Origin of the sequence: Primorskyibacter aestuariivivens, from assembly GCF_028023675.1 — a bacterium.
GTDB lineage: Bacteria > Pseudomonadota > Alphaproteobacteria > Rhodobacterales > Rhodobacteraceae > Marinovum > Marinovum aestuariivivens.
Genome location: NZ_JAQIOZ010000012.1, coordinates 1 through 110,476 on the forward strand (window position 1 = coordinate 1; position 110,476 = coordinate 110,476).

Consider the following 110,476-nt stretch of genomic DNA (forward strand, 5'->3'; position numbering starts at 1 on the left):
TCGCTGTATTGCAGCTCTGACGGCGTACGTGGTCGTGGCGCTCCCGTGACGAACTTGTCCCATAATGCTTCCTTCAATTCCTGAGAAAAAATCACACCATCAAACCGTGGGATCAAACAGTTAGGGTCAGTTTTCGGGCGGGGCTGCGAGCGTTTCGCGCCACCGGATCGTGGCGTCCAGATGGATGCTGGCCTGTGGTGGCGTGCCGTTACGCATATCCAGCAGCGCCTTTGCTGCAAGGCGGCCCATGTCTCGATGGGGCACATGCACGGTGGTCAGCGGCGGGGTGACGATCTCGGCAATGTCGAGATCATCAAACCCGGTGACTGACACGTCACGCGGCACCGACAGCCCCAACTTGCGGGCCTGTTGCAAGGCCCCGGCGGCCAGCACATCATTGCCGCACAGGACGGCGGTTGGACGTGGGGAATCCTCCATCAGATCGGCAAATGCAGCCGCGCCATCGGCAATGGAATAGGGTGTTTCGCGTAGGTGCAGCTCTGACGGCTCCAGCCCGGCCTCGCGCATCGCATCGCACAGGCCCATGAACCGTTCGCGGGCGCGGTCATTGTCGCCGCGATTGGCCGAGATATAGCCCAGCCGCCGATGCCCCAATCCAATGACTTCAGCAGCCATGGATTTCATGGCCTGCCGGTTGTCGAACCCGACCGAAATCCTGGGCGCGTCCGGTGTGTAGACCCAGGCGACGACGCAGGGAATCTGGCGTTGTTCAAGAAAGGCGTAGGACTGCGCCGTCCGCTCATGACCGATCAGCAAGAGCGCGTCCGCGCCCCGCGCCACGAGCGCGCGGATCTGATCCTCTTCCAATTGCGGGTCATAGGATGAACTGGCGACCAGAAGCGTCACGCCATTGCGGTGCAGCTCTTCCTGAAAGGCCTGAAGCCCGCGGGCAAAGATGGCGTTGTCCATCGTCGGGATGATCGCGCCAAAGGTATTGGTGCGCTTCGCCGCCAGTGCCTGAGCGCCGAAATTTGGCGCGTAGCCCAGTTTGCGCACGGCTTCCATCACCTTAGTGCGAGTCTTCTCGGAGACGCGTTCCGGTGAATTGAGACAGCGCGACACGGTGGCCGTGGAGACCGAGGCCGCTTTGGCCACATCTTCCAGCGTCGGGACCGTAGGTTCGGGCTGTGTGTCGGATGGGGCCACCGGCGGAGGGACTCCTTGATGAACGGGTCAAAGGGCGTGCATTCGGGTTCGTGCTTGCACTTATGCCCGAATGCCGTGCATAGTTTTTCTGTAAGCGCTTGCAAGAAAATATGCAAGCGCTTACATTTCTCCCGAATCAACCTTGTTTGTGACCTGCGCGTCCTTGGTTCGTTGCGCTTGGCCCGGTCCGGCGCTGGCGTGGATGCACCGGTAGCACGGCCTCATGATACTCAGACGGGATCCGGACCATGGCGAGAGACTATCTCAAGAAAGCAACGCTTCACGCCCGCAGCGATGCGAGCGAAACACGCGATATTGTGCGTGGCATTCTCGATGATATCGAGGCCGGTGGTGATGAGGCGGCGCTGAAATATGCGGCCAAGTTCGATCAATACGAGGGCGACATCCTTTTGACGCCCGAGGCCATCGAAGCGGCGGCGGCAAAGGTGCCGGAAAAGCTGCGCCGGGATATCGAATTTGCACATGCCAACGTCAAACGTTTTGCCGAGGCGCAGCGCGCCACCGTGCATGATTTCGAGGTCGAGGTGACGCCGGGTCTGATCGCCGGGCAAAAGGCGATCCCGGTGCATGCGGCGGGCTGCTACGTGCCGGGCGGGCGCTACAGCCATATCGCAAGCGCCATCATGACCGTGACGACCGCCAAGGTTGCCGGCTGCACCAACATCGTTGCCTGTTCGCCGCCGCGCCCCGGTGTCGGCATCGCGCCCGCGATCATCTACGCCGCGCATGTTTGTGGCGCGGACAAGATCCTTGCCATGGGCGGGGTACAGGGGGTTGCGGCTATGACCTTTGGCCTGTTTGGCCTGCCCAAGGCGAATATCCTTGTTGGCCCCGGCAACCAGTTCGTGGCCGAAGCCAAGCGGATGCTGTTTGGCCGTGTCGGCATCGACATGATCGCTGGACCGACCGACAGCCTGATCCTTGCTGATAGCACTGCTGATCCGATGGTGGTCGCAACCGATCTGGTGAGTCAGGCCGAGCATGGCTACAACTCGCCGGTCTGGCTGGTCACCGACGACAGGGCGCTGGCAGAAGAAGTCATGCGCCTTGTGCCGGGACTGATCGACGATCTGCCCGAGTTGAACCGCGACAATGCGCGCGCCGCGTGGCGCGACTATGCCGAGGTGATCCTCTGTGCCGACCGCGAGGAAATGGCAGCGACCTCGGATGAATACGCACCCGAGCACCTGACCGTGCAGGCGGCTGATCTGGATTGGTGGCTGGAGCGTCTGTCCTGCTATGGATCGCTGTTTCTGGGCGAGGAAACCACCGTGGCCTTTGGCGACAAGGCGTCGGGGACGAACCACGTGCTGCCCACTTCGGGCGCGGCCAGCTATACCGGCGGCCTGAGCGTGCACAAATACATGAAAATCGTGACGTGGCAGCGCGCCACCCGCGAAGGGGCAAAACCCGTGGCTGAAGCAACGGCGCGCATTTCACGGCTCGAAGGGATGGAGGGGCATGCCCGGTCTGCGGATATCCGGCTCCGGAAATACTTCCCGGACGAGGCATTTGATCTGACCGCCGATGGCTGAACCTGGCCTTTTCGACGTCGCGGGCCGCGTGGCTTGTGTTACCGGGGCAAGCTCGGGGCTTGGGCGCCGCGCCGCGCTGACCCTTGCGCGGTCAGGGGCAAAGGTCGTGGGGGTGGCCCGTCGACGCGATGCATTGGACAGCCTTTGTGCCGAGGCCGAAGGCGATTGTGTCGGTGTGGATGCGGATATCGCGAACCGCGAAGGGCTGTCTGACGTAGTGGCGCGTATCCGCGAACCGTTCGGCGCGCCCGATATCCTGATCAACGCAGCGGGGCTGAACACACGGCAGGTGGCAGATGATGTCACGCCCGAGGGCTGGGACGCGACCATCGCGATCAATCTCGGCGCGCCGTTTTTCCTCGCTCAGTCTATGGTGCCGGATATGCGAGCCAAGGGCTGGGGACGAATCGTGAATTTTGCGTCGCTGCAATCCTTTCGCGCCTTTCCCGGCGGCATCTCTTATGGCGCGGCCAAGGGCGGCGTGGCGCAGATGACCCGCGCCATGGCCGAGGCGTGGTCGCGTGACGGCATCACGGCCAATGCGTTGGGGCCGGGATTTTTCCCGACGGAACTGACCGCTTCGGTCTTTGATGATGCGGACCGCGCAGCGCGCAATGCGGCGCAGACCTGTATCGGGCGCAACGGGGCGCTTGAGGATATCGACGGGCCGTTGCTGTTCCTGTGTTCCGAGGCGTCGCGATATGTGACAGGACAGATCCTGATGGTTGATGGAGGGTTCACCGCGAAATGAAGGCGCTTGTCTATACCGGGCCAGAGGCCCTTGAATTCCGGGATGTGGCCGACCCGGTGGCGGAACCTGGCCAGGTGTTGATCCGCATCGACAGCTCCGGCATCTGCGGATCGGACATGCATGCCTTTCTGGGCCATGACGCGCGTCGTCCTGCGCCTTTGATCCTGGGGCATGAGGCGGCAGGCGTGATCACTGGTGGTTCCCGGGATGGCGACCGTGTGACCATCAATCCGCTGGTCAATTGCGGGACCTGTCCTGCCTGCCTAACCGGGCGCGAGAATCTCTGTCCGGAGCGGAAGATCATTTCCATGCCGCCGCGCGAAGGGGCCTTTGCGCAATATGTCACGATGCGCGAGGAAAACCTCGTGACCGTGCCGGATGACTTCCCACTTGAAAAGGCGGCGCTGGCGGAACCCATGGCGGTAAGCTGGCATAGCGCCAAGCTGGGTCTGGCGGCGCTACATCCGGGCGACGAACGCCGTGCGCTGGTGATTGGCGGCGGGGCGATCGGGCTGGCGGCGGCGCTGGCTCTTCGGGCCATGGGATGCGAGGACGTGACGATTGTCGAGCCGAACCCGACGCGCCGCACCTATCTGGAACAGCAGTGCGGGATTGCTGCGGTCAGCCAAGGCGCGGGCCTATGGCCGATGGTGGTGGATGCCGTGGGATATGCAGCAACGCGGGCGGTGGCGTCGGAACTCACAGCACCCGGCGCGGTGATCGTGCATATCGGGTTGGGCGAGGATTCCGGCGGTCTGGACGTGCGGCGCATGACGCTGCAGGAGATCACCTTTATCGGCACCTATACATACACGGCGCAGGATTTCCGCGATACGGCGCAGGCGATGTTCGACGGACGGTTGGGCGCGCTGGACTGGATAGAACAGCGCTCGCTGTCCGACGGGGCGGCAGCGTTCGAGGATATCCGCGCGGGCCGGGTGGCGGCACCGAAGATTGTGCTCAAGCCGAACTGATGGCTCTTCCGGAACGAGTTCACAAATAATCGATTTCATTGATTGAAATCGGTCCGGAAACTTCAAAAGTTTCCGGTGCTACGGTTGCACGTGGCTGCCCTCTGACATCTCAGCCTGCGGAATAATGCAGCCCATCCGTCAGGCAATGCGACAAGCGTAGCTCTACCGGCGTGCCGCCCAAATCATGTGCAATCCGTTCGATGCGCAAGAGCGGGGCGCCGGGGGCGCAGTTCAGCCGCTCTGCATCTGTGTCTGTTGCTGCCACCGCCTTGAGTTGTTCATCGGTGCGCCCGATCCGGATGCCCCAGCGTTTGGCGTAGAGATTGTAGAGATTGTTCGGCACGTCCCGAGTCGGGAAGCCGTCGAACAGCGCCCGGACAAGGATCACGGTCTCGGAAATGGCGGGGCGGTTATTCAGGCTGCGTACCCGTTCGATCCGGAAGGTTTCCGTGCCGCGCGCAATGTCCAGTGCCTGTGCCACGGCAGCGGTAGCCTTGTCCCGACTGACCGAAATCACTTGTGAGGATGGCAGCACGCGCTCCCCGCCATCCGGTTGCAGCCGAAAGAACTGGAACACGAATTCCGCATCATCCGAGCTCGCGACAAACGTGCCGCGCCCCTGTTTGCGGCGCAGGATATTGTCGCGCACCATCTCGTCCAGCGCCTTGCGCACCGTGCCCTGCGACACGCCAAGTTCGCGGGCCAGCTGAATCTCGCTGGGAATCACGTCCCCTGCAACCCAGTCGCCATCGATCAGACGCGTCACCAGACGCTCGCGCACCTGTTGATAGAGCGGCTTTGCGGTCAGACCTGTTGCAGATTCTGTCATTTTCGCCCCGGGTTCCGGACTGTTTACCCCGGCAAGTCTACCGGTTCTGATTGACTCTTCCAAGGTCTTAAGTCTTATATAAGACTTAAGACATACGAGAGGAGCGTTCCATGTCTGAAATCCCCCATCTTCTGGTGCATGAACATGACGACAATGTCGGCGTTGTGGTGGTCGAAGGGCTGACGGCCGGCACCGACATGCTGTGCTGTGTGACCCATGACAATTCCACCTTCCGCCTGACGGCGGGTGCCGATGTGCCAATCGGGCACAAGATCGCTCTGAAGGATTTCAAAGAGGGCGACACGGCCATCAAATATGGCGAGGACATCGGCAAGATCATCGCCGACATCCCCAAGGGCGCGCATGTGCACACCCACAACTGCAAAACCAAGCGCTGGTAAGGAGGTCAGGACATGGCATCGAAATATTCCAACATGACAGTCAAGGCCTACCGGCGTGAAAACGGCCGTGTGGGTGTGCGTAACCACGTGGTTATCCTGCCCGTGGACGACATTTCAAACGCCGCCTGTGAAGCGGTCGCCAACAATGTCAAAGGCACGATGGCGATCCCGCACGCCTATGGCCGTCTGCAGTTCGGCGAAGACCTTGAGTTGCATTTCCGCACCATGATCGGCACCGGGGCCAACCCGAACGTGGCCGCTGTTGTGGTGATCGGGATCGAACCGGGCTGGACCAAGCGTATCGCTGATGGCATCCGCGCAACCGGCAAACCGGTGGCAGAGTTCTCCATCGAGCAGAACGGTGACTTTGAAACCATCCGCGCCGCAAGCTGGGCCGCCAAGGAATATGTCCACTGGGCGACTGAACTGCAGCGCGAGGAATGCTCGATCTCCGAGCTTTGGGTGTCCACCAAATGCGGTGAGAGCGACACTACCACCGGTCTTGGCTCCTGCCCCACGGTCGGCAACATGTATGACAAGCTGCTGCCCGAAGGCATCTATGGCTTCTTTGGTGAGACCTCGGAAATCACCGGAGCCGAGCATATCTGCCAGAAACGCGCCATCAACGAAGAGGTGGGCGAGCGCTGGTACAAGATGTGGAAGGCCTATCAGGACGACGTGATCTTTGCGCACCAGACCGATGACCTGTCCGACAGCCAGCCCACCAAGGGCAATATCGAGGGCGGCCTGACCACCATCGAGGAAAAGGCGCTGGGCAATCTCGAAAAGATCGGCCGGACCTCGCAATATATCGACATTCTCGAACCGGCAGAGATGCCGCAATCGGGCAATGGTCTGTATTTCATGGACTCGTCCTCGGCGGCGGCGGAATGCGTGACGCTGATGGCGGCGGGCGGTGCGGTGATCCACACCTTCCCGACCGGTCAGGGCAATGTGGTGGGCAACCCCATCGTGCCGGTGATCAAGATCACCGCCAACCCACGCACCGTGCGCACAATGGGCGAGCATGTGGATGTGGATGTCTCGGGCATCCTGCGCCGCGAGCAGACCATTGATGAGGCCGGTGATGCGCTGATCGAGATGATCGTGCGCACCGCCAACGGGCGCAACACAGCCGCCGAAGCGCTGGGTCACCGGGAATTCTCGATGACCAAGCTCTATCGCAGCGCCTGAGGACATGTGCGGGCGGTGATTGCGCCGCCCGCCGGTTCCAATATGTCAGCAGACAAAGAAATCATTACGATGGCCGAGGCCACGGCGCTCTTGCATCGGGCCTTTGCGGCCAATGGCGTGAGCGATGCCGCCGCGCGTTCCGTGGCGCAAGCGCTTGTCGCGGCGGAGGCCGAAGGGCAGGTCGGCCACGGGTTTTCGCGCCTTGCAGATTACGTGGCACAGGCCAAAAGCGGCAAGGTCAATGGCCGCGCGCAGCCCAACTGCACCGAGACCGGACCCGCGGCGCTGCATGTGGATGCGGCCCACGGGTTTGCCTATCCCGCGCTGGATCTGGCGTTCGCGCGCGGTGTCGTGGCGGCCAAGGCCAATGGCTGCGCCGCCGTCACTGTCACTCGCTCCCATCATTGCGGTGCCTTGTCGGTGCAGGTGGACCGGATCGCGCGCGAGGGCCTGATCGGGTTGATGGTGGCCAATACGCCGTCGGCCATTGCCCCATGGGGCGCGAGCACACCGCTTTTCGGGACAAACCCGATCGCCTTTGCCGCGCCGCGCGCGGATGCGTCGCCACTGGTGATCGACCTGTCCCTGTCGCGCGTGGCGCGGGGCAAAGTGATGAACGCCAAAAAGACCGGCCAACCCATCCCGGAAGGCTGGGCGCTGGACGCCAAGGGCCAGCCGACGACCGACCCGGAGGCCGCATTGGCGGGGTCCATGGTGCCGATTGGCGAGGCCAAGGGAATGGCTCTTGCACTGATGGTTGAAATACTGGCTGCGGTGCTGAGCGGTGCCAATTTCAGCTCCGAAATGTCGTCCTATTTCAGCGCCGATGGTCCCCCGCCGGGGTCCGGGCAGTTCCTGTTGATGCTACGCCCCGGCGACAGTGTCGGGTTCGCGGCGCGGCTTGAGGCGTTGCTGGGCGAGATTACTGCCATGGACGGCGCGCGCCTGCCGGGGAGCCGCCGTTTGGCGGCGCTTGCTGCGGCTGAGCAAGACGGGGTTGCGGTCCCGACCGCCTATCTCGACGAGGCACGCAGGCTCGCCGGAATGTAACTGGCCGGGCCATGGGGTGTCCCGTGGCCCGGCTCAGGATCAGGCGGTTGACGCGTTCAGCGCGACATCCATCAATGCGCGGATCTTGTCTTCGCGGGTATCCGCAACAAGACGGCCAAGCTCATCATCCCCCTTGAGCACGACCAGCGTCGAGCGGCGCGGGATTTTCATCCGGCTCGCCATTTGCGAACTGCCGTACACGTCCCAATTCACATTGATAAAGGTGATATTGGCTTCATAAGCCGGGTTTTCCTCCTTGAGCGCCTTGATCACGCGTTCCTGCGCCTGGCATGTGCCGCACCAATCCGCCTTGAAATCAAGGAAAACGGTTTCTCCGGCATTCAACCGGTCCTTAAGCATGCCGGGCTTGTAATCCAGCGGCGCGGCATGGGCCTGCATCGGCAGGCCAGCGGCTGCGGCGACGGCGGACAGAACAAGGAAATCGCGACGTTTCATGAAAGTCTCCTGTGAGGTCAGAGGGATACGGAAAGATCGACAAGCCAGGCGGGCATAGCCTCCAGCGCCCAGGCTTCGATGACATGGTGCAGTTTGAAGAGAATAGCCGTCCCGACCAGAAGGAATACAAGGCCAAGGATCGGGCGGGCATAGTCCGCAATCCGGCGCAGCGCACCCTGCCTGCGTTGCAGGGCGGAGCGCGCGCCATAGGCCAGCGCCAGAATGATGGTCGAGACACCGGCGGCAAAGGCGATCATGATCAGCGTCGCCCAGCCAAGATTGTCGCCCTGCGAGGCAAGCGCAATGGCCCCGCCCAACGTCGGGCCGATGCAGGGACTCCAGACCGCGCCAAGAAGAACGCCACCAAGGAACTGTCCCGCAGCGCCGGAGCGATCCAGATCGTCGATCCGCGCATCCGCCCGCGCCGCCATGCCCGCCGTGGCGGTCGAAAAGGCGGCGGTGAAGCGCGGGACAAGCAGCACCGCGCCGAACAGGATCATCATCACCGCCCCGATCTGCGAGATCGTGTCGATGCGCAACCCGATCAGGTGGCCAAAGGCCGTCACCCCCACGCCCAAGGCAACGAAGGACAGGCTCATCCCCGCCATGAACCAGACCGGCCCGCCGCGCCCGGATTGCAGCGCAGACGCCAGTACGATGGGCAGCACCGGCAACACACAGGGGTTGATCAGGGTCAGAACACCTGCACCATATGCAAACAACAATTCCATGCGGGTTTTGTGCGGTGCATGCTTTGAAATGTCATCTGACAAGTGGGTGATGTGGGAATTTCAGTGGCCGACGCGACGGAACCAATGCGAGTGTCTGGTATGTTTGGCAAGCCGGACTAAATCCAACCTTAAGAGACGAGGAAACACATGCCCCCGGACGCTTTCACAGCGCTTCCCACACCGAACGGCCCGGACGGTGCGCCCAGGCGCATCGGGGTCGAAATCGAAATGAGCGGCATCTCCGAAGGCCGCGCGGCACGGATCGCCCGGGATGTTCTGGGCGGCGAGGTCGCTCAGGGCGAAGATACGCTCTGGACGGTGCGCAATTCAGAGATCGGCGATCTGGACATCTATCTTGATGCGTCGTTTCGAAAAGCCGAAAAAAGTGCGCTGCGCGACGCTGCGATTCGGATCGGCCGCGAGGTCATTCCGATCGAACTGGTCACCGGGCCGTTGCTGCCCAAGGACCTGCCGCGTCTGGAAGATCTGGTCCGCGCGCTCAGAGAAGCGGGCGCGCTGGGCAGTTCGGCGGGGCTGTTCTTTGGCTTTGGCATTCACTTCAACATCGAGTTGGCTTCGGAAAATGTTTCTGACATTCGCGACCCGCTGATGGCCTATGCGCTGATCGAAGACTGGATGCGTGCGACCTATCCCATTGACGAAACCCGGCGTGTTCTTCCGTTTACCGCGCCCTATCCGACAGAGTTCGTCAGAGAGCTGATCGGTGCAGGGCGGGACATCAGCCTGTCTGACCTCGCGCATCTCTATGTGGCCCATAATGCCACGCGGAACCGGGGTCTGGATATGTTGCCCATCCTGACGCATCGCTTGCCGGACCTGATGGAGCGGCTTTTGCCATCGGCGACATCGGCGCGCCCGACCTTTCATTTCCGCCTGCCGGATTGCCGCATTGATGAACCCGACTGGACCTTGGCGCAGGAGTGGGAGCGTTGGGTGATCGTCGAACAGGTGGCGCAGAATCATGAGCTTGTGGACAGGCTTTCGGCAGCATGGCTGGATGATCATGGCACGATCACGCTGATCCGGCAGGGCTGGGCCACGCGTGCCGCCGAGATCATGCAAAACTACGGCATTTCGGGGAGCGCAGCTTGAGCAAACCGGTGATCGGAGTCACGACGTCGCGCCGGTCGGGCTGGCGCATCTTTCCGCTGGTGGCGCTGAATGTCTGGCTGGTAGGTGGGCGTGCCGTGCGCTGGGTCGCCGGGCGCGAGGCCGATATCGACGCGGTGGACGGGATCATCATTGGCGGTGGCGACGATATTTCTCCCGACCTTTATGGCGGGCGGCTGGTGACATCGGCGCGGCTGGACCCCGCCCGCGACAAGCTGGAGCGCGGGTTGGTGCGCGCGGCGTTCGAGCGGGGCAAGCCAGTGCTTGGCATTTGCCGGGGCAGCCAGATGCTGAACGTGGCGTCCGGCGGGACGCTGCATCAGGACGCCTATGGGGTCTATGAGGCCTCGCACCGGGTCTGGACGATTCTGCCGCGCAAAACGGTGCGCATCTGCGAAGAGACCAGACTGGCCGGGTTGTCAGGGACCAAGCCCATGCGGATTAACGCGCTGCATTCGCAGGCGGTGGACCAATTGGGGGACGGATTGCGGGTTGCGGCTTTGGACAACGGCGGGATGATCCAGGCCATTGAGCGCACGAGCGATCCCTTTGCGCTGGGTGTGCAATGGCATCCGGAGCATCTGTTTTATGCGCATCGCCAGCGGGCGATCTTTCGCGCGCTGGTCACCGCGGCAGCGGCGTGCCGGGATCAGGCCAACCAGATCGAAACCGTGCGCAAGGACGTTGAGGAAACCCCGCATATTCTGTGACGGAATGGTGCCGGAATGGCGGTGGATTTCACGTGACAGGCGGGCGCGGGCTTTCTAACCTTGGACCATGTTCCTACGCGCCTTTTCCCTTGGTCTCATGCTTCTGGCGACGCCCGCAATGCCGGGCAGCACACCCGTGGACGGTGCGGATCAAACGCCGCAGGAAGAGGAACAGGAATGGTCGAATGCGGATTGGTACGCGGCGTTTCGTGACCGGATCGACGGGTTTGACGAACCGCTTTTTGCGGCCCCCACGCTTGAGGACCTGCCGCCTGCCGATTGCGGCCCGGGAAACACCCCTGAAACCCATGCGCTGCTGATCGGTGCCGGACGCAGTACGGAATTCATCGCGTTGGATGGCCCCGCCAATGACGTTGATCTTTTTGCCAATGCGCTGACCCTGCGGGGCGTTGCACCCGCCAACATCCAGAGGCTCACAGGCCGTGACGCGACCCATGGCAAGCTGCAACAGGTGGCGCGCGGTTTTCTCGACCGGTTGGATTGCAACGATTCCATGATCGTGCATTTCTCGGGCTTTGCGTTCAATGCCTCGGCCATTGGTTTGCCAAAAGAGGCGGGTGGCCCATTTGGACGTGTTTCCAAGGACATATACCTGAGCGAACTGGGCGGACAGTCGATGTCGCGCTCTCTCGCCGACAATGCCATCGAAAGCGCGCCCTTCCTGTTGCTCAATCTTGCACGCAAGGACAGTGGCGCGTTGCTCTCTGCTGCGGCACTGTCTGAATTCGTGACGCAGCTGCGCAATCGTGGCGCGCATGTGAACGTCATTCTGGACGCGCCTTCCGCCACGGATTTCGATCTTGAGGCGCGGCAGGCGCGGATTGACCGGAACCTCTATCCCCGCCTGTCTTTGGCGGCCCGCGATAGTTGCGGCGCGGAGTGTCTGGGCAATTGGACCCCAACGCTACTGGGACCGAATGCGGGGCAATTGTCGATCTTCTACGGCACCGGGCGCGGCAGTCCGGGTATCGAACGCCGCCTGCCGCCGGGGGCCGAGGATGCGCAGATCTATGGCATGCTGTCCTATCAGCTGGCCACCGCCATCACCCTGTCCGAGCGCACCACCATCGGTGCGTTGGCCCGGCATATCCGGGGGCAGGTGTCCGAGGATGTGCGCGATCAGGACTACACCTTTGTCGCCACGGAACCCGATCTGGACCTCATTGCCGAGGACCGGCCCGAGGATCTGTTCCGCTCGCCTCAGATCCTGATCGACAGCCCGCAGATCACCCGCGCCGCGATGAAGCTGAAAAAACCCGAGCTTGAAATCCGTGGTCGGATAGACGCGCGCGGCAAGCCGATACAGGTCAAGATCAATGGCAGCGTCGCCCAGCTTGAGGGCGAGGCGGGATTCCTCGCACGCTACAAGCTCAGGACCGGGGTGAACCGTATTGCCGTGCATGCAATCACCGATGAAAACGAAAGCCTGCGCTACGATTTCGAACTGTTCTACGAGGGCGATATTCGCGAAGTGATCGGGCAGGGCAAACGCTATGCGTTGATCATCGCCAGTCAGGATTATGACGACGGATCGGGCATTCCCGATCTCAAGACGCCGATTGGTGATGCCGAGGCGGTGCGCGATCTTTTGGTGGGCAAATACGGGTTCACCACCGAAGTGGAACTGCCCTCGGGGCGCACGGTTGATTTGTTTCTCCACGATGCCACGCAGCGCGACATTGCGCTGTCTCTGGGCGCTCTGGCGCGGTTGGCCGGGCCGCGGGATTCTGTGCTGATCTTCTATGCCGGACATGGCGAATATGATACGGCGACCAATGCCGCCTATTGGCTGCCCACCGACGCGGTGCTGGATTACCCGGCCACGTTCTTTGATGCCAAGACGCTGAATGACACGCTACAGACCATGGAAGCGGGCAATGTGCTGGTGATTTCGGACAGTTGCTATTCGGGCATGCTTCTGCGCAGCGCCGAAGAGGGTAAAGCCGAAAGCATCCCGGCGCAGGAGCGGCTGCAGCAACTTCAGCGCATGTCGGAAAGCCGGTCGCGCGTGGTCATGTCTTCGGGTGGCAATGCGCCGGTGCTGGATGGCGGCGGCAATGGGCATTCGGTCTTTGCCCGGGCGCTGCTGACCGCCTTGGAAAACCCCGAGGAAACCGCTTTTTCCGCCCGTGAACTCTATTCCCGCGTCAATCAGGCGGTCTCGGTCGGCGGGTTCCAGGAACCGGATTTCCGCCGCATCTACGGGGCCGGTCATGATGGCGGTGATTTCGTCTTTCTGGTTCAGGACTGATCGCGCACTAAGTGCCTCTGGCGAGCCAACCAGAGGACTGACATGACCCGAACGATCCCGCGCAGCGCATTGATCCTTGGCATAGCCGGGATCCTCCCGTTCATCTGGGGTGCCTTCACCACTTTGGCGCCCGATTGGGCCGATTGGGGTACCCGCACACTGGGGCCGCGATTTGTCGGACCTTATGTGCAGCTCTATTACGGGGCGATCATCCTGAGTTTCATGTCCGGCGTGCTCTGGGGCTTTGCCACAAAGACCACTGGCCAATTGGCGGCCATTTGCTACGCCCTGTCCGTGCTGCCCGCGCTCTGGGCGTTTTTCACCACTGGCGGGGGCCCGGTGGCGGCGGGCCAAAGCCTGATCGCGGGGTTCATCGCAATTCTCGGGCTGGATTGGTTTTTCTGGGTGAAAAAGCTGGCCCCGCCATGGTGGATGAAACTGAGGATCGGCATTACTGTGGTGGTCACCGCATGCCTGACCGCCGGAGTGTTTCTGTGACCGCTGATGACCAGACCATTCGCCTCTATGATGAAAAAGCCGAGGATTACGTCAACCTGACCGCTGACGGGATGACCCGCGATCCACGGCTCAAGGCGTTTATCGTCGCCATGCCGCCGGGTGGCCATGCGCTGGATCTTGGCTGTGGGCCGGGGACGTCATCGGGACTGATGGCCGATGCGGGGTTACGGGTGATGGCGCTGGATGCCTCGGCCGAGATGATCGCGCTGGCCGGAAAGCATGCTGGTGTCACGGCGCGTCAGGCAACCTTTGACGACATCACCGGTGACAACCTGTATGACGGGATCTGGGCCAGCTTCTCGCTCTTGCACGCGCCGCGCGCCAATCTGCCCCGGCATCTGGATGCGCTGCATCGGGCCTTGAAACCCGGCGGCCCCTTTGTCATTGCCGTCAAAACCGGCTCGGGGGAGCATCGCGACGACCTAGGCCGGTTCTATACCTATTACGAGGAAGACGAGATGACCGGTCTTTTGCGCGCCCATGGCTTTACGCCGGGCGAGATCACCCGCGGCATTGATCCCGGACTGAGCGGAAAGCGCGAGCCATGGTTCAGCGTGATGGCCCATGGCTGAGCTGTTTGCCTACACCGATGGGGCCTGTTCCGGCAATCCCGGCCCGGGCGGCTGGGGCGCGCTGTTGCAGGCCAAGGAAGGCGAGACCGTGATCAAGGAGCGCGAGCTCAAAGGCGGCGAGCCGGGGACCACCAACAACCGGATGGAATTGCTGGCGGCGATCCACGCGCTTGAGGCGCTGGAGCGGCCCTCGAAGATCACCGTCGTCACAGACAGCGCCTATGTGAAAAACGGCGTGACCGGCTGGATTCATGGTTGGAAGCGCAATGGCTGGAAAACCGCGGCCAAGAAGCCGGTCAAAAATGTCGAGCTATGGCAACGGCTGGACGCGGCACAGGAACGCCATGACGTGACATGGGAATGGGTCAAGGGCCACGCGGGTCACCCCGAGAATGAACGTGCCGACGAATTGGCCCGCGCGGGCATGGCCCCGTTCAAGGAAAAGGCATGATCCTCACCGCGCTCGATTACGCCTCGGTGCTGGTCTTTGCCCTGACCGGAGCGCTGGCGGCATCGCGGGCGCAGCTGGACATTGTGGGCTTTGCCTTTCTCGCCTCGCTCACGGCGGTGGGCGGCGGCACGGTGCGCGACCTGCTCTTGGACCGTCATCCGATCTTCTGGATCGCCGATCCCGGCTTCGTGCTTGTGGCGGCGGGCGCGGCGGGTCTGGTGTTCTTCACCGCGCATCTGGTGGAGAGCCGGTTGCAGTGGCTCTTGTGGCTGGACACATTCGCGCTGGCCGTGGCTGTTGCGGCAGGGACCGGGGTGGCCATGAGCCTTGATCAGTCGCCGGTGATCGTGGTGATCATGGGCATTTCCACGGGCTGCCTTGGCGGGTTGATGCGCGATGTGGTGGCCAATGAGGTGCCTGTCGTGCTGCGACAGGGCGAGCTTTACGCGACGGCGGCCTTGGCCGGAGCCATAGCCGCGTTGGGTTTGCAGGCGCTGGGCGTGGGCAATGGGCTGGCTTTGCTGGGCTGCGCGGCGCTGACATGGGCCTTGCGCGCCGGATCGCTGCGCTTTGGCTGGTCGCTGCCGGTCTACAAGAGCCGACCGCCCAAAGCTTAAAACGTCTCGGGGCGGAACCCGTCGGGAATGCGGTCAATGCCGTCAAGCACCAGATCGGCCATCACCGCACCCACCTTGGGGGCCATGCCAAAGCCGATCTTGAAACCACCATTGGCGATGAAAGCACCATTGCGCAGCGGATGCGGCCCCAGAACCGGCGCGCGGCTGCGGGCGCGGGGGCGCACTCCGGCCCAACGCTCAAGCACTTCGGCACCGGCGAGTACCGGAAAAGCGGCCCGCGCACGGGCAATCACGTCGTCCAACTGCGCATCCACGGCGCAAGGATCGTCATAGTCCCGCTCAGAGGTGGAACCGATTGCCACCGTTCCGTCCCCATGCGGCACGATATGCAGCGCATCGGCGAAAAGCTGTGGCCTGTCCCGCGCCTCGAACCTCAACAATGCGGCCTGTCCCTTGACCCCATTGCCAAGCGTGCGGCCTGCCGGGTGGCTCATGGCCTCCAGATCATGCACGCCGGTGGCCCATATGATCGCGCCTTGGTCTTTGGCCTCGCGCACAATCTCAACACCGCGTGCCGCGCAGGCCACCACCAGCGCCGCACAGGCTTTGCGCGGGTGCAGCCGTGCGGTTAGCGTGTCGTGGATGAGCAGGCCAGAGGGCGATTGTGGTGCCCAATCCCCGGAGTCCGAGGCTTGGATCACCTCCCAAACCGCCTTGCCCTGCCACAGCTCGCGCGCGGTTTCACTACGTTGCCGGGCCAGCGCGACCGCGTGGTCATCGGCCAAAGGCTGCAAGCGGCCCGAACGCAGGTAACCCGGATCGTGCCCGCCAGCCGCTGCCACATCTGCCCAGAAACTTTCGGCCATGATCAGGCTGTCGAATTGAAAGGCTTTCTTCTCGTTCCAGTTTTCCGGCACATGCGGGGCTAGCGCGCCGACCAGCCCGCCCGAGGCCCCGGCCCCCGGCCCGAAAGGATCGACAACGCGCACCCGCGCGCCGCGCCGGGCGCAGCACCACGCCACAGACAGGCCGAAAACGCCCGCGCCCCGCACCGTCACATCGACCATTGCCATTTCCCCGATCTGCCGTTTATCTCGCCCCGTTCACCGATCCATAAGGCAGCGGTCCATGACTGACCAGAGCGCGGAACTGGAGTGGCGGGACGGCGGCGTGCCTGTCTCCACCCGGTTCGATGATCCCTATTACTCGCTCGACAATGGTCTGGCGGAGACGCGGCATGTGTTTCTGGCGGGCAACGACCTGCCTGCGCGGTTCCGGGATGGATTTCACATTGCCGAACTGGGGTTTGGCACCGGGCTGAACCTGTTGACCGCCTTGCAAGCATTCCGTGACGCAGGCGCGCCCAGCAAGCTGCAATTCACCACGTTTGAGGCCTTTCCGATGGCCGCGCCCGACATGATCGCGGCACAGGCAGCGTTTCCGGAACTCGCGGATCTTGCGGCAGAGTTGCGCACCTGGTGGGAGGCGGGGCAGAGCGTGTTCGAGACGGGTGATCTGAGTTTCGCGATGATCACCGGGGATGCGCGCGAAACGCTGCCACTCTGGTCGGGCAAGGCCGACGCATGGTTTCTTGACGGGTTTTCCCCGGCCAAGAATCCCGAGCTGTGGGGCGCGGAACTGATGGCAGAAGTGGCCCGCCACACCGTCCGGGGCGGAACGGCGGCCACCTATACGGCGGCGGGCCATGTGCGGCGGGGGCTTGAGGCGGCAGGGTTCACCGTGACCCGCGTCCCCGGCTTTGGCCGCAAACGCCACATGACGACAGCGAGGCTCTGATGCGCAACGATCCCGTTCTGGGCATCTGGCTCATGGTGGCCACGACCTTTGTGTTCGCCTTGCAGGATGGGCTGTCGCAGCATCTGGCCTCCACTTACAACGTGCTCATGGTGGTGATGATCCGCTACTGGTTCTTTGCCGCCTTTGTCATTGCGATTTCGGCGCGCAAGGCCGGTGGGCTCCGGGCTGCGGCGCAGACCTCTCAGCCGCTCGTGCAGGGGTTCCGGGGGCTGCTGCTGGCAGCCGAAATTTGCGTCATGGTGCTGGCCTTCACCTATCTCGGGCTGGTGGAGAGCCATGCGGTCTTTGTCTGCTATCCTCTGCTGATCGCCGCCCTGTCCGGCCCGATCCTGGGCGAACAGGTCGGCTGGCGGCGATGGACCGCCATCGGCGTGGGCTTTATCGGTGTGCTGATCATCATCCGACCGGGCGCGGGCGTGTTCTCACCCTACGCGCTGATCCCGTTGCTCTCGGCGTCGATGTTCGCGCTTTACGGGCTTTTGACCCGCTTTGTGGCGCGTCGCGATTCCGCGGCGACCTCGTTTTTCTGGACCGGCACTGTTGGCGCGGTATTCATGACCGCCATTGGTATCTGGTTCTGGGAGCCGATGACGCCCATGGACTGGGTCTGGATGGGCTGTCTTTGCGTCACCGGGGCGGGCGGGCATTACCTGTTGATCAAATGCTACGAAGTGGCCGAAGCCAGCACGGTGCAGCCCTTTGCCTATCTTCAGATGCCTTTTGCCTCGGCCTTTGGGATGGTCTTTTTCGGCGAAACCCTGCGCACCAACGTGGCCATCGGCGCGGCTCTGATCATCGGCGCGGGCCTGTTCACCCTATGGCGAGAGCGGCAGAAGCGTCGCGCCGGATAGCTCCTTTGAGAATGGCACCGGGTGCGGGTCCTTGCCCAGCCGCGCGCGATAGACCGGCAGGCTTTCGGTGACCCGCATGATGTAGTTGCGCGTTTCAGTAAACGGGACCATCTCGATCCAGTCGATCACGTCCACCGCACCCCGACGAGGATCGCCCCGGTCGCGCATCCAGCGGATCGGGCGCGACGGTCCGGCATTGTAACCCGCAGCCATCATCACCGGATTGCCGTCAAACTGCCGCGCCAACCGGTCGAGATAGGCCGCGCCCAGCCTGGCGTTGTAGTCCCAGTCGCTGGTCAGGTTAGCCTTGCGATATGTCATTCCCAGCTCGCGCGCGACCTCCTGAGCCGTGCCTGGCATGACCTGCATCAACCCGCGCGCGCCTGCCGGGCTGATCACCCGGTGGTCAAACTCACTCTCGCGCCGGGCAATGGCCAGCACCAGTTCCTTGGGTACGGGATGCCCGCCCGCCGCCACCGGATGCAGGGCATAATAGGGCGCAGCAATCTCCAGCCCGGCCTGCGCCGCGCGCTTGCCAAGCATCACCGCGATATGGGGCTGCGCCAGCTCGTCCAGCATCTTGCCCATCAGGTGCAGGTTCGGCTCATCCTGCGATTCCGCCAGATGGGTCCAGAACCGCTCGGCCAGCCAGTTTTCCCCGGACGCCAACAGCAAGAGCGCCGCCTTGTGCACGCTGGAGCGGGTGAAATCCGCGGTTTTCCAATCCGCCTCGGGGCGGTAGCCCGCCAGCGCGGTATTGAAGGGGAGGCCCGCACGTTCCGCGGCGAGCAGCCCGTAAAAGCTGGTCTGGTAGGCGGCCCCAAGCGCATAGGCCGTTTTCGCAGCTTCGGCGTTGTCTGCCGCCTCATGCGCCCGCCCCAGCCAATAGCCCGCGCGCCCGACCGAGATGGGCGTGAAGACGTCTTCGCGGAAGCGGGAGAAATGGGTGATGGCGGTGTCAGGATCGTTCAGGAAGCGCAGGGACAAAAAGCCCGACAGCCATTCAAGATCGGCAAAACTGCGCCCCGTCGTGGTGAAATGGGTAGAGGCGATCCGATAGGCCAGTGTCGCTTTGCCTTCGCGCATCGCCCGCCGGGCCATGTCGCGTCGGCGCGGGCCCCAGAATTCGGGCTCACCAAGCGCTTGCGCACTGGTCGAGCGCTCAAGGAGCAACTCGGTCGCGCTGTCACGCAGCCCCTTGCGCATGCGCCATTCGAAGCGCTCATAGGCCAGCCCGGGATGGTCGGCGAGGGATGCCGGTACCGCCGCGATCAGCGGGTCCGGATTGCCCGCCCGGTCGCGCAACGCAATGCGCGCCCGCGCAAGCTTCTTCCAGCCATCGGAGACCAGCGGCTCCATTCTCAGCGCATTGACCTTCCAGCCCTCCCACAGCATCCGGTCAAGCCGCGCCTCGTGATGGGGTTTGAGAAGCGGGCCGTAGAGTTTGAGAAATTCGGTTTGTTCTTCGTCCGACAGGGACAGCGTGCGCCAGGCCAGAACGAGCCCTGCCTGCGCTGCGCCGCTTTCCCCGGACTGCAGCAGTGCATCCGCATGTGCCAGGGCACCTGCGCCCGTCTGCGGCGGAAATCTCGCGAAAAAAGCCAGCCTGTCGGCAACCGATGCATCCGCCATGGCAGCTTCGCTCTTTTCGGCAAGCCACTGCAGGCCCGGCCAATCACCGTTGCGTGCGAGGAAATCCGTCACTGCGGCGGCATCGCCATGGCCCGCGCGCAAGCGGTGCCATTCGATCACGTCGCGCGCGACCTGCCCATCACGTAATGCCGAATCAAGCGCATCCTGCCAGCGCCCGTTGCGCATGGCGTCCATGGCATCAGCCAGCGCCCGGATCTCGACCTGTTGACGCGCCTGCGGCCGCAGGCTGGTGTTGATCTGCGCGCCGATATCCTGAGCCATATCGTGAGCCATATCCTGAGCCAGGGCAGGGAGTGGCGGCGCAAATGCACAGAACGTGAGGAACACAAGGGGAAGTCGCATCATGACTTGCAATTTCTGATCTGAAAAGGAATAGACACCACTCAGACATTAGAGGCCCGGCCCGGCCGATCAACTCACGTTTGGGTCATGGGCGGATCATTGCGGCTCTCGCGCCGTGCAACACGTAAAAAGGAGCGTACCCATGTTCAAAGGATCCATGCCTGCACTGGTCACGCCGTTCAAGAACGGCGAGGTTGATCTGGACACGCTCCGAAAACTCGTGGACTGGCACGTGGACCAGGGCTCGCACGGGCTTGTCCCGGTCGGCACCACCGGTGAAAGCCCGACGCTCAGCCATGCCGAGCATGAGCTGGTCGTCTCCGAGGTGGTCAAGGCCGCTGCAGGCCGCATTCCGGTGATCGCCGGGGCCGGATCGAACAACACGACCGAGGCCATTCGCTTTATGCGCCACGCCAAGGAGGTGGGGGCCGATGCGGCGCTGGTGGTCACGCCGTATTATAACAAGCCGACACAGGCCGGGCTGATCGCGCATTTCACGGCGCTGCATGACGCGGTGGACCTGCCGATCATCATCTACAACATTCCCGGACGGTCGGTCGTGGACATGTCGCCCGCCACGATGGGTCAGCTTGCCAAGCTTAAGAATATCATCGGCGTCAAGGATGCGACCGGCGATCTGGCGCGTGTCTGCGCCCAGCGGATCACCTGTGGCCCCGAGTTTCTGCAGATTTCCGGCGAGGACGGCACCGCGCACGGGTTCAACGCACAGGGGGGTGTGGGCTGCATTTCGGTCACGGCGAACGTGGCGCCGAAACTGTGCAGCAGCCTGCAAGAGGCCTGCCTTGCCGGGAATTACGCCAAGGCGCTGGAGATCCAGGACCGGTTGATGCCGCTGCATCAGGCCATCTTTACCGAGCCGGGCCTCTGCGGCGCGAAATACGCCATGTCGCAGCTGGGCCTGTGCTCGGACGAGGTGCGCCTGCCGCTGACGCCGGTGACGGAACCGACGCGTGCCAAGCTGGACAGCGCTCTGCGTCACGCGGGGCTGATGAACTAGGCCGGCAAAAGTTTTCGAAACTTTTGCAAATGTCTTACAAGACATTTGGCCCGGTCGCGGATGCTGCGCCCGGGCCATTTTCGTTTTACTGGGTGGCTTCTGCCTGAAGCCCCTCGGGCTGACCGACAACCACGAAATGCAGGTCCTCGGGCCGGAACAGGCGCTTGGCGACGCGGTTCATGTCGTCGAGCGTCAGAGCGTTCACAAGGTCATTGCGGTTCACCACGTAATCGGTCGGCAGCCCGTCCATCTGCATCCCCACGAGGATATTGGCGATTGGGCCGTTGCCGTCAAAGCGCAGCGGATAGGCCCCGGTCAGATAGGTCTTGGCCTCATCCAGCTCGGTCTGTGTGATGCCGGTTTCGGCCATATGCGCCCATTGCTCGCGCAACACCTCGATGGCTTGCGCAACCCTGTCATTGGCTGAAGCGACACGGCCAAGATAGAGCTCTGCATGATCCTTGGGCACGAGGTAGGAATAGACGCCATAGGTCAGCCCGCGTTTTTCGCGCAACTCGCGCATCAAACGGCTTTCCAGCCCGCCACCGCCGAAGATTTCGTTCAGCACGTAAGCGGCCAGGAAATCCTCATCGTGCCGCTCAAAACCCGGATGGCCAAACAGCACCACGGATTGCGGCGTGTCAAAGGGCACGACGGTCACGCCGCCGCTCAACTGATACGTCGCGGTTCCGGGCATGGGGGCGCCGGTCGCAGGCAGATCGCCCAAAAGATTGTCCAGAAGCGTGGCGAGTTCATCGGCATTGATATCGCCCACGGCGCTTACATACACGCGGTCGCGCGCAAGAGCGGCCTGATGCGCCGCCACGATGTCATCGCGGGTCAGCGTGGCCACGGTCTCTTCTGTTCCGTCGCGCGACGATCCATAGGGGTGGTCGCCAAAGGCCATGGCATCAAAGGTCTGGCCGACAATGGTGTCGGGGTCGGTCTTGTCGGACGCGATCCCCGACAGAACCTGTTTGCGGACCCGGTCGATGGCCTCTTGGGTGAAACTTGGCTCCACGATGGCACCGCGCAGCAGCGCCATGGCCTGATCCGTGGTGTCGGTCAGGAACTTTGCCGAAATCGACACCGAGTCATCATAGGCCCCGTAATCGAAGGACGCGGCCAATTCATCCGTGGCGCGTGCAAAGGCGCGCGCGTCCATGTCGCCGGTGCCTTCCTCCAGAAGCCCCATCATCAGGTTGGTCGCCCCGCGTTTGCCGGGCGCGTCCAGCGAAGCCCCGCCCTTGAAGCGCAATTCCAGCGCCACAAAGGGGATGGCGGGTTCTTCGACCAGCCAGGCCTTGATGCCGCCGGGCGTGGTGATCTCCTGAATCTCGATCTCGGCCCGCGCGGGCAGGGCGGCGATGACAAAGGCAATCAGGGCAAGGTAGAGCGTTTTCATTGGGTCACCTCAGGCGCGCGTTTGAGCCAGCTTGTCACGCTGGCGTTGCGGTCAAAGACCATCCGGGCGGCTTCCATGATGTCCTCCTCAGACACAGCGGCGAGGATCTCGGGCCAGGCCTGAATATCTTCGATGGTCAGACCGCTGGTCAGCGCGCGACCGTAACGGTTGGCCAGACTATCGACATTGTCGCGTGCATAGATACGGCTGGCTTCGAGTTTGCGTTTGATGGTGTTGAGGTCGTCCGCGTTCACACCGGTTTCCATGAATTCTGCCACCGCGGCGTCCATTGCCTCTTCGGCCTCTTCCAGCGACACGCCGGGCGCGGGGACCACGATCAGCGAGAAGGTCGTGTCATCCAGCGACACGCCGCGATAGGAGGCCCCGGCGTAGATCGACACCTTCTGCTCGAATTGCAGCTTTTCGTTCAGCACCGAAGTCTGCCCGCCGCCCAGCACCTCTGCCAGAAGCGACAGCGCTGCGGCGGTTTCCTGTGCGCCGGGGTCGCGTTCGGGCGCGAGGTAGGAGCGGATCACGTAAGGTTGTGATACGCGCGGGTCCTCGAACACCATGCGGCGCGGTGAGGTATGCGGCGGCTCTTGCGGACGATTGCGCGGCTTCAGGTCCGGATTCGGCGGCAACGGGCCGTAATGCTCGCGCGCCAGTGCCATGACCTCGTCGGGGTCGACATCGCCCGCGACGACGAGCACGGCGTTATTGGGCGCGTAATAGGTCTGGTAGTAATCCAGCGCCGCCTCAAGCCCCAGACCTTCCATCTCGTGCCGCCAGCCGATGATCGGCACGCCGTAGCGATGGTTGAGATACTGTGCTGCGCGCATCTGTTCGCGCATCAGAGCGCCGGGGTCGTTCTCGGTGCGCTGGTTACGCTCTTCGATGATCACCTCGCGTTCGATGCGGATTTCTTCCTCGCCCAGTTGCAGATTGACCATCCGGTCGGCTTCCATCTGCATCATGAGCTCCAGCCTGTCGGCGGCGACGCGCTGGAAATAGGCGGTCTGATCATAGCTGGTGAACGCATTGTCGGTGCCGCCATTCGCCGCCACCACGCGGGACAATTCTCCCGGCTCCATGTTCGTGGTGCCCTGAAACAGCAGGTGTTCCAGAAAATGCGCCACGCCCGAGACGCCGGGTTTCTCATCGGCGCTGCCCGCCTTGTACCAGACCATGTGCACGGCAACCGGGGCGCGGTGGTCCTCGATCACGACGACCTGCATGCCGTTGTCGAGCATCCCGGTCGTCACCTCGTCACGCAGCACGTCAAGCGCATGGGCCACGGGGGCAAGAGTGGCCAGCAAAAAGCCTCCCGCACACAGGGCCGATTGAAGCTTTCTCATTGGATGGAAAGGCATGCATGTCTCCTGAAATCTATGGACATAACAATGTCCGTGCCCCCCGTAATATCAAGGGGCAGTTGCGTGACAGTTGCGTGAGTTGAATGAAAGTGACGTTTATTCGTCGTAGCCCGGCGGGGATGCCGCGGGTGTGCGCACCCCGGCCTTACGCCAGATGCGCAGCACGTAATACGGGTCAATCGCCATGCGGCGATAGGCGTCGTAATAGTTGTCCTTGCGCTGGATCGACCAGGTGAACAGCGATTTGCGCTTGCGGAATTCAAGATCTTCCGCGGCCAGCGACTGACGGATATTGCCCTGACGACCAAAGCGCGAGGCATGATTGACCAGTGCGCCATCGCTGCGCGACACACCTTCAGAGCGCGGTTCGACGCGATTGCCATCACCACCCAGAGCCGCCACGGCATCGGCCTCGGGCGTTTGGTCGGTGCGGTTCTTGCCGCCCGGGGTGGGCGCGGGCAGCTGAGCCAGATTCTCGGGCCTCTCAAGCGGTTTGGGCGGCACGATAGAGAATTCTTCGGGGCCGTCATCGTTGATGCGCAACTCGTGCAGCGTGATGTCACGATTCCCACAAGCAGCCAGACCCACCAACAGGGCCACGGCGATCCCGAATTTTGCAGTTTGCATCACCATCATGCGACGGACTCCACCTCAACTTGGCCCAGACTTAACGGATTGCGCGGGCAAGGTCACGAGCCGTTTTTGCCTTTTGGCGCAGTGTTGCTGCCCCCGGAAAACAGCACAAGCCCGAAGGCCCCTACAAAGATCGCAATATCGGCGACATTGAAGGCATAGGGGTTTTCGATCCCGCAACAGGACATGTTCAGGAAATCGGCGACCGCGCCATAAACGAAACGGTCCACCACATTGCCCAGGGCACCCCCAACAAGGATCCCGGCGGAGATCTTGCCGATGCGCCCGGGCGGTTCGCGCCAGACCCAGACCAGCACAAAGACGACGATGATCAGCGCAATGGCGATCAGCACCCAGCGCATGGCCTCGGCATGTCCGGAGAAAAGCCCGAAATTGATGCCCGTGTTCCACGCCATGCGCAGGTTAAGAAGCGGCGGCAGAACGTCGATCTCGCCCAGAACCCGCAGGTTCATGGCATGCACGACGATGTATTTGGTCACCTGGTCCAGCAGGAAAATCCACAAACCTGCCCAAAACACCGTTCGCATGCCGCTCTCCTTGTCCGGCGCGAGGTTGCTCGCGCCGGTTATTATCCCTCGGCGCTTAGTGCCGGAAATGCCGCATCCCTGTAAAGACCATGGCAAGCCCGGCCTCGTCGGCGGCTGCGATCACCTCGTCATCGCGCATCGAGCCGCCCGGCTGGATGACACAGGTCGCACCGGCGGCCGCGGCTTCCATCAGCCCGTCAGGGAAGGGGAAAAACGCATCTGACGCCACGGCGGACCCGATGGTCAGCGGTGCGGGCAGACCCAGCGCCTCGGCCATGCGTTCGGCCTTTTTCGCCGCGATCAGCGCCGAATCGACACGGCTCATCTGACCGGCGCCGACACCCACGGTGGCGCCATCCTTGACGTAGACGATGGCGTTGGATTTGACGTGTTTGGCCACTTTCCAGGCAAAGAGCAGATCGCGCAGTTGCGCATCCGTGGGCGCAACCTTGGTCACGACCTTGAGGTCATCAAGCCCGATATACCCCACATCCTTGTCCTGAACGAGGAAACCGCCCGCAACCTGGCGCAGCGTCTGGCCGCCCGCACGCACATCGGGCAGGCCGCCGGTGGTCAGCAGGCGCAGGTTCTTCTTGGCGGCAAAGACCTCTTTGGCCTCGTCCGTCGCCTCGGGGGCGATCACGACTTCGGTAAAGATGCCTGCCATCTCGCGCGCGGTGTCACCGTCCAGCGTTCCGTTCAGCGCCACAATGCCGCCAAAGGCCGATGTGCGGTCACAATCAAATGCCGCCTTGTAGGCCTCCAGCATCGTCGCGCCACGGGCCACGCCGCAGGGATTGGCGTGTTTGATGATCGCCACGGCGGGGCTGTCGGCGGGATCAAATTCGGCCACCAGCTCGAACGCCGCGTCGGTGTCGTTGATATTGTTGTAGCTTAGCTCCTTGCCCTGATGCTGCGTCGCGGTGGCCACGCCGGGGCGGTTGGAACCATCGACATAGAACGCTGCTTTCTGATGCGGGTTTTCGCCATAGCGCAGGGATTGACGGACCTGACCGGCGATGGCGCGGCGGCGCGGGGTTTGCTCGCCGATCGCACCGGCCATCCAGCCTGAGACAGCCGCGTCATAGGCCCCGGTGCGGGCATAGGCGATCTGCGCCAACCGCTGACGAAAGGCGAAGGAAGTGGCCCCGCCATTGGCGTTCAGTTCCATGAGCAGGGCATCGTAGTCCTCGACGTCAACAACGGTCGTCACAAACCCATGGTTCTTGGCCGCCGCGCGGATCATCGCCGGGCCGCCAATGTCGATATTCTCGATCATCTCTTCGTACCCGGCACCACGGGCCAATGCCGCTTCGAACGGGTAGAGATTGACGACGAGCAGGTCGATCCCGCCGATGCCGTGTTCGTCCATTGCGGCCACGTGTTCGTCATTGTCGCGCAGCGCCAGAAGCCCGCCATGCACCATCGGGTGCAGCGTCTTGACCCGGCCATCCATCATTTCGGGAAAGCCGGTCACATCGGCCACGTCACGCACGGGCAGGCCCGCATCGCGGATTGCCTTGGCCGAGCCACCGGTGGACAGCAATTCAACACCGCGCTCATCCAGCGCGCTGGCAAGGTCAATCAGACCGGTCTTGTCGGAAACGGAAAGGAGCGCGCGCCGCACAGGCACGAGGCGGGTATCATCTGTCATGTCAGTCGGGGTCCCGAGGTCAGCTGTCAAAGTCGTAGTCGTCGTCCCGGTAGAGGTCCCTGACCGCAATCGCAGTTTCCTGCGCCTTGGATAGTGACCACCGGATGCGCGTCGCATACTCCATTGCCCGGTGAGTTAAAACGATCTGTTTCGTCGCGCGTGGTCTCAGCCGCCCGGATTCCAGATAAACCGAAGGTTCGAGCGACATTTCCGCCTCACCTTCGTGCCGGAAGACCCAGATTTCCCCGGATCGCAGAGCCAGTGATACCGCTGTGCCGCCCAGATCAATCTCGCAATCCACATCAGGGTGCAGGTGGAAGCGGATGTGAAACGGGACACCAGCAAGGCGCACCGCATCCATGGCCTTGTCAAATCGGCGCTTCTCCGTCGCTTTGAGAGCCAGCAGCATGTCCTCTCCCACCAATGCGCGGCCATCGAATGTCAGTTCCAGAATGCGCGCATGGGTCAGGCCATGGGTGCTGAGATAGCCATCATGCCCGCCCTCGAACAGCAGGCCGTCATTTGCATGGCTGATCTGGACCGGCACGTCCTGCGGCGCGTCTTCGAGCATTTCGCGCCGCGCCCCACCGATCAGCCCTTCTTTGCCCAGCCGTGCGCTGGAATAGCCCTCAAGCGCCAGCGTGGAATGCGACGGCGTCGCGCGTCCGGCCCGCCGCCAGTCTTCGCCAAAGGCCGCGCCGGAGCCGCAATTCACGATCAGCGGGCGTCTGCCCGAGGTCAGCTCAAACGCCAGTGTCGAGGCATGCGCGTTGAACGACGCCATGCCGCGCGGCGGCGCGCTGGCATCCACGATGACTGATGTGCGCCCCGCCGAAAGGCGCGCAAACCCCATGGCCAGCCCATCGGCCTGATTGCGGACACCCGATGCGGCCAGCGCCTGATCCAGCCGCCCGTCAAGCCCCCGCCCGCCACCGTGAAACCGTGCCAGCCCGCCATCCGCGTGGCGCAGCGCGCGCAAGGTGGGGGCAATCCGCTCGATGGCCTGCTGGTGGAGATCGTCCACGCTGTTTTTCGTTTCCTCCAGCGCGGCGGCCGCCCAGGTCAAAAGTGTGAAAACCTCCAGCAACTCTTCGGGGTTTCGCGTCGGAATGCCGCCCTGCTCATCGATCTGGCGGGCGCATTCGCGGGCCAGCGCGCTTTTGGCGGGTCCGACGAACTGTTCCATCCCGCTGAGCGAGATCCCGGCATAGAGCAGGCCGGTCAGTGCCTCAAAACGGGGCAGTCCCGGCGCAGCCTTGGGCCAGCGGCGACCAAGAAACAGGGTTTGGTGCGCGAGGGACTTGTAGAACGCCTCGGATTCGGCGGCTTCCCGCCCCATCAACAGAAACAGCGCGTGATGTGTCCATCGGATCAATCGCCGCCCGGCCAGATCCGGGGTCCAACCTGGGCCGCTGCCATTGTCATAGCGCTCGATCCAGCCCCAAAGCCATTTCTGCGCCACCGCGCGCGCATTGGCATCGCCGACTGCCGCAAGATCGTCGAGCCAGCCAAAACCGTGGATCTGTTCGACAAAGGCCGCATCGGGCGCGGGCAAGTCCCAGATCATGGCATCGTTCGCCTCGATCAGGTGACCGGCAAACATGAGGTTGCCCGCAATAAGCTGTCGGCCCCGGTTGAAGGATCCGATAGTGCGCGGTTCGGGTTGCGAGACGAAGCCGGTAGCGGCGCGCGCGCGTGACGTCAGCCGCGCGTGAACACGGTGCATCAGGCGCGTATACCGCGCTGACCAGCTTTCGTTTCCGGACATCTGCTCTGCCTCATCCGCACTTTGGTGCGTTTCTTGAGGCGATCTTACCCTTTGCCAAGCCCAAAGTCACCTTTGAAACGCTTTGTGCAGGGGGATGGCGATGAGCGGCTCAGCCCTTTTGCAGGCAGCACATGTAAAACCCGTCCATACCGCCGCGATCGGCCCAGAAATCGGGGCGCAGGCGCAGCCCTCCCTCGTCGCTGTGCCAGACCGGCTCGACACCGGGCAATGCGAACGCGTCAGGCAGGGCGCGCAAATCGGAATGGCGGGCCAGCGCTTCTTCGATCTGGCATTCGCCTTCATCGGGGATCAGCGAACAGGTGCAGTAGATCAACCGCCCGCCGGGTTTCAGCAGGCTCAGCGCGTGATCGAGCATCGCCGATTGCAGGCCGATCAATTCGCCGATTTCAGCCCCGTCACGGGCAAGCGGCAGGTCGGGATGCCTGCGGATTGTGCCGGTGGCCGAACAAGGCGCGTCAAGCACGATGGCGTCAAACGGCCCGCCCGTATAGGTCAGCGCATCCTCGGCGACGATTTCGGCGTTCAACCCTGTGCGGGTGAGATTCTCGCGGAGCCTTTCAAGCCGGGATGCCGACAGGTCGAGCGCGGTAACATTCGCCCCGGCCGCAGCCAGTTGCAGCGTCTTGCCCCCCGGCGCGGCGCACATGTCCAGCACGTTCAGGCCCGCGACGTCACCCAGCCCGCGCACCGGCAGGGCCGCGGCTGCATCCTGTACCCACCATGCGCCGTCTTCATACCCGGCAAGCGCGCTGACCTGCCCGGCGTTACTCAGCCGCACGGAGCCGGTGGGCAACAGCGTGCCATCCAGTTTTTCGACCCATGGCGCCGCATCCGCCCTGACGGTCAGATCAACCGGCGCCCCGGCGAAATGCGCCGCTTCGATGGCCCCCAGAACATCCGCGCCATACGCGTCCCGCAGCGGTCCGCGCAGCCATTTCGGCAGGTGCGGCACGCGCAGTTCGCTCCATTTGGCGGGCCCTTCGCGCGACACCTTGCGCAGGACCGCGTTCACGAGGCCTGCGAAATGCCGCGTGCGTTTTCCGCGTTGCACGGTGTTGACGGCCTCGTTCACCACGCCATGCGCGTCGCCCCCCATGCATAGCTCCACCGTCGCCAGCCGCAGAAGGTTGTGCACCGCGGGCGGCGGCATCTTGCGCAGGAAGGGTTTGAGTACACGGTCGGCGCGTTCCAGCCCGCGCAGCGTGTCGGTTGCCAGGCGCTGGGCGCGGGCGCGGTCGGGCGGGGGCAGGCGCAGATGCCGCTTGTCGCCCAGCAATTCGGACAACAGCCGCTGTTCCTCGAGAACCTGTCCCAGCAGCCAAAGCGCCCCGTCGCGGGCGGTGGGAGTATCTGTCATGCCTGTCACCTGCGCCAACGGGCCCGCTTGCCGGGACCCGAATTGGGCGTATATCAAGGCCATGACAAAGAGGAAAGCATCATGACCGACGCGTCAGCCCCACAAGCCACGCCAACGCCCGAGACGGAAGAAGAACGCCGTGCCAGGCTGCCCGAGGTGGCGCGCCGCGCACTGGAAGAGGCGGACGCGCGCCGCGCTGCGGCGGCTGGTGATCCGGACCTGCCGCCGGAACTGGGAGGGCGCGACGGGCCGGAGCCGGTGCGTTACGGCGATTGGGAAAAGAAGGGGTTGGCGATCGATTTTTGATGGCCAAACGGGCGTGCGTCAGCGCCTGTAACTTGCGTTTCAGATCGTGTTTCAGTCGCCGGTCAACGCTCCGCCTGCAATTCGGGGCGTTCCCCGCCATCTTTCGCACATCCAAGGCACGAAAAGGCCGAATAGCTTTACCTTGGCGTGGCAGGGACCTTTCTCATTGCATATGTCACGGGCGCCGGCTGCGCCCCGTGACACTGTTGACGCCACGCTGTTCCTCGCATCTGATGCAAGCGGGATGATGACAGGACAGGCGCTGTTCCAGGACGGCGGTGTTGAAGTGACTGGGTAGAGGCATGAACACGGCTTGGATCGCAGTAGATTGGGGCACGTCGAAACTGCGCGCCTGGGTCATGGGGACAGATGGGCGTGAAATCGCGGCGCTGTCCTCGGATCAGGGTATGGGGCAACTGGCCCCCGAGGTGTTTGAACCGACACTCGTGGAGTTGCTTGCTCCGTATCTCAGCGCGGATAAACGCGCGCCCGTTATCGCCTGCGGCATGGTGGGTGCGCGTCAGGGCTGGGCCGAAGCGCCCTATGCGGCGGTGCCCTGTGCCCCGCCGGGTCTGTCCGAAGCCGTCCGTCCATCCACATCAGACTCAAGTCTTGCCGTGCATATCCTGCCGGGCGTCAAACAGGCCGATCCGCCGGATGTGATGCGCGGTGAGGAAACCCAGATCGCCGGTTTCCTGGCTCAGCAACCCGATTTCGACGGCATCCTGTGCCTGCCCGGGACGCACACGAAATGGGTGCAGATCAGCGCCGGTGAAATCGTCAGTTTTCGCACGGTGATGACCGGAGAGCTTTTTGCGCTCCTGTCTCAAAAGTCTGTCTTGCGCCATTCTGTCAGCGGCGAGGGCTGGGACGACAGCGCGTTTGAGGCGGCGATCAATGATGCCATGACATCGCCGCAGCATTTGACTGCGCGGCTCTTTGCGTTGCGGGCGGGCGCGCTCTTGGACGGGCTGTCACCGGATACCGCGCGGGCGCGCCTGTCCGGTTATTTGCTGGGTCTGGAACTGGCCGGAACGCGCCCTTACTGGCTTGGCCAACAGGTGGCGATCATTGGGGCTGGTGGGCTTGCCCAACGATATGAAGCTGCGTTGACCATCGTGGGGGCCATGGTGCAGGTCACGGATGGCGCGGGGCTGACCCTTGCGGGATTGACCCGCGCCTATGCTGAATTGCAAGGACAGGACAGATGAGCCGGGAAATCATTGCCATTTTGCGGGGTGTAACACCGGATGAGGTGACAGAAATCGGAGCAGCCCTGATCGAGGCAGGCATCGACCGGATCGAGGTGCCGCTGAACTCACCACGCCCGCTGGAGTCGATTGGCCACCTCGCAGAGGCCTTTGGCGGCAATGCCATGATTGGTGCGGGTACGGTACTCAGCCTTGATCAAGTACAAGCGGTGGCGAGTGTTGGAGGCCGCATGATCGTATCGCCGGACTGCAATCCGGCTGTGATCGACGCCACCAAAGAATTGGGCCTGCTGTCTTATCCCGGCGTCGCAACGCCCAGTGAATGTTTCACGGCCCTGCGTCACGGGGCGGATGGGCTGAAGCTGTTCCCTTCATTCCTGATCGGACCTGAAGGGGTGAGGGCCATTGCGGCGGTATTGCCGCCCGGGACCCGGACTTATGCTGTGGGCGGCGTCGGACCCGAAAATTTTGCCGAATGGGCGGCAGCGGGCGTGACCGGTTTCGGCATCGGAACCAGCCTTTTTAAACCGGGCCTGTCCGCAAAGGACGTGCAAGCCCGGGCGGGCGTGATCGTGGCTGCCTATGATACGGCGATGACAGGATAAGACACCTTTCGAGCTGCCGCGCTAATCGGCGAGCCCCAGCACGTCGATCATGTCATATTCGCCGGGGCCCTGATCCAGCCCCCAAAGCGCAGCCTTGAGCGCGCCGCGGGCAAAGACCGAGCGGTCGCTGGCCACATGGCGCAGGGTGATGCGCTCGCCCGTGGCGGCAAACATCACGTCATGTTCGCCCACGATGTCGCCGCCGCGAATGACGGAAAAGCCGATATCGCCGCGTTTGCGAGCGCCTGTGATGCCGTCGCGCGCGCGGTCCTCGACCGCCTGCAGCGACACGCCGCGCCCTTTGGCCGCCGCTTCGCCCAGCATCAGCGCCGTGCCAGACGGCGCGTCAACCTTGCGGTTGTGATGCGCCTCGATCACCTCGATGTCGTAATCGTCATCCAGCGCCTTTGCGACTTTCTCGACCAGCCGGGTCAACAGGTTCACGCCCAGCGACATGTTGCCGGCCCGGACCACGACCGCATGGCGCGCCGCGGCCTGGATCTTGGCAAGGTGCTGTTCTTCCATGCCGGTGGTGCCGATCACATGCACCATGCGCGCCTGTGCCGCCAGATGGGCGAAACCCACCGTAGCCTCCGGAGCAGTAAAGTCGATCACCACCTGCGCATTGGCAAAGACCTCCAACGGATCGTCGCTGACCGTCACGCCAAGCGCCGCACCGCCCATACATTCGCCCACATCACGACCGACCCAGTTATGACCTTCGCGCTCGATCGCGCCGACAAGCTGCACCTTGTCATGCTCAAGAACCGTGCGGATCAGCATTTGGCCCATGCGGCCCGAGGCGCCGGTGATCACGATACCGGGAAGAGGTGCGCTCATTTTCTTGTCTCCTTTGACCCTGGTCCTCCAATAACCCGGCGCGCGCCGCTTGGCAAAGCCCGTCATAGGGCTTAAGTCGCCACCATGGCCAAGAACAGATTCCATGACGGCGACGGCCCGTCCCAACGCCAGCTGCGCGTCGGAGAGTTGATCCGCCGCACCCTGAGCGACGTGTTGATGCGCGGTGATATCCACGATCCTGACCTCAACCGCATGTCCATCACCGTGGGAGAGGTGCGCACTTCCCCCGACCTCAAGGTGGCAACGGTCTATGTCTGTCCGCTGGGCGGGCAGGGGCAGGACGAGGTGATCGGGCTTCTGGCGCGCAACAAATCCGAACTCCGCCGCGCCGTCAGCAAGCAATTGACGCTGAAATTCGCGCCCGATCTGAGGTTCCGCATCGACGAGACTTTCGACCGGATGGACGAAACGCGGCGCATGTTCGCGCAGGAGACCGTGCGGCGCGACGTGGAAGAGTGATGCGCATCCTGCTTGCCGCGCTGTTGCTGACCCTTGCCGCGGCGCGGGCAGAGGCGGTGGAATGTCGCGACATCACCTATCAGGGCAACCGTTACGCCATTTGCGAAGTCGCTCCCGCCGAGGAGACCCTGCGCCTCTTCCGCGCAGCGCCGGATGGCACGCCCTATGGGCATTTCTCGATTCTGGACGAGGCATTGCGCGCCAGAGGTGAGGCATTGGCCTTTGCCACCAATGGCGGCATGTATCACGAAAACCGCAGCCCCGTGGGCCACTATATCGAAGACGGCGCCGAACAGATGCGGGTTATCGCCAGCGACGGGCCGGGCAATTTCGGGCTCTTGCCGAACGGGGTGTTCTGTATCGGCGAAGGATGGGCGCAGGTGTATGAGACGGGCGTTTACCTGTCCCAGAACCCGGCCTGCCGATATGCCACGCAATCCGGGCCCATGCTGGTCATTGCCGGAGAGTTGCATCCCGATTTCCTGCCCGACAGTACGTCGCGCTATATCCGCAATGGTGTCGGGGCCAGCGCCGATGGCAGCCGTGTTGTCTTTGCCATCTCCAACAACACCGTGACCTTTCACGAATTCGGCTCGCTTTTCCGCGACGCGCTGAACCTGCCGAATGCGCTGTTTCTGGATGGAAATGTCTCGCGGTTATATGCGCCCGGGATTGGCCGGGACGATCTGGGGTTTCCCATGGGACCGATTGTTGCGGTGACGGTGCCGCGCGCGAATTGACAGCGCCGCAGGCTTTGGGTAGGTCGCCGCTCTCTGGATACATCGAGGATTGGCATGGGACGCAGACGCAAGGGGCGTGACATTTCCGGGTGGCTTGTGATGGACAAGCCTGCGGGCCTGACCTCGACCGCCGTGGTGAACAAGGTGCGCTGGGCCTTTGACGCAAAGAAAGCGGGCCATGCTGGCACTCTGGACCCCGATGCGACCGGGCTTCTGGCCGTGGCGCTGGGCGAGGCGACCAAGACGGTGCCCTATGTGACCGACGCGCTCAAAGCCTATGAGTTTACCGTGCGCTGGGGGCAGGCGACAAATACCGACGATGCCGAGGGTGAGGTGATTGCCACGCGCGACACGCGCCCGTCCGAGGACGAGATCAAAGCCGCGCTGGGCCAGTTCGTCGGCGATATTCAACAGGTTCCGCCCAAGTTCTCGGCGGTCAAGATCGACGGTGAGCGCGCCTATAAATTGGCCCGCGATGGCGAAGATGTAGAGATTGAACCGCGCCCGCTCTGGGTCGAGGAATTGCTGCTGATTGATGTGCCGGATATCGATCATGCCGTTTTTGAGATGACCTGTGGCAAGGGCGGGTATGTCCGGTCCATCGCGCGTGATCTTGGAGAGGCGTTGGGCTGTCTTGGCCACGTGGTTACGTTGCGCCGCCTGTGGTCCGGGCCGTTTGATCTGGAAGGTGCGGTCACGCTGGACCAGGTCGAGGCGCTGGCCAAATCGCCCGAGATCGACGCGCTGCTGCGCCCCTTGGAAGAGGGGTTGCAGGATCTGCCGGAACTGCGCTGCTCGGAGATTGCGGCCACCCGTTTGCGCAATGGCAACGCGGCAGAGGTCATCGGCAGCGACGTGGAATTCGGCGACACGGCCTGGGTCAGCCACAATGGCGTGCCGGTGGCGGTGGGGGAGTATCGTGGCGGGACGCTTCAGCCCTCGCGCGTTTTCGTGCTGTCCTGAGCGATGCTTGACGTCCGTTCGCATGATGATGGGGATTGCCGGTCCGAAGCCGTGTTTTCCGAGTGCGGGACCTATCGCTACCGGCTGACCCGTACATGGGACGCCAACCGTGGACGTCTGCTCTATATCATGCTCAACCCGTCCAAGGCGTGCGAAAGGAAAAACGACCCGACCATCGCGCGCTGCCAGAAACGTGCTGAACTTTTGGGCTATGGCGGGTTGGATGTGGTGAACCTGTTTGCCTTTCGCGCGACAGATCCTGCGGACCTGCGTGCCGCCGTTGAGCCCGTCGGGCCGGAGAATGATGCGACGCTCATTCAAGCTTGCGGCGAGGCGGATTGCATACTTGCCGCATGGGGAGTGCATGGTCGCCATCAGGGGCGCGACCAAACGGTGATGTCTTTGCTGAATGGCGCAGGCCATTCATTGCATGTTCTGGGCCTGACCCGGCACGGCCTTCCCCGGCATCCGCTTTACGTGTCCTATGCCAATCGGCCGGAGCCGTGGTCACCAAGCGCGTTAACCAATTGATCAGAAAGGATTTGCGTCGACGCGGCGATGCGCGCACCTTCAGGGTGGGTAAAAGGGTGTGAGATATGTTGTTGCTTGCTGGCTTGGTTGGATTGGCTGCCGTTGGCTCGGTCATGTGGATCGGGGATTTTGGGGATGCCCAGGATGAGAGCGGAGAGGGGAATGACCGCTTGGACGAAGAGACGGCTGTCGAGGGCATGATCGAACCCGATGCCGATCCCGGTGATGCTTACCCCGATCCTGATACGCCCGCGGATATGGTGCAGCCCGGTTCGGTCTCCGTGTCCGGAGACGAAGTGACTGGCAGCGATGGGAACGACACGCTGGCTGGAACCGATGCGGACAGTACAATTCGGGGTGGTGCAGGAAGCGACGCGATTGATGGGGCCGGCGGGGCGGACGATCTGTCCGGCGAGGATGGTGAGGACTGGATCTGGGCCGGAGACGGTGATGATCAGGTCTCCGGCGGAAACGATGACGACACGCTGCATGGCGAGGACGGCAACGACACGCTGAGCGGCGATGATGGCGACGACGAACTTTGGGGCCATGTTGGCAATGACCTGGTGATGGGCGGCGCGGGTGATGATGTCCTGCAGGACGGCACGGGGGCGGATACGCTTTGCGGGCAGGACGGGAATGACGGTGTCCTGGGCGGTCACGATGACGACCTGTTGCAGGGCGGTATGGGCGCCGATTCGCTGTTTGGCGGTAGCGGTAATGACCTGTTGGATGGCACGGAACGAAATGCCCATGGGGTGGACGCGGACGAAGCGGATTACCTGAACGGCAATGACGGCGATGACACGATCCTTGCCGGGAACGGCGATATCGTGACCGGCGGACAGGGCGCGGATCAGATCGTCCTTTATGGCAATGGCGCGGAAACGGTGAGTTTGATCGATTTCACCGGCGGTGAAGATGAATTGCTGGTGGTGTTCGACAGCGTTCCGGCAAATGCGAATATCGCTTTGGTGCCTGATGAAAATGACCCTGACCTCACGCATATGGAAGTCGATGGTGAACGGGTTGCATCGATCCGGGGTGCCGATGATCTGAGCGAGGCGGATATTTCCCTCATCTCGGCGGCTGAGGCGGCAGTTTGGGAAGACGCCTTTCCACCAGCCGCGTGAACCGGCGCAGACAGGTCTTTTCTTTTTCAGGATTCTCTTCTATACGCGCGCATCCGTTGCGAGTGACATTGCAATGGGTTTTCTCCACGGGCCTTGCTGGACGACATCCCGGCTTGCGCCATAACCCTTAATCCGAAAGGAGACCCCGATGTCGATCACTGCAGAAGAAAAAGCCCGCGTGATGAAAGAATTTGCGACCAAGGACGGCGACACCGGTTCGCCGGAAGTCCAGGTTGCAATCCTGACCTCCCGCATTTCCACGCTGACCGAGCACTTCAAGACCCACAAAAAGGACAACCACTCCCGTCGTGGCCTCCTGAAGCTTGTCGCGCAGCGCCGGAAACTTCTGGACTATCTCAAGGCAAAAGAAGAGGCTCGTTACCAGGACCTCATCAAACGCCTCGGTATCCGCCGCTAAAGGTTTTGCGGTCCGTCTGGATCGGCAACGCCCGCTCCTCAGGGAGCGGGCGTTTTTTGTTTTCAGGCATTGAATCTGCAACCGCCATTTGTGACTGGAAATGGCTTGCCCGTGGCGATGGCGCTCTGGATTTGGAACGCGTTTGCAGTATCGGCCAGCGTGGGCAATGCGTCCCCGGGGGAATAGCTTTGACTTTCCGGGTTCAGGGCGCGACGAGTTGGGTACGCCTGTTTGAAACCGCCCCGGACGCGACCATGAAACCCAAATTGCTGACAACGTTGCCAGGATATAACCGGACACAATTCATCGCCGATGCATTGGCGGGGACAACGGTTGCCATGGTGGCGCTGCCGCTCAGCCTCGCGATCGCGATTGCGTCGGGGGCCGATCCGGCAACCGGTCTTGTCACGGCGATTGTCGCCGGGTTCCTGATTTCGGCGCTGGGTGGAAGCCGGGTTCAGATTGGCGGGCCGACAGGGGCATTCATCGTCGTCGTTGCCGGCGTTATTGCGGCGCACGGTTTCGATGGGTTGGTTCTGGCGACATTCATGGCAGGCTTGATGCTGATGCTGGCGGGGTTTTTGCGTGCCGGAAGCCTGATTGAATATGTACCCGAGCCAGTCATCAATGGGTTCACAATCGGCATCGCATTGATCATTGCCGCCAGCCAGGTCAAGGACCTGTTCGGACTGAGCATCGCTGCGTTACCTTCCGAATTCCTGCCCAAACTGGACGCCCTGTGGCAAGCGCGTGCATCGGTCAACGGGGCCGGTCTTGTTATCGGGTTGGGGACGATGGTGCTGATTGTCGTCCTGCGGCGGCTTTTCCCAAGGTTCCCCGGGCTGATCGTGGCGGTTGGCATGACCTCGCTGATCGCGGCGATTGCCGACCTTCAGGTTGACACGATCCACAGCCGTTTCGGCGCGTTGCCCGACCGGCTTCCGTTGCCGCGGTTGCCCGAATTCAGCGGCGCGCGGATCGTCGAGCTTCTGCCGTCGGCCTTGGTCATCGCCTTTCTGGCCGGGATCGAGTCCCTGTTGTCGGCACTGGTCGCCGACCGGATGTTCGGGGGACGGCACCGGCCGAATGCCGAAATGCTGGCCCAAGGCGCGGCCAATATCGGGTCATCGTTGTTCATGGGTTTGCCCGCAACGGGTGCAATTGCACGCACGGCAACCAATGTGCGGGCCGGTGGCAGGACGCCAGTGGCCGGGATCGTCCACGCGTTGGTGATCCTCGCGGTGATGTTGCTGGCGGCTCCACTGGCCGGATACCTCGCGATGCCCGCGCTGGCCGGTCTTCTGATCCTGACGGCATGGAACATGAGCGAGCCGGACAAATGGCGGCTCTATCTCGCGGGGCGACGGTCAGACGTGGTCCTGTTGTGCCTGACCATGGGGTTGACGGTGTTGGTCGATCTCACGGTTGCCATTTCGGTGGGCGTTGCGGTCGGGTTGGCGCTGCGCTTGCGCAGGAGAAACGTTCCGCCGCCGGATTGGCATGCGCCGGACAGGTGAAAGCGCGTAGAACTCCATCCTTTCCAAACCGTTCAAAAACCTGTATGGCCCCCGCATCTGAGACGTGACGCTCTGACCCCGGCGCATGGATACGATGGAGGGGTCGGCGGCAATGGGGCCGCCAATCAATCGGGGACCCGGGATACGCCTGGGAGCGCCCCATACAGGATACGCAAATGTTCAACATTTCGAAGAAAAGCATGCAGTGGGGCGAGGAGACGCTCACACTGGAAACGGGCAAGGTTGCCCGTCAGGCGGATGGCTCGGTCATCGCCACCCTTGGTGAAACCAGCGTTATGGCCAACGTGACTTTTGCCAAGCAACCCAAGCCGGGTCAGGACTTCTTTCCCCTGACCGTCCACTATCAGGAAAAATACTATGCCGCCGGTAAGGTTCCGGGTGGCTTCTTCAAGCGCGAGGCGCGCCCGACCGAGAAAGAAACGCTGACCGCGCGTCTGATCGACCGTCCGATCCGCCCGCTTTTCGTGCCGGGCTTCAAGCATGAAGTGCTGGTGATGTGCACCGTGCTCAGCCACGATCTGGTCAATGATCCCGACATCGTCGCGATGATCGCCGCCTCCGCCGCGCTGACCATTTCCGGCGCGCCCTTCATGGGTCCGATCGCGGGCTGCCGTGTGGGTTACGTCGATGGCGAATACATCCTCAACCCCGAGGTCGAGGATATGCAGGACCTGCGCCTCAACCCCGAGCAGCGTCTGGACCTCGTTGTCGCGGGCACCAAAGACGCCGTGATGATGGTGGAATCGGAAGCCTACGAGCTGACCGAAGAGGAAATGCTGGGTGCCGTGACCTTTGCTCATGAGCAGATCCAGCCGGTGATCGACCTGATCATTTCGCTGGCCGAAGAAGCGGCGAAAGAACCGTTCGACTTCCAGCCGCCGGAGTACTCGGAGCTCTATGAGGCTGTCAAAGCCGCGGGCGAAGAGCAGATGCGCGCCGCTTACGCGATCCTCGACAAGCAGGAACGCACCGCTGCCGTTGGCGCCGCCAAAGAGGCGATCATCGCTGCCCTGACCGAGGAACAGCAGGAAGATGCCAACCTTGGCTCCGCACTGAAAAAGCTCGAATCCACTGTCCTGCGCGGTTCGGTCGTGAAAGAAGGCAAGCGGATCGACGGCCGTGCATTGGATCAGGTGCGCCAGATCGTTTGCGAAACCGGCCTGCTGCCCCGGACCCATGGTTCGGCGCTCTTCACCCGGGGCGAAACCCAGGGTCTGGTCGTGACTACGCTGGGCACCGGTGACGATGAACAATTCATCGACGCGCTGCATGGGAATTTCAAATCCAACTTCCTGCTGCACTATAACTTCCCGCCCTACTCGGTCGGCGAAGCGGGTCGCGTGGGCCCTCCGGGCCGCCGCGAGATTGGTCACGGCAAACTGGCATGGCGCGCGCTGCAAGCCGTTCTGCCTGCCCCGACCGATTTCCCCTACACCGTGCGCATCGTGTCCGAGATCACCGAATCCAACGGCTCGTCCTCGATGGCGTCGGTCTGTGGTGGGTCGTTGTCAATGATGGACGCTGGCGTTCCGCTCAAGAACGCGGTGGCCGGTGTGGCCATGGGCCTGATCCTTGAAGACGATGGTGAATACGCGATCCTGACCGACATCCTCGGCGACGAAGATCACCTCGGTGACATGGACTTCAAGGTTGCGGGTACCGAGAACGGCATCACCTCGCTGCAGATGGACATCAAGGTTGCGGGCATCACGCCGGAAATCATGTCCAAGGCGCTGGCGCAGGCCAAAGACGGCCGGATGCATATCCTGGGTGAGATGAACAAGGCGCTGGACGGTGCTGCGGAATTCTCGATCCACGCCCCGCGCATCGAGACCATGCAGATCCCCACAGACAAGATCCGTGAAGTGATCGGTTCCGGCGGTAAGGTCATCCGCGAGATCGTCGAAGTGTCCGGCGCCAAGGTCGACATCAACGACGAAGGCATCATCAAGATCGCGTCGCCCGACGGCGAGTCGATCAAGAAAGCCTATGACATGATCCATTCGATCGTGGCCGAGCCGGAAGAAGGCCAGATTTACAAAGGCAAGGTCGTCAAGATCGTCGATTTCGGTGCCTTTGTGAACTTCTTCGGTAAGCGTGACGGTCTGGTGCATGTGTCCCAGATCGAAAACCGCCGCCTGAACCATCCCTCGGATGTGCTCAAGGAAGGTCAGGAAGTCTGGGTCAAACTGCTGGGCTTTGATGATCGCGGCAAGGTTCGCCTGTCGATGAAAGTCGTCGATCAGGAGACCGGCGAAGAAGCAAAGAAAGAGGAAGCCGAGGGCTAAGCCCGAAACTTGCGAGAAAACCGAAAGCCCCGGTGGAAACGCCGGGGCTTTTGCTTTGGTGGCCGCTGCGTTTCAGAAACTTGTCAGGACGAGGTGTTGCGCTATGATTTCTTGGGTCGGTTTTGCCGCCGTCATCCGAATATTAATTTTACAGATGTTGTCGCGAACGCGCCGACCAGTAGGTGACAAGTCGGTTCTTTTAATAATTCATCGAGTCAAAGAATGGACATTTCAATGATCAGAAAACTCGCAATTGCCGTTGTCCCACTCGCGCTTGCTGCGTCCGCGATGGCGCAGGACATGCGCACGGAAACCGTGCGGTTCCAGTCCGGAACAAGCGGCGCGACGATTTCAGACACGATCCAGGGTTATGAGAGCGTGGTCTACAAGATCGGGGCCAGCGCCGGACAGCGCATGAAGATCCGGCTTGAGCCGTCCAACCTTGCCACCTATTTCAACGTTTACGAGCCAGGCCGTGGCCCCGGGGATCAGGCTTTGGTGAACGCGCAGTTGACGGGTCCGATGGTTCCCGACGTCAACTACTTTGACGGTGTCTTGCCGACCGACGGTGAATACAGCGTGTCCGTCTACATGATGCGCTCGGCCGCGCGACGCGATGAAATATCCAACTACGCGCTCTATGTCAGCATCGAAGGTGGCAATGCAGCGATGCCACAACCCGACTATGCCGATGGCAATCAGGGCGGGCCTGATTTCTATCAGGTGGCAACCTCCGGGGGCGGCGGTCTGAACCTGCGATCTGCCCCGTCGGCCAGTGCCAGTGTCGTCACGCGACTGTCCAATGGGCAAAATCTCAGAAATCTCGGATGTCGCAGCGCCGAGGGGCGCAGTTGGTGCCGTGTCGCAACCCTTGCCGATCCGGGATATGAGGGATGGGCCGCTGCGGATTTCCTGATTGAAGGCAGCAATTCGCCCGCCTATGCCGCAGCGCCGGGCGGCTCCAGCGACGGAACAAGCACCGAGCGTGTCCGTTTTGCACCCGGCACCAGCGGGGCGGAACTGACAGGATCTCTGATGCCCGGCGAGTCACGCCGCTACATGATTGGCGCGAATACCCGACAGAACCTCTATGTGCGGGTCGCCAGCGACAGCAGCGACATGTATTACCAGATTTTCAATCCCGGCAATTCCTTTCTTCTGGATCAGATGACAGCGGCGCAGGAGTATCGGGGTGAGCTTTGGCAATCGGGCGATCACGTTGTCGAAGTCATCAATCGCGGCAACGCGCAAGAGACGTATAACGTGATTATCGGGATCGAGTGACGGCGGATGCCGCGCCTTGGCGGCGGCCAGTTATTGCGACCGCCGCCCCACATCGCCCGACCACCACGCGCGCTTGATGCCCTGATAGACGGTGATCTCGGACCCGACCGGGAACGCTTCGATATCGTCGAGCTTGTGCATCATGCTCTTGCCCTTGCGGCCGTTCTTTTCGCGCCATGTCAGGCGGTAGCGTGGTTTGTTGTTGACGCGCATCGCGGTGCGCTCGTGGCCGGTCACCGTGGCGGGTTCCTCAGCGCCGTATTTACGTGCACGCATGGCGGCGACCGCGCGACCGCCCGTGAACCAAAGCGCGCCCAAGGTGAGCAGACCAAAAACCAGCCCGATGATCTGTGCCACGCGTGATCCGGTGCGCGTCTCGCCCCGTTGCAATTCGGTCTGGTCGGGTTCGCTTTCAAGATACCAGATCGGCATTTCGTCGCCGTCCTGCGCGGCATTATAGCTGGCCCGCCCGACAGAGCGCGAGATTTCCACCGTTTCGCCGGCATCTGTGACGAATTTCAGGTTCAGGTAATAGGTGATTGTCCTGTCGCCATCACTGTCGGTGCTTTCGCGGTAGTATTTCCCCGTCACCGTCGCCACGGTTTCGCGCCCCTCGGTCTCGAACCGCTCGGCCAGTTTTAGCTGGGAGTGGCTGATCACGGTCAGAACGATCAAAGGCAGTAGGAAGACAAACACCAGCCATCCCCCCATCCGGAAGAACAACCGCCAGAGCGATACGGGAGAATCTGTTGCAATCTTTGTCATGACCTCATGATTGCGGCCCGGGGGCGCGTGATCAAGGCCGGAATGCCTTACCCGCTTCCCCTTCGCCCCCACATTCGCTAGACCGGCCCGGACGCAAAGACGGACAGCGGGATAACCCATGGCACTGGACAAGACATTCGACGCACAGGCACGTGAACAGGCGATTTACGAAGCGTGGGAAAAGGTAGGAGCCTTCCGCGCAGGCGCGAATGCCCGCGACGGCGCATCCTCCTACTGCATCATGATCCCGCCGCCCAATGTGACCGGCGTTCTGCATATGGGCCATGCCTTCAACAACACGCTGCAGGATATCCTTATCCGCTGGAAACGCATGCAGGGGTTTGACACGCTCTGGCAGCCGGGCACTGACCATGCGGGCATCGCTACGCAGATGGTGGTGGAACGCAAGCTGGCCGAAGAGCAACAGCCCTCGCGCCGCGAATTGGGGCGCGAGAAATTCCTTGAGAAGGTCTGGGACTGGAAGGCGCAATCGGGCGGCACCATCATCAACCAGTTGAAGCGCCTTGGTGCGTCCTGTGACTGGGACCGCACGGCATTTACCATGTCCGGGGCCGAAGGCGCGCCCGAGGGCGAAGAGGGCAATTTCCACGATGCGGTGATCAAGGTCTTCGTGGACATGTATGAAAAGGGCTACATCTATCGCGGCAAGCGGCTGGTGAACTGGGACCCGCATTTCGAGACGGCGATTTCCGATCTGGAGGTCGAGAATATCGAAGTGGCGGGCCATATGTGGCACTTCAAATACCCGCTCGCCGGGGGCGCGACCTATGAATACGTCGAGAAGGACGAAGACGGGAATGTCACCCTGCGCGAGACGCGGGATTACATCTCCATCGCCACGACCCGGCCCGAGACGATGCTGGGCGACGGCGCGGTTGCGGTGCATCCCTCGGACGAGCGTTACGCGCCTATCGTGGGCAAGCTCTGCGAAATTCCGGTGGGGCCAAAAGAGCATCGCCGGTTGATCCCGATTATCACTGATGAATACCCCGATCCCGAATTCGGCTCAGGCGCGGTGAAGATCACTGGCGCACATGATTTCAACGACTACCAGGTCGCCAAACGCGGCGGCATCCCGATGTATCGCCTGATGGACACCAAGGGCCATATGCGTGACGACGGCGCGCCTTATGCCGAGGCGGCGGGCATTGCCATGGAGGTGGCGCAGGGCGAGCGGGAACTGACCGAGGCCGAGGCGGATGCGGTCAATCTGGTGCCGGATGATTTGCGCGGTCTGGACCGGTTCGAGGCGCGGGAGCGGGTGGTCAAGCAGATCACCGATGAGGGTCTTGCCGTGATGACGACCGAGGTGCAAAAGGACGAAGACGGCAACGAGATCGAAGCTGCTGTGCCCATGGTCGAGAACAAACCGATCATGCAGCCCTTTGGCGACCGCTCCAAAGTGGTTATCGAGCCGATGCTGACCGATCAGTGGTTTGTGGACACCGATAAGATCGTGGGCCCGGCGCTGGACGCGGTGCGCGATGGTACGGTGAAAATACTGCCGGAGTCGGGCGAGAAAACCTATTACCACTGGCTGGAGAATATCGAGCCCTGGTGCATCTCTCGTCAGTTGTGGTGGGGGCATCAGATTCCGGTTTGGTATGGGTTCGACCTTGATGCGAGCGGTTTCCGCGATGACGAGGGCGACGGCGCGCTCGATCTGGTCGAGATGGGCAGGCTGCTGCATGCACAGAACCTATTGCGCGGTGACGAGCGTCATCATTGCGCGGCCGATTTCGCAACGGTGCAAGGGCAGTTTGCCGATGTGCTGGGAGGGTTGCCGACGCCGCTGAATCATTCACGGGTGATCGAGGTGGCGGATCGCGATGCAGCGGTCCATACGCTGGCTGTCAGCCTCGCGGAATACGAGGCCAGCCAGGACCCGACCAAGCTGGTTTACCCGGTCTGGCGCGACCCCGACGTGCTCGATACATGGTTCTCCTCCGGTCTCTGGCCCATCGGCACGCTGGGCTGGCCCGAGGACACGGACGCGCTGCAGAAATACTTCCCCACCTCTACGCTCATCACCGGGCAGGACATCCTGTTCTTCTGGGTCGCGCGGATGATGATGATGCAGCTGGCGGTCGTGGATCAGATCCCGTTTGACACGGTTTACCTGCATGGCCTTGTGCGTGATGCCAAGGGCAAGAAGATGTCGAAATCCACCGGCAACGTGATCGACCCGCTGGAGATCATCGACGAATACGGCGCGGACGCGCTGCGTTTCACCAATGCGGCGATGGCGTCGCTGGGTGGTGTGCTCAAACTCGATATGCAGCGCATCGCCGGCTACCGCAATTTCGGCACCAAGCTCTGGAATGCCGCCCGCTTTGCCGAGATGAACGGCGCTGTGGGCAGCGATGGCACAATCCCCGAGGCCACAGCCTCTGTGAACACATGGATCATTGGTGAGACCGCCCGCGTGCGCGAAGTGGTGGACGCGGCGCTGGCCGACTTCCGTTTCAACGACGCGGCGCAGGCGCTGTATGCCTTTGTCTGGGGCAAGGTCTGTGACTGGTATGTGGAGTTCTCCAAGCCACTCCTTCTGGACGGGGACGACGCGACCAAGGCCGAAACGCAGAAGGTCATGGGATGGGTCATTGACCAATGCCTGATCCTGCTGCACCCGATCATGCCGTTCATCACCGAGGAGCTTTGGGGCACCTTGGCCGAGCGGCAAAAAATGCTCGTGCATGCGGATTGGCCGACTTATGGCGGCGATCTGGTGGATGCAGAGGCGGATCGTGAGATGAACTGGGTCATTTCGGTGATCGAGAACACCCGCTCCGTGCGCGCGCAGATGCATGTGCCGGCGGGTCTGCATGTGCCGATGCTGGTGACACAGATCGATGATCTGGGTCAGGCCGCCTGGGACCGCAACGAGACGCTGATCAAGCGGCTGGCGCGGATCGACTCGCTGACCAAGGTGGATGATTTCCCCAAGGGCTGCGCCACGATCCCGGTGGGCGGGGCGACCTTTGGTCTGCCGCTGGCGGACATCATCGACGTGGACGAGGAAAAGGCGCGGCTTGAGAAAACTCTGGGCAAGCTGGCCAAGGAATTGGGTGGGCTGCGCGGGCGGCTCAAGAACCCGAAATTTGTCGAAAGCGCGCCCGAAGAGGTGGTCGAGGAAACCCGCGCCAACCTTGCCGAGCGTGAAGAAGAAGAGGCGAAGCTGAAAGAGGCGCTGCAGCGTCTGTCCGAGCTGTAATCGTCGGGCGGCGCGCTCAGTCGCTCCGGGCCGCCACGCAGGGGGAAACAAGATCGCAAATCTTGCGCTCCTCCTGCTGCGCAAGATCGGCCAGCCGACGCCGTGCGCGATTTGGGGGCCGGGGCATCTGGTTGTTTCGGGTCCGTCCAGGTGGCCCGCATCGTCTCGATGACCGGCTGAACGCCTGACCCGACCCTCGGCGATCCGGATGAAGCTTGAGCGAAACAAGGCCGCGCGACGCATTGGTGTCAGATAAGCACTACTGTCCCGGATGAATGCGGGAAGCTGAAGCGAAACAAAGCATTGGCAGAAGAGGTGGTGCCCCCACACGGACTCGAACCGCGGACCTACTGATTACAAATCAGTTGCTCTACCAGCTGAGCTATAGGGGCACGCGGCAATCCTCTAATTGCAACTGCGGTCCGTCGCAAGTCAATTTTCACGCCTCTTTGCACGGAGATTGATGCTTTAACCTCCGGGTCCCCGCTTTATAGTGCGCGCAACGTCAAACACTTGGACATGCCGGGATGAAAATCGTCATACATGCTGGGGCGCATGCGACCGATGAGGATCGGCTGTTGAAGTGCCTGTTGCGCAATGCGGATGACTTTCGCAAACAGGGAACCTCGATTCCCGGCCCGGGCAAATACCGGCAATTGATCAGCGGTGCGCTTAACGCCCTGAGCAAGGGACCACCGGCAGATCAGGCGCGGGATATCGTGCTGGATGCCATCTGCAATGATGATCCGGACAAGATCAATCGTCTGATCCTGAGCCATGAGAACCTGTTTTCCGTGCCCAAGATTGCGCTGGCCTCTGACCGTTTCTATCCGCGCTCGGAGGATCGGATTGCCAGCCTGCGCAGGCTGTTTCGTCAGGATGAACTGGAGCTCTTTCTTGCGATCCGAAACCCGGCCACATGGGTCCCGGCTGTGTTTGAAAAGACACCGCATGAGGATGTGTCGGCGTTTCTCAACGGCTCTGATCCGGCGTATCTGCGGTGGTCGGAATTGATCGAACGCATTCACGCGGTCAATCCCGGGTTGCCGATAACCGTCTGGTGCAATGAAGACAGCCCGCTGATCTGGGGGGAAATCGTGCGCGCCATGGCGGGGTTGCCGTCAGGTCGCAAGATTTCCGGTGCGTTTGATTTGCTGGCGCAGATCATGTCGGATGAGGGAATGAAACGGTTCCGGAGCTACCTTGCGTCGCATCCTGTCATGACCGAGAAGCAAAAACGCCGGGTGATGATCGCCTTTCTGGACAAATTTGCGCTTGATGATGCCGTCGAAGAAGAGCTCGACCTCCCCGGCTGGGACGACGACTACGTCGATGTCCTGACAGAGTTGTATGAGCAGGATGTTGATGTTATCGCTAACATGTCCAATGTGACTCTCATTTTGCCGTAGTTCGCCGGCGCCGGGGTGCGTCGATCCGGCATACCCAGTCATACGAGTTTACCCAACGCGCCCGAATGCGTATCCCATCGCCAAATGTAATAGACGGAAGACACGATATGTCCGACTTCAATAAAATCCTCATCGCCAACCGGGGCGAGATTGCAATCCGTATCATGCGGGCCGCCAACGAGATGGGGAAGAAAACTGTCGCGGTCTATGCCGAAGAGGACAAGCTGGGCCTGCACCGGTTCAAGGCCGATGAAGCCTATCGCATTGGCGAGGGGCTGGGGCCGGTTCAAGCCTATCTGTCGATTGACGAGATCATCCGTGTGGCCAAGGAAAGCGGCGCGGATGCGATCCACCCGGGCTATGGTCTTCTGTCCGAGAACCCTGATTTCGTGGATGCCTGCGCGGCGAACGGCATCACCTTTATCGGTCCCAAGGCGGAAACCATGCGGGCGCTGGGCGACAAGGCATCGGCGCGCAAGGTGGCGATTGCGGCGGGCGTGCCTGTGATCCCGGCGACGGAAGTGTTGGGTGATGATTTCGACGCGATCACCAAGGAGGCCGCCGAAATCGGCTATCCGCTGATGCTCAAGGCGTCCTGGGGTGGCGGCGGGCGCGGCATGCGCCCGATCAACGGACCGGAGGAGCTCAAGGACAAGGTGCTGGAGGGCCGTCGCGAGGCGGAAGCCGCCTTTGGCAATGGCGAAGGTTATCTGGAAAAGATGATCATCCGAGCGCGGCACGTCGAAGTGCAGATCCTTGGTGACAAGCAGGGCAGCATTTATCACCTGTATGAGCGCGATTGCTCAGTCCAGCGCCGCAACCAAAAGGTCGTGGAACGCGCGCCCGCGCCCTACCTGTCCGAGGCGCAGCGCGAAGAGCTTTGTGAGCTGGGCCGCAAAATCACGGCACATGTGAATTACGAATGCGCGGGTACGGTCGAGTTTCTGATGGATATGGAAACCGGCAAGTTCTATTTCATCGAGGTCAATCCGCGCGTTCAGGTCGAACATACCGTGACCGAGGAAGTCACCGGCATCGACATCGTTCAGGCGCAGATCCTGATCGCCGAGGGCAAATCGCTGGCCGAGGCCACGGGCAAAGCGTCCCAGTATGACATCCGCCTGAATGGCCACGCTCTGCAGACACGGGTGACGACCGAGGACCCACAGAACAATTTCATCCCCGATTATGGTCGCATCACCGCGTATCGGTCCGCCACCGGGATGGGTATCCGCCTTGATGGTGGCACGGCCTATGCGGGCGGGGTGATCACGCGCTATTACGATTCGCTCCTGACCAAGGTGACCGCCTGGGCGCCGACACCGGAAAAGGCCATCGCGCGGATGGACCGGGCGCTGCGCGAATTCCGGGTGCGCGGGGTGTCCACCAATATCGCGTTTGTGGAAAACCTGCTCAAGCACCCGACCTTCCGCAACAACCAGTACACCACCAAGTTCATCGACGAGACGCCGGAACTGTTCCAGTTCCCGAAACGTCGTGACCGGGGCACCAAGGTTCTGACCTATATCGCGGATATCACCGTGAACGGTCATCCCGAGGTACAGGGCCGGCCCATGCCGCACCCCGATCTGAAACCGGCCAAGCCGCCGAAACAGCGCGCGGAACCTGCGCCGGGGACCAAGACGCTGTTGGACGAAAAAGGCCCGCAGGCGGTGGCCGACTGGATGTCCGCACAGAAAAAGCTGTTGATCACCGACACGGCCATGCGCGACGGGCACCAGTCGCTTCTGGCCACGCGGATGCGCTCGATCGACATGATCAAGGTGGCACCCAGCTACGCCGCCAACCTGCCGCAACTTTTCAGCGTTGAATGCTGGGGCGGCGCGACTTTCGACGTGGCCTATCGCTTTTTGCAGGAATGCCCGTGGCAACGCCTCCGCGATCTGCGCGCACGCATGCCCAACGTCATGACCCAGATGCTGCTGCGCGCCTCAAACGGCGTGGGCTACACCAACTATCCCGACAATGTGGTGCAGTTCTTTGTCAAACAGGCGGCGGAAACCGGCGTCGATGTGTTCCGCGTCTTTGACAGCCTGAACTGGGTCGAGAACATGCGCGTCGCGATGGACGCGGTGATCGAGGCGAACAAGGTCTGTGAAGGCACGATTTGCTACACCGGCGATATCCTTGACCCGGACCGCGCCAAATATGACCTGAAATACTATGTCCAGATGGGCAAGGACCTGCGCGATGCGGGGGCTCATGTTCTGGGGCTCAAGGACATGGCGGGGCTGCTCAAGGCTTCTTCGGCGGGGGCGCTGATCAAGGCGCTCAAGGAAGAGGTGGGCCTGCCCATCCATTTCCACACGCACGATACCTCTGGCGCGGCGATCGCCACGATCATGGCCGCGGCCGAGGCAGGGGTCGATGCAGTGGACGGGGCCATGGACGCGCTGTCCGGCAATACCTCCCAACCGACGCTGGGTTCCATCGTAGAGGCGCTGCGCCATACCGAGCGGGACACAGGGCTGGATATTTCCGCGATCCGCGAAATCTCCAACTACTGGGAAGCGGTGCGCGGCCAATACGCGGCATTCGAATCCGGTCTTCAGGCCCCGGCCTCCGAGGTCTACCTGCACGAAATGCCGGGCGGGCAGTTCACCAACCTCAAGGCACAGGCGCGCTCGCTTGGGCTTGAGGAGCGTTGGCACGAAGTGGCCCAGACCTATGCGGATGTGAACCAGATGTTCGGTGACATCGTAAAGGTCACGCCGTCCTCCAAGGTTGTTGGTGATATGGCGCTGATGATGGTGTCGCAGGGGCTCACGCGCGCCGATGTGGAAAACCCCAAGACTGACGTGGCCTTCCCGGATTCGGTGATCGACATGATGCGCGGCAATCTGGGTCAGCCTCCGGGCGGTTTCCCCGATACCATCGTGAAAAAGGTGCTGAAGGACGAGAAACCCAATACAGAGCGTCCGGGCAAACATCTCAAGCCGGTCGATCTGGAAGAGGTCCGTGCCAAGGTGATTGCCGAGATGGAAGGCAAGGAGGTCGATGACGAGGATCTGGCGGGGTACCTGATGTATCCCAAGGTCTTCCTTGATTACATGGGCCGTCACCGGGTTTACGGCCCGGTCCGCACGCTGCCTACGCGTACCTTCTTTTACGGGATGGATCAGGGCGAAGAGATCACCGCCGAGATCGATCCCGGCAAGACGCTGGAAATCCGCCTGATCGCCGTGGGCGAGACGCAGGATGACGGCGAAGTGCGGGTGTTCTTTGAACTGAACGGTCAGCCGCGTACCATCCGCGTGCCGGATCGCAAGGCCAAGGCAGTCACCGCCGCGCGTCCAAAGGCCGAGGCGGGCAACGCCAACCACATTGGTGCGCCGATGCCCGGTGTCGTGGCGAGCGTTGCGGTCAAGGCGGGCGATGCGGTCAAGGAGGGCGACATGCTGCTCACCATCGAGGCGATGAAGATGGAAACCGGTTTGCACGCGGAACACGACGGAACGGTCAAAGCCGTGCATGTGCAGCCCGGCGCGCAGATCGATGCCAAGGACCTGCTGGTGGAATTCGAAGCAGAGTGACGCATTCGGTTACAACTGGAAACAGGGGCTACGCTTCGCGGCGTGGCCCTTTTTCGTTTCCCGGCCGCTCTACTCGACTTGCAAATAACGCAGATACATCCAGCCGGTTTCTCCGCCAATCATGACGCGCGCCCAGTTCCCGACGGTTTGCGTGACAAGCGCCGCTTCGCCCCGATTGAACTGAGCAATCGTGTCCCCGTTGCTGTCCGGGCGCGTGCGCAGATTGACAAAATCACCGTCCACGATGGCCGGTCTCGCGGTTGGATCGGCAATTACAGTCATTTCGTCCGGGTGGGCAGAGTGCGGACCCGGGCCAACGCCCGGGCGGGGTATACGGGAAAACGCGCCCGGCGCGCCCGGCGCGATCCATGTCTCTTGGGCGGCAAACCGGTGGGTCGGGCCCGCGGGGTCGAGACTTGGTTCCGCGACGGCGTCCAGCGCCCCCGGCGTCTCATCTGGCAACTGGCCCGGTATAATGGCCGGTCCGCTTTGCGATATTCGCCCGGCTGGAATGGCGGTCGTATCCAGACTGGGCGCGTCGGTAATCTGAGTGCTCTGGCGGGTCTCGGGCGCGCTGGCTTGCACGGGCGGAATTGCAGACGGGGCCGGGGCCGCGAAACTGTCATCAGCACCCCGCGCAAGGATCACCTCGGTCGCCGGGTCTCGGGCCGGGCCGGGCGCGATGCCTGAGACCGCGACGGGCGCGGCGTAGAGGACCGTATGGGTCACATCCGGGGGTGGCTCGGCGAAGCTGAATTCCTTCATCGTCACGGCCGGGTTGGCGAATTCGACCTCGCCTTGTCCCTGCGACACCAGCGCAAGCGCGGACAGTCCCACAAACAGAACCGGGCCCATGGACGACGCTGACGTCTCGTTTGACATGCTCACCAATGTTTTGCGGTTGCGTGTAGCCGCACCTAAGATCAATTTCTGCCTGACATGGGCGCGACTTCCAACTGTGATCTTGCGATTTATCCGACCAGCCCCGGGCCTTGTGACGGCTTTTGGTCCCGGTTCATGTGATGCCCCACCGGGAAAGCGGCCAGAATTTCGCGCGCTCAGGCGATATTTCCTCTTGCAGAGGCCCGCTCTTCTTTATACATCGCTCGCACCTAATGGAATGCGGGCGTAGCTCAGGGGTAGAGCATAACCTTGCCAAGGTTAGGGTCGGGCGTTCGAATCGCCTCGCCCGCTCCAATAGGACCCCAGGCCAGTTTGGCCGAACCGGATGCGGGCGTAGCTCAGGGGTAGAGCATAACCTTGCCAAGGTTAGGGTCGGGCGTTCGAATCGCCTCGCCCGCTCCAAACACTTCTCCGAAGGTCGCGATGCATTCAGTCTGCCGTTCTGGCATACTGTACGGGATTCATCGGAGCCTATCATGCGCCTTTCTCTCGCCGCCTTCGTCCTCGCCCCCTCGCTTGCCTATGGCAATTGCACCGATGACGCGATGCTGGTGTTCGACGCGTCGGGGTCCATGGCCGAGATGGGCTATAACGGGCTCGACCATCCCCGCATCACCGAGGCGCGCATCGCAATGCGCAAGGCGCTGCCGGATATCACGCCGGTCCGGCGTGTCGGACTGGTGGTCTATGGGCCGGGCGATTCCGAGGTTTGCAGCCATGTGGACCTTCGCTTGCCGCCTCGCCCGGATGCGGCGGATCAGATCATCGCCGAGATCGACGCGCTGACCCCGGATGGCAACACCGCTTTGACCGAAGCGGTGCAATATGCTGCCGATGCGCTGGACGCGCGGACCAAACCGGCCACAATTGTTCTGGTCACCGATGGCAAGGAAACCTGCGGCGGGGCCACCTGCCAATTGGCGGCGCATCTCACCTCGCAGGCTCCCGGACTGACCATCCATGTGATCGGGTTCAGGGTCCGGGGTGAGCATTTTAATTTCGAAGGTTTCGATTCCAATCCTGACTTCGAAGCGGTGCCGGCTGCCGTACAATGTCTCTCGGATCAGACCGGGGGGCTGTATATCGGCGCTGAGTCGATTGAGGAGCTTGTGGACGCGATGCACAAGACGCTGGGCTGTCCGCTTTTCTCCAAGGACATGTACCGGCGGCCCGTCACTCCGGGTTAAGCCGTGTTCCCGGGCGCACGGGCGGATGTGAATCCGTGACCGCCCTCTTGGCCCGGAGCCTATCGCCCCCTATAAGGCGCTGACTCCAAAGGATGACCCCGATGCGCAAAGCCACCGTGACCCGCAAAACCGCGGAAACCGACATTACTGTGACGCTCGATCTGGATGGGACCGGCGCCTATGACAACCAGACCGGTGTAGGGTTCTTCGACCACATGCTGGATCAACTGTCGCGTCATTCGCTGATCGACATGACGATCCGGGCCACCGGCGACCTGCATATCGATGATCACCATACGGTCGAAGACACCGGCATCGCCATTGGACAGGCGCTGGTTCAGGCGCTGGGCGACAAGACAGGCATTCGCCGCTATGGCGCGTGCCTGCTGCCCATGGATGATGCGCTTGTGCGGGCGGCGCTGGATCTGTCGGCCCGGCCCTTCCTTGTCTGGAATGCGGACCTGCCGACGCAGAAGATAGGCACGTTTGATTGCGAGCTGGTGCGCGAATTCTTTCAGGCGCTCGCCACCCATGGCGGCATCACCCTGCATGTGGACGCGTTGCACGGCGTGAACAGCCATCACATTGCTGAGGCGGCCTTTAAAGCCGTGGCGCGTGCGCTGCGCGAGGCCGTCGAAACCGACCCGCGCAAAGCCGATGCGATCCCGTCCACCAAGGGTGCATTGTAGGCCCATGCTGACCGCGATCATCGATTACGAATCCGGCAATCTGCATTCGGCGGAAAAGGCGTTTCAGCGTATGGCCGCCGAAGTGGGCGCGGGTGAGGTTGTGGTGACGGGCGACGCCGATGTCGTGGCCCGCGCCGACCGGATCGTTCTGCCCGGGGATGGGGCGTTTCCAGCCTGTCAAAAGGCGCTCAGAGGGCATTCCGGCATCTATGATGCGATGAAACACGCGGTCGAGGTTCAGGGCCGCCCGTTCCTTGGGATTTGCGTCGGCATGCAGCTCATGGCGAGCTGGGGTCGCGAATACGAGGATACTGAAGGTCTGGGCTGGATCAGCGGCGAGGTGGTGAAAATCGAGCCATCCGACCCGTCGCTCAAGGTGCCGCATATGGGGTGGAATGATCTGGTGATTGATCATGCGCATCCGGTGCTCGACGGGATCGAGACGGGTGCACATGCCTATTTCGTGCATTCCTACCATTTCCGCGTGAACAATCCTGCGGAGCGGCTGGCGCATGTGGATTATGGCGGCGATGTCACGGCCGTGATCGGGCGCGATACGATGGTCGGAATGCAGTTCCACCCGGAAAAGAGCCAAGCCAATGGTTTGCGCATGATTGCAAACTTCCTGACCTGGTCTCCGTAAATCTGGCCGAACCGGCTAGGGCACGCGCGTCCAGACCTGCGATTTGCACAGCCCGACCTTGCATCCGCTGACCTTTAGCGTATTGCCCTGCAATTCCATTTTGGCGGGAAAATCGGCGCCAAACACCGGCACATATGCGCGGCCATCGCCGTATTTACCCGCGCCCTGGGGCTTCATGTCCCAGATCAGTTGTCGCCCCACATTCGGTGTCACGATCTGCTTGCCGTTGGGATCAAATGCCTTGATCAGCTTGCCGCAATAGGCAGGGCCACAGGGTTCCACCTCGACCACGCCGGTCTGACCCTTGTGGTCGGGCGGCGAGGTCCACAGACCGGTCACAGGTTCAGAAGCAGAAACGGCGCCCGCCCAAAGGGCCACGGACGCCGCGGTTACAATAAGAAAACGGCCCATGGCCGAACTCCCCAAGAAAACAGGCGTTCCTTTACGCCCCCTTATAAATGGGGATCACTGAATGCGTTGCCAAGTCTGTGACGAGCACAAAAGCCCGCCTGCGACGCAGCCGGACATTTTCAGTGAATTTCCGCTGAGGTTCAGCTTGCCCTTGTAAAGCTTGTTGTTCGACGGGCGCCAGACCTGGCCGGCATATTTGCCGCCACCCTGAGGAACCATGCCGCGAATGATCTGTTTTCCAAGGTTCTTGGATTGGTATTCGCCGCCGGAATCGAATGTGCGCGAAATCGTCCCGCAAATCTTACCCCCGCAAGACGCAATCGTCACATGGGCATAGGCCCCGTCATCCACTTCGGTTTTCCAGACACCATGCACCGGGTCCGCCAGCGCGGCACCTGCGCTCAAGGCAAGCCCGGCAAGGACCAGTTTCAGGCTTTTCATGTCTCATCTCCCTGTCTTGTGAACGCGATCCTGAGCGATATGTCCCACCCGGATCAAGATTGACGTGAGGTCCGTTGCAAAGCACCGGGGTTTGTGCAAAACGCCGTCGCAACTCCAGCAAAAGGTTAATCATCGTATGATCCTGTACCCGGCTATCGACCTCAAGGACGGCAATGCCGTGCGGCTTCTGCGTGGCGACATGGATAAGGCGACCGTTTTCAACGAAGACCCTGCGTCGCAGGCCCGTGCATTCGTTGAAGCAGGATGCGAATGGCTGCATCTGGTCGATCTGAACGGTGCCTTTGCGGGCGCGCCGGTGAATGCAGGTGCGGTCGAGGCGATCCTTGCCGCGACACCCGTTCCCACGCAGTTGGGCGGTGGCATCCGTGAAATGGCCACCATCGAAAGCTGGCTGTCCAAAGGGCTGGCTCGCGTGATCCTGGGCACGGTCGCAGTAGAGAACCCGGCACTTGTGCGCGAGGCGGCCAAGGCCTTTCCGGGGCAGGTTGCTGTTGGCATTGATGCGCGCAATGGTCGTGTGGCCACCAAGGGTTGGGCCGAAGAGACCGATGTGATGGTCACCGATCTGGCCAAGAGCTTTGAGGACGCGGGCGTGGCGGCCATCATCTATACCGACATCAACCGCGACGGCGCGATGCAAGGCCCGAATATCGAGGCGACGGCCGATCTGGCCAATGCGGTCTCCATCCCAGTGATCGCGTCTGGCGGTGTGTCCTCTCTGGATGATCTGCGCGCCCTCAAGGCCTGTGGCGCACCGCTCAATGGCGCGATCTCGGGCCGGGCGCTTTATGACGGGGCCATTGACCTCAAGGAAGCGCTTTCCATAATGGCAGGATAAGTTCTGCTATTTTTGGGGGCTTTCCCATGCTCAATGACTTTCTCCTGTCGTTCTTTCTTGTCGTGCCGTCCTATGTCGCGGTGATTGTGGCCAAGGATCAGGCACATGTGCTGTCACGCAAGATCCTGTTTTATGGCGGTTTGATCGCCTCGGTTCTGGTAACCCTTGCCCTGCTGCCCGCACTACTCTGCGGCGGCGGGATCTACTATGACTATGGCGGTTGTATTGGGGGCGCTGGGCTGGCCGGAGTGTTCAACGCTGCGGCCCCGGCGATCCGTCTGATCCTTTTGACCTATGTGCTTGTCGCGCCTGTGCTGGCAATCGCCTGTTTCATCCTGAACTGGACGGTCAAATCAGAGAACTCGCCGGTCTGAGCCTGCGCGCGCGTGACCGTTGCACCGCGCGCGCCTGTCTCCTATACGACGCGCAAAGGAGACGCCCATGCTCAAGACCCGTATCATCCCCTGCCTCGACGTGGCCGACGGGCGCGTGGTCAAGGGCGTGAATTTCGTCGATCTGCGTGACGCGGGCGACCCGGTGGATGCGGCCCGCGCCTATGATGCCGCTGGCGCGGATGAGCTGTGTTTCCTCGATATCCATGCCACGCACGAAAATCGCGGCGTGATGATGGATGTGGTGCAGCGTACGGCGGAGCAGTGTTTTATCCCGTTGACGGTGGGCGGTGGCGTGCGCACTGTGCGGGATGTGCGTAACCTGCTGCTCGCGGGGGCTGACAAGGTGAGCTTCAACTCTGCCGCCGTCGCCAACCCCGATGTGATCGCCGAGGCGGCGGATCAGTTCGGCAGCCAATGCATCGTCTGCGCCATCGACGCCAAGACGGTAAGCCCCGGTAAATGGGAGATATTTACCCATGGAGGTCGTAAGCCCACCGGGATCGATGCGGTGGAATTTGCAAAACTGGTGACAGAGAAGGGCGCGGGGGAAATCCTGCTGACCTCTATGGATCGCGACGGCACGCGCGCGGGGTTCAACCTGCCGCTGACGCGCGCGATCTCGGACGCCGTTTCGGTGCCCGTCATTGCCTCGGGCGGTGTTGGCACGCTTGACCATCTTGTCGAAGGCGTGACCAAAGGCGGTGCCTCGGCGGTGCTGGCGGCGTCGATCTTTCACTTTGGCGACTACACCATCGCAGAGGCCAAGCAGCATATGGCCGACGCCGGTATCCCGATGAGGCTGTCATGAGCGTACTGCACGATCTGGAACAGGTGATCGCGTCGCGCAAAGGTGCGGATCCCGACAGCAGCTGGACCGCCAAGCTCTTGGCAAAGGGGCCAGAGAAATGCGCCGAGAAATTCGGGGAAGAGGCGATTGAGGCGATCATCGCCGCGGCCAAGAACGACCGCGAAAACCTCACTTATGAGGCCGCGGATGTGCTTTATCACCTTCTGGTCATGCTGGCCGCAAGGGATGTTGCGCTGGATGACGTGCTGGGAGAACTGGCGCGGCGTCAGGGCCTGTCGGGCATTGCCGAGAAAGCGGCCCGCGGCAAGGACTGATCTAGTCAGTCAGTCCCGCCGCCTCGAACACCTGCTGCAAATCCGATTCCGCGCGAGGGCCGACATGGCGGATCACTTCGCCCGCCACGGCACAGCCCATGCGTCCACAGGTTTCCATGTCACGCCCGTGGGCAAGCCCATAGAGGAAACCGGCGGCAAAGCCATCGCCCGCACCGGTGGCATCCACGGGAACGATCTTTTGCACGCCCACATCCGTGCGCGTGCCGTCCGCGACAATGGTCACGCCATCGCCGGACCGGGTGCAGGCGACCAGCGAACAGATTGCCGCCGTGCGCGCCAGCGCGTCCTCCAGATCATCGCTTTCAAACAACGACCGGATCTCGGCCTCGTTGCCGATCACATAGTCCAACTCGTTCTCGATCAGGTCGAGAAAATCGGCGCGGTGGCGTTCCACGCAGAACGGATCGGAAATCGCGATCCCGGCCTTTCCGCCCGCCGCGCGACAGGCGCGGGCCATGCGTTTGAAGGCCTCTTTGCCCTTGTCCTTGTCAAACAAGTAGCCTTCGAGAAACACCACCTCGGCGCTGGCGGCGACGCCTTCGTCCACATCATCGGGGCCCAGCTCGGCTGAGATGCCCAGATAAGTGTTCATGGAGCGCTCACCGTCGGGTGAGACAAAGATCATCGAGCGCGACGTGGGCAATTCACCGCCCGGCACCGGCGGGTTCACAAAGGCCGTGCCGACTTCTTCCATCGCCTTGGCATAGAACCGGCCCAGCGCGTCGTCATGCACCCGGCCCACGAAAGCGGTGCGCATCCCCAGATTGCCCGCGCCGGCGATGGTATTGGCCACCGAGCCGCCCGCCGCCTGTTTGCGTTCCCCCATGGCGCCATAGAGTACCTCGGCGCGGTCACGCTCGATCAGCTGCATGATGCCCTTCTGGATGCCCATATGGTCGAGAAAGCTGTCATCGGTCTGGGTGATCACATCGACAACCGCATTGCCAATTCCGACGAGTTGGTAGGTTTTCATAGGGTCTTGTCCTCGAATTGGCAGAGATCGCGGATGATGCAGGTGCCGCACATCGGTTTGCGCGCCTTGCAGTGATAGCGGCCATGCAGGATCAGCCAGTGATGCGCATGCTGCTGGAAATCCACGGGAATATTGTCTTCTATTGCGCGCTCTACTGCGTCCACATTCTTGCCCGGGCAGATGCCGGTCCGGTTGCCGACGCGAAAGATATGGGTGTCCACCGCCTGCGCCGGATAGTGCCACCACATATTCAGCACCACGTTGGCCGTCTTGCGCCCGACGCCCGGCAGTGATTGCAGCGCCGCTCGGCTGTTCGGCACCTCGCCGCCGTATTCCTCGACAAGGATGCGTGACAGCTTGATCACGTTCTTGGCCTTGTTACGGTAGAGCCCGATGGTCTTGATGTGTTCGATGACGCCCTCTTCGCCCAGCGCGAGCATCTTTTCCGGCGTATCGGCGATTTTGAACAACTCTTTGGTGGCCTTGTTCACGCCCGCATCGGTTGCCTGAGCCGACAGCGCAACCGCTACGACAAGCGTATAGGCGTTGACGTGATCCAACTCGCCCTTGGGGGCGGGGTCCGCATCGCGGAAGCGGTCAAAGATCTCGCGGATCGTATGGTAATCAAGCTGCTTGGCCATGCACGCTCTATGCCCCGGCCCGCCAACATGCGCAACATTCGGGTCGCAGGGTTTGGGGCCAGGGCGTAACCTGCGTGGCAAAGGAGGCACTGCCATGAGCGAAATGGAAACCGGCTATCATTATCAGGTGATGCGCCGGGCGATTGATCTGATCGATGGGGCGGAGCAGCCTATGACGCTGGAAGCGCTTGCCGCCGAGATGCAGATGAGCCCCGCGCATTTCCAGCGGCTGTTTTCCCGGTGGGTGGGGGTCTCTCCCAAGCGGTATCAGCAATACCTTTCGCTGGGTCACGCGAAATCCCTGTTGCGCGAGCGGTTCACCACGCTTGCCGCCGCGGATGCCGCCGGTTTGTCAGGAGGGGGACGCCTGCATGACCTGTTCCTGCGCTGGGAAGCGATGAGCCCGGGCGATTATGCCAAAGGGGGCGCCGGGCTGAGCATTTATTGGGGATGGTATGACAGCCCCTTTGGCCCGGCATTGGTCATGGGAACGGACAAGGGGATCTGTGGTCTGGGCTTTGCGGCAGAGGCCGGGGCAGAGGAGACCTATCTAGACCTGCGGGGGCGCTGGCCTGCGGCGCGATTTATAGAAGATGCAGAGCGCCTGCGCCAGTGGGTCGAACGGGCCTTTGGCCAGTCGGATGGCGGGCACGCGCCGCTCTATCTCATCGGCGCTCCGTTTCAGATCAAGGTCTGGGAGGCGCTGCTGGGCATCCCGTCGGGCCACGTGACAACCTATTCCGAGATTGCCCAATCCATCGGTAACCCGCGAGCGGTGCGCGCGGTGGGTACAGCCGTGGGGCGAAACCCGGTATCATGGCTCATCCCCTGTCACCGTGCCCTTCGCAAATCGGGCGGGCTGGGCGGCTATCACTGGGGTATTCCGGTCAAGCGCGCGATGCTTGCGTATGAATCCGCTCGCGCCGATGCCTGAGCCTGTCACGGCATTGTGCGGCGGGATTCCGCCGATTCCCCCTTGCCCCATGCTTGGCGCGGGCGCAGGATCATGGCTATATGAAGCGAAACGCGGCGCAAAGATCGCGCAAAGCGAATGAGGCAAGATATGATCAAACGACTGAACAAATCCATTCTTCTGGCATCGGCTGCGGCCCTTGGCCTTGCGGCCTGTACCCATGACGGGACAGCCCCGAACAATAATGAAAAGACCAAGCAGGGCGCCATCATCGGCGGTCTTGCGGGTGTTGCGACCGGGCTGATCACGGGCGACAACTCCAAGGAACGCCGCAACCGGGCCATCATCGGTGGCGCGATTGGTGCGGGTGTCGGCGCGGCCATTGGCAACCAGCTCGACAAGCAGGAAGAAGACCTGCGCCGTGATCTGAACAATTCGCAGGTGCAAATTACCAATACCGGTGACCGGCTGATCGTGACCATGCCGAATGATATCCTGTTCCCGGTGGACAGCGCGGCGGTGCGGTCCGATCTGGAACGGGATCTGCGGGCGCTGGCGGGTAACCTGCAGGCCTATCCCAATTCCACCATCCAGGTGATTGGCCATACCGACAGCGACGGTGATGCGGCCTATAACCTCGATCTGTCCCAGCGGCGCGCCTCTTCGGTGGCCAATGTGCTGATTTCCTCCGGCGTTGCCCCGGCGCGTGTCCGGACCATCGGGCGTGGCGAAGACCAGCCGGTGGCCGATAACCTGACCCCGGCGGGCAAGGCCCAGAACCGGCGGGTGGAGATCGTGATCCTGCCAAACGCGACCTGATATCGCACGACAAATCTGAATGAAATCCCGGTGCCCTGCGCCGGGGTTTTGCATTTTTGTGCAGAGCATGTGCGTCTCAGGGGCTTGTCCCGGGCGCGCGACGACGTAGGTCTGGATAAAATGTCGTGATGAAAGGTGCGCTATGACGGTTAAACTTTTGGGTATCTCAGGCTCGCTTCGTGCGGTTTCGACCAACCGCAAACTGATCCGGGAAGCGGCGCGGCTGTTCGGGGACTGTGATTATACCGAAGCCGATCTGCACCTGCCGCTGTATGACGGCGATCTCGAAAGTGCCCAAGGTATCCCCGCCGGCGTACAAACACTGGCCGATCAGATCGCCGCGGCGGACGCGGTGGCCATATCTGGACCGGAATACAACAAGGGCGTGTCGGGCGTTCTCAAGAATGCGCTGGATTGGGTAAGCCGGACAAAGGGCAATCCGTGGCTTAATAAACCGGTTGCCATCCTGTCGGCGGCGGCGGGCCGGGCCGGTGGGGAGCGCACCCAAACCATGCTGCGGTCTTGCATGGTGGCGTTTCGCCCACGTATCCTTCAGGGGCCTGAAATCCTTGTTGCACAGTCCTCAAGCCAGTTTGACGAGGAGGGGCGCCTCACGAACGAGCGCTACGAGAAAGCTTTGACCGAGCTGATGCAGGCGCTGCGGAGCGAGATCCGTTAGACGCCTGTGCCCCGCATCACCACATTGAACGTGCGTGCGATAAGCGTGACATCGGTGGCAAAGGACATTTCCCGGTAATACCGCGCGTCGAAAATGGCGCGCTCGGAAAAGCTGCTTTCGTTGCGGACCGAGGTTTGCCACATGCCTGTGATCCCCGGACGCATCACGTAATAGGCGGTTCCGGGGTAGATAGTCCGTTGGTCGACCATCATCGGCCGTGGGCCGACAAGCGACATGTCGCCCTTGAGCACATTGACCAGCTGCGGCAGCTCATCAAGCGATGTTTTACGAATAAATGCCCCGATTTTCGTGATCCGCGGGTCATTGCGCAGCTTTTGGGTCCGGTCCCATTCCGCGCGCGCTTCGGGGTTCTCCGCAAGATAGGCCTCAAGCTGTGCGTCAGCATTGGGGACCATGCTGCGTAACTTCCACATATGGAACACTCTGCCGTTCCGTCCGATACGCTTTTGGAAATACAGCGGCGCACGACCATCAAGGGCAATCACCGCGCACAGCACGCTAAGAATGATGAACACAGGGATAGCGGACATCAAGACCAGCACGACATCCAGAAAACGCTTTGCAAAGTTGCGATAGAAACCTGCACTGCGGTGTCCCCCATGTTGCAAGGCGACATCGCGTTGAAGCTCTACACCGGTGGTCGGTGGTGGCGCATGCATTGTCAACGTGTTGCCCTCCTGAAGGCACGTATTGACGAAAGCAAGAATGTCAGTTTTGGCAGTCAGGGAGCGAGCTGACCCAACAAGACACTGTGCATACACGCAGGTCGTTGGATTTATCCCGTTACCATTTATGTGCGGCAGAATCTGAGTACGATTCTTATCGCGGTGCAGACTACCTATTACCCAACACTTCACTCCCTGGTGAAAGCACCAACCCCCAAGTGCGTATTTCAAGTCCGATCATTCGAACTTAACTCGACTTTTACGAAAATGGCTGGCCACGAAGCCGCCGTCAACAGGCCACAGTTGAGGCACAATTATGGCGTGAGTGAGGGTGTGGGGTAAATTAAAACCGCTCACTCGAGTGGACGTTTGGGCGCCGAGTCGGTCGCGGGCAGGCGTTTAAAGGTGAAACTTTGAGGCACGTTTGTGATCGGGTGATTTTGCAAGACGTGCTGGGGTTGTATTGCCTGTCAGATTGTTCGAAAAATCACGACAATCTTCGAATTTGGCTGGTTCGATGTCCGAAACTGCATCCAAATATTAACCAATTCGATGCCATATAGCAGCCAAATGGCGGGAAAATCCTTGAATTTTCCCATTGACGCCCACTCGGCAAGTGCGCTCCGGCGCACGACCTTGACGCGACTGCGCGGCGCATCGCTCTTGCTTGACCGGGGCGTTCGGCCTGTTTCTGGCGATTGATGACGTCGCGGAAACAAACTGTTTTTCAATCCTGAGTAGTTTTCCGCAAGCCGTTGAATCCTGAAATGTGGCGAGAATTGGGCAAAACTGGTGGCGTTGCTGCGATTGATTCGCTTCATTGCGACAGCTCCGGGCACCCGCACCGTTGCATGGCACGACCTGAGGCTTTATTGCCGAGCGAACTCAAATTCCGGGAGCCGCTGTCATGGCAAACAAGCTTTACAAGGGCGATCTGCCTGATGATCTCGACCTTGGCCCTGTGGTCGCGATTGATTGTGAGACCATGGGACTGAATCCGCATCGGGACCGGCTCTGCGTGATCCAGATGTCCTCGGGCGACGGCAACGCGCATCTGGTTCAAGTCGAAAAGGGCCAGCGTGAAGCGGCGAACCTCTGCCGGATGCTGACCGACCCCAATGTGCTGAAACTGTTTCATTTCGGCCGGTTCGACATCGCGGCCATGTATCACGCCTTTGGCGCGGTAGCGGCACCGGTCTATTGCACCAAGATCGCAAGCAAGCTGATCCGCACTTATACGGACCGTCACGGGCTCAAGAACCTGCTGCAGGAATTGCTGGGTGTCGACATTTCCAAGCAGCAGCAATCCAGCGATTGGGGTGCGCCGGAACTGACCGCGGCACAGCTTGACTATGCGGCGTCTGATGTTCTGTATCTCCACCGACTGCGCGAGGAGCTGAATATCAGGCTCGAACGCGAAGGCCGTATGGAGATGGCGCAGGCCTGCTTCGATTTCCTGCCGATGCGCGCTCGGCTGGATCTTGCCGGTTGGCCGGAGCAGGATATCTTTGCGCACTGACCGGGCGTACCTACATTAACACAGTTGTAACTGATGAGGGCCCGTGCCGGCCATGCGTGATACGCTCTATTCACAGGTCATTGCCGGCCTCAAGCTGCTCTTGCCGCTCGCGGCGCTTGGCCTGTTGTCCACGATGTTCCTGCTGTCGCGGACGGTAGAGCCGGAATCCTCCGTGCCATTTCTTGAGGATGAAGCCTCTATTCCCGGTCGCGACAGCGTCAGTGCGCCGTATTACACCGGTAGCACGCCAGAGGGTCACGCGGTGGCTATCACTGCCGATACCGCCCGCCCCATGCCCGATGACCCGGCCGGGCTTGTCGCGGAAAAACTCAACGCTGATTTCCGTCTGACCGATGGGTCCACGATCAATATCGTTGCGCGCTCCGCTTCGGTGAACGAACCCGACGATCATCTCGAACTGACGGGTGATGTGATCATCGACAGTTCACAAGGCTATCAAGTGCGCACCGAGCTGCTTCGCTCTGCCCTGCGTCGCATACATGCGGAAACGCCCGAAACCGTGGAAGCCACGGGGCCGATTGGCGAATTGCAGGCCGGACGCTTTCAGATCAGGGAAGAGGCCGAGACCGGTCATGTGCAATTGTTTTTCACAAATGGCGTGAAGCTGATATACGAACCCGCGAAACAGAATAGTGGTGAGCCATGAGGATTTTTCGCATCGCGGCAGTTTTGACGGCTCTGGCCCTGCCCCTTGCGGCCTGGGCGCAGGGCACCGAGGTTGGTTTTGGGTCCATGCAGGCCGATACTGACGCCCCGGTGGAGGTGACGGCAGAAAACCTGTCTGTGAACCAGGATGACGGAACAGCATTGTTCACAGGCAATGTCGTGGTCGGGCAGGGCGAGATGCGCCTTTCCGCGCCCCGCGTTTTGGTCGTGTATAATGAAGGCCGTACCGGAATCGCCCGCCTCGAAGCGCGCGGCGGCGTGACGCTTGTCAGCGGAGAAGAGGCCGCCGAAGCGGCGCAAGCCGACTACGATGTAGAGGCGGCCACGGTGGTCATGACCGGCAATGTGCTTTTGACCCAGGGTCTGAATGCGCTGACCTCGGATCGCATGGTTGTGAATCTTGAAGACGGCACCGCGCGCATGTCAGGGCGGGTCAAGACCGTGATCCAGCAGCAACCCAGCGGCGACGATCAGTAAATGGCGGCCCCCGACCTGACAGTCCAGACCGGCACGGCCGGGTTGCGCATCGAGCATTTGCGCAAGTCTTATCGCAAGAAGACTGTCATTCGTGATGTCAGCATCGAGCTGAACCGCAGCGAGGTCGTTGCGCTGCTTGGTCCGAACGGGTCGGGCAAGACGACAACGTTCTATGCCGTCGCGGGGCTGGTGTTTCCCGAAGGCGGAAAGGTAATTATCGACGGGCGGGATGTGACATCCCTTCCGATGTACCGTCGCGCCAAGCTTGGCATCGGGTACCTGCCACAGGAAATGTCGATCTTTCGTGGCATGACGGTCGAGGACAATATCGGTGCGATCCTCGATATTTCTGTAAAGGAGCGGCACAGGCGGCGGGAACGGCTCGAAGAGCTGTTGTCCGAGTTTTCGATCGAACATCTGCGCCGCGCGCCGGCGCTTGCTCTGTCGGGTGGTGAACGACGCCGCGTTGAGATTGCGCGCTGTCTTGCGGCTGATCCGAAATATTTGCTGCTGGACGAACCCTTTGCCGGGGTCGACCCGATCTCGGTCGGGGATATCCGGAAACTTGTGTCAGATCTCAGGAAACGCGGGATCGGCGTTTTGATCACGGATCATAACGTGCGCGAAACGCTTGAGATCGTGGACCGGGCCTACATCCTGCATGACGGTCAGGTCCTGATGTCCGGCACGCCCGATGAAGTCGTGCGCAACGAGAATGTGCGACGGGTCTATCTGGGCGATCAGTTCCGCATTTCCTGAGCCTGCGGCCCGGGTGACCGCGTTTAGGATTCAGTAACTATTTTTGCCGAGATTTGCGCAACTGATCATTGACAGATCGGCCTATGCTGTCCTCAAATAGGGTATGACGCGTGAGAAGGCTCACCTTGAAATCTTCGCGCTCCTGCATGCAGGAAACGCTTTGTTTTTGGGGCTTGGGCACGCGTCTCATCCCAAGGCCGACACGATCTAAACGCCCGTAGCGCGGGGTTTTCCGCGCTCGGGGGTGACGTGCCGTCGCCACAATAAAAAGGACACAGGATGCGCTATCAAATCACTGGCAAACACATCGACATTGGCGCAGCACTGCAAACGCATGTTCAGAACGAACTCGGCAGTGTTGTGCAGAAATATGCGGAACGTCCCACCGACGCCAACGTGGTTTTTTCAAAAAGCGCCCATGAATTCGTGTGCGAAGCGACCGTTCATCTTTCCACCGGCCTGACGGCGCAGGCCAAGGCCCATGAGAACGAGATTTACGCGGCGTTCGACAGTTGTTGTGAAAAGATGGAGAAACAACTAAGGCGATACAAGCGCCGCCTCAAGGACCACCATCGCGAACGCTCCAGCCCGGTTGAACTCTTGGGCGCTTCCTCGTATATCCTCGCCGGAGATGGAGCGGATGAGGAATCAGAGCCGGAAACGCTGCAGCCTATGATTGTTGCGGAAATGCAGACCCAAATTCCTTCTTTGACGGTTGGCGAAGCGGTTATGCAGATGGAGCTCGCGGGCGCCCCGGTGTTGGTATTCAGGAACGAGAACAAGGGTTTGAACGTCGTTTATCGGCGGGATGATGGCAATATTGGCTGGATCGAACCTCAGCATAGTACCTGAGACCGGTCGCGACGTTATGATTTGAGGACACAGGCAACCGATGGATTTTAGCGAGCTGCTGAAGCCGGAAGCGATCAAGGTGAACACCACCGCTTCCAGCAAGAAACGACTCATGCATGACGTCGCGGACCTTGCCCAGGCCGCTTATGGTATCGATGCCAGCACTGCCGTGGAAGCATTGCTGGAACGTGAAAGCCTTGGCCCGACGGGCGTGGGGCATGGGGTTGCTCTGCCTCATGCCCGGCTCGACGGGCTGGATGGCTGCGTCGGCGTCTTTATGATGCTGGAAAAGCCCATAGATTTTGACAGTGTCGATCGCCAGCCGGTTGACCTCGTCTTCGGGTTGTTCGCACCAGAGGATGCGGGTGTTGAGCACCTAAAGGCACTGGCGCGTGTGTCGCGCATGCTGCGCGATCCGGCAGTCTGTACCAAGTTGCGGGCCAATGCGGATGTGTCCACGCTCTACACCATCCTGACCGAAGACGGCGCCGTTCAGGCTGCCTGACGCCCGCATATTCGCTGGGGCGTGTCAGGCCCAGTTCGCAAACCCAAGCATTGTATAGTCGCGCGCATAAGCTGCGCGGCAAGCATCTTCGAGCGCTTCGTCGTAAATCTCTGACAATGGGAACGGCGCGTCGCGCCCAAGGCTCGGAACCTCGGGTGGCGCGTCATATCCCAGTTGCTGTGCCAATGCGGGCAAATAGACCTCGATCTCGTCCTCCCGCAACACAAGATCAGGCAGGCTCAGCTCCCCCATCCCCTGCAGCGCTGCAACCTGGCTGCACCAGTGCGGGTCAATCCGCAGGTTCGTCTGTCCGTTCAAATTCATCCTGACAAAGTCGAGAAAACCGCCAAAGGCCGCGCGATGTGTCTCGCGGCTGTAGTCGGCTGCGGGCCAGTTATCGGGAATGGGCAGCCCGTGTTTGTTTTGCAGAACTCGCCGGATACGTCCAAACGTCCCGGGCCCCTTGGCAAGGATACGCGTGCAAAACACGTGATGGGCACGGGCAAGCGGATGTCGCAGAACCGTAAACCGCCGGTGCCCCGGATGGGCGTTGAGCCATTGGCGCAACTGTTTCTGATTGAACCCGGTCAACAGAGCGCCCAGCTCGGCATCATCGAGAGCCGCCAGCCAGGATATCACGGTGTCGTCCGGCCCGCCTTTGATGGGCATATACATCAGCGGCGCATGCGGGGCTGCTACATATCCCGGCACGGCGGCGCCGCGCCGCGGTTCGAAATTCGGGGTGCGGGACAGGTTGAACCGGTCCATCCGCGCCAGCGCGCGGTCCATGTCGTCCGGATTTGTGACCTTGTCGGTTATCGGCGCGGGGTTCTGCGGTTTCAGATTGTGACCAAACTGCTCCAACTGCTCGTCGCAGCCCAACCACCGCGCAAGGCCGTTGATCACGCCAAGATCCTGAATGTCCTCATAGGCCACGTAAAACGCAACCTGCCCGCGCCTTTGCAGCGCATTGAGCAACTTGGTCTGAAATTGCTGAAGCGCATCAACATGCGCCTCGAATTCCGCGATATCAAAGGTCGCGCGTGCATCCTTGCGTTTGGCGACATTGGTCAGCTTCCATTGCCCGGTTTCCTGGGCGATCTTCCAGCTGACGTAGCTTTCCAGAGGATTGCGGGTCAGGATGATCTTGGCGCAACGCGCATCGTCGAGCAACGCGTCCAATATGCGGGGGTCATGATCATGGAAGTAGCGAAAGCCCCCCAGCCCGTCGGTCTTGCTCCGGATCGTGTCGACCAGTGCCATGGGGTCCGCGTCCCGCGCTTCGCGGGAGATCCCGAGAATTTCGGTCTTGTTCGGGTATCCGATGAAGTGCGGGTTGAACGCCTCGCCATGGCAGGTAATCCGCCCGAACTGGTTCAGCGTCGCTTCCAACAGGTTCGAGCCTGTGCGCATCTCCGCAAATATGACGAAATGGTCAAACTCGGGCATTGGGGGATCACTTTATGAGATAGGGTTTGGGCGGCAGTTTGTCCCGGTTGTGACGCCGCACTTCAACCGGAAAATCGCCCATGAGATAGGGATGCATGCCCTGGTTCTTCAGGTTTTGCAGGAATTGCCCAAAGCCGGTCAAATCCACCATGGTCGGCGCTTCCGCCACGCGTCGCGGCGATCTGAACCCGATTTCATCCGCAATCGCCTGCAGATGCTCCATCGGGGTTTCGATGAATTCCGCCATGCTCCAGATCCTGATGCGCGCCTTGGCATGCGGGGAATGATAGATATCCAGAGATTTGGCTTCGATTTTTTGCAGGCGGGCAGCCTCGGCGCGGATCTGGGCAAAATCCATGTTGGATTTGAACAGGTTGACCGCCCAGGCCCCGGAAATCACTGATATCTGTGCATTGGGGTCGCGGGCGATACGCCAAAGTGCGTCTTGCAGGTCGCGCGGACCGAACTGAAAGCATTGGCGCTCGCCGCGCGTGTTCCAGACAAGGTTGGTCAGAAACGCCCATGGATTGGCGTCGCGAATGGCGGTGCTGTCGGACAATCCACCCTGAACCACGCGTTCGCCATCCGCGAATTCCACGCGCTCCGGGCCAAACAGATGCCCGTGCACCCGCGTTCCGGTGGTGCGGGCCAGCCACGGCTCAAAGTCTTCGAACAATTCCGAAAACCCTTGAAACATGGAATAGGGGCTTGCGGTTGCGCCGTTCTCCCAATCGGTGTTGGGAAAGCGTGAATGCATGTAAAGCCCGGTCCGTCCGCGCGTCCGGCGCTCGACCGCCTTGGCGAAGATGCGGTCAATCTTGCCTGGATTTGGCTCCGTGCGTTTCATGGCGCCGGCCTTATCCGTCAGGAAAAAGCGATAGAGCATGTCGGCATGCGGCCAGATCTTGCGCGCAACAAAGCAATCGGACCGCCGCAGAAGCTGCAGGTGGTCGTCGTAGAAAATATGCGGCTTTCCCTGGAAATCGAATTTCGACAAGGTCAGAGAGCGGCTTTCCAGTTCGGTGGAATAGAGCCGCGCCAAGGTCTGGTAATAGCTTTCATCAGGGATCCAGACCTTGCGGAAATACCGATCATAGGTGCTGCGCTCGGGGTCTTGCAGGATGGCGGTCAGTGTTTGTCGCGTCAGGCACCACCATTGGCTGCCCATATGCGGCCGCAACCCATTGGGGATGCGGCGTTTGAGACCGAGCGTGCGCTGCAATTCGACAAATTTGTCGAACAGGTATCGCTGCTGTCGCCAGGAGAACGGGAAATGCATAGTGAACCGTTCTTCGTCCAGCCCGCCCACGGTCCAGGGCACGTCGGTGATCGTGGCACTTTCAATGAAATCCACCCGCGGTCTTGCGGCAAGGTAGTCAACCAGTTCCTCGACCGGGCGCAACGGGAGGCATGATCCGGACGCGAGGTAAACGTGACGCACATCGGAAAAGTCGCGCAAAAGCTGCTCTGACGCGCTCTGCGACGCTGCGACAATGCCCCAGGTGCCCCATTCGCAGCGATAGCGCTTGGAGAACTTCACATGGTCCAGGTCGCTCAACGCGGACTGAAACTCTCGGAACCGCCTTCGGTCGACAGCCTTGTCCACATGGATCACGACCGGGCAACCCGCATTGGCCCAGTGGCGGGCTACCTGTTCGGCGCGGTTGAACGCCGTGTGGACCAGCATGACAACCCCAAGGCTCATGCCCAGTTTCCTTTGGACATCAGGCCGAGGATCTCAAGCTGGCGCCAGTTGATGTATTTCTCTGACCATTTGCACCACAGGTCCGGATTGTCCTGTGCCGCGGCAGCATAAGCCTTGTATTCGACCGAGGCCGCGTAATGCTGTTTGCGCTCAAGCTCTTCGGTGGCCTTCGACGTAAAAGTGTCGAGAAACTTGGTGTGCAGCAGGATGCCGCTGGCTTTCTCTCCGCCCCATTCGTCGTAAACAAGGTTCAGACCGCGCGGCAGAAGCATGTGGGTTGAGCTCACGTAGGTGTAGCGCCGGTCCCATTTGACCAGCGGGATCTTGTTCAGCGCCGGGGCTTTTTGCGGCATCTGGTCAAAGAACACCCGGGCCCTTGGCCCGCCCTGTATCCACAGGTTCCCAAAGCGTTTGTTCCGTTTGATCGTGTAGTTGCCGCTATCGAACCACTGTGCAATTTCAAGCGGGTTCTGCCCGGCCTGATACGGTTGGTTGTTGATCGGTCCCTTGGGATACATGTCCAGCAACATGGCCGAGAAGGATTTGATCGAACTGGCATCAAGCCAATCGGTCAAGGCGCGCAATGGGCGCGTATCGCAGAACGGATAAAGAAAAAACTCATCCGGATCGACCGTCAGCGCCCAATGCTCATGGGCGTATTTCCGTTGCAGGTAATTCAGCCAATCGACACCAAACCGGGAGCGTTTGTAACTGGCTTTGCTGTGCCAAAGAGATACGTCTGGCTGGTTTGCAAGATATTCGAACGCGCCATCGTCACTGTCGTTGTCGACGAAGAAGAAATGGTTGATCCCAAGATTTCGATAGTAGTCGAGAAAATAGGGAAGGCGCACCATCTCGTTGCGCTGGGTTGAAAAAACGAACAGATCACCGGCGCGGATCTTGCCGGTATTGTCGGAGACCAGCTTCAATTCGCGGGACTTGCGCAGCGCGCGGATACGCCAGCGCTTGCGCTGCAATCTCAGCCGGTATGATTGCCAGGCACCCACTTATGACCTCTCGAACCCGTTCACATCAGGCGCGTCCCTATCAGACTCTGTTTAAGACAAGATTGAAATGCCTGTCCCAATCAGGGGGCTGGTAGTCCGTCTGCGGGGGGCGCTGCTCTGCTATTTCTTTTATTTTGTTGGCCCAAGAATACGGGTCAGATGCCTTTAGGTAAATGGGAATATCGCTCAGGATTTCCCGATAGACCGGCAAATCGCCGCAAATCACGGGTATTCCCATGGCTGCGGCCTCGACCGGGGGCAGGCCAAACCCTTCGGCCATGCTTGGAAACAACAGCCCGCGCGATTGCTGCAAGAGTGCTGCAATCGCGCCGTCGCTGAGGCCAGGGCATTCGTGAACATGCCCTTTCCAGCGATCCGTCTCGTCGAGCCGACGGAACACGGCGTCGTTTTCCCAACCGCGCGCGCCGCAGATGACAAGATGAGGAACAGGCGCGTCCGAGGCCAGAAGCCGCTCCCACACATCAAGCAAAAGCGCATGGTTCTTGCGCGGTTCAATCGTGCCCACGCAGACGAAAAACGGCCCAGGAGGCGGAAGGGATGACGGCAATTCCATCGGTACCGGGATTGGCACATCGACCCCCAGATGGGCCACAATCCCATCCGGGACGCGTCCCATGGGGGCCATGTGCCGCTCGGCGTAGTGGCGCGATTGCTGTGAGTTGTAAATCACAAGGTCCGCCGCACGTGACACACGGTTCAGGAATACCCGAAACGCCTTGGCCGTTTCCGCGCGCTGATATTCCGGGTGATCCAGCGGGATGGTGTCATGGACGAGCACGGCCACCCCGGCATCGCCCAGATGCTGCCATGCGCCGATCACGCGGTTGGTCAGATTGGAATGTCCGGTATTGAGATAGACGCACCCACCCGGCACATGGCGCGCCAGCATTTTTGGCAATCGGATGGGAAGGCAGCGCGCGATGGCATGACGGCGCAAATCGGCTTCGGCCCGTCGCCGCATCTCCGGTACATGCGGGGCAAGGCGTCCCAACGCATCCAGCGCCCCCCAATCGTCCGCGGCGATCTTCTGACAGAGGCTGCGCGCGCCATCGCGGTCGAGCAAGACATAACCGATCCGGGTTCGCGCCAAGGCGAAAAGCGGTGTATCGTCGTCAATCAATCGCCTGAGATAGGCATATTCCACCCGGTCCACGCCGGTCATGACGCGCCCGGCCCTGCGGATCAGACGGGTGATGTCCAGACAACGCGCAGATGGCTTATTTGTCGTAATGGCCTGTTTGGTGCCAGCGCCAGGCATCGCGGATCATCGCCTCCAGATTGGACCGTGTCGGGTTCCAACCCAGTTCTTGCACGGCGCGGGTCGATCCGGAAACAAGTTTCGTGCAATCGCCGGGGCGGCGCTCCCCTTCAACAATTGGCACGTCGCGGTTTGTGACCGACTGGGAATGGGCCACCACCTCGCGCACGGAAAAGCCGCTGCCGGTGCCAAGGTTGAAGACCCGGCTGCCCTTGCCGTCTTGCAGCCATTTCAGCCCCAGCACATGCGCATCCACCAGATCGCAGACATGCACGTAATCGCGGATGCAGGTGCCGTCCGGCGTGTCGTAATCGGTGCCAAAGATGGTCAGCGCATCACGCTTGCCCTCAATCGCGTCCAGCATCAGCGGGACAAGATGCGTCTCGGGCTGGTGAAACTCGCCCACTTCGCCCTCGGGATCGGCTCCGGCCACGTTGAAATAGCGAAAGATCACCGAGCGCAGCCCATGCGCGGCCTCGAAATCGCGCAGCATGTCTTCGATGGCACGTTTCGAGGCACCGTAGGAATTCAGCGGCATCTGCGCGCTGGTTTCATCCAGAACGACATTGTCCTGATCGCCATAGGTGGCGCAGGTCGAGGAAAACACGAAATCGAGGCATCCTGCGTCGACCGCCGCCTCGATCAGGTTGAGGGACCCGGCCACGTTGTTGCGCCAGTAGAGGCCCGGTTCGCGCATCGCTTCGCCCACCTGGCTGAGCGCGGCAAAGTGCATGACGGCGGCGGGCTTGTACTCGGCAAACACCTGATCCAACCGCTCGCGGTCCAGAAGGTCGCCACGGGCCAAGGGGCCATACTTGACCGCGTCTTCCCAGCCCGTGGAGCAATTGTCATAGGTTATCGGCTCAAAACCGGCGCGTTTGAGTGCCTTGCAGGCATGCGAGCCGATATAGCCAGCACCACCTGTCACCAGTACGGGGATAGATGTCATGAAATCAGGCCTTATTGCGCGGCTTTTTCCGATGCCATCAGATCATGCAGATAGGCGCGCAGCTCATCCTTGAGATCGTCGCGGCTGAGGCCAAAGGCGACCGTGGCTTGCAGGAACCCGGCCTTGGAGCCGCAATCGAAACGTTGGCCGCGGAACCGCAAGCCGTAAACATTGCGGTTTTCCTCAATTTCCTGAGCAATGGCATCGGTCAACTGGATTTCCCCGCCCGCGCCCTGCTTCATCTTGTTCAGGCTGCGCAGCACGTCCGGGGTCAGGATATAGCGCCCGATCACGGCAAGATTGGAAGGCGCCTCATCGGCTTTGGGCTTTTCGACCATGCCTTTCACAGACACTAGGCTGCCCATGTCCTCCTTGATGTCCAGAACGCCATAAGCCGACGCTTTTTCAGGCGGGACTTCCATCGCGGCAACCATGCTGCCTCCGGTTTCCTCGTAGGCTTCGACCATTTGCTGGAGGCATGGCTTTTCGGCGGCAATCACGTCGTCCGGCAGGATAACGGCAAAGGGTTCGTTTGCGATCAACCGACGCGCACACCAGACGGCATGGCCGAGCCCAAGCGCCTTGTGCTGGCGGATATAGGCAATTGCGCCGCTGTCCATATTCGTGTCCTTGAGCGCATCGAGCAGGTCATTTTTGCCCTTCTTGCGCAGTTCTTGCTCAAGCTGGGGGGAATGATCGAAGTAATCTTCAAGCGCACCTTTGCCGCGCGATGTGACAAAGATGAATTCCTTGATACCGGCGGCGCGCGCTTCGTCGATGGCGTATTGGATCAGCGGGCGATCCACCAAAGTCATGATTTCCTTGGGTACCGATTTGGTCGCTGGCAGAAAACGGGTACCCAGACCGGCGACGGGGAAAATAGCTTTGGTGACTTTACTACGCATGAACAATGCCTCGGTGTGGTTCAAACTTATATTTTGCTCGGTTTACACCATGCCCGCAAAAATAAAAATGGTTACAGGTGTCTCAACCCGCGCGGTTTAGGCATGATTTTTGCAATGCGCCAGCAATTTTCTACTGTTGCGGCTGGAAGCCACGCGCTTGTGCGACGCGGCGGACCTCTTTCCGTATTTTTTGCCTAAGAGTCAGTGGTTTGAAGGTGGGATCATGGCGATCCATCTTGCCAAATTGGCCGCCGCGATGCTCCCAGTACCCGTCTTTTGTAAAGGCAACGCGTCCATAGAGTGTTGTCGGGGAAAAAATCATGACACTCGTCACATGTCCGTTTGCAACATCTTGCGCGGCTTTCCGCCGAAAATTTGCCCGATGCAGCCAGCGACCTGTATGCAGCCGCGTGCCATTGGGGGCCGCGCGAGGGAACGGCGTGAACCCATCCGCAGCACGGGCCAGAGGCACAAGGCTCCGGGGCCTGCGCATCACGCCTTCATCGAAACCCTGATACAGGCGCTTGAGAAGCTTGCGAACATCTCCGGGGGCCAGGCGCCCCTCAACCATATGCCGGAGCAATCGCTTGCGCTGTTCATCGGCAAACGCGGCGCGAAAGGTGGGGCGCTCAGTTTCCGGGCAGTGGCGCAGCAGGAACGCGGCATGAGATGCGCCGATCTCGAACAGGTCCAGAGGCACCCGGTCCTGTCGGCGCCGCGCGCTGGCCGCGAACCCATGATGAACCTCGGCCCGAGGCACGATGGCTGTGGCATGGCCCTGCGCCGCGAGCCGCATGTTCACATCGCTTTCGTCCAGATAAAACCGGTACGCCGGATCAAATCCGCCCATCGTCGCCAGAACATCCCGGCGAAAGGCCATGTTCGTGCCTTCGGTCTTGATGGCCCGGCCATGCGCCGGATGCAGAACGGTCGGCGTATCATGGTCAAGGCGCAGCGGATGGGTCCGCCCCCCGTCGTCGACCGTGCCCGCGCGCCATTGCCAGGAAACGCCATTGCGGCCGCGCACATACCCGCCAGCCGCTGATACCTCGGGGTCGTCAAATGCACCTGCCAATTCATCAAGCCAGGTCGGCTCGGGGACGGCGTCATCGTCGATAAAGGCGACAATCTCTCCTGCCGCATGTTCGATCCCGAGATTGCGGGCCGCAGAGATATTCGGCTCGTCAAACGGCACCAGCTTGATGGCATCCACGCCGTCGAAATCTTTCAACGCTGCGGTGCCGGACCTATCGGCAACCACAACGATTTCAAAGGCGGGATAGAAGAGCTGGCCAATTGCGGTCAGACACCGGCGCAGCGCATCGGGCCGTCCATTGGAGACAACGATAACGCTGGCCGTGCGCATGATCTATGCGGGCTTGAGGTCAACGCCCGGCGCGTAGGCAATAAAGAACGGGTTGGCATAACCATCCTTGCCATAAGCCAGCGGCGTGTGGTCATCAAAGCGAATGACGCGCCCGCCCGCACCGTTCAGCACGGCGTGCCCGGCAGCGGTGTCCCATTCCATCGTGCGGCCAAGACGCGGGTAGATATCGGCCTCGCCTGTCGCGACAAGGCAGAATTTGAGCGACGATCCAGCGCTGGTCATGTCCTTGACGTTGTACTTGGCAATATAGTCATCCGTGGCCTGATCGCGGTGCGATTTGGAGGCTACGACCATGAGAGCTGTATTCTCGGGCTGGCTGACCTTGAGCGGTTTGGTTTGCCCGATCGTGTCCTTGAGGAATGGACCGGTTTCCTCGACCGTGTTGCCCACGGAATCGGTAAAGAACAGCCGCTCTTTGGCCGGGGCATAGACCACGCCGCGCGTTGGCACGCCATTTTCGACATAGGCAATGTTCACGGTGAAATCGCCGCGACGGTGGATGAATTCCTTGGTTCCATCGAGCGGGTCCACGATCAGGAACGTATCTGCGCGCTCCGAATGCGAGGCGGCCTGTTCTTCGGTGACCAGCGTGACATCGGGAAAGGCCGCGCGCAGACCGGCGGAGATCAGCGCATCGGCGGCCTCATCGGCGGCGGTAACCGGGCTGTCGTCGGATTTGGATTTCACGTCGAAATCGTCGGAATTGTAAATATCCATGATCACATCACCGGCTTCGAGCGCCAGTTTCCGGATCACGCGGGTCAATTCTTCGTAGTTCAAAGTCTTTGGCTCCATCTCACCGCATGCCTTGGTGCGGCATTTGTTGAATTCATGCTTTGTGGGGGTTATGCTTCGAGTGTAACGGAACAGCAAGAATTCCGTGCCAAATCTTGCAAAACGGCGGAGCAGTACTGCCATGTTTGTCCAGCGTCGCCCAACGTCCATGTTGGGCTCTCTCCTTGTGACCGCCGAACTCGTGTATCACGGGGCCGTCCGGAACGTGCGCAAAACGCATGGCAATGCCTTCATCTCGATTCTGATGAACGTGCTTCAGACGGTCATCATGGTTGCCGTGTTTTACGTGATGTTCACCGTTCTTGGCCTGCGCGGGCTGAAGCTGCGCGGGGATTTCCTGATCTACATCATGACGGGCATCTTCCTTTACATGACGCATATCAAGACGATGAGCGCCGTGACGGGGGCAGAGGGGCCTGCCTCGCCCATGATGCAACATGCGCCGATGAACACCATCGTGGCGATCCTGTCGGGGATGCTGAGCGCGCTGTATATTCAGGTCCTGTCGCTGTTCCTGATCCTGTTTGTTTATCATGTGGGCTTTACCCCGGTGGAAATTCACGACCCCATCGGTTGTCTCGCCATGGTGTTGCTGGCCTGGTTCACGGGGGCCGCGGTGGGCATGGTTTTCCTGTCGCTCAAACCGTGGTTTCCAACGTTTATCAGCATCGCGTCGTCGATTTATCAACGTGCCAACATGATTGCGTCGGGTAAGATGTTTGTGGCCAATACGCTGCCCGGATATCTTCTGGCGATGTTTGACTGGAACCCGCTGTTCCACGCGATTGACCAGTCGCGCGGCCATGCTTTCGTCAACTATTTCCCGCGCAACTCGAACTGGGAATATGCGTTCTGGCTGGGGGTGACCTTGATGACCATTGGTCTGATGGGTGAATTCTATACGCGCCGTCACGTCTCGGCCAGTTGGTCGGCCAAGAGCTGACGCGCGCGGTGCGGAGCTTCATGTCATGAAGAGCGTCTTCACGATTCTTGTCGCGGGTCTCCTGGCTGCAGATGCACAGGCCGCAGCAATTGACAGGTCGTTGCGGCCCGTCGCGCGCCCGGTGTCGGACCAGACGGAAAGCCGCCCGACAGATCTGGCCGTTGTCCAAAGCCTGCGCCCACGCGTGCGCCCGGCTGTCCTTTCTCGGCCCGAGCCTACGGCGGCACCGGTCGATCCCGCCAAAACCGCCGGGTTGCGTGACTGGAGCCGGGGATTTCGGCAGCGCGCATTGGCGCAAGGCGTCAGCGCAGCGGTCTTTGACCGGGCGTTTCGCGATGTGCGCTACAACGCAGATGTCATCGCCCGGGACAGCAACCAATCGGAATTCGTCAAGCCGATCTGGGACTATCTCGCCAGCGCGGCCTCTGACAAGCGGATCGCCAACGGCAAGGAAATGCTGGTTCAGCACCGTAACACGCTGGCCGAGATCGAGGATCGCTATGGCGTTGCGCGCGAGGTCGTGGTCGCGGTCTGGGGCATGGAAAGCGCCTATGGCGAATATCGCGGTTCGATCAATGTGGTCGAGGCGCTGGCCACGCTCGCCTATGACGGGCGGCGCGGGCGGTTTTTTGAGCAGCAATTGATTGCCGCGCTGAAGATCCTGCAAAACGGAGATACGGCACCCTCTGCCATGACCGGAAGCTGGGCTGGGGCCATGGGGCATACGCAGTTCATTCCCACGTCCTACGAGGCTTATGCCGTGGATTTCCGCGGCGACGGGCGGCGCGATATCTGGTCCGATGATCCCACCGATGCGCTGGCCTCGACCGCCGCGTACCTGTCCCGCTTCGGCTGGATACGCGGCATGCCGTGGGGGGTGGAGGTCCGCCTTCCCGAGGGGTTTGATTACGGGCAGGTCGCGCGCAGCAACCGTAAGATGCCAAGCCAATGGGCGCAGCTTGGCGTGCTGACCCGTAATGGACGCCCTGTGCCGGATTATGGCGCGGCTTATGTGCTGTTGCCCGCCGGATCGCGCGGCGCGGCGTTTCTCGTATTCAAGAATTTCGACGTGATCAAACGCTATAACGCGGCGGACGCCTATGCGCTGGGCGTCGGACATTTGTCAGACCGGTTGATCGGCGGTGGTCCTATCGAGGGCGGCTGGCCCACGGGTGACCGGGCATTGACGCGGGACGAACGCAAGGAACTGCAACGACGCCTGACCGCGCGCGGGTTCAATACGCGCGGTGTGGACGGCCGGATTGGTCCCAACACGGTCAAGGCGATCCGCGGGTTTCAGCGGTCCGCGGGCCTGACCCCGGATGGCCATGCCTCGCACCGGTTGTTGCAGCGCCTGCGCTAGAGACTCCGGTAGGCGCTGCTTTCGACGCCCTTGGGCACGGTTGCGTCAATGTAGCAACGACCGGGTGCACAGCCTGACGCTTGTTCCCAGGGCTCGGTCTGGGACGGGTCCATGCGCAGCGGCGGCAGGTCGTCAATGGCATGGGTGGACCGTGCCAGCGTGCAGCGCGTGATCATGGCCCAAAGCACGTCCTGATCACAATACAGGTCGATATCCTCATCCACGTAGATCACTGTTTTGGTGAACGGCATGATCCGCATGATATCGCGGGTGAGCGCCTCAAGATCGCAGTCGCCAGAAGCCCCGGCGGCTAGGCTCGCATAGAGCAGAAGCATCCCGCCGCCAGACGGCGCATATCGTAGATCGCGCAGCGGCGTAGCTTTGGGCTGCGCCAACGCCACAGTCAACGCGCCTCCAAGCCCAAGGATAGCAGATTGTTCGCGTCCCGGCCCCAAGGTGGATTGCAGCACCGCACCGGGGCGTTGCGTGATGGCGGTTACCTCAATCACCTGTAACGGCGCACTCGCATGACCGTCATAGCCAAGGAACTCCGGCATTGTGACACCCAAGGGGCGATCGCCCAACGTCTCGTCACAAGTTTGCCGGGTCAGGTGGCCGTGCAGGACGATCTCGGATTGCGCCAGACTCGGGGCGGGGTGATCGGTGATGTCGATGGGCGCACCGGCGAGCGCGCCCGCCAGCGTCAGCTTGTCAAACCGTGCTGGCAAATGGGCGGTGGGAGTGGCCGAAGCGATTGCGACGGCAGGCGGAACTCCGATATTGATCGTGACTGGCAGGTCACGGCCCGCGTCCCATGCCGCCTGTGCCTGTGCACGCAATGCGCGGCTGGAGAGCATGGAAATGCCGAGCCGCGTATCGTCCAGCACCAGCATCCGGTGGGCCGAGATGGCGAGGTTCCGGCCCGTGCGTCCGGTCATCACAAAGCCCATCGTGACATAGGGTCCTGCATCGCGGGTTGTGATTTTGGGAAAGGGCAGGCGTGTCAGCGCAACGTCACGCCAGCTTTCATGGGCAAAGGGCATGAGCCGTGTGGTGATGGGGCCAAGGTCATCCGCGATTTCACACCAGCCACCCGGGGGCAGTCCCGGTATCCAGCGGCGCAGGCGGCGTTCGCAGCCGTAAAGCCCCAGGAGGAGATCGGGACCTTCATCCTGTTGGTACAAGACCGCCGGTTCCGACCCGGCCCGGGGTTGCGCAGGGATACCGGCATGGGCATAGGCAAAATCATGGCAGGCCGCGTCCGGTGTCAGGCCCTGTTTCACAAGGAACTGGCCCGGGGTGTCCGATCCGTCCCCGAGCGAGGCAAGGGCCGCGCGCATATCGCACGCGACCCCCATCTGTTTGGGATCAGGCCGAAACATCGGCCAGTTCCACTTTGGCCACGCCACGGCGTTCGGCCACCGCCTTTTGGGCGCGGGCATAGACCATCAGGATGGCAGGCCCGATGAACACTTCCGACAGCAGCGCCAGTGCGGCACCCGCGGCCATCAGGAGGCCAAAGCTCTGGATGTTGGACATCGAAGACATGGTGAAGACTGCAAAGCCCGCCATGACCACCACGGTCGTGGTAAAGACCGCGCGCCCGATATCGGTGATGGCACCGCTGATCGCATCTTCCATCTCGGCACCATCGGCCAGACGGGTCCGGACACTGTGGAAGAAGTGCAGCGTGTCATCCACGATCAGACCGGTGATGATACCGCCGATCAGCACGGTGAACGTATCGAGCGGAATGCCCAGATAGCCCATCACACCCAAGAGCACCACAAAGGGAGCCACGTTCGGCACCATCGAGACCAGACCCAGACCGGCAGAGCGCAGCGCAATGGCCATCATCGCCGTGACCAGCGCCAAAGCAAGCGCATAGGAGATGGTCATGCTATCCAGCACCTTCTTGGACGTCTTGGCCAGAAGCGCGATCAGACCGGTGCTTTCCACGGTTGCGGTGTCGCCCAGGGCGGCCTCGAACCGGGTTTCGATGGTCTCGATCACGTCAGTGTAGAGCTTGGCCTCAAGCCACGGCGTCTGAAAGGACACGCGGCCTTGGGAATAGTCCAACGACACGTAACGCTTCATGTCGTCGATGCCCTGACCTTCGAGCAGCAGCAGCTGATCCCAGATCTCTTCCTGGCTCGGGATGCGCAGCTCGGCACGGTCCCCATCGTGGATCGCCTGATTGGTCTCCTCGATGAACGAGATGACAGAGGTGTGGCGCCCGATCGGGATGTCCACCGCGTCATAGGAGCCACGCGCAGTTGCCTCGACGGTCTTGAGCATGGTCTCGTCGCGGAAGTCGTAGCCCTCGGTCGGGGTGATCACCATTTCAAGGTTCACAGTGCCCTGGAAATTCGCGTCGATGAATTCCGTGGATTGACGCGCATTGTTGTCTTCGGGCAGCCACAGCAGCGAATTGTGCGAATAGCTCAGGTTGAGGATACCCAGAGCTGCGGCAGCCACGAAACCACCGGCAATGACAAGCGTCCGGCGCGGAGCGTTGGTGGCAACCATGGCACCTTTGTGCAGAACACGGGTCACAAAGTCGGGCGTGTCCTTTTGCTTGTTCAGATAGCGTTCGGGCAGGGTGCGGAACACCAGCGTCGACCAGATCATCGCAAGGATATAGGACAGGCCAACCGACACCGTACCAAAGAGACCCAGCGCCGTGATCGGGGCCAGCGGCGCCGCAGACAGACCGATCAGGCCACCGGCAGTTGTCAGCGCGGTAAAGAGGATCGGCGTGTTTGCCTTTTTCACGGCAATGCCCAGCGCGGTCCGGCCATTCGGTTCAGATGCACGGGATTTCAACAGCGTCGAGGTGAAGTGGATATAGGTACACAAGCCCACAACCAGCGTCATCGGAATGAGCAACTGAACCGGCGGGGTCATCGCCGTGCCGGTTGCGGCCACGGTGGCAAGGGTTGAAAAGATCGAGGTCGCAAAGGTTAGGAACGCGCCAATGGCCACAAGGAAGCTGCGGTGCAGGGCCAGCATGGCCAGCACGGTCAGGATCACACAGGCCAGTGTGAAACGAGGCATATCGCCTTCCATCATGCGCACGATCTCAGTCGAGAGCGCGGGCGCACCGGCGATATGCACGCGGAACTCTTCGCCCTTGTAGCGATCTGCGATGGCATGGGCGGCGGCCGTCATTTCGCTGTATTGCGGCGCACCAAGCAGCGGACGTTCCGAGAGCGGAGTAAAGACCACGGGACAGGTCGCGCCATTGGACGGGTCGGGCACGCAATCATTCACCGCAGGGGCATAGCGATAGGGTTCGATCACCACGGCGGCGGTTTTGCCGTCGTTGGAAATGATGAAGTTCTGATAGAGCGGCGTGGTCAGGATGCGTTCGCGCAGTTCCTGCGGATCGCGGCCACGGGCAAGCATGTTGCGCACCAGTTCCTCAAGATACACACCGCCGTTTTCATGCTCGATGAACGGGATGTTGTAGGGCGAAAAGATCTCGGACACGTAGGGCACGCCATCGGCCAGCTCACGGTGCATTTTCGAGAATTTGGTCAGGAACTCGGTGGAAAAGACGTTTTCAGATTCCACCGCAATGACAAGGCGGTTGTCCTGGCCGAATTCACGACGCATCTCGTAATAGGTCTCAAGGGCCGGGTCGCTTTCATGCATGAAAGCTTCGACGCGGCCATCCTTTTGCAGGGTGGGCAGCTGGGTTGCCACAAGGGCGAAAATGGCGGCGAGCAGCACGATGACCGACTTGATCCGGTGCGTGTACACCGTCTGAAGAAATCGCGTCATCAGGCTTTCGACAAGGGAAAGCGGGTTCATGGAACAGGCTCCTGAAAGATCTGTGAATGGCAGGGGGGGCGGGACGCGGCACGGGCTATGCGCCGCGTCCTCCTGTGATCAGTTCTGGACGATGCGATCGCTGCGGAAATCCTTGAAGCCGCTGTCCGCGTTGGACAGATCCTCAAGCGTGAACCATTCGTCATTCAGCCCGATGTTGAAGCTTTCGCCCTCGGTGTGGAAATCCGAATAGGACACGACCCGACCTTCCTTGATGGTCGAGACCCGGTATTTTTCGGGGGCAAACACACCATCGACCCAACGCAGGTCCAGCGTTTCCAGAACACGCTGTTCGTTCGGCGCATCGGCATTGAAGCTGGAATAGATCGGCATGAAGGTTTCGGTGTCGGCCCAAAGCTCCCCATCGCGCAGGCCAAGGCGGATGACCTCGTCTTCGGTACGCGGGTTCACATAGAGCTTGTAGACCGGGTAGCCGCGGAATTCGCCGGTGCCCAGCAACTTGCAGTCATAATCGTCTGCTTGGCGGATCAGCATTTCGCCCACGGCCAGGTCCGAGCCGTAGAGACGCTGGCTCAGGTCTTCGGATTTCACGTCGATGACATTTTCGGCGGAGGGCAGCTTGAGCCAGACCTTGTCGGGCAGGGCTTCGACAAAGCTGTCACGCACGAAAGACTGGATATTGGCAAGCTCGGAGGGGTCCATAACCACCGAGCGCAGTTTGCGATTGATGCCGTCATTCTTGTGCGCGGCGGCGATGCGGCGGGTTTTGATGGCACCGGTTTCATCGTGAATGGTCATGTGCACGATGCGCCAGCTGTCATATCCGTTATAGCGGTTTTGCACCGCTTTCATGACCTCGTGGCAGTTGGTCATGGTGGGCGATGTGGGGGTCGCCTTTTCCACCAGGGGCTTGGCGCCTTCGGCCTGAGCCATCCCTGCGACCAGTGCGCAGGCGGCAGTTGCAAGTGCGAAAAGCGATTTGCGATTCCTGTCAAACATTGTGGTTATTCTCCGTTCAGATTGGCGATGGAACAGTTATTTTTCATTCCTCCGCCAAGGTGCTCGGAATCTGCCTGAAAACAAAACGGCGTTTGGTTTCTTTATTTAAGCATTTCTCACGGAATGTTTTTGATTGTGGCGAAGTGTGGCCCGCTTGGCGGCGTGAGCATTCTTCGCATTGAGCTCGCTTTAAGGAAAAGTTAATTTTTTCCAGTGCCTTGGCGGGAAAATTTTTTTCAAGGTCGTGAAATATTCAGCCATATGGCGCTGTGTGATCCGAAAAAACAAGTCAGAAGAATATTAAACACAACGTGACGTAGTAAGTGCCTATCGTCGTTTCCAGTACATGGATTTCAAATTCCAGACCTCGGAGAACTGAAAATGGATTTAAAAATCTGCGGGATCACCAATGATCATGAATTGGGCATCCTGGACCAGGAAGGCGCGCGCTACGCGGGGCTCTGGACAGGGATTGCCGGACACCCGCGCAATCTGAACGATGCACATTTCATGCGCCTTGCGGAACGCTGCCGTTTCGTTTCGCCTGTCGCGGTTGCCGTAAAACGTCCGGTGCGGGATTTGTGGGCGCTGCTGCGTGAGACAAAGGTGCGTTATGTGCAGTTGCACGGCTTCAACCCACCCGGTGACATTGCCTTTCTCAAGGACAAGGGGGTCACCGTGATCAAGACCCTGCATGTTGACGATAGTGGAAACTGTCCGCTTGAGCGGATGATTGATCCTTATCGTGATGCCGGCTGTGACGTCTTTCTGATTGACCGGTTCGGCGGGCGCCAGTCCATCGGGTCCTCCGGGGTCAGCCTTTGCGCGCAACAGGCCGATCGCTGGTGCGATGCGCTGACAGGCGCGCGGATCTGGCTGGCGGGCGGATTGACCGCATCGCGCATTTGCGAGCTTGCCGATGAAGACCGCTTCGAAGCCGTCGATGTCGATTCCGCCGCCCGCCTGAATGGCGGCGCGATTCACCGCAAGGCCGCGCGCATGCTCGTGCTTGCTTCCTCTCCCTCCAATTTGATCCAGGCTGCCTGATGAACCAGATTTCCGACTGTATTGCTGCCCGTCCGGTGCTTTCACCCGGCAGGCTTCTTCCCCCCACGCTTTGTCCGCTGATCATGGCGGGCGATCCCACCCTTGATGCAACCCGGGAACTGCTGCGCGAATGCGTCCGGCTGGGTGTTGGCATGGTCGAATTGTGCATTCCCTTCAAAAATGCCTTCACCGACGGTCAGACCCTGATCAACGCGCATAAGCGCGCCTTGCAGGACGAGGCCGGGCCAGATGCGGTGATCCGCATGGCCGCCGAGTTCACCAATGACATCAGGATCATCCTGCTGGCAGATAGCAGTCATACGCTGCGGCCGTTCGGGTTTGAGAAATTGTTCCGCATGGCGTCGCATGCCGGTTTTGCCGGTGTGTTGCCGCATGGCTTGCCCCCGGCGCTGACCGAACGGTTCTACAGTGCGTCTCTGATCGCGGGGCTGCCTGTGGTGGGGACGATCTATTCCAATGCCGTTCCCGAAAAACGCCAGCAGGTTCTGGCCCGTGCCTCGGCCTTTATCTACCTCGTGTCGACCTATGGCCGTTCCGGTGGGGCGGTGAACCCCGCCGACCTGACCTGTCAGATCGACGCGCTGCGCGCCCATAGCGCTTTGCCGGTCGCGCTTGGGTTCGGTTTGAAAACGCCCGGTGATGTCGGCCGCGCGTTCAGCGCGGGATGCGACATTGCCATCGTCGGAAGCGCTGTGTCCGGTGTTGTCGAACAGGCGCTCGATGCGGGGCTCGACCCCGTGGAAGAGGCCGCGGCCTTTATCGCCGAACTGAACGAGGAGACAAAGAAATGAGCGCCCTTGACCGTCGCATGGACACGCGAAATTCGGTGCTGAGCTATTCGGTCGAGGACCGTCCCGGCATTGCCCGGCTGATCGTGGACCAGCAGCATCCGTTTTTCTTTGATCATCCGTTGGATCACGTGCCGGGTCTGCTTCTGCTCGAAGGGGCGGTGCAGGCGGCGCAGAACTGTGCGCAAGAGCCCTGCTATGTGAGCGCGGTTCATGCCGAGTTCATCCGGTATGCGTTTTTCGACGAACCGATCCTTCTGGACACCTGTAGCGAGGAACGCCACGGACGCCGCCAATGTTGGGTCACCCTGACCCAGAACGGCAAGCTCTGCGCCAGGATTGAAGTTGTTCTGACCCGCCAACTCGGCTTGTTCCGCAGGCCGAAACTGGAAAAGGTCGATCTGGCTCGTGCGCTGCCGCCCTGTCCGGGTGCGCCGCTGAACAAACTGCGGCCTGAGAATGTTCTGATCACAACACCCCAGTTCAGTGATGAACAGATCGAGGCGCGGCTTCTGCCGATTTCGGACGCCTGCCTTTTTGCGGACACGACGCAGACAGTGCACCCGCTCTACCTTCTCGAAGCCTTCATGCAGGTGCAGCGCTATCTGAATGCGACCCAGGACGGGGACAAGCGCATGCGCGATATCCTGACCGGCGTGTCGATCGAGATGACCGCGCCTATGTCGGACCTGTCCGATGGCGTATTCCTGCGTGGCGCACGTGAATTTGCCTCAATCGGGCGCGGTCGCCTGTCGCGCAGCGCCTGGCTCTATGCCGCGCAACGCCCGGTCGCCAAATGCAGCATCCAGACCGCCCGGCTTGAAACCCGAAAACGCAAACCTGTCCAATCTGCCCCCCAATCTGCCCAAGGAGAAAACACCTGATGGAGCCTGTTCACATTATCGGGGCCGGGATATCCGGTCTTGGTGCCGCGCATTTCCTTTCCCAACGCGGCATTCCCAGCATCATTCACGAAGTCGGCGACTATGTCGGTGGCCGTGCCGCCTGTATCCGGCAAGGCGCGCATGCCTTTGAAATCGGCGGCAAGAACTTTTCAAGCGCGTGGCCCCGGTTCAACGCGTTGCTGGATGAATTCGGGATCACCGAGTTCGAGGACCAGCATCCCGGGTTTCACATCGTTCTGAATGACAAGCTCGTGGCGCTTGAGAAATCCAAGACGTTGACCGGTGATCTGCGGCTCGCGACGGCGCTTGGGCCGGTGGGCGCGCTGCAATTCCGCAATTTCCTGACCTACGCCCGGAAAAACGCGGATCGGCTGAATTACAGCTCGGGCTTGATCGAAGAGGTGGAGCGTCGCTGGGACCATGCCACCATCGACAAGCATTTCACCCCGAAGCTCAATGACGGCCCCTTGCGGCTGTTCTCGATCATCATGGGCGGGGCAGAGCCATCCGAGCTTTATCCGTCGCTGATGATGCTGTTTGCGTCCGGCTTCGGCAAAGGATCGCATCACGCCGTCGCCGGTGGCATCGGGCAATTCCATGACAAGCTTGCCAAGGGGAAAACCATCCGTTTCGGGTCGCGGGTGCGCCGCATCCAGACTTCTGGCGGGCATGTCTCCGGGCTGGTTGTCGAAGACCAGAAAGGGACAGAAATGATCCCGACCGACCGCGTGATATCGGCCGTTCCCGCGCATATCCTGCGGCAGCTGGTCGATTTGCCCGCCTATGGCCGCGTGGCTTTTGATCAGTTGCGCTACTTCCCGCTGGCGATGATCAATGTCGTCTATGATGCGCCGGTTTTCCGCGATGGTGTCCATTCCATCATGTTCGAACCGGACGCGCCGCTGGGCCATTGTTCGGCCAACCGGCTGCATTCGCCCCATCACGTGCGCTACACGCTGTCGGGCAAGAAAGCGCGGGATATTCTCGATGCCCCGGATGAGGAGCTGGTGGGGATCGCGGAACAGACCTTTTCCAAGCGCCTGCCGATCAATGCCAAGCGGCTGGAGGTACATATCGCGCGCCACACCGGCGGGATCTGTGGATATGCACCGCATTTCACCGCCGTCAAGCGGGACATGCTGCGGGCGGTCGACACCATTCAGGGGTTGGAAATTGCCGGTGACTACCTTGAAGGGCATACGATGGAAGGTTGCCTCACCTCGGCGGATCTGGCGGTTGCACGGTTGATGGACAGCGCGCGCGCCAAAGCGGTCGCGGCATGATCCGGACCGATCATAAGGCCGTGATCTGGGCCGCGGGGGCCTGCGCCGTGATGAGCGGCGCAGCGATTGCCGCGGCCATTCCGGCGATTGACGACGCATTGTCCGGCGCTGGCGGTAGCGGGATTTGGGGGCGCGTCGCGCTCATTCTGCCTGCGGTCGTGATCATGGGGCTGGGTCCATGGATCGGACGCCAGACGGGGCGCGTTGACCAGAGACTGGGCTTTGCCATGGCACTATGCGCCTTGGCCGGTTTCGGGTTGCTTGGCGGCTTTGCCAATGGGCATGGCTGGCTGCTGATCAGCCGGATCGGGCTGGGCATTGCAACCGCGGCTGTGCTTTGCTTTGCAACGGCCGCCATTCCGGCGCTGTTCGATGGACGGGAGCGTGGCGAGACAATTGACCGGCAATCGGCGTTCAACACCCTTGGCGGTGTTGTCTTTGCCCTCGCCGGGGGGCTGCTTGCGCAATGGGGTTGGCGCATGCCGTTCCTTCTGTACCTGCTCGCGTTGCCCGTGGCCTGGCAGGCGTTGCGCCTGCAATGGCCCATGCCGGTGCAACTGCCCAAGGCGACGGTAGATATCCAGGCGGTGCGCGTGCCACTTGCGACGCTGGCGCTGGCGATGATGGCGTTCTACCTGGTCCCCGTTCAGGCACCTTTCATGACCCCGCTTGCTGACATTCCGGCATTGGCTGGATTGACCATAGCGGCGGCCACGTTGATTGGCGGGCTGATGTCGTGGCAAAGCGCTGTGCTCAAGGCCGCGGCTCCGACATCGGTGATCCAGACGGGCGCGATTGCGGCGCTTCTGATCGGGTTGATCCAGGTCGGGCTGTCGCAGAATGTCCCAGCGCTGTTGCTGGCGGCCGGGCTGATCGGCGCGGGGTTTGGCGCTTTGTTGCCGCTCCTCGTGCAGCGCGTTCTCGGGGCTGCACAGCCGGGGACACAACACGCCATGGCCGGGCTGATCGCTTCGGCGCTCTACGCCGGACAGGTGTCGGCCTTTGCGCTCGCACTTGCCTTTGGCGGGGTTGCGCCGGGTCCGCCATTCCTGACGATGGCATTCGGACTTGGTCTCGCCGTGTTCTTGTGGATCAAACGCGACCGGCTTGGTCCCTGGCGCAAGTGGATCATCGAAAACGCCGCCTGAGGAACGAGACCCGGCCTGATACTTCGGGCCGGGTCGCATCCATGCCATGTATCTGGTGACCGGATCATCCGGTTTCGTGGACCATCCATGTGAGAACGGTTTCGTCCTTCACCTCGTATGCCACGTCAAAACACAGGCCGCGCGGCAGGTCGGGATGCAGCATTTCTGTCAGGGCCAACGTCAGATGGGCTGTGCCGGGGGCGGAAGCCAGCTCTGCGCAGTGGAAGCCGAAAAACCGTTGAACCGTCGGGTAAAGCGCCTTGAACAGGGTCTCCTTGGCCGAAAAGATCAATGTCGAAAACAGCGCTGGGTCCGGAGCGGATGTCAGCCGCGCGCGCTCGCCAACCGTCATCGCTTTGGCCTGTAGGGCCTTAAGCTTGCTCTCTAACGCCACCGTCTCGACATCTATTCCGGGATTGCCGTTGCCCCGTGGCAGAACGATGCAGGCGCAGTGCCTGTTGGCATGGCTGATTGATCCGGTCACAGAGCGTGGCCATCGCGGGGCACGGTCCGGACCGACGAGAACCTGCCCAGAGGAGAGCCCAAGAGCACCTTGTCCGATGGCCGCCAGCAGTCGTCCCGCCAAGAACTCGGCTTGCCGGGACGTTGTCCAGCTGTCCATCCGATTTGGTGCCTGGAGGTTCAGCGCTTTGAACAGATCGGGATGGAACCGGTCCGGGTTGAAACTGGCCGTCAGGCGCGCGCCTTGCCCGAAACCCCGGAGGTCAGGGGCGGACAAAAAGCCGCCCGAACGCTGAACCAACCCGAAATGCGGCAGGAAGCTCATGCGTTCTGGCGTTCACTCGCATCCGCCCAGCGGGGCGCGAGCGCGGTATGAATGCCCAGAGCATCAAGCCAGCGTTGGACCTGATGGTTGACCAGATCGTCGAGCGTTTGGCCCTGGGTGTAAAAGGCAGGCATGGGCGGGGCAACGATGCCGCCCATCTCGGTGACAGCCGTCATATTGCGCAGGTGCCCCAGATGCAGGGGGGTCTCACGCACGCCCAAAACAAGGGGGCGACGTTCCTTTAGCGTGACATCGGCTGCGCGGCTCAAAAGGCTGCTGCCGATGCCATTCGCGATCTCTGCCAAAGTCTTCACGCTGCAGGGCGCAATGATCATGCCGTGCACCGGGAAAGAGCCAGAGGCTATTCCAGCACCGATATCGGCATTGGAATGCACGCGGTCGGCCAGCGATCGGGCCATGTCGAATCCGTTTTCCGTTTCAACGGCCAGTGTCTGAACGGCGGCCTTGGTGACAATCAGATGGGTCTCAACCGACAGCCCCTGCAAAACTTCCAGCAAGCGAAGCGCATATGGCATGCCCGAGGCGCCGGAAAGCCCAACAATTAAGCGGGGGCGGCTGAACTGCGGCACTCCGCCGCGATTTGAGAGAGAATAAGTCATGACGTTTGCGGTGTTCCTATAAATTGTGGACAGTGTATCCGATCTCCTTTAGGGAGAGGTTTGGGCTTTACCTTGGGGAATCTTTCATGCTGAGGTTGTGCTCCGAGTGCGACGTAACGAGGCCAAGGGTAAATGGGAGACGGATAACAAGCATGTGTTATTTTGTGGGAAAAGATGAGTAGACGGTTATGATAAACGTCCTGTTGATTGATGATGACGTCGAGCTTGCCGAGTTGATGCACGATGTCCTCAAGAGCTATAGTATTGAGTTGCACGCGGTTCACAGCCCAAGCGCTGGTTTCGCGGCCCTTGAAGAAAAAACTTATGATCTCGTTCTGTTAGATGTCATGCTGCCCGAGGTGAACGGGCTGCAGATGTGCAGCAAGATCCGCTATTCCAGTTCAGCATATAAAGACGTGCCGATCATCATTCTGACGGCACGGACCGAATTGACCGACATGGTTGTCGGGCTGGAAACGGGCGCGGATGACTACGTCAAGAAACCTTTCGAGCCGCGTGAACTCGTGGCTCGGATCAACACAATCTTAAGAAGAACGAAGCCGGCCGAAAAATCATCCGCATCGTCCGGTGCCCCGTCGGAGAACGCCGAGTCGGGTGCGGTAAAATCCGGGTTGAGTTGTGAAATCACGCTTGAGGGTGACACGCTTCAGATCGAGACCCAACGGGCCCGGATTCTGGTGAATGGCGTCAAGCTGGAAACGACGTCGATGGAATTTGAACTTATGGCAGCGCTGGCCCAGCGCCCCGGCGAGATTCTGAACCGCGACGATCTTTTGGGTGAGGTGCATGGCACTGCTGTGATCTATACCCGCAGCATCGACGCTCTGATCTACCGCTTGCGGACAAAGATCAAGGAAGCGGGTGCCAGCGTCGATTTCATCCGCACGGTACGTGGGCGGGGCTATTCGCTGGTGGGTCATGTCAATCAGCTGAGCGGCGTCTGACTGCACGTCAAAGCTTAGAATTCAGAAGCCTTTCCCTCTAAACGGTATTAACGTGACAGAGTGTCTGTGCTCTGTCACGTTTTTGCGTGTCCTGCGTCATGAATTGTCACATTCAATCATATTTCGACAAGTAACCTCCATTTGCAGAGTTTTGTGCTGATATTTCCGGCGCTATTCTTTTGATTTCGGAATAGAGTTATATTGGAGTCGTCTCTTCCAAGCTGTGAAAGGCGACTCTGTTATGCCCCGAGCCAATTATCTACTTGTGCTGATACCATTGGTGCTGTTTGGCGCCATTGGCGGATTTTTCTACGCTTACTCGGTCTCTGTTATGCAGGGGTTGAACAACCTGCCCGAAACGGACGCAATCCGCGCGATGCAAGAGCTGAACCGGGGGACGCGGAACGGGCTCTTTCTTGTGACGTTCGTCTTCACCCCCATCGCGGCGCTTTTGTGCGCTGCGGCCCTCTATTTCAGAGGGCAGCAAATGTCGGCGTCCTTCCTTGTTGCGGCGGCGGCGGTTTACTTTGCGGGGTCTTTCCTGCCCACTGTGAATATTAATGTTCCTTTGAATCATGCGATTGAGGCATTGGACCCGGGCAAGCTCAGTCTGGCCGAGGCCACAGCGGTCTGGACCGACTACAGCCGGGACTGGACGTTCTGGAACACCACGCGCGCCATCATGGCATTGATCGGGCTGGGGCTGGCCGGAACTGCCATGCACAACGTGCGGCGCCTGGAACCAGCCGTCGCATAACCTCCCCAAGAGGCAGAACGATGAAAGCGCCGGTGAGATCCGGCGCTTTTTCTTTTTGATTTTGTGGCACGAATGTGAATGAGACTGAAAACTATGTCATATTAAACTGCACAGGTCTCATGATCTGTATTCTTGCGGCGTTGAAATACCATTCTTTGTTGTTTGAGTGAATCGCCTTTGGGTTCGTAAATTGGTGGCAAGCGAAACACACCAAATACAAGGACCGGAAGAGTGAACACATTGAATGATCCCCAGTCGTTCGCATACGACCAAACCGCGGGTCCCATCCTGAGCGCTGCAGCAGAGCCAGCGGTCAGTTTTGAGAACCTGTCGAAAACCTATCGCATGGACCGGATCGAAGTTCCGGCGCTGCGCGGTGTCTCGGGCCAGATCGAGCGGGCTGACACCACCTTTATCAAAGGTCCGTCTGGCAGCGGCAAATCCACGCTGCTGAACCTTCTGGGGCTGCTGGATCGCCCGACGGGCGGGCAATTGACCATTCTGGGCGAAGACGTGACCCGACTGTCGGACCGCGCCGCTGCGGACTTCCGCGCACAGCATATCGGGTTCGTTTTCCAGGGCTTCAACCTGATCCCGGTGCTGAGCGTGCGCGAGAATGTCGAGTTTCCGCTCCTGAACCGCAAGATGAGCGCCGCCGCCCGCAAAGACCGGGCCATGGAGTATCTTGATGCCGTGGGCCTGTCCGAATTCGTGGACCGTCGGCCCGGCGAGATTTCCGGTGGTCAGCGCCAGCGTGTTGCCATTGCTCGCGCATTGGTGAGTGAACCCAGCCTGGTGATAGCGGACGAACCCACCGCCAACCTCGACACCAAAACATCGCGCGAGATCGTCGACCTGATGGATCGCGTGCGCACCGAACTGAACACGTCCGTCGTGATCTGTACCCACGACACCGACCTGATCACGCCTGACAGCTCGGTCATTCACATCATCGACGGCCAGACCGCCAAGGAGTAACGGACATGATTTGGAAAATCGCATTGCGCAACATCATCAAAAACGCCCGGCGGTCGATCACAACCGCGCTGGCCATTGGCATTGGCGGGCTTGCCGCGCTGCTGTTCGGGGGCTTTGTGACCTCGATCTGGTACGGGGTTCAGACCTCGATGATCCAGGAACAGGGCAACCTGCAGATCTACCGCAACGGCTATCTTGAATTTGGCGCGGCCAATCCGGACGCCTATACCATCCAGAACTGGGATCAGGTGGCGGCCCTGTTGGCGGCTGACGCCATGCTTGCTGAAAATCTCTCTGTCATCACGCCGCGCATCGACCTTGCCGGTGTGGCGGGCAATGCCGAAACCGGAAACTCCAAGACGTTTATCGGCACCGGCATCGTTCCCTCCGAAGTGGACCAGATGCGCGGTTGGGACGGCTGGAGCATCGGCCAGACCGGCACCGTGACAGGGCTTGCCGCTGGTGGGTCGGACAGCGTGATCGTCGGACTTGGGATGGCCCGCATGATGGGCATGTGTGAAGCTCTGGCCGTGCCGAACTGTCAGGACGCGCCGATTGTTGAGGAAGATCTGACCGGCGAGGAACAGGACTTCTCGGCTCTGGTCGAAGAAGAGGGCGGTTTGGGCGATCAGGGCGCGGGTGCGTCCAAGCCCCAGCTCAACGTCATGGCGGCCACATCCGCGGGTGTGCCTAACATTGCCCGCGTCGGGATCGAAGCGGCACAGGCCCAATCGGTGCGCGCCATCGACAACAGCTTTGTCATGATGCACTTCGAGCAGGCCCGCAGCCTTCTGTATGGTGACAGCCAGGAAGCCACCGCGCTGATGCTGCAGGTCGTGGATCCGGCCATGGTCGATGCGGTCAAGACCCGCGTGGTCGAGGTTCTGAACGGCGCTGGTCTGGACCTGTCGGTCTATCACCTGACCGAGGTTGACCCCACCTTTGACCGTATCTTCGGGATGTTCAGCTTTATCTTTGTCGTGGTCGCCATCGTGCTGTCCATCGTGATCGTCTTTACCATCGTGAACACCATATCGATGACCATCGTGGAGCGCGTCAAAGAGATCGGCACCATCCGGGCCCTGGGTTTCCGCAAGGGCTTTGTCCGGGCGCTGTTCCTGACCGAAAGCACGCTGATCGGTGTGATCGGGGCAGCTGTGGCGCTGGGCGGTGCGATCATCGTGTCGAACATGGTGAATGCTGCTGGTCTGCAATGGACCCCGCCGTCCAATGCCACACCGCTGACCGTTCAATTGATGGTGCTGGACAACCCGATCTTTGCCGCCGCTGTCGTCGGTACGCTGATCGCCATCGCCTTTGCGGCGGCTGTCCTGCCCACCTTCAAGGCCGCTCGGCTGAATATCGTCGAAAGCCTCCAACGGGCCTGATCCGGCCTACCCCCCGGTCCCGGGTTCTGCCCCGGGGCCGCTCCTTCCAACCCAACCAAGACAAACTGCTAATTCGAAAGGAAAGACCATGGAACTCGATCGTCGTGAATTCGCCCAGATGATGTTTGGTGGCATGACGCTTGCCGGGCTGACCTCCTTCGGGCTGCCCGCCGAGGCCGCCGCAAGCGCCGGGACCGTGCTGAAACAGGCCGATGCCATTCGCAACCCTCAGACCTCGTTCGCGGTGTATGTGAAGCTGACCAACTATGTCCGTGGCAAGGTCCGGGAACAGACCTCGGTTACCACCTATTCCCGCCCCACGGGTGGCCAGTTCAACACGCTGGTGCATATCAATGCGCCCTCGGCGGACCGGGGCAAGATCCTGCTGCGCAACGGCAATATCCTGTGGCTCTATGATCCGGCCTCCAAGGCATCGGTCCGCATCTCGCCCCGCCAGCGCCTGTTGGGCAACGCATCGAATGGCGACGTGGTCAGTTCCAACCTTGTGGGCGACTACCGCGCCAAGCTGGCCGGGACAGAAGCCATTGTCGACGGTGAAAAGAAGACCCGCGACTGCCACAAGCTGCAACTGACCCAGGCGGCGAAATCCGCCCCCTACAGTTCGGTCGAGTTCTGGGTGGATCAGGCGTCGAGCCAGCCGGTCAAGGGCAAGTATTACACCAATTCCGGCAAGCTCATCAAAGTGGCCTGGTATCGCAAAGCGCGCAATCAGATGGGTGCATCGCGCCCGACCGAGATCGTCATCGCCGACGGCTTTGACCCGAACAAGGTCACCGTGATGCAGATGGGCAATTACCGCGCCAAGGACATTCCGCAATCCTGGTTCAACAAGGAATGGCTGCCGAATTTCAAGGCATGACCGGACCAGTCCCGTAACACGTAAAGGAGACCATCACATGAAACGCCTTCTGATGCATTCGGTCGCCGCGACACTTGCTTTCCAGATCGCCATGCCGGCAATGGCACAGGATTTCGATCTGCCGCCTGATCTTCCGGGCGATAGCGTCGCGGACCTCCCCCAAGACGACGCTGTTGCGGCGCCGGATGCCTCGGATGAGGTGCCCGAAGTCGCTGCCCCGGGTGCCACGGTGCCGGAACTGGCACCGGCCACTGAATTGGCCTTTGACGAGCCTGATGCGGGCGGCATTGACGGATTGTCGGCGACGCTCAAGCTGGAGACGCGGTTCTTTTCCAACACGAACCTGGACGATGAAACCGAAGGCGCGTTGCGATTTCAGGCGCATTACTTCGGGGACTATTCGCTTGGAGAAAGGGCCAGTCTGAACTTCAATCTGCGGGCCCGGACGGACATCGTTGACGGGCAAGAATACACGTTCTCGGACGATTTTGCGATTGATATCCAGGAGCTTGCCCTGACCTATGCGATAACGCCGGGCACCAGCCTGCAATTCGGTCGCATCAATATTCGCAATGGCGTTGCCACGGGCTTTAATCCCACGGACTGGTTCCGCGACAACAGCCTGGTTGCAAGCAGCAGCGCGGCACCGGCGGACCGCCGGAACGAACGATTGGGGGTTGTCGCGTTCACCGGAACAACGACGATCGGGCAAACGCTGATCCAGGCTGGTTACCGGCCCGAGATTGATGCCGAACCTGATACGCTTTGGACGGACGCCGATGTCATCGGCATGGGGCTTGATCGTACCAACCCCTCCGAGGTGTGGTTCCTGAAAGTGACGCCCTATATCAACGACAACCTGTCCTTGACCGCCAATGCCGTTCTGATCGACGAAGATCCCGGGATTGGGTTTGAGCTGAGCGGAACGCTGGGCGACAACCTTGTTCTCTATACAGAGGTGATGGGCCAATACCGCCTCTCTCTGGCGGATGAAGCGCTGGGCGGGTCGCTTGGCACGCCCGGGTTCCGCGATGATATCGGCGTTGACGGTGACAAGGATTGGTATTTTCAGGCCGCGCTTGGCGGCAACTGGGCCCTGCCGGAACGGTTTGTCGGGGCCGAGGATGTGTCTCTGACGCTCGAATACCACTTCAACGAGGCTGGTCTCACTGCATCGCAGATCGACGCACTGTCCGGGGCCACCGGGTTCGACCGGATGGCGGCAGGGGCGCTTTACGGTGTGGCGAACCGCCGTCAGGAACCTTTGGCGCGGGACCAGTTCTTTACCCGCTTCGCATGGAACGATTTCGTTCAGGATGCGGACATGTCGCTGCTGGGGTTCTATGCACCGGCGGATAACAGCGGACTTGCACAACTTTCGGTTGATATTCCTGTCGGAAGGAATGGTAATTTCAACCTACGCGGGATAACAACATTTGGGGATGACCGGTCGGTCTATGGAGTAAACCCGACAAAGCGCTCATTGCAGATGGGCTTTACCTACACGTTCTGAGGTTGGCGGCGAATGCCCCCTGCCGCTTTGGTGATACGGAAAGACACAAGGAAGAATACCACGTGCGCGTGATAATGCTGGACGACGACGACGAACTGGGTCCTCTCATGAAGCCCATGCTTGAGAAATACGGGATGGACCTGACGCTTGCTTTTGCGCCGTCTCAGGCTTTTGCCCTGCTGGAAGAAGAAAGTTTTGACGCGATGCTGCTCGACATGATGCTGCCCGAACTGGACGGGATGTCCGTCTGCCGGTCCATCCGGTCGAGCGGCAAACCTTATGCCGACATCCCGATTGTCGCTCTCACCGCGCGTGCCGATCTGACGGACAGGATCGTCGCGCTGGAAGGTGGGATTGACGATTTCGTCGCCAAACCGGTCGAGATGCGGGAACTGGTCGCGCGGATTGGTGCCGTGGTGCGCAGGTTGCGCGAGGATGCGCAGGACGAGGTCGCATCCCAGACGGCTGTGTCTGCGGAACCGGCCGTGCTTCACCTGTCCCCGGCGCAGATGTCTGCCGTTTTTGGCCCCTTCACGGTCAATCTGACCGAGCTGGAAATGCGCATTCTCAGATGCTTGCAGGACGCGCAGGGCAATACACTGAGCCGGGCCGAGATTCTGGATCGAATCGGCCATCACACACAAAGCGACCCGGCCATGGTCGATACGATCATCTACCGGGTCCGGCACAAGTTCCGCGAGCAGGGACTCAAAACGGACTTCATAAAAACTCTGCGCGGGCAGGGCTATAGTATCAAGGCAGCACAGGCATCATGATCTCACTATTCAAACGCGCGATCCGATGGCTTCGGACGCGGTCGGTTTTCAGCCATTTGCTTATCGCGACACTGGTTTCGACGGCCCTTCTAAGCACGGTTCTGATCCTGTCTCTGCAACGTGTCGCGGACGAACACCCCCGGCGTTACCTTGCGCGGGCTTTGTTCGATGCCTTTGCTGAAAACGCGCTGCACCCCGAAGATAAGGTCGTTGCCATTGGCGAAGCCCCGATGGAGCTTATGAGCCCCGAGGAAGCCGCCAATTCGCGTTATGCGGCCATCTATCACGATGCGCTGCGCGACAGCGACCGGATCGCGATCCGGCGGCTGGGCGATCACTATGCCGCCGTGTCCGTGCGCGGCGATATCGTCGCGGTATTGCCGCAATTCGGACGTCCGATTTCGACCTATGCGCTGTTTCTGGTGGGTATTGTCGTCATGTCGGTGCTGTTCGCGGTCTACGCGATCTATCTGTTGATCCGTCGCCTGACACTGCCGTTTGACGCGCTCACCGAAGGCATCGCCAAGGTGGAAGAGGGCGATTTGAGCTATCAGATCCCGCTGGAAAACACCTTTGGCGAATACCGGACTTTTGCCGACGGCTTTAACAAGATGGTGGCAGAGCTGCAGCGTATTCATGAAAGCCGGCGTCACATGCTGCTGGCATTGCCGCATGAGATCCTGACGCCGCTTTCCCGGCTCAAGGTGCGCAAGGACATGGTGGATGACGCCAACCTGCGCGAACAGATCAACAAGGACATCGCGGTGGTCGAAGAAATTCTTTCGTCCATCCTTGCCGCCGAAAAACGCAGCGCGGGCAAGGCGTCGGCCGATTTCATCGATATCGAACCCTATGCCGATGAGCAGATCGCCCAACTGACCCATCCGGGCATCGAGATCACGGTTGAAAACGAAACTGGTTACAATACTGCCTATTTCGATAGCTTCCTGACCAGCGTTCTACTCAAGAATTTCGTAACCAATGCAGTGCGTTATGGAAAGGGAAACCCGATCGCTGTCCGCTTTTCTGCGGATGCGAAAGACCCGTGTGACATGCGCATGTCGGTGCGCGACCAGGGCATCGGAATTGCCCCGGAGCAACAGAAATACCTGATGGAACCCTTCTGGCGCGCCGACGAATCGCGCGGACGGGCATCCGGCGGGTACGGTCTCGGCCTGTATCTGTGCAAGACCATCATGAAAGGCCTTGGCGGGCGCATCGAAGTCGAAAGCACACTCGGCGAAGGCACTGAGATCAGCGCGATCTTTCCAAACGCGCTTTGCACCACATTGGAGGATATCTGACATGACCGTCCTGACCGAAACCCGGACATCCGCGCCGGATCTGCAAGCCACGGAATTCTTTGACGTCGATCACCCGGCGATTGCCAAGTTTGCCGACAAGGTTCTGGCCACCTGCGGTGACGATCCGAAAGACAAGGCCGTGGCCTTGTTCTATGCGGTTCGGGATGGGCTGTTCTACGAGATCTACAATGCAGATTTCGCCCGCGATGCGATGACGGCCAGCGCCATCCTGAAGCGCCGGTCCGGTCTGTGCATTCACAAGTCAATCGTTTACGCGACGCTGCTGCGCTATGTGGGCATCCCGTCCCGGCTTTGGGTGACGGATGTGAAAAACCATCTCTGCTCGCCCAAGCTGGAGCAGCTCATGGGGACGAAGGTATTTCACTATCATGTCCTGGTCAGCCTTGAGCTCGACGGGCGCTGGGTCAAGGCGACCCCGGTTTTCAATGCGCGGCTTTGCCAACTCTATGGAATGATGCCTCTTGAATTCGATGGTGAGACGGATTGTGTTCATCATGCGTATGATTTGGATGGGAACGCGCATATGGAAATAATGCGCGATCACGGAGAATTTTGTGATCTTCCATATGACGTGATCCTGAGCGGCCTTCAGGAAAAGCATGCGCCGCTATTCAAAACTGAAACCCGGTTTAAATCCGGATCTTTGGTGGCAGATATGGCCTGACGGGCCAAAACAGAAATACCGTGTAGAGCAGAGGGCCGCCGGAACATCCGGCGGCCCTTTTCGGTGCCGTGGGGGTGTCGTCCTGTAGATATTAAGCTCATGTGTATAAATGTAAAAACTCCATCACAAAGCAACATGAGCCAGATGGCCGCAGCGCTATTTTCTGTGTCTCAGAAGAATTTTTCGGAACAAAACAACAAACTATCCACAGAGCAAATGGGCTATGTTTGATTCATGCCGGGTAAGCAGCCGAAATAAAATGTTTCCGGCAAAAAAATGATCGACATGAGGACATTATGATTATCAACTCTCTGAATAAAATCGCCGAAACGGATCGCGATGTTGATTGGGGCAATGGTAAAAGCCGCCGCCTTCTGATCGAAAAAGACCAGATGGGATATTCCCTGACCGATACGGTGATCAATGCCGGGTCTTCCTCCCTTCTGGAATACAAAAACCACCTCGAGGCCTGCTATTGCATCGAAGGTGAAGGCGAGGTCGTCGACGCGGAAACCGGTGAAGTGCATGCCATCACGCCGGGCACCATGTACGCCCTGGACAAGCATGACAAGCATTGGCTGAAAGCCTCCAAAACCATGCGTCTGGTCTGTGTGTTCAACCCGCCGCTGAAGGGCCATGAACGCCACTCTCTGTCGGGTGAAAGCTCGGCCTACTGAGCGGGCAAACACTCAATTTCGAAATCTCCCCCAACTGACCAAAGGGTTGCACTGCCATGAATGACACCATCGTAATCACTGCCAGTTGCGCTGATGTCGCGTCCCCGGATCTCCTCCCTGCCGAAGGACACTCGGCGGATGCACCCTTTGGCAATTTTTCGGTGTTTTGTCTCGATCACTCCGGTTTCGAGACCGCCCCCCGCGCGGTACGAGGACGTCACACGCGCGTGTCCTACAGATTGAACAAGATGATCCCGCGCCTGCTTGAGCGCGCCGGTCTGACCGCCGATGCTCTGGCGGGTCCCGGTTGCGGCATGGTGTCGGGCTCCAGCTACGGCTGCTCTCAGGTTTACGAAATGCATCGCAGGCTGAAAAAGATGGGCCCCCGTGGTGTGGATGCAGTGCGCTTTGCACAGGCAACCCATAATTACCCGGTCTCCGCCTGCGCCATTGACTACAAGATCGAAGGGCCGTGCCTGTCGGTGCTCAATGCGGAAACCGCCGGTCTGGATGCACTGCAATGCGCGCAGGACTGGCTGCGTGCCGGACGGTGTGACCGGGTCCTGGTGGCAGCCTACGAGGACCTTGCACCGCCCATTGGCGATCACCTTGCCGACCGCGCGCGTTCCTTGCCCAAACAAGGGTTTGGCGAGGCAATGGTCCTGGTTCTTCTGGAAAAAGCCTCGGTTGCGCAGCGTCGGGATGATCTGCCGATCCTGACCCATGTTGCCCCTGTGCCTCCGGGCGGGGCGGGGCTGTCCGTTACATCTCACTCGCCGGGTTCCCCGGGTTTCACCCCCAGAACACTGGAATATCTCGGCGCCGGCGGTCTGATCGCCCTGCACGACCTGCTGAACAGCCCCGAGGCGGGCCAGCGCGGTCCGCAGCAGTGGCAGATCTCCGCAGCTGGTCAAAGCGGCAGCGGCATTGTCGCCGGCATCGGGATTGGACAAATGGAAGACTGCCTATGACCCGCTCTGTCGTCGTCACCGGGCTGGGTGTGGTGTCGCGTGACATCACCTGCCTGGCTGATTTTCAACGCGTTCTCGACCATGGCGGTTCTGAACCCGAAGCCCCGCTTCAGTTCGACACTGAACAGTTTCGCGCCCGCCGTGCGCACGCAACGGACCCGGACGCGACGCAAGCGGCGTTGAGCGCGGCCATTGAGAACGGGCGTCTGCCTGATCTGGACGGTGTGGAGCGCGACTGCGCCGGGCTGGGCCTGTTGGCGGCGCTTGAGGCGCTGGGGCATGCCGGTCTTGATGGGGCGGCGCGCAAGAAAATGGGATGCGCAGTCGCCACCACCTCGGGTGGGCTGATGGATCGCTACAGCGATGCGTTGGACGACAATCGGACCGGAGATGGAGCGCTTGTGACACCTGGCAGCGCCGCACAGGTCTTTTCCAAGGTCTTTGCGCTGAACGGACCGGTCTGTGCCTTTTCCTGTGCCTGCATGTCTTCGCTTGGGGCTTTGTCCTATGCCATGGCGCGGGTGGAAAACGGGGATACGCCGCTGATGCTGGTTGGTGGATCGGACCGGATGCGCGAAGCGGATTTCGCCGGGTTCAATGCCTTGCGCGCCATGGATCGTGACCGGTGCCGCCCCTTCGACAAGGAGCGCCGGGGCATGATGATCGGTGATGGCGCTGCCATGCTGGTGATCGAAGATGAAGAGCATGCGCGCGCCCGGGGTGCCACCACTCTGGCAAGGCTGGCGGGCATCGGTTTGTCCGCCGACAGCCACCATATCACCAGCCCGGACAGCCGTGGCCTCACCCGCGCCATGCAGCAGGCGCTGACCATGGCAGGCAAGCGCCCGGATGAGATCGGCTATGTGAACTGCCACGGCACCGGCACACCGCTCAATGATGCCGCCGAGGCAGAAGCGTTGTCCAATATCTTTGTCAAAGACGCGCCGCGCCCTGTCATCAGTTCGACCAAAGGGGCAACAGGCCACCTTCTGGGCAGCGCAGGCGCGATCGAGACCATCGCCACGATCCTGGCGCTCAACGCCGGGGAGGCCCCGGTGATGGGCACCACGCTTGACCCCGAAGACATCAGTTTCCGGATGCCGTTCCCGGAGACCGACCGCAAATTTGACGGCTCCGTCGCCATGAAGAACTCGCTTGGGTTCGGCGGCTTGAACGGCAGCCTCATCCTTGAACGCCTGACCACGGGAGAGACCTGATATGCGTGCCATCCAAAGCCTGCTGCCCGACACATCCGGTGGCAATTACCGACCCGAGCTGATGCAGACCTTTCTTGATGGTCTCATCCAATGGGCCCCGGCGCTGAACGCGGGTTGGCAACAGGACGACAAGACAGGCGATTTCGGACATGAGCGCTGGAAAGCGCTGGTCGAAGCCGGGTTGACCGGTGTGGTGACCAGCGAGGATTTTGGCGGGCTTGATCTGTCGGTGCAGGAATTGACCGAGCTTCTCGAAACGCTGGGGTATATCTGCGAAGATGCAGGGCTTGGCTTTTCGCTGGCCACACATCTGTGCAGCACCTGTTTGCCGATTGAGAAATTCGGCAGCGACGCGCTGAAGGCAGACCTCCTGCCGCAACTGGTCGAGGCGGCCCAGGTGGGTGCCCATGCCATCACCGAACCCGACAGCGGCTCGGATGCCTTTGCCATGAAGACCGAGGCCGTGCGGGACGGGGATGACTACATCCTGAACGGCGAGAAATGTTATATCTCCAACGCACCGGTCGCTGATATCTGTGTCGTTTACGCCCGGACCCACCCGACCAAGGGAGCGCTGGGCGGGTTCTCAGCCTTTGCCGTGGATTGCGACAGCCCAGGTTTCACCATCGGCAAGAAACGTTCGAAAATGGGTCTACGTACCGCGCCCATGGCGGACCTCTATTTCAACAACGTTCGGGTGCCCGTCAGCCGCCTGATCGGGCGCGAAGGGCAGGGCTTTGCCATTCTCGACTATGTCATGCGCTGGGAAATCCTCTGTGTCTTCGCCATCCAGGTCGGCGAGATGCGCCGCCAGCTCGAACGCAGCGTGACCTATGCCAAGGAGCGCAAGCAATTCGGCGCGCCCATCGCCAGCTATCAGGCCATCTCGCACCGGATCGCGGACATGCATATGCGCCTGCAATCGGCGCGCAGCTGGCTGTCGCGCATGGTGCGCGCAATGGATGGCGGCGGGCAGGCCTCGCTTGAGATCGCGTCCGCCAAGCTCGCCATATCCGAGGCCCATGTCGCCAATTCCATTGACGCCATCACTTTGCATGGCGGCTCGGGCTACATGAGCGAGACCGGCATCGAAAGCCACCTGCGCAACGCGATGGGCGGTCTGATCTACTCGGGTAGCTCGGACATTCAGAAAAACCGAATTGCCGCCATGCTTGGCCTTTGACCGGGAGACGGACCCATGCTTCAACGCAACAGTTTTGACATCAACGGAACACAATCCTTTTCGGATCTTTTGCGCCGCGAAATGGATGTGATGCCGGATGCGGCCATCCATGGCTCTGACGGCGCTGTGATTACCTATGCAGAGTTGCAAGAGCGCTCTGATACGATCCGCAGCACCCTGCCCGGTCCCGGACAACGGGCCGAGGAAAGCATCGCGATCTGCGCGGCGAAAACCCATGATTGCCTTGCTGCCATTCTGGCGGTGCTGGCCACCGGGCGCGCCTATGCGCCGCTGGACCCGACCCATCCGACCGCCCGGCTGACAACCATTCTTGACGATCTTCACCCCTCGGCGGTGGTCGTGGACGCCTCGACCGAGGCGCTGCTGAAGCCTTGGGCACATGCCACCGGCACACCGTTGATCGACCTTGACCTGATCGCTGAGAGGGATCCGTGTGTCGCGACGCTGCCGGTCGTCTCGGTGCAACAGGATCTGGCGGCCTTGCTGCACACATCCGGCTCGACCGGCAAGCCCAAGCGCGTCGAAATCGAAGCCCATGCGCTCAATGCCTTTCAGGGCTGGGTGATTGATGAACTGAGCCTGCGGATCGACGACTGTGTCATGAGCCACGCGCCCTTTGCCTTTGATCTGTCCTTCCTCGATATCTACGCGTCGCTGATGTCCGGTGCGGGGCTGGTGCTCGCCGACAGCAAAACCGCCCGAAACGGCGCGCGCCTGTGCGACCTGATCCAACAGGCCGGTGTCACGGTCTGGCACTCCGCCCCCTCGGCGCTGAAACTTCTGGCGGAAAGCGCTGGCGACAAGGTCATGCCGACGATGCGCTGCGTCCTGTTTGCGGGTGAACCGATGCCCGCCCGGGTGTTGCAGCGGCTGTTCCGGATTTTCCCCAATGCGCGGTTCCTGAACATCTATGGTTGTACCGAGACGAACGACACGTTCTTCTATGAGGTCCCGCGCGAGAATACGCCCGACCCCCTGCCTTTGGGTCGCAAGCTCCCTTATGTCGCGTTTCTTCTGGCTGACGCCGATGGTGCCGAGATCAATGGCGAAGGCGAAGGAGAGCTCTGGGTCAGTTGTCCGACCATGATGCGGGGCTATGCCGATCCTGAACTGACCACGGCTGTGCTGGCCCATCGCGACGGGCGCAGCTACTACCGCTCGGGCGATCTTGTGCGCCGCGACGCAGAGGGCGTGATCCATTTCGTTGGTCGCGTCGACACCGTGGTCAAGCTCAGCGGTGTGCGGGTCGACCTGAACGAGGTGGACTTTGCGCTGGCCAGCCACCCCGGCGTGGATGAGGCGTTGAGCTTTGTCACCTATACCAGCGACGGTACCGTTCTGAACGCCTGGGTCACATCGCATTGCGATGAACTCAACAGCCTCGATCTGCGGTTGCACCTCATGAAAACCTTGCCGACCCCGGCCATCCCCCGCAATTTCACCGTTTCCCTGTTGCCGGTTCCCCGGAACTCCAACGGGAAAGCCTGCAGGCGTCTTCTGGCACAAACCTGCGAATCCGCCGCCAAGTAACGGCATCCCACACCATCCAAACAACCAGACATTTCAAAAAGGAGACCTCAAATGTCGTTCCAATCCCTTCGCAGCTTTATCGCCGAAGAATTCGCTCTGGACATCCCGGCAGACCGCCTGACGCCCGAGCTGGACCTGATCGAAACCGGCATTGTCGACAGCCTTGGCGTGTTGAAGCTGATCGCCTTTCTCGAAGGGGAATATGACCTCACCATCACCCCCGATGAGCTGGACGCCGACCTTTATCGCAGCATTGGCCAGATCGAGGAGCTGATCGCGTCCAAAACGGCCGCTGCGGCCTGATCCCACCACGCCACTCACACCCAACAAGGAGCAAAGACCATGACGCCGGACCGCACCGCTGCGCGACTGATCGCAGGCGAAACACCGACCGAAGACCAGATGCGGGCCTATTGGCGCGCCACCGACGAGGGTCTTTGCAACAGGGCCGAAACCGTTGCCGTTCTGGCCGCGCTTTCGGCCCGGCCTTCCGACCTCGGGCTAATGCGAAGCTTTGTGCAATATGTGCAGGAAAGCGCCCCGCCCGTTGCACTGCCTTCGGCGCGCCATGCGGTGAATATCGTCGGCACTGGCGGCGGTCTGTCCACCTTCAACATTTCGACAAGCGCGTCTTTCGTCGTCGCGGCGGCGGGCGGAAAGGTGATCAAGTCGGGCTCTTCGGCCTATTCCTCTTCGGTGGGGTCCGGTGACATTCTGAATGCGCTCGGCCTTCCCGGGGCGAAATCCGACCACCTGACCGATGCGATGCTATCCGAGACCGGGCTCGCCTTTGCAGCCCAGGGGCGCTATGCGCCGATCCTGAAACGGCTGGCGATTTCCGCCATGCCGCTGAATTTCAAGGTCATCGGCCGGTTCGTGAATGCGCTGGGTCCGCTCATTTCGCCCTACAAGATGCGCGCGCATGTGATCGGGGCGTCCAGCCCGCAATTGTTCAAGCAGATCCATGGGATCGCTGCGTCGCTGAACATTCCGGCCTTTGTCGTGCACGCGAAACTGGGGGTTGATGAGCTTCTGAGCATTTGCCCCAATATCTGCCAATGGAACCATCAGGACAGCGCCTCGCGGCTTGAGCCGCTGGAACTTGGCCTTGCCTCCGGTTCGCCCGAAGCCTTGGCCGGCGGCGATCTGCAAACCAATATCGCGCTGATGACCGATCTCCTGCAGGGCAGGGCTGGCCCCGTCGCGTCGCAAACCGTTGCGTTGAACGCTGGTGCTGCGCTCTATGCTGGCGGGGTTGCGCCGGATCTGGCGGCAGGCACCAGGCTTGCGCTGGACTGCATCGCCGATGGCGCGCCCTACCGAAAGCTGGAACAGGCCCGCGCGTTCCTGAGCGCGGAAGCTCCGAAAGTGGGGCGCGCTGCATGAATTATCTTTTCCATGACCGGCTGGCCGCGGCGCAGGCGCCCCTGATCGCCGAGATCAAGCCGCACTCTCCAAAGCTTGGGCCTTTGCTGGATGGACGCCAGGTGGCGGATGTTGCGCAGGACTATGCCGAGGCGGGTGCGCCGTGTCTGTCGGTCACAACGGGGGCCTGGCACGGCGGCAATACGGGTATGATCAATGACATGGCGCAAACCGGACTACCCGTTCTGCGCAAGGATTTCATAACGTCCGAACGCCACCTGACCGAGTCGCTGGATGCCGGCGCGTCTGCGGTCCTGTTGACATGTACGCTTCTGCGCCGCGCCGACGTGGTGCGTCTGGCCGAAGCGGCGCTCAAACACGGGCTGACGCCGTTTGTCGAAGCGGCCTCGGCCAAGGAGCTGGAGGGCTTGTCGCTGCCGTCCGGGGCCATCCTTGCGATCAACAATCGCGACATTCGCGGCAAGGAGGTGGATGATGGCGGCGTTGAACAAAGCGAAGCCCTGTTCGACATGGCGCGCGCCCAGCATGCCGGTCTTCTGGTCAGCGCCTCCGGGCTCACCACGCCCGGCGCCGTCACCCGCGCCATTGCCGCAGGGTTTGATGGGGTTCTGGTGGGAACCGCGTTGCTGAGTGGCGCTGGCACAGCCGCCGATGCCGCCCGCACATATCTGCACGCCGCCTCGAAACCGATGGTGCCAGCGTGAAGCCACCCCTGAATTGCCCGCCCCCCGTTGGCGGAGAAACCATTGTCATTCTCGGTGCCAAGGAACGCCCCGGCTCCGTCTTGTTCCAATGCCTGTCCTGCCGGGGATACCTACCCATCCTTACCACCTGTCCGGAAAAGGCGCTGAACCTGCAAAGGCAAGCACTGGTGTCCGCCTTTGTCGTGATGGACAGCAGGCCCGTGGAGGATGCTTTGGAGTTTTGCCGCAAGCTGCGCCGGATCAATACGGTGACGCCCGTGATCGCCATTCTGAACGACGCCACCCGCGCGCGGGGCATCGAGTTTCTGGAACAGGGCGCGGATCATTTCGAAGTGCAGCCCCTGCGCATTGATGCCTTGCTGGGCACGCTTCGCTCTATTGCGTGGCGCCCCCTGCGCCAGCTTGGCCCGATGCTGTTCTGACCCTTCGGTTTGTTCGTTTGACATGTTGTGCCGGACAAAGGCGCGTGGGGTCCACACCCGCGCGCCTTTGTCCGGTTGAAACCCCTTTTGGCGTGGTCTAATCGGGCAGGGAATAACGATTCATGGCGAATTCCGGGTGGCGCCTGGGCGGGGCGCAAAGATCAAAATTTTTGTACCGCGACCAAAGAGACCCGCGTTTCCACTGTCAGAAAAGGGCTTAAAAACATGGCCGAAAACACTTCTCCCGACATTTTGTATACCATTGTAGACGAAGCGCCCGAGCTGGCCTCTGCCTCGTTCCTGCCGATCATCCGCAAATTTGCAGATGCCGCCGGTGTGACAGTGGGCACCAAGGACATTTCGCTGGCCGGTCGCATCATCGCGACCTTCCCGGAAAACCTGACCGAAGAACAGCGTCAGAGCGACGATCTGGCCGAGCTGGGGCAACTGGTGAAGACGCCCGAAGCCAATGTGATCAAGCTGCCCAACATCTCGGCTTCGGTGCCGCAATTGGTCGCCGCGATCAAGGAATTGCAGGGTCAGGGGTATGATCTGCCCGATTACCCCGAAGAACCCAAGACCGACGCAGAAAAGGCCGTGCGCGCGCGTTACGACGCGATCAAAGGCTCGGCTGTGAACCCGGTTCTGCGCGAAGGCAACTCGGACCGCCGGTCTGCCCGCGCGGTCAAGAACTTCGCCCAGAACAATCCGCATTCCATGGGCACCTGGTCCGCCGACAGCAAGACCAAGGTCTCTTCGATGTCGGGCGGCGATTTCTATGCCAATGAGAAATCCGCCACTATCACCGCCGCTCAGGCTGGTGACGCCAAGATCGAATTCGTTGCCAAGGACGGCACTGTCACCGTGCTTAAAGACGGCTGGACGCTGGAAGAAGGCACCATTGCCGACGCGACCTTCATGTCCGCCAAGGCGCTGGCCTCCTTCTTGGGTGAGGCGATTGAAGACACCAAGGCTGACGGCACCATGTTCTCGCTGCACATGAAAGCCACGATGATGAAGGTTTCGGACCCGATCATCTTTGGCCACGCGGTCAAGGCATGGCTGGCACCGGTGTTTGAAAAATACGGCTCTGAACTTGAGGCGCTGGGCGTGAACCCCAATTCCGGCATGGGTGACCTGCTGAAGCGTGTCAAAGGCAATGCCGAGATCATGGCCGCCATCGAAGCGGTGCGCGCCGAGCGCCCCGAGATGTACATGGTGGACAGCGACAAGGGCATCACCAACCTGCACGTACCGTCCGATGTGATCATCGACGCCTCCATGCCCGCCGTGATCCGCGCAGGCGGCAAGGGCTGGGACGGCAAGGGCAACAAGGGCGACACCAACTGTGTGATCCCCGACCGCTGCTACGCGACTGTCTATGACGAGACGATCAATTTCTTCAAAGCCAATGGCGCGCTGGACGTGACCACCGCGGGCTCCGTCGCCAATGTCGGCCTGATGGCGCAAAAGGCCGAAGAATACGGCTCGCACCCGACCACCTTTGAGGCACCTGCAGACGGCACCATTCGCGTGGTTCTGGCCAATGGCGAGACGCTGCACAGCCATGAGGTTGAGGCTGGCGATATCTGGCGTGCCTGCACGGTCAAGAAAGCCCCGATCGAGAACTGGATCGAACTGGCGTTGGACCGTCAGCGTCTGACCGGGTCCGAGGCGATCTTCTGGCTGGATGCCAACCGCGCGCATGACGCCGAACTGATCAAATATGTGGAACCGGCGCTGGCAGCCGCGGGCAAATCCGACCTGTTCCAGATCATGGCACCCCGTGAAGCCACGGCGCAATCGCTCAAGACCATCACCGCAGGCAAGGACAGCATCGCCATCACCGGCAACGTGCTGCGCGACTACCTGACCGACCTGTTCCCGATCCTTGAACTGGGCACCTCGGCCAAGATGCTGTCGATCGTGAAGCTGATGAATGGCGGCGGTCTGTTTGAGACCGGCGCTGGCGGCTCGGCCCCCAAGCACGTGCAGCAGCTGGTGGAACAGAACCACCTGCGCTGGGACTCCATGGGTGAGTTCTGCGCGCTGGGCGAAAGCCTGAAATTCCTGGCCGACAGCCGTGGCAATGCCAAGGCCGGTGTGCTGGGCGCGGCGGCGGAAGTGGCCACGCAGGGCATTCTCGACAACAACCGCAGCCCGAGCCGCAAGGTGGGCGAGCCGGACAACCGCGACAGCCATTACTGGTTCGCCCGTTACTGGGCCGAAGCACTGGCCGCGCAATCCGACGATGCCGATCTGGCCGCGCATTTCGCCCCGATTGCCAAGGCGCTGGCCGACGGCGAAGAGACGATCCTGTCCGAGATCGCAGCCGTGCAAGGCCCGGCGGCGGATATTGGCGGTTACTACAACCCCAGCGTTGAGAAAAAGGCCGCTGTGATGCGCCCGAGCGCAACGCTGAACGCCATCATCGGCTAAGGCCGGGCGCGACTGAACACAGTTCCTCGCAGTCTTTCGGGATTGCGGGGGCACAAGACATCGGGGCATCTGACCAAGCGGACGGTCAGGTGCCCTTTTTCGTGGGAGTGCAGGCACTGACGCGGCGCTCAGCTCCCGCTTGCCACCCGGCGCACGGTTTCGATCCGCGCGGCATTGGGCGGATGGGTGCCCAGAAACCGGTTGCCGGGGTCGGGCAGCCGGTTAAAGAATTCCGCCCCGC

109 protein-coding genes and 3 tRNA genes (1 of these 112 cut by a window edge) are annotated in these 110,476 nt (G+C 61.0%); 75 read left to right on the forward strand and 37 right to left on the reverse strand.

Going from position 1 to position 110,476, the window contains the following annotated elements; genetic code table 11:
* Window positions 1-126: 126 nt before the first annotated feature.
* A complete protein-coding gene (locus PGB28_RS13030; RefSeq protein ID WP_271421953.1) occupies window positions 127-1,167 on the reverse strand; it encodes a LacI family DNA-binding transcriptional regulator in 1,041 nt (346 codons plus the stop codon).
* A 248-nt stretch (window positions 1,168-1,415) separates the two neighbouring features.
* Between PGB28_RS13030 and hisD the strand changes: the two genes are divergently transcribed.
* From hisD to PGB28_RS13045, 3 genes are read left to right on the forward strand one after another with little or no spacing between them, the layout of a single operon-like run.
* Window positions 1,416-2,723 carry a histidinol dehydrogenase gene (gene hisD / locus PGB28_RS13035; protein WP_271421954.1) on the forward strand — a complete coding sequence of 436 codons (1,308 nt, stop codon included), beginning with the start codon at window positions 1,416-1,418 and terminating at the stop codon, window positions 2,721-2,723.
* A complete protein-coding gene (locus PGB28_RS13040) occupies window positions 2,716-3,474 on the forward strand; it encodes an SDR family NAD(P)-dependent oxidoreductase (protein ID WP_271421955.1) in 759 nt (252 codons plus the stop codon). Before hisD ends, PGB28_RS13040 begins: the two co-directional genes overlap by 8 nt.
* Window positions 3,471-4,448 (forward strand): zinc-dependent alcohol dehydrogenase, encoded by a 978-nt coding sequence (locus PGB28_RS13045; RefSeq protein ID WP_271421956.1) that lies wholly within the window; start codon window positions 3,471-3,473, stop codon window positions 4,446-4,448. Before PGB28_RS13040 ends, PGB28_RS13045 begins: the two co-directional genes overlap by 4 nt.
* A gap of 109 nt (window positions 4,449-4,557) precedes the next feature.
* On the opposite strand, the gene PGB28_RS13050 is transcribed toward PGB28_RS13045, so the two are convergent.
* The gene (locus PGB28_RS13050; protein WP_271421957.1) at window positions 4,558-5,277 is read right to left on the reverse strand and encodes a GntR family transcriptional regulator; all 720 of its coding nucleotides are present in this window, start codon (window positions 5,275-5,277) and stop codon (window positions 4,558-4,560) included.
* 110 nt (window positions 5,278-5,387) lie between these two features.
* Between PGB28_RS13050 and PGB28_RS13055 the strand changes: the two genes are divergently transcribed.
* The 3 genes from PGB28_RS13055 to PGB28_RS13065 are packed head-to-tail and all read left to right on the forward strand — an operon-like array spanning window position 5,388 to window position 7,922.
* Window positions 5,388-5,678 carry a UxaA family hydrolase gene (locus PGB28_RS13055; protein ID WP_271421958.1) on the forward strand — a complete coding sequence of 97 codons (291 nt, stop codon included), beginning with the start codon at window positions 5,388-5,390 and terminating at the stop codon, window positions 5,676-5,678.
* Between the two features lie 12 nt (window positions 5,679-5,690).
* Window positions 5,691-6,872 (forward strand): UxaA family hydrolase, encoded by a 1,182-nt coding sequence (locus PGB28_RS13060; protein WP_271421959.1) that lies wholly within the window; start codon window positions 5,691-5,693, stop codon window positions 6,870-6,872.
* A gap of 42 nt (window positions 6,873-6,914) precedes the next feature.
* Window positions 6,915-7,922, forward strand: coding sequence for an Ldh family oxidoreductase (locus tag PGB28_RS13065; RefSeq protein WP_271421960.1), 1,008 nt, complete (start codon window positions 6,915-6,917; stop codon window positions 7,920-7,922).
* Between the two features lie 39 nt (window positions 7,923-7,961).
* Here the strand turns inward: PGB28_RS13065 and PGB28_RS13070 are convergent, their stop codons facing one another.
* Together PGB28_RS13070 and PGB28_RS13075 are read right to left on the reverse strand one after the other, a co-directional pair.
* Complete coding sequence (locus PGB28_RS13070; protein ID WP_271421961.1) at window positions 7,962-8,378, reverse strand: thioredoxin family protein; 417 nt, start codon at window positions 8,376-8,378, stop codon at window positions 7,962-7,964.
* Window positions 8,379-8,395: 17 nt separating this feature from the next.
* The gene (locus PGB28_RS13075; protein ID WP_271421962.1) at window positions 8,396-9,109 is read right to left on the reverse strand and encodes a cytochrome c biogenesis CcdA family protein; all 714 of its coding nucleotides are present in this window, start codon (window positions 9,107-9,109) and stop codon (window positions 8,396-8,398) included.
* A gap of 147 nt (window positions 9,110-9,256) precedes the next feature.
* On the opposite strand from PGB28_RS13075, the gene PGB28_RS13080 reads away from it, so the two are divergent.
* The 7 genes from PGB28_RS13080 to PGB28_RS13110 all read left to right on the forward strand — a co-directional run bounded on the left by PGB28_RS13080 (window position 9,257) and on the right by PGB28_RS13110 (window position 15,381).
* Entirely contained in the window at window positions 9,257-10,222 is a 966-nt protein-coding gene (locus tag PGB28_RS13080) for an amidoligase family protein (protein WP_271421963.1), read from the forward strand.
* Complete coding sequence (locus PGB28_RS13085; RefSeq protein WP_271421964.1) at window positions 10,219-10,950, forward strand: gamma-glutamyl-gamma-aminobutyrate hydrolase family protein; 732 nt, start codon at window positions 10,219-10,221, stop codon at window positions 10,948-10,950. Before PGB28_RS13080 ends, PGB28_RS13085 begins: the two co-directional genes overlap by 4 nt.
* A 67-nt stretch (window positions 10,951-11,017) precedes the next feature.
* The gene (locus PGB28_RS13090) at window positions 11,018-13,222 is read left to right on the forward strand and encodes a caspase family protein (RefSeq protein WP_271421965.1); all 2,205 of its coding nucleotides are present in this window, start codon (window positions 11,018-11,020) and stop codon (window positions 13,220-13,222) included.
* A gap of 42 nt (window positions 13,223-13,264) precedes the next feature.
* Window positions 13,265-13,720 (forward strand): DUF3429 domain-containing protein, encoded by a 456-nt coding sequence (locus PGB28_RS13095; RefSeq protein WP_271421966.1) that lies wholly within the window; start codon window positions 13,265-13,267, stop codon window positions 13,718-13,720.
* Entirely contained in the window at window positions 13,717-14,313 is a 597-nt protein-coding gene (locus tag PGB28_RS13100) for a class I SAM-dependent DNA methyltransferase (RefSeq protein WP_271421967.1), read from the forward strand. The genes PGB28_RS13095 and PGB28_RS13100 overlap by 4 nt, the downstream gene beginning before the upstream one ends.
* Window positions 14,306-14,764 (forward strand): ribonuclease HI, encoded by a 459-nt coding sequence (rnhA, locus tag PGB28_RS13105; protein WP_271421968.1) that lies wholly within the window; start codon window positions 14,306-14,308, stop codon window positions 14,762-14,764. Before PGB28_RS13100 ends, rnhA begins: the two co-directional genes overlap by 8 nt.
* Complete coding sequence (locus PGB28_RS13110) at window positions 14,761-15,381, forward strand: trimeric intracellular cation channel family protein (RefSeq protein ID WP_271421969.1); 621 nt, start codon at window positions 14,761-14,763, stop codon at window positions 15,379-15,381. Before rnhA ends, PGB28_RS13110 begins: the two co-directional genes overlap by 4 nt.
* Here the strand turns inward: PGB28_RS13110 and PGB28_RS13115 are convergent.
* On the reverse strand, window positions 15,378-16,409 hold the full coding sequence (locus tag PGB28_RS13115; protein ID WP_271421970.1) for an NAD(P)/FAD-dependent oxidoreductase: 1,032 nt from the start codon (window positions 16,407-16,409) through the stop codon (window positions 15,378-15,380). The two genes, PGB28_RS13110 and PGB28_RS13115, sit on opposite strands and share 4 nt — an antisense overlap.
* A 61-nt stretch (window positions 16,410-16,470) precedes the next feature.
* On the opposite strand from PGB28_RS13115, the gene mnmD reads away from it, so the two are divergent.
* The gene (mnmD, locus tag PGB28_RS13120; RefSeq protein WP_271421971.1) at window positions 16,471-17,139 is read left to right on the forward strand and encodes a tRNA (5-methylaminomethyl-2-thiouridine)(34)-methyltransferase MnmD; all 669 of its coding nucleotides are present in this window, start codon (window positions 16,471-16,473) and stop codon (window positions 17,137-17,139) included.
* Window positions 17,139-18,011 carry a DMT family transporter gene (locus PGB28_RS13125; RefSeq protein WP_271421972.1) on the forward strand — a complete coding sequence of 291 codons (873 nt, stop codon included), beginning with the start codon at window positions 17,139-17,141 and terminating at the stop codon, window positions 18,009-18,011. Before mnmD ends, PGB28_RS13125 begins: the two co-directional genes overlap by 1 nt.
* Here the strand turns inward: PGB28_RS13125 and PGB28_RS13130 are convergent.
* Window positions 17,976-19,937 (reverse strand): lytic transglycosylase domain-containing protein, encoded by a 1,962-nt coding sequence (locus PGB28_RS13130; protein WP_271421973.1) that lies wholly within the window; start codon window positions 19,935-19,937, stop codon window positions 17,976-17,978. The genes PGB28_RS13125 and PGB28_RS13130 overlap by 36 nt on opposite strands.
* Window positions 19,938-20,148: 211 nt before the next feature.
* Between PGB28_RS13130 and dapA the strand changes: the two genes are divergently transcribed.
* Complete coding sequence (dapA, locus tag PGB28_RS13135) at window positions 20,149-21,024, forward strand: 4-hydroxy-tetrahydrodipicolinate synthase (RefSeq protein WP_271421974.1); 876 nt, start codon at window positions 20,149-20,151, stop codon at window positions 21,022-21,024.
* An 85-nt stretch (window positions 21,025-21,109) separates the two neighbouring features.
* On the opposite strand, the gene PGB28_RS13140 is transcribed toward dapA, so the two are convergent.
* From PGB28_RS13140 to PGB28_RS13170, 7 genes are all read right to left on the reverse strand, one after another.
* Complete coding sequence (locus tag PGB28_RS13140; protein ID WP_271421975.1) at window positions 21,110-22,429, reverse strand: M16 family metallopeptidase; 1,320 nt, start codon at window positions 22,427-22,429, stop codon at window positions 21,110-21,112.
* Window positions 22,426-23,784, reverse strand: coding sequence for a M16 family metallopeptidase (locus PGB28_RS13145; RefSeq protein WP_271421976.1), 1,359 nt, complete (start codon window positions 23,782-23,784; stop codon window positions 22,426-22,428). Before PGB28_RS13145 ends, PGB28_RS13140 begins: the two co-directional genes overlap by 4 nt.
* A 114-nt stretch (window positions 23,785-23,898) precedes the next feature.
* Window positions 23,899-24,438: a DUF3035 domain-containing protein gene (locus tag PGB28_RS13150; RefSeq protein WP_271421977.1), complete on the reverse strand. Its 540-nt coding sequence runs from the start codon at window positions 24,436-24,438 to the stop codon at window positions 23,899-23,901.
* A 53-nt stretch (window positions 24,439-24,491) separates the two neighbouring features.
* Window positions 24,492-24,983 (reverse strand): signal peptidase II, encoded by a 492-nt coding sequence (gene lspA, locus PGB28_RS13155; RefSeq protein WP_271421978.1) that lies wholly within the window; start codon window positions 24,981-24,983, stop codon window positions 24,492-24,494.
* Window positions 24,984-25,038: 55 nt separating this feature from the next.
* A complete protein-coding gene (gene purH, locus PGB28_RS13160) occupies window positions 25,039-26,637 on the reverse strand; it encodes a bifunctional phosphoribosylaminoimidazolecarboxamide formyltransferase/IMP cyclohydrolase (protein ID WP_271421979.1) in 1,599 nt (532 codons plus the stop codon).
* 19 nt (window positions 26,638-26,656) lie between these two features.
* Window positions 26,657-28,405: a heparinase II/III family protein gene (locus PGB28_RS13165; RefSeq protein WP_271421980.1), complete on the reverse strand. Its 1,749-nt coding sequence runs from the start codon at window positions 28,403-28,405 to the stop codon at window positions 26,657-26,659.
* 109 nt (window positions 28,406-28,514) lie between these two features.
* Window positions 28,515-29,783: an RsmB/NOP family class I SAM-dependent RNA methyltransferase gene (locus tag PGB28_RS13170; RefSeq protein WP_271421981.1), complete on the reverse strand. Its 1,269-nt coding sequence runs from the start codon at window positions 29,781-29,783 to the stop codon at window positions 28,515-28,517.
* 81 nt (window positions 29,784-29,864) lie between these two features.
* Between PGB28_RS13170 and PGB28_RS13175 the strand changes: the two genes are divergently transcribed.
* The 3 genes from PGB28_RS13175 (at window position 29,865) to PGB28_RS13190 (ending at window position 31,905) form a co-directional block, all read left to right on the forward strand.
* On the forward strand, window positions 29,865-30,089 hold the full coding sequence (locus tag PGB28_RS13175; RefSeq protein WP_271421982.1) for a DUF1674 domain-containing protein: 225 nt from the start codon (window positions 29,865-29,867) through the stop codon (window positions 30,087-30,089).
* Window positions 30,090-30,391: 302 nt separating this feature from the next.
* Entirely contained in the window at window positions 30,392-31,300 is a 909-nt protein-coding gene (locus PGB28_RS13185) for a 2-dehydro-3-deoxygalactonokinase (RefSeq protein WP_271421983.1), read from the forward strand.
* A complete protein-coding gene (locus PGB28_RS13190; protein ID WP_271421984.1) occupies window positions 31,297-31,905 on the forward strand; it encodes a 2-dehydro-3-deoxy-6-phosphogalactonate aldolase in 609 nt (202 codons plus the stop codon). The genes PGB28_RS13185 and PGB28_RS13190 overlap by 4 nt, the downstream gene beginning before the upstream one ends.
* Before the next feature lie 21 nt (window positions 31,906-31,926).
* Here the strand turns inward: PGB28_RS13190 and dapB are convergent, their stop codons facing one another.
* The gene (dapB, locus tag PGB28_RS13195; RefSeq protein ID WP_271421985.1) at window positions 31,927-32,745 is read right to left on the reverse strand and encodes a 4-hydroxy-tetrahydrodipicolinate reductase; all 819 of its coding nucleotides are present in this window, start codon (window positions 32,743-32,745) and stop codon (window positions 31,927-31,929) included.
* An 84-nt stretch (window positions 32,746-32,829) separates the two neighbouring features.
* Between dapB and rbfA the strand changes: the two genes are divergently transcribed.
* From rbfA to PGB28_RS13240, 9 genes are all read left to right on the forward strand, one after another.
* Window positions 32,830-33,225 (forward strand): 30S ribosome-binding factor RbfA, encoded by a 396-nt coding sequence (gene rbfA, locus PGB28_RS13200; protein ID WP_271421986.1) that lies wholly within the window; start codon window positions 32,830-32,832, stop codon window positions 33,223-33,225.
* Window positions 33,225-33,965, forward strand: coding sequence for a phosphodiester glycosidase family protein (locus tag PGB28_RS13205; RefSeq protein ID WP_271421987.1), 741 nt, complete (start codon window positions 33,225-33,227; stop codon window positions 33,963-33,965). The genes rbfA and PGB28_RS13205 overlap by 1 nt, the downstream gene beginning before the upstream one ends.
* A gap of 54 nt (window positions 33,966-34,019) precedes the next feature.
* Window positions 34,020-34,928, forward strand: coding sequence for a tRNA pseudouridine(55) synthase TruB (gene truB / locus PGB28_RS13210; RefSeq protein ID WP_271421988.1), 909 nt, complete (start codon window positions 34,020-34,022; stop codon window positions 34,926-34,928).
* Window positions 34,929-34,931: 3 nt separating this feature from the next.
* Entirely contained in the window at window positions 34,932-35,459 is a 528-nt protein-coding gene (locus PGB28_RS13215; RefSeq protein ID WP_271421989.1) for a DUF1643 domain-containing protein, read from the forward strand.
* Between the two features lie 65 nt (window positions 35,460-35,524).
* Window positions 35,525-36,592, forward strand: a complete 1,068-nt coding sequence (locus PGB28_RS13220) for a calcium-binding protein (protein ID WP_271421990.1) — start codon at window positions 35,525-35,527, stop codon at window positions 36,590-36,592.
* Between the two features lie 148 nt (window positions 36,593-36,740).
* Entirely contained in the window at window positions 36,741-37,010 is a 270-nt protein-coding gene (gene rpsO, locus PGB28_RS13225) for a 30S ribosomal protein S15 (RefSeq protein ID WP_271421991.1), read from the forward strand.
* Between the two features lie 254 nt (window positions 37,011-37,264).
* Window positions 37,265-38,527 (forward strand): SulP family inorganic anion transporter, encoded by a 1,263-nt coding sequence (locus PGB28_RS13230; RefSeq protein ID WP_271421992.1) that lies wholly within the window; start codon window positions 37,265-37,267, stop codon window positions 38,525-38,527.
* Window positions 38,528-38,703: 176 nt separating this feature from the next.
* The gene (gene pnp / locus PGB28_RS13235; RefSeq protein WP_271421993.1) at window positions 38,704-40,836 is read left to right on the forward strand and encodes a polyribonucleotide nucleotidyltransferase; all 2,133 of its coding nucleotides are present in this window, start codon (window positions 38,704-38,706) and stop codon (window positions 40,834-40,836) included.
* A gap of 234 nt (window positions 40,837-41,070) precedes the next feature.
* On the forward strand, window positions 41,071-42,120 hold the full coding sequence (locus PGB28_RS13240) for an SH3 domain-containing protein (protein ID WP_271421994.1): 1,050 nt from the start codon (window positions 41,071-41,073) through the stop codon (window positions 42,118-42,120).
* A gap of 30 nt (window positions 42,121-42,150) precedes the next feature.
* Here the strand turns inward: PGB28_RS13240 and PGB28_RS13245 are convergent, their stop codons facing one another.
* Entirely contained in the window at window positions 42,151-42,885 is a 735-nt protein-coding gene (locus PGB28_RS13245) for a DUF3592 domain-containing protein (protein ID WP_271421995.1), read from the reverse strand.
* 118 nt (window positions 42,886-43,003) lie between these two features.
* On the opposite strand from PGB28_RS13245, the gene PGB28_RS13250 reads away from it, so the two are divergent.
* Window positions 43,004-46,120 (forward strand): valine--tRNA ligase, encoded by a 3,117-nt coding sequence (locus PGB28_RS13250; protein ID WP_271421996.1) that lies wholly within the window; start codon window positions 43,004-43,006, stop codon window positions 46,118-46,120.
* Between the two features lie 316 nt (window positions 46,121-46,436).
* On the opposite strand, the gene PGB28_RS13255 is transcribed toward PGB28_RS13250, so the two are convergent.
* A tRNA-Thr gene (locus tag PGB28_RS13255) sits at window positions 46,437-46,512 on the reverse strand.
* Between the two features lie 135 nt (window positions 46,513-46,647).
* Between PGB28_RS13255 and PGB28_RS13260 the strand changes: the two genes are divergently transcribed.
* Together PGB28_RS13260 and PGB28_RS13265 are read left to right on the forward strand one after the other, a co-directional pair.
* Complete coding sequence (locus tag PGB28_RS13260; RefSeq protein WP_271421997.1) at window positions 46,648-47,529, forward strand: hypothetical protein; 882 nt, start codon at window positions 46,648-46,650, stop codon at window positions 47,527-47,529.
* Window positions 47,530-47,636: 107 nt separating this feature from the next.
* Window positions 47,637-51,083 (forward strand): pyruvate carboxylase, encoded by a 3,447-nt coding sequence (locus PGB28_RS13265; RefSeq protein WP_271421998.1) that lies wholly within the window; start codon window positions 47,637-47,639, stop codon window positions 51,081-51,083.
* A gap of 69 nt (window positions 51,084-51,152) precedes the next feature.
* Here PGB28_RS13265 and PGB28_RS13270 read toward each other — a convergent pair whose 3' ends face one another.
* Window positions 51,153-51,938, reverse strand: a complete 786-nt coding sequence (locus PGB28_RS13270; protein ID WP_271421999.1) for an SH3 domain-containing protein — start codon at window positions 51,936-51,938, stop codon at window positions 51,153-51,155.
* 267 nt (window positions 51,939-52,205) lie between these two features.
* On the opposite strand from PGB28_RS13270, the gene PGB28_RS13275 reads away from it, so the two are divergent.
* From PGB28_RS13275 to hisH, 5 genes are all read left to right on the forward strand, one after another.
* A tRNA-Gly gene (locus tag PGB28_RS13275) sits at window positions 52,206-52,280 on the forward strand.
* Window positions 52,281-52,313: 33 nt separating this feature from the next.
* A tRNA-Gly gene (locus tag PGB28_RS13280) sits at window positions 52,314-52,388 on the forward strand.
* A gap of 74 nt (window positions 52,389-52,462) precedes the next feature.
* Window positions 52,463-53,173 (forward strand): vWA domain-containing protein, encoded by a 711-nt coding sequence (locus PGB28_RS13285; RefSeq protein ID WP_271422000.1) that lies wholly within the window; start codon window positions 52,463-52,465, stop codon window positions 53,171-53,173.
* A 101-nt stretch (window positions 53,174-53,274) separates the two neighbouring features.
* Window positions 53,275-53,862: an imidazoleglycerol-phosphate dehydratase HisB gene (gene hisB / locus PGB28_RS13290; protein WP_271422001.1), complete on the forward strand. Its 588-nt coding sequence runs from the start codon at window positions 53,275-53,277 to the stop codon at window positions 53,860-53,862.
* Window positions 53,863-53,866: 4 nt separating this feature from the next.
* Window positions 53,867-54,505 (forward strand): imidazole glycerol phosphate synthase subunit HisH, encoded by a 639-nt coding sequence (gene hisH, locus PGB28_RS13295; RefSeq protein WP_271422002.1) that lies wholly within the window; start codon window positions 53,867-53,869, stop codon window positions 54,503-54,505.
* A 15-nt stretch (window positions 54,506-54,520) separates the two neighbouring features.
* Here the strand turns inward: hisH and PGB28_RS13300 are convergent, their stop codons facing one another.
* Both PGB28_RS13300 and PGB28_RS13305 read right to left on the reverse strand, forming a co-directional pair.
* Entirely contained in the window at window positions 54,521-54,916 is a 396-nt protein-coding gene (locus PGB28_RS13300) for a DUF2147 domain-containing protein (protein WP_271422003.1), read from the reverse strand.
* A gap of 54 nt (window positions 54,917-54,970) precedes the next feature.
* Window positions 54,971-55,357, reverse strand: a complete 387-nt coding sequence (locus PGB28_RS13305; protein WP_271422004.1) for a DUF2147 domain-containing protein — start codon at window positions 55,355-55,357, stop codon at window positions 54,971-54,973.
* Between the two features lie 136 nt (window positions 55,358-55,493).
* Here PGB28_RS13305 and hisA point away from each other — a divergent pair, with 136 nt between their 5' ends.
* From hisA to PGB28_RS13325, 4 genes are all read left to right on the forward strand, one after another.
* Complete coding sequence (gene hisA / locus PGB28_RS13310) at window positions 55,494-56,216, forward strand: 1-(5-phosphoribosyl)-5-[(5-phosphoribosylamino)methylideneamino]imidazole-4-carboxamide isomerase (RefSeq protein ID WP_271422005.1); 723 nt, start codon at window positions 55,494-55,496, stop codon at window positions 56,214-56,216.
* A 26-nt stretch (window positions 56,217-56,242) separates the two neighbouring features.
* A complete protein-coding gene (locus PGB28_RS13315; protein ID WP_271422006.1) occupies window positions 56,243-56,590 on the forward strand; it encodes a hypothetical protein in 348 nt (115 codons plus the stop codon).
* Window positions 56,591-56,657: 67 nt separating this feature from the next.
* On the forward strand, window positions 56,658-57,419 hold the full coding sequence (gene hisF, locus PGB28_RS13320) for an imidazole glycerol phosphate synthase subunit HisF (protein ID WP_271422007.1): 762 nt from the start codon (window positions 56,658-56,660) through the stop codon (window positions 57,417-57,419).
* Window positions 57,416-57,733 (forward strand): phosphoribosyl-ATP diphosphatase, encoded by a 318-nt coding sequence (locus tag PGB28_RS13325; RefSeq protein WP_271422008.1) that lies wholly within the window; start codon window positions 57,416-57,418, stop codon window positions 57,731-57,733. The genes hisF and PGB28_RS13325 overlap by 4 nt, the downstream gene beginning before the upstream one ends.
* A 1-nt stretch (window position 57,734) precedes the next feature.
* Here the strand turns inward: PGB28_RS13325 and PGB28_RS13330 are convergent, their stop codons facing one another.
* Window positions 57,735-58,727, reverse strand: coding sequence for an adenosine kinase (locus PGB28_RS13330; RefSeq protein WP_271422009.1), 993 nt, complete (start codon window positions 58,725-58,727; stop codon window positions 57,735-57,737).
* On the reverse strand, window positions 58,724-59,368 hold the full coding sequence (nth, locus tag PGB28_RS13335; RefSeq protein ID WP_271422010.1) for an endonuclease III: 645 nt from the start codon (window positions 59,366-59,368) through the stop codon (window positions 58,724-58,726). The genes PGB28_RS13330 and nth overlap by 4 nt, the downstream gene beginning before the upstream one ends.
* A gap of 94 nt (window positions 59,369-59,462) precedes the next feature.
* Between nth and PGB28_RS13340 the strand changes: the two genes are divergently transcribed.
* From PGB28_RS13340 to PGB28_RS13350, 3 genes are all read left to right on the forward strand, one after another.
* Window positions 59,463-60,302: a bifunctional helix-turn-helix domain-containing protein/methylated-DNA--[protein]-cysteine S-methyltransferase gene (locus PGB28_RS13340; protein WP_271422011.1), complete on the forward strand. Its 840-nt coding sequence runs from the start codon at window positions 59,463-59,465 to the stop codon at window positions 60,300-60,302.
* A 129-nt stretch (window positions 60,303-60,431) separates the two neighbouring features.
* Window positions 60,432-61,100: an OmpA family protein gene (locus tag PGB28_RS13345; protein ID WP_271422012.1), complete on the forward strand. Its 669-nt coding sequence runs from the start codon at window positions 60,432-60,434 to the stop codon at window positions 61,098-61,100.
* 142 nt (window positions 61,101-61,242) lie between these two features.
* Window positions 61,243-61,779 (forward strand): NADPH-dependent FMN reductase, encoded by a 537-nt coding sequence (locus PGB28_RS13350; RefSeq protein ID WP_271422013.1) that lies wholly within the window; start codon window positions 61,243-61,245, stop codon window positions 61,777-61,779.
* On the opposite strand, the gene PGB28_RS13355 is transcribed toward PGB28_RS13350, so the two are convergent.
* Together PGB28_RS13355 and PGB28_RS13360 are read right to left on the reverse strand one after the other, a co-directional pair.
* Window positions 61,776-62,459 carry a sugar transferase gene (locus PGB28_RS13355; protein ID WP_271422090.1) on the reverse strand — a complete coding sequence of 228 codons (684 nt, stop codon included), beginning with the start codon at window positions 62,457-62,459 and terminating at the stop codon, window positions 61,776-61,778. The genes PGB28_RS13350 and PGB28_RS13355 overlap by 4 nt on opposite strands.
* A 476-nt stretch (window positions 62,460-62,935) precedes the next feature.
* Window positions 62,936-63,286 carry a hypothetical protein gene (locus PGB28_RS13360; protein ID WP_271422014.1) on the reverse strand — a complete coding sequence of 117 codons (351 nt, stop codon included), beginning with the start codon at window positions 63,284-63,286 and terminating at the stop codon, window positions 62,936-62,938.
* A gap of 86 nt (window positions 63,287-63,372) precedes the next feature.
* On the opposite strand from PGB28_RS13360, the gene PGB28_RS13365 reads away from it, so the two are divergent.
* The 6 genes from PGB28_RS13365 to PGB28_RS13390 all read left to right on the forward strand — a co-directional run bounded on the left by PGB28_RS13365 (window position 63,373) and on the right by PGB28_RS13390 (window position 67,264).
* Window positions 63,373-63,984, forward strand: a complete 612-nt coding sequence (locus PGB28_RS13365; RefSeq protein WP_271422015.1) for a ribonuclease D — start codon at window positions 63,373-63,375, stop codon at window positions 63,982-63,984.
* A gap of 52 nt (window positions 63,985-64,036) precedes the next feature.
* Window positions 64,037-64,651: an LPS export ABC transporter periplasmic protein LptC gene (lptC, locus tag PGB28_RS13370; RefSeq protein ID WP_271422016.1), complete on the forward strand. Its 615-nt coding sequence runs from the start codon at window positions 64,037-64,039 to the stop codon at window positions 64,649-64,651.
* Window positions 64,648-65,148 carry an LptA/OstA family protein gene (locus PGB28_RS13375; RefSeq protein ID WP_271422017.1) on the forward strand — a complete coding sequence of 167 codons (501 nt, stop codon included), beginning with the start codon at window positions 64,648-64,650 and terminating at the stop codon, window positions 65,146-65,148. Before lptC ends, PGB28_RS13375 begins: the two co-directional genes overlap by 4 nt.
* The gene (lptB, locus tag PGB28_RS13380) at window positions 65,149-65,907 is read left to right on the forward strand and encodes an LPS export ABC transporter ATP-binding protein (protein WP_271422018.1); all 759 of its coding nucleotides are present in this window, start codon (window positions 65,149-65,151) and stop codon (window positions 65,905-65,907) included.
* Between the two features lie 279 nt (window positions 65,908-66,186).
* Entirely contained in the window at window positions 66,187-66,759 is a 573-nt protein-coding gene (gene hpf / locus PGB28_RS13385) for a ribosome hibernation-promoting factor, HPF/YfiA family (protein WP_271422019.1), read from the forward strand.
* A 40-nt stretch (window positions 66,760-66,799) separates the two neighbouring features.
* Window positions 66,800-67,264 carry a PTS sugar transporter subunit IIA gene (locus tag PGB28_RS13390; protein ID WP_271422020.1) on the forward strand — a complete coding sequence of 155 codons (465 nt, stop codon included), beginning with the start codon at window positions 66,800-66,802 and terminating at the stop codon, window positions 67,262-67,264.
* Window positions 67,265-67,288: 24 nt separating this feature from the next.
* Here PGB28_RS13390 and PGB28_RS13395 read toward each other — a convergent pair whose 3' ends face one another.
* From PGB28_RS13395 to cysQ, 8 genes are all read right to left on the reverse strand, one after another.
* On the reverse strand, window positions 67,289-68,713 hold the full coding sequence (locus tag PGB28_RS13395) for a nodulation protein NodH (protein WP_271422021.1): 1,425 nt from the start codon (window positions 68,711-68,713) through the stop codon (window positions 67,289-67,291).
* A gap of 7 nt (window positions 68,714-68,720) precedes the next feature.
* Window positions 68,721-70,418: a DUF5927 domain-containing protein gene (locus tag PGB28_RS13400; RefSeq protein ID WP_271422022.1), complete on the reverse strand. Its 1,698-nt coding sequence runs from the start codon at window positions 70,416-70,418 to the stop codon at window positions 68,721-68,723.
* Entirely contained in the window at window positions 70,415-71,425 is a 1,011-nt protein-coding gene (locus tag PGB28_RS13405; RefSeq protein ID WP_271422023.1) for a glycosyltransferase family 2 protein, read from the reverse strand. Before PGB28_RS13405 ends, PGB28_RS13400 begins: the two co-directional genes overlap by 4 nt.
* 40 nt (window positions 71,426-71,465) lie before the next feature.
* Entirely contained in the window at window positions 71,466-72,608 is a 1,143-nt protein-coding gene (locus tag PGB28_RS13410) for a glycosyltransferase family 4 protein (protein ID WP_271422024.1), read from the reverse strand.
* A gap of 55 nt (window positions 72,609-72,663) precedes the next feature.
* Window positions 72,664-73,653 carry a UDP-glucose 4-epimerase GalE gene (gene galE / locus PGB28_RS13415; RefSeq protein WP_271422025.1) on the reverse strand — a complete coding sequence of 330 codons (990 nt, stop codon included), beginning with the start codon at window positions 73,651-73,653 and terminating at the stop codon, window positions 72,664-72,666.
* A gap of 11 nt (window positions 73,654-73,664) precedes the next feature.
* Window positions 73,665-74,558, reverse strand: coding sequence for a UTP--glucose-1-phosphate uridylyltransferase GalU (gene galU, locus PGB28_RS13420; protein WP_271422026.1), 894 nt, complete (start codon window positions 74,556-74,558; stop codon window positions 73,665-73,667).
* Between the two features lie 130 nt (window positions 74,559-74,688).
* Window positions 74,689-75,924, reverse strand: coding sequence for a glycosyltransferase family 2 protein (locus tag PGB28_RS13425; RefSeq protein ID WP_271422027.1), 1,236 nt, complete (start codon window positions 75,922-75,924; stop codon window positions 74,689-74,691).
* Between the two features lie 3 nt (window positions 75,925-75,927).
* Window positions 75,928-76,740: a 3'(2'),5'-bisphosphate nucleotidase CysQ gene (gene cysQ / locus PGB28_RS13430; RefSeq protein WP_408636258.1), complete on the reverse strand. Its 813-nt coding sequence runs from the start codon at window positions 76,738-76,740 to the stop codon at window positions 75,928-75,930.
* Window positions 76,741-76,861: 121 nt separating this feature from the next.
* On the opposite strand from cysQ, the gene PGB28_RS13435 reads away from it, so the two are divergent.
* Together PGB28_RS13435 and PGB28_RS13440 are read left to right on the forward strand one after the other, a co-directional pair.
* Complete coding sequence (locus PGB28_RS13435; RefSeq protein WP_271422028.1) at window positions 76,862-77,683, forward strand: ABC transporter permease; 822 nt, start codon at window positions 76,862-76,864, stop codon at window positions 77,681-77,683.
* A gap of 25 nt (window positions 77,684-77,708) precedes the next feature.
* The gene (locus PGB28_RS13440) at window positions 77,709-79,046 is read left to right on the forward strand and encodes a lytic murein transglycosylase (protein WP_271422029.1); all 1,338 of its coding nucleotides are present in this window, start codon (window positions 77,709-77,711) and stop codon (window positions 79,044-79,046) included.
* Here PGB28_RS13440 and PGB28_RS13445 read toward each other — a convergent pair.
* The 3 genes from PGB28_RS13445 to PGB28_RS13455 all read right to left on the reverse strand — a co-directional run bounded on the left by PGB28_RS13445 (window position 79,043) and on the right by PGB28_RS13455 (window position 83,840).
* Window positions 79,043-80,428, reverse strand: coding sequence for a UbiD family decarboxylase (locus tag PGB28_RS13445; protein ID WP_271422030.1), 1,386 nt, complete (start codon window positions 80,426-80,428; stop codon window positions 79,043-79,045). The two genes, PGB28_RS13440 and PGB28_RS13445, sit on opposite strands and share 4 nt — an antisense overlap.
* Complete coding sequence (locus PGB28_RS13450; RefSeq protein ID WP_271422031.1) at window positions 80,415-82,862, reverse strand: efflux RND transporter permease subunit; 2,448 nt, start codon at window positions 82,860-82,862, stop codon at window positions 80,415-80,417. Before PGB28_RS13450 ends, PGB28_RS13445 begins: the two co-directional genes overlap by 14 nt.
* A gap of 78 nt (window positions 82,863-82,940) precedes the next feature.
* Window positions 82,941-83,840, reverse strand: a complete 900-nt coding sequence (locus PGB28_RS13455; protein WP_271422032.1) for an outer membrane lipoprotein-sorting protein — start codon at window positions 83,838-83,840, stop codon at window positions 82,941-82,943.
* A gap of 381 nt (window positions 83,841-84,221) precedes the next feature.
* Between PGB28_RS13455 and PGB28_RS13460 the strand changes: the two genes are divergently transcribed.
* Genes PGB28_RS13460 through PGB28_RS13480 form a run of 5 tightly spaced genes read left to right on the forward strand, consistent with a single transcriptional unit; the run spans window position 84,222 to window position 89,032 of the window.
* Window positions 84,222-84,887 (forward strand): phosphoribosylanthranilate isomerase, encoded by a 666-nt coding sequence (locus PGB28_RS13460; RefSeq protein ID WP_271422033.1) that lies wholly within the window; start codon window positions 84,222-84,224, stop codon window positions 84,885-84,887.
* Window positions 84,887-85,699 carry a tryptophan synthase subunit alpha gene (gene trpA / locus PGB28_RS13465; RefSeq protein WP_271422034.1) on the forward strand — a complete coding sequence of 271 codons (813 nt, stop codon included), beginning with the start codon at window positions 84,887-84,889 and terminating at the stop codon, window positions 85,697-85,699. The genes PGB28_RS13460 and trpA overlap by 1 nt, the downstream gene beginning before the upstream one ends.
* Window positions 85,696-86,580: an AfsA-related hotdog domain-containing protein gene (locus PGB28_RS13470; protein WP_271422035.1), complete on the forward strand. Its 885-nt coding sequence runs from the start codon at window positions 85,696-85,698 to the stop codon at window positions 86,578-86,580. Before trpA ends, PGB28_RS13470 begins: the two co-directional genes overlap by 4 nt.
* Window positions 86,580-87,884 (forward strand): protoporphyrinogen/coproporphyrinogen oxidase, encoded by a 1,305-nt coding sequence (locus tag PGB28_RS13475; protein WP_271422036.1) that lies wholly within the window; start codon window positions 86,580-86,582, stop codon window positions 87,882-87,884. Before PGB28_RS13470 ends, PGB28_RS13475 begins: the two co-directional genes overlap by 1 nt.
* Window positions 87,881-89,032, forward strand: coding sequence for an MFS transporter (locus tag PGB28_RS13480; protein WP_271422037.1), 1,152 nt, complete (start codon window positions 87,881-87,883; stop codon window positions 89,030-89,032). The genes PGB28_RS13475 and PGB28_RS13480 overlap by 4 nt, the downstream gene beginning before the upstream one ends.
* Window positions 89,033-89,096: 64 nt before the next feature.
* Here PGB28_RS13480 and PGB28_RS13485 read toward each other — a convergent pair whose 3' ends face one another.
* Window positions 89,097-89,819 carry a 4'-phosphopantetheinyl transferase family protein gene (locus PGB28_RS13485; RefSeq protein ID WP_271422038.1) on the reverse strand — a complete coding sequence of 241 codons (723 nt, stop codon included), beginning with the start codon at window positions 89,817-89,819 and terminating at the stop codon, window positions 89,097-89,099.
* Window positions 89,816-90,439, reverse strand: a complete 624-nt coding sequence (locus PGB28_RS13490; protein ID WP_271422039.1) for a UbiX family flavin prenyltransferase — start codon at window positions 90,437-90,439, stop codon at window positions 89,816-89,818. Before PGB28_RS13490 ends, PGB28_RS13485 begins: the two co-directional genes overlap by 4 nt.
* 203 nt (window positions 90,440-90,642) lie before the next feature.
* Here PGB28_RS13490 and PGB28_RS13495 point away from each other — a divergent pair, with 203 nt between their 5' ends.
* The 19 genes from PGB28_RS13495 (at window position 90,643) to PGB28_RS13585 (ending at window position 110,235) form a co-directional block, all read left to right on the forward strand.
* Window positions 90,643-91,404, forward strand: a complete 762-nt coding sequence (locus PGB28_RS13495) for a response regulator transcription factor (protein WP_271422040.1) — start codon at window positions 90,643-90,645, stop codon at window positions 91,402-91,404.
* 241 nt (window positions 91,405-91,645) lie between these two features.
* Complete coding sequence (locus PGB28_RS13500) at window positions 91,646-92,161, forward strand: anthrone oxygenase family protein (protein ID WP_271422041.1); 516 nt, start codon at window positions 91,646-91,648, stop codon at window positions 92,159-92,161.
* Window positions 92,162-92,392: 231 nt separating this feature from the next.
* Window positions 92,393-93,139: an ABC transporter ATP-binding protein gene (locus PGB28_RS13505; protein WP_271422042.1), complete on the forward strand. Its 747-nt coding sequence runs from the start codon at window positions 92,393-92,395 to the stop codon at window positions 93,137-93,139.
* 5 nt (window positions 93,140-93,144) lie between these two features.
* Window positions 93,145-94,527 carry an ABC transporter permease gene (locus PGB28_RS13510; RefSeq protein ID WP_271422043.1) on the forward strand — a complete coding sequence of 461 codons (1,383 nt, stop codon included), beginning with the start codon at window positions 93,145-93,147 and terminating at the stop codon, window positions 94,525-94,527.
* An 88-nt stretch (window positions 94,528-94,615) separates the two neighbouring features.
* Window positions 94,616-95,407 (forward strand): outer membrane lipoprotein-sorting protein, encoded by a 792-nt coding sequence (locus PGB28_RS13515; RefSeq protein WP_271422044.1) that lies wholly within the window; start codon window positions 94,616-94,618, stop codon window positions 95,405-95,407.
* Between the two features lie 37 nt (window positions 95,408-95,444).
* Window positions 95,445-96,920 carry a hypothetical protein gene (locus tag PGB28_RS13520; RefSeq protein ID WP_271422045.1) on the forward strand — a complete coding sequence of 492 codons (1,476 nt, stop codon included), beginning with the start codon at window positions 95,445-95,447 and terminating at the stop codon, window positions 96,918-96,920.
* A gap of 74 nt (window positions 96,921-96,994) precedes the next feature.
* On the forward strand, window positions 96,995-97,696 hold the full coding sequence (locus PGB28_RS13525) for a response regulator transcription factor (RefSeq protein WP_271422046.1): 702 nt from the start codon (window positions 96,995-96,997) through the stop codon (window positions 97,694-97,696).
* Window positions 97,693-99,000 (forward strand): sensor histidine kinase, encoded by a 1,308-nt coding sequence (locus tag PGB28_RS13530; protein WP_271422047.1) that lies wholly within the window; start codon window positions 97,693-97,695, stop codon window positions 98,998-99,000. Before PGB28_RS13525 ends, PGB28_RS13530 begins: the two co-directional genes overlap by 4 nt.
* Before the next feature lies 1 nt (window position 99,001).
* Complete coding sequence (locus PGB28_RS13535) at window positions 99,002-99,685, forward strand: transglutaminase-like domain-containing protein (protein ID WP_271422048.1); 684 nt, start codon at window positions 99,002-99,004, stop codon at window positions 99,683-99,685.
* A gap of 296 nt (window positions 99,686-99,981) precedes the next feature.
* Window positions 99,982-100,362: an ectoine synthase gene (locus PGB28_RS13540; protein ID WP_271422049.1), complete on the forward strand. Its 381-nt coding sequence runs from the start codon at window positions 99,982-99,984 to the stop codon at window positions 100,360-100,362.
* Between the two features lie 56 nt (window positions 100,363-100,418).
* The gene (locus tag PGB28_RS13545; RefSeq protein WP_271422050.1) at window positions 100,419-101,333 is read left to right on the forward strand and encodes a beta-ketoacyl synthase N-terminal-like domain-containing protein; all 915 of its coding nucleotides are present in this window, start codon (window positions 100,419-100,421) and stop codon (window positions 101,331-101,333) included.
* Complete coding sequence (locus PGB28_RS13550) at window positions 101,330-102,550, forward strand: beta-ketoacyl-[acyl-carrier-protein] synthase family protein (protein ID WP_271422051.1); 1,221 nt, start codon at window positions 101,330-101,332, stop codon at window positions 102,548-102,550. The genes PGB28_RS13545 and PGB28_RS13550 overlap by 4 nt, the downstream gene beginning before the upstream one ends.
* Before the next feature lies 1 nt (window position 102,551).
* Entirely contained in the window at window positions 102,552-103,733 is a 1,182-nt protein-coding gene (locus tag PGB28_RS13555) for an acyl-CoA dehydrogenase family protein (RefSeq protein WP_271422052.1), read from the forward strand.
* 15 nt (window positions 103,734-103,748) lie between these two features.
* Window positions 103,749-105,284: an AMP-binding protein gene (locus tag PGB28_RS13560; protein WP_271422053.1), complete on the forward strand. Its 1,536-nt coding sequence runs from the start codon at window positions 103,749-103,751 to the stop codon at window positions 105,282-105,284.
* Between the two features lie 51 nt (window positions 105,285-105,335).
* Window positions 105,336-105,587, forward strand: a complete 252-nt coding sequence (locus PGB28_RS13565) for an acyl carrier protein (RefSeq protein WP_271422054.1) — start codon at window positions 105,336-105,338, stop codon at window positions 105,585-105,587.
* Window positions 105,588-105,626: 39 nt separating this feature from the next.
* Window positions 105,627-106,670 (forward strand): anthranilate phosphoribosyltransferase, encoded by a 1,044-nt coding sequence (gene trpD / locus PGB28_RS13570; protein WP_271422055.1) that lies wholly within the window; start codon window positions 105,627-105,629, stop codon window positions 106,668-106,670.
* On the forward strand, window positions 106,667-107,374 hold the full coding sequence (locus PGB28_RS13575; protein WP_271422056.1) for a beta/alpha barrel domain-containing protein: 708 nt from the start codon (window positions 106,667-106,669) through the stop codon (window positions 107,372-107,374). Before trpD ends, PGB28_RS13575 begins: the two co-directional genes overlap by 4 nt.
* Window positions 107,371-107,796, forward strand: a complete 426-nt coding sequence (locus tag PGB28_RS13580; protein ID WP_271422057.1) for a response regulator — start codon at window positions 107,371-107,373, stop codon at window positions 107,794-107,796. Before PGB28_RS13575 ends, PGB28_RS13580 begins: the two co-directional genes overlap by 4 nt.
* Before the next feature lie 225 nt (window positions 107,797-108,021).
* On the forward strand, window positions 108,022-110,235 hold the full coding sequence (locus tag PGB28_RS13585; protein ID WP_271422058.1) for an NADP-dependent isocitrate dehydrogenase: 2,214 nt from the start codon (window positions 108,022-108,024) through the stop codon (window positions 110,233-110,235).
* A 128-nt stretch (window positions 110,236-110,363) separates the two neighbouring features.
* On the opposite strand, the gene PGB28_RS13590 is transcribed toward PGB28_RS13585, so the two are convergent.
* Window positions 110,364-110,476 carry the final stretch of a M48 family metallopeptidase gene (locus tag PGB28_RS13590; RefSeq protein ID WP_271422059.1) on the reverse strand. The gene runs 601 nt beyond the window's last position, so the window shows 113 of its 714 coding nt (coding positions 602-714); the start codon falls outside the window, past its right edge; the stop codon is at window positions 110,364-110,366.

What these genes read in the sequence shown, in the direction of transcription:
- PGB28_RS13070 (WP_271421961.1), bottom strand. Translation starts at nt 8,378, where the DNA reads ATGAAACGTCGCGATTTCCTTGTTCTGTCCGCCGTCGCCGCAGCCGCT.
- PGB28_RS13145 (WP_271421976.1), bottom strand. Translation starts at nt 23,784, where the DNA reads ATGAGAAAGCTTCAATCGGCCCTGTGTGCGGGAGGCTTTTTGCTGGCC.
- PGB28_RS13315 (WP_271422006.1), top strand. Translation starts at nt 56,243, where the DNA reads ATGCTCAATGACTTTCTCCTGTCGTTCTTTCTTGTCGTGCCGTCCTAT.
- PGB28_RS13460 (WP_271422033.1), top strand. Translation starts at nt 84,222, where the DNA reads ATGGATTTAAAAATCTGCGGGATCACCAATGATCATGAATTGGGCATC.
- lptB (WP_271422018.1), top strand. Translation starts at nt 65,149, where the DNA reads ATGGCGGCCCCCGACCTGACAGTCCAGACCGGCACGGCCGGGTTGCGC.
- PGB28_RS13565 (WP_271422054.1), top strand. Translation starts at nt 105,336, where the DNA reads ATGTCGTTCCAATCCCTTCGCAGCTTTATCGCCGAAGAATTCGCTCTG.
- PGB28_RS13345 (WP_271422012.1), top strand. Translation starts at nt 60,432, where the DNA reads ATGATCAAACGACTGAACAAATCCATTCTTCTGGCATCGGCTGCGGCC.
- PGB28_RS13395 (WP_271422021.1), bottom strand. Translation starts at nt 68,713, where the DNA reads ATGCCCGAGTTTGACCATTTCGTCATATTTGCGGAGATGCGCACAGGC.
- nth (WP_271422010.1), bottom strand. Translation starts at nt 59,368, where the DNA reads ATGGCCAAGCAGCTTGATTACCATACGATCCGCGAGATCTTTGACCGC.
- PGB28_RS13245 (WP_271421995.1), bottom strand. Translation starts at nt 42,885, where the DNA reads ATGACAAAGATTGCAACAGATTCTCCCGTATCGCTCTGGCGGTTGTTC.
- PGB28_RS13340 (WP_271422011.1), top strand. Translation starts at nt 59,463, where the DNA reads ATGAGCGAAATGGAAACCGGCTATCATTATCAGGTGATGCGCCGGGCG.
- PGB28_RS13400 (WP_271422022.1), bottom strand. Translation starts at nt 70,418, where the DNA reads ATGAGCCTTGGGGTTGTCATGCTGGTCCACACGGCGTTCAACCGCGCC.
- hisH (WP_271422002.1), top strand. Translation starts at nt 53,867, where the DNA reads ATGCTGACCGCGATCATCGATTACGAATCCGGCAATCTGCATTCGGCG.
- lptC (WP_271422016.1), top strand. Translation starts at nt 64,037, where the DNA reads ATGCGTGATACGCTCTATTCACAGGTCATTGCCGGCCTCAAGCTGCTC.
- PGB28_RS13045 (WP_271421956.1), top strand. Translation starts at nt 3,471, where the DNA reads ATGAAGGCGCTTGTCTATACCGGGCCAGAGGCCCTTGAATTCCGGGAT.
- PGB28_RS13365 (WP_271422015.1), top strand. Translation starts at nt 63,373, where the DNA reads ATGGCAAACAAGCTTTACAAGGGCGATCTGCCTGATGATCTCGACCTT.
- PGB28_RS13170 (WP_271421981.1), bottom strand. Translation starts at nt 29,783, where the DNA reads ATGACAGATACTCCCACCGCCCGCGACGGGGCGCTTTGGCTGCTGGGA.
- PGB28_RS13445 (WP_271422030.1), bottom strand. Translation starts at nt 80,428, where the DNA reads ATGTTTCGGCCTGATCCCAAACAGATGGGGGTCGCGTGCGATATGCGC.
- PGB28_RS13350 (WP_271422013.1), top strand. Translation starts at nt 61,243, where the DNA reads ATGACGGTTAAACTTTTGGGTATCTCAGGCTCGCTTCGTGCGGTTTCG.
- PGB28_RS13050 (WP_271421957.1), bottom strand. Translation starts at nt 5,277, where the DNA reads ATGACAGAATCTGCAACAGGTCTGACCGCAAAGCCGCTCTATCAACAG.
- hisA (WP_271422005.1), top strand. Translation starts at nt 55,494, where the DNA reads ATGATCCTGTACCCGGCTATCGACCTCAAGGACGGCAATGCCGTGCGG.
- PGB28_RS13515 (WP_271422044.1), top strand. Translation starts at nt 94,616, where the DNA reads ATGGAACTCGATCGTCGTGAATTCGCCCAGATGATGTTTGGTGGCATG.
- galE (WP_271422025.1), bottom strand. Translation starts at nt 73,653, where the DNA reads ATGACATCTATCCCCGTACTGGTGACAGGTGGTGCTGGCTATATCGGC.
- PGB28_RS13575 (WP_271422056.1), top strand. Translation starts at nt 106,667, where the DNA reads ATGAATTATCTTTTCCATGACCGGCTGGCCGCGGCGCAGGCGCCCCTG.
- PGB28_RS13080 (WP_271421963.1), top strand. Translation starts at nt 9,257, where the DNA reads ATGCCCCCGGACGCTTTCACAGCGCTTCCCACACCGAACGGCCCGGAC.
- PGB28_RS13055 (WP_271421958.1), top strand. Translation starts at nt 5,388, where the DNA reads ATGTCTGAAATCCCCCATCTTCTGGTGCATGAACATGACGACAATGTC.
- PGB28_RS13220 (WP_271421990.1), top strand. Translation starts at nt 35,525, where the DNA reads ATGTTGTTGCTTGCTGGCTTGGTTGGATTGGCTGCCGTTGGCTCGGTC.
- PGB28_RS13360 (WP_271422014.1), bottom strand. Translation starts at nt 63,286, where the DNA reads ATGAAGCGAATCAATCGCAGCAACGCCACCAGTTTTGCCCAATTCTCG.
- PGB28_RS13480 (WP_271422037.1), top strand. Translation starts at nt 87,881, where the DNA reads ATGATCCGGACCGATCATAAGGCCGTGATCTGGGCCGCGGGGGCCTGC.
- PGB28_RS13490 (WP_271422039.1), bottom strand. Translation starts at nt 90,439, where the DNA reads ATGACTTATTCTCTCTCAAATCGCGGCGGAGTGCCGCAGTTCAGCCGC.
- PGB28_RS13450 (WP_271422031.1), bottom strand. Translation starts at nt 82,862, where the DNA reads ATGAACCCGCTTTCCCTTGTCGAAAGCCTGATGACGCGATTTCTTCAG.
- PGB28_RS13475 (WP_271422036.1), top strand. Translation starts at nt 86,580, where the DNA reads ATGGAGCCTGTTCACATTATCGGGGCCGGGATATCCGGTCTTGGTGCC.
- PGB28_RS13585 (WP_271422058.1), top strand. Translation starts at nt 108,022, where the DNA reads ATGGCCGAAAACACTTCTCCCGACATTTTGTATACCATTGTAGACGAA.
- PGB28_RS13470 (WP_271422035.1), top strand. Translation starts at nt 85,696, where the DNA reads ATGAGCGCCCTTGACCGTCGCATGGACACGCGAAATTCGGTGCTGAGC.
- PGB28_RS13330 (WP_271422009.1), bottom strand. Translation starts at nt 58,727, where the DNA reads ATGAAAACCTACCAACTCGTCGGAATTGGCAATGCGGTTGTCGATGTG.
- PGB28_RS13095 (WP_271421966.1), top strand. Translation starts at nt 13,265, where the DNA reads ATGACCCGAACGATCCCGCGCAGCGCATTGATCCTTGGCATAGCCGGG.
- PGB28_RS13440 (WP_271422029.1), top strand. Translation starts at nt 77,709, where the DNA reads ATGAAGAGCGTCTTCACGATTCTTGTCGCGGGTCTCCTGGCTGCAGAT.
- PGB28_RS13250 (WP_271421996.1), top strand. Translation starts at nt 43,004, where the DNA reads ATGGCACTGGACAAGACATTCGACGCACAGGCACGTGAACAGGCGATT.
- PGB28_RS13510 (WP_271422043.1), top strand. Translation starts at nt 93,145, where the DNA reads ATGATTTGGAAAATCGCATTGCGCAACATCATCAAAAACGCCCGGCGG.
- PGB28_RS13190 (WP_271421984.1), top strand. Translation starts at nt 31,297, where the DNA reads ATGAGCCGGGAAATCATTGCCATTTTGCGGGGTGTAACACCGGATGAG.
- PGB28_RS13300 (WP_271422003.1), bottom strand. Translation starts at nt 54,916, where the DNA reads ATGGGCCGTTTTCTTATTGTAACCGCGGCGTCCGTGGCCCTTTGGGCG.
- PGB28_RS13410 (WP_271422024.1), bottom strand. Translation starts at nt 72,608, where the DNA reads ATGACCGGCGTGGACCGGGTGGAATATGCCTATCTCAGGCGATTGATT.
- PGB28_RS13520 (WP_271422045.1), top strand. Translation starts at nt 95,445, where the DNA reads ATGAAACGCCTTCTGATGCATTCGGTCGCCGCGACACTTGCTTTCCAG.
- PGB28_RS13110 (WP_271421969.1), top strand. Translation starts at nt 14,761, where the DNA reads ATGATCCTCACCGCGCTCGATTACGCCTCGGTGCTGGTCTTTGCCCTG.
- PGB28_RS13325 (WP_271422008.1), top strand. Translation starts at nt 57,416, where the DNA reads ATGAGCGTACTGCACGATCTGGAACAGGTGATCGCGTCGCGCAAAGGT.
- hisB (WP_271422001.1), top strand. Translation starts at nt 53,275, where the DNA reads ATGCGCAAAGCCACCGTGACCCGCAAAACCGCGGAAACCGACATTACT.
- rbfA (WP_271421986.1), top strand. Translation starts at nt 32,830, where the DNA reads ATGGCCAAGAACAGATTCCATGACGGCGACGGCCCGTCCCAACGCCAG.
- PGB28_RS13550 (WP_271422051.1), top strand. Translation starts at nt 101,330, where the DNA reads ATGACCCGCTCTGTCGTCGTCACCGGGCTGGGTGTGGTGTCGCGTGAC.
- PGB28_RS13560 (WP_271422053.1), top strand. Translation starts at nt 103,749, where the DNA reads ATGCTTCAACGCAACAGTTTTGACATCAACGGAACACAATCCTTTTCG.
- truB (WP_271421988.1), top strand. Translation starts at nt 34,020, where the DNA reads ATGGGACGCAGACGCAAGGGGCGTGACATTTCCGGGTGGCTTGTGATG.
- dapB (WP_271421985.1), bottom strand. Translation starts at nt 32,745, where the DNA reads ATGAGCGCACCTCTTCCCGGTATCGTGATCACCGGCGCCTCGGGCCGC.
- PGB28_RS13065 (WP_271421960.1), top strand. Translation starts at nt 6,915, where the DNA reads ATGTCAGCAGACAAAGAAATCATTACGATGGCCGAGGCCACGGCGCTC.
- PGB28_RS13530 (WP_271422047.1), top strand. Translation starts at nt 97,693, where the DNA reads ATGATCTCACTATTCAAACGCGCGATCCGATGGCTTCGGACGCGGTCG.
- rpsO (WP_271421991.1), top strand. Translation starts at nt 36,741, where the DNA reads ATGTCGATCACTGCAGAAGAAAAAGCCCGCGTGATGAAAGAATTTGCG.
- PGB28_RS13285 (WP_271422000.1), top strand. Translation starts at nt 52,463, where the DNA reads ATGCGCCTTTCTCTCGCCGCCTTCGTCCTCGCCCCCTCGCTTGCCTAT.
- PGB28_RS13435 (WP_271422028.1), top strand. Translation starts at nt 76,862, where the DNA reads ATGTTTGTCCAGCGTCGCCCAACGTCCATGTTGGGCTCTCTCCTTGTG.
- galU (WP_271422026.1), bottom strand. Translation starts at nt 74,558, where the DNA reads ATGCGTAGTAAAGTCACCAAAGCTATTTTCCCCGTCGCCGGTCTGGGT.
- hpf (WP_271422019.1), top strand. Translation starts at nt 66,187, where the DNA reads ATGCGCTATCAAATCACTGGCAAACACATCGACATTGGCGCAGCACTG.
- PGB28_RS13075 (WP_271421962.1), bottom strand. Translation starts at nt 9,109, where the DNA reads ATGGAATTGTTGTTTGCATATGGTGCAGGTGTTCTGACCCTGATCAAC.
- PGB28_RS13305 (WP_271422004.1), bottom strand. Translation starts at nt 55,357, where the DNA reads ATGAAAAGCCTGAAACTGGTCCTTGCCGGGCTTGCCTTGAGCGCAGGT.
- PGB28_RS13165 (WP_271421980.1), bottom strand. Translation starts at nt 28,405, where the DNA reads ATGTCCGGAAACGAAAGCTGGTCAGCGCGGTATACGCGCCTGATGCAC.
- PGB28_RS13130 (WP_271421973.1), bottom strand. Translation starts at nt 19,937, where the DNA reads ATGGCTCACGATATGGCTCAGGATATCGGCGCGCAGATCAACACCAGC.
- PGB28_RS13455 (WP_271422032.1), bottom strand. Translation starts at nt 83,840, where the DNA reads ATGTTTGACAGGAATCGCAAATCGCTTTTCGCACTTGCAACTGCCGCC.
- PGB28_RS13375 (WP_271422017.1), top strand. Translation starts at nt 64,648, where the DNA reads ATGAGGATTTTTCGCATCGCGGCAGTTTTGACGGCTCTGGCCCTGCCC.
- PGB28_RS13545 (WP_271422050.1), top strand. Translation starts at nt 100,419, where the DNA reads ATGAATGACACCATCGTAATCACTGCCAGTTGCGCTGATGTCGCGTCC.
- PGB28_RS13500 (WP_271422041.1), top strand. Translation starts at nt 91,646, where the DNA reads ATGCCCCGAGCCAATTATCTACTTGTGCTGATACCATTGGTGCTGTTT.
- lspA (WP_271421978.1), bottom strand. Translation starts at nt 24,983, where the DNA reads ATGCGAACGGTGTTTTGGGCAGGTTTGTGGATTTTCCTGCTGGACCAG.
- PGB28_RS13175 (WP_271421982.1), top strand. Translation starts at nt 29,865, where the DNA reads ATGACCGACGCGTCAGCCCCACAAGCCACGCCAACGCCCGAGACGGAA.
- PGB28_RS13260 (WP_271421997.1), top strand. Translation starts at nt 46,648, where the DNA reads ATGAAAATCGTCATACATGCTGGGGCGCATGCGACCGATGAGGATCGG.
- PGB28_RS13140 (WP_271421975.1), bottom strand. Translation starts at nt 22,429, where the DNA reads ATGAAAACGCTCTACCTTGCCCTGATTGCCTTTGTCATCGCCGCCCTG.
- hisF (WP_271422007.1), top strand. Translation starts at nt 56,658, where the DNA reads ATGCTCAAGACCCGTATCATCCCCTGCCTCGACGTGGCCGACGGGCGC.
- purH (WP_271421979.1), bottom strand. Translation starts at nt 26,637, where the DNA reads ATGACAGATGATACCCGCCTCGTGCCTGTGCGGCGCGCGCTCCTTTCC.
- PGB28_RS13555 (WP_271422052.1), top strand. Translation starts at nt 102,552, where the DNA reads ATGCGTGCCATCCAAAGCCTGCTGCCCGACACATCCGGTGGCAATTAC.
- cysQ (WP_408636258.1), bottom strand. Translation starts at nt 76,740, where the DNA reads ATGGAGCCAAAGACTTTGAACTACGAAGAATTGACCCGCGTGATCCGG.
- PGB28_RS13485 (WP_271422038.1), bottom strand. Translation starts at nt 89,819, where the DNA reads ATGAGCTTCCTGCCGCATTTCGGGTTGGTTCAGCGTTCGGGCGGCTTT.
- PGB28_RS13390 (WP_271422020.1), top strand. Translation starts at nt 66,800, where the DNA reads ATGGATTTTAGCGAGCTGCTGAAGCCGGAAGCGATCAAGGTGAACACC.
- PGB28_RS13115 (WP_271421970.1), bottom strand. Translation starts at nt 16,409, where the DNA reads ATGGTCGATGTGACGGTGCGGGGCGCGGGCGTTTTCGGCCTGTCTGTG.
- trpD (WP_271422055.1), top strand. Translation starts at nt 105,627, where the DNA reads ATGACGCCGGACCGCACCGCTGCGCGACTGATCGCAGGCGAAACACCG.
- PGB28_RS13060 (WP_271421959.1), top strand. Translation starts at nt 5,691, where the DNA reads ATGGCATCGAAATATTCCAACATGACAGTCAAGGCCTACCGGCGTGAA.
- mnmD (WP_271421971.1), top strand. Translation starts at nt 16,471, where the DNA reads ATGACTGACCAGAGCGCGGAACTGGAGTGGCGGGACGGCGGCGTGCCT.
- hisD (WP_271421954.1), top strand. Translation starts at nt 1,416, where the DNA reads ATGGCGAGAGACTATCTCAAGAAAGCAACGCTTCACGCCCGCAGCGAT.
- PGB28_RS13240 (WP_271421994.1), top strand. Translation starts at nt 41,071, where the DNA reads ATGATCAGAAAACTCGCAATTGCCGTTGTCCCACTCGCGCTTGCTGCG.
- PGB28_RS13040 (WP_271421955.1), top strand. Translation starts at nt 2,716, where the DNA reads ATGGCTGAACCTGGCCTTTTCGACGTCGCGGGCCGCGTGGCTTGTGTT.
- PGB28_RS13265 (WP_271421998.1), top strand. Translation starts at nt 47,637, where the DNA reads ATGTCCGACTTCAATAAAATCCTCATCGCCAACCGGGGCGAGATTGCA.
- PGB28_RS13535 (WP_271422048.1), top strand. Translation starts at nt 99,002, where the DNA reads ATGACCGTCCTGACCGAAACCCGGACATCCGCGCCGGATCTGCAAGCC.
- dapA (WP_271421974.1), top strand. Translation starts at nt 20,149, where the DNA reads ATGTTCAAAGGATCCATGCCTGCACTGGTCACGCCGTTCAAGAACGGC.
- PGB28_RS13215 (WP_271421989.1), top strand. Translation starts at nt 34,932, where the DNA reads ATGCTTGACGTCCGTTCGCATGATGATGGGGATTGCCGGTCCGAAGCC.
- PGB28_RS13425 (WP_271422027.1), bottom strand. Translation starts at nt 75,924, where the DNA reads ATGCGCACGGCCAGCGTTATCGTTGTCTCCAATGGACGGCCCGATGCG.
- pnp (WP_271421993.1), top strand. Translation starts at nt 38,704, where the DNA reads ATGTTCAACATTTCGAAGAAAAGCATGCAGTGGGGCGAGGAGACGCTC.
- PGB28_RS13185 (WP_271421983.1), top strand. Translation starts at nt 30,392, where the DNA reads ATGAACACGGCTTGGATCGCAGTAGATTGGGGCACGTCGAAACTGCGC.
- rnhA (WP_271421968.1), top strand. Translation starts at nt 14,306, where the DNA reads ATGGCTGAGCTGTTTGCCTACACCGATGGGGCCTGTTCCGGCAATCCC.
- PGB28_RS13525 (WP_271422046.1), top strand. Translation starts at nt 96,995, where the DNA reads ATGCTGGACGACGACGACGAACTGGGTCCTCTCATGAAGCCCATGCTT.
- PGB28_RS13205 (WP_271421987.1), top strand. Translation starts at nt 33,225, where the DNA reads ATGCGCATCCTGCTTGCCGCGCTGTTGCTGACCCTTGCCGCGGCGCGG.
- PGB28_RS13270 (WP_271421999.1), bottom strand. Translation starts at nt 51,938, where the DNA reads ATGGGCCCGGTTCTGTTTGTGGGACTGTCCGCGCTTGCGCTGGTGTCG.
- PGB28_RS13150 (WP_271421977.1), bottom strand. Translation starts at nt 24,438, where the DNA reads ATGATGGTGATGCAAACTGCAAAATTCGGGATCGCCGTGGCCCTGTTG.
- PGB28_RS13355 (WP_271422090.1), bottom strand. Translation starts at nt 62,459, where the DNA reads ATGCATGCGCCACCACCGACCACCGGTGTAGAGCTTCAACGCGATGTC.
- PGB28_RS13125 (WP_271421972.1), top strand. Translation starts at nt 17,139, where the DNA reads ATGCGCAACGATCCCGTTCTGGGCATCTGGCTCATGGTGGCCACGACC.
- PGB28_RS13540 (WP_271422049.1), top strand. Translation starts at nt 99,982, where the DNA reads ATGATTATCAACTCTCTGAATAAAATCGCCGAAACGGATCGCGATGTT.
- PGB28_RS13090 (WP_271421965.1), top strand. Translation starts at nt 11,018, where the DNA reads ATGTTCCTACGCGCCTTTTCCCTTGGTCTCATGCTTCTGGCGACGCCC.
- trpA (WP_271422034.1), top strand. Translation starts at nt 84,887, where the DNA reads ATGAACCAGATTTCCGACTGTATTGCTGCCCGTCCGGTGCTTTCACCC.
- PGB28_RS13230 (WP_271421992.1), top strand. Translation starts at nt 37,265, where the DNA reads ATGAAACCCAAATTGCTGACAACGTTGCCAGGATATAACCGGACACAA.